Annotated in this window: 119 protein-coding genes, 1 other RNA gene and 1 pseudogene (2 of these 121 running past the window's edge); 16 read left to right on the top strand and 105 right to left on the bottom strand. The window is 48.4% G+C overall.

Annotation, left to right across the window (positions count from 1 at the left end; translation table 11 throughout):
* From ahrC to AC1TPC_RS11775, 23 genes are all read right to left on the bottom strand, one after another.
* Positions 1–106 carry the 5' portion of a transcriptional regulator AhrC/ArgR gene (gene ahrC, locus AC1TPC_RS11885; RefSeq protein ID WP_482067063.1) on the bottom strand. It extends 347 nt beyond the left edge of the window, so only the first 106 of its 453 coding nucleotides appear in the window; its start codon is at positions 104–106; its stop codon lies off the left edge, out of view.
* Between the two features lie 20 nt (positions 107–126).
* Positions 127–597, bottom strand: a complete 471-nt coding sequence (locus AC1TPC_RS11880; RefSeq protein ID WP_482067062.1) for a hypothetical protein — start codon at positions 595–597, stop codon at positions 127–129.
* 183 nt (positions 598–780) lie between these two features.
* Complete coding sequence (locus AC1TPC_RS11875) at positions 781–1611, bottom strand: TlyA family RNA methyltransferase (RefSeq protein WP_482067061.1); 831 nt, start codon at positions 1609–1611, stop codon at positions 781–783.
* A gap of 17 nt (positions 1612–1628) precedes the next feature.
* Positions 1629–3527, bottom strand: a complete 1899-nt coding sequence (gene dxs, locus AC1TPC_RS11870) for a 1-deoxy-D-xylulose-5-phosphate synthase (protein ID WP_482067060.1) — start codon at positions 3525–3527, stop codon at positions 1629–1631.
* A 117-nt stretch (positions 3528–3644) separates the two neighbouring features.
* Entirely contained in the window at positions 3645–4559 is a 915-nt protein-coding gene (locus AC1TPC_RS11865) for a polyprenyl synthetase family protein (RefSeq protein ID WP_482067059.1), read from the bottom strand.
* 2 nt (positions 4560–4561) lie between these two features.
* A complete protein-coding gene (gene xseB, locus AC1TPC_RS11860; protein ID WP_169081897.1) occupies positions 4562–4822 on the bottom strand; it encodes an exodeoxyribonuclease VII small subunit in 261 nt (86 codons plus the stop codon).
* A complete protein-coding gene (gene xseA, locus AC1TPC_RS11855; RefSeq protein WP_482067058.1) occupies positions 4794–6176 on the bottom strand; it encodes an exodeoxyribonuclease VII large subunit in 1383 nt (460 codons plus the stop codon). The genes xseB and xseA overlap by 29 nt, the downstream gene beginning before the upstream one ends.
* A gap of 8 nt (positions 6177–6184) precedes the next feature.
* Positions 6185–7045: a bifunctional methylenetetrahydrofolate dehydrogenase/methenyltetrahydrofolate cyclohydrolase FolD gene (gene folD / locus AC1TPC_RS11850; protein ID WP_482067057.1), complete on the bottom strand. Its 861-nt coding sequence runs from the start codon at positions 7043–7045 to the stop codon at positions 6185–6187.
* Positions 7046–7102: 57 nt separating this feature from the next.
* Complete coding sequence (gene nusB, locus AC1TPC_RS11845; RefSeq protein WP_482067056.1) at positions 7103–7546, bottom strand: transcription antitermination factor NusB; 444 nt, start codon at positions 7544–7546, stop codon at positions 7103–7105.
* Between the two features lie 137 nt (positions 7547–7683).
* Positions 7684–7914, bottom strand: coding sequence for a DUF2273 domain-containing protein (locus AC1TPC_RS11840; protein ID WP_169081901.1), 231 nt, complete (start codon positions 7912–7914; stop codon positions 7684–7686).
* Between the two features lie 14 nt (positions 7915–7928).
* Positions 7929–8486, bottom strand: a complete 558-nt coding sequence (gene amaP, locus AC1TPC_RS11835) for an alkaline shock response membrane anchor protein AmaP (protein WP_482067055.1) — start codon at positions 8484–8486, stop codon at positions 7929–7931.
* A 102-nt stretch (positions 8487–8588) separates the two neighbouring features.
* The gene (locus AC1TPC_RS11830) at positions 8589–8996 is read right to left on the bottom strand and encodes an Asp23/Gls24 family envelope stress response protein (RefSeq protein WP_169081903.1); all 408 of its coding nucleotides are present in this window, start codon (positions 8994–8996) and stop codon (positions 8589–8591) included.
* 136 nt (positions 8997–9132) lie between these two features.
* On the bottom strand, positions 9133–10488 hold the full coding sequence (accC, locus tag AC1TPC_RS11825) for an acetyl-CoA carboxylase biotin carboxylase subunit (protein WP_482067054.1): 1356 nt from the start codon (positions 10486–10488) through the stop codon (positions 9133–9135).
* A 53-nt stretch (positions 10489–10541) separates the two neighbouring features.
* Positions 10542–11033: an acetyl-CoA carboxylase biotin carboxyl carrier protein gene (accB, locus tag AC1TPC_RS11820; protein ID WP_482067053.1), complete on the bottom strand. Its 492-nt coding sequence runs from the start codon at positions 11031–11033 to the stop codon at positions 10542–10544.
* Positions 11034–11270: 237 nt separating this feature from the next.
* Positions 11271–11894: a SpoIIIAH-like family protein gene (locus tag AC1TPC_RS11815; protein WP_482067052.1), complete on the bottom strand. Its 624-nt coding sequence runs from the start codon at positions 11892–11894 to the stop codon at positions 11271–11273.
* A 31-nt stretch (positions 11895–11925) separates the two neighbouring features.
* A complete protein-coding gene (spoIIIAG, locus tag AC1TPC_RS11810) occupies positions 11926–12558 on the bottom strand; it encodes a stage III sporulation protein AG (RefSeq protein ID WP_482067051.1) in 633 nt (210 codons plus the stop codon).
* A 31-nt stretch (positions 12559–12589) separates the two neighbouring features.
* A complete protein-coding gene (gene spoIIIAF, locus AC1TPC_RS11805) occupies positions 12590–13354 on the bottom strand; it encodes a stage III sporulation protein AF (RefSeq protein WP_482067171.1) in 765 nt (254 codons plus the stop codon).
* Between the two features lie 20 nt (positions 13355–13374).
* The gene (gene spoIIIAE / locus AC1TPC_RS11800; RefSeq protein WP_482067050.1) at positions 13375–14622 is read right to left on the bottom strand and encodes a stage III sporulation protein AE; all 1248 of its coding nucleotides are present in this window, start codon (positions 14620–14622) and stop codon (positions 13375–13377) included.
* 5 nt (positions 14623–14627) lie between these two features.
* The gene (spoIIIAD, locus tag AC1TPC_RS11795) at positions 14628–15023 is read right to left on the bottom strand and encodes a stage III sporulation protein AD (protein ID WP_482067049.1); all 396 of its coding nucleotides are present in this window, start codon (positions 15021–15023) and stop codon (positions 14628–14630) included.
* A gap of 39 nt (positions 15024–15062) precedes the next feature.
* Complete coding sequence (gene spoIIIAC, locus AC1TPC_RS11790) at positions 15063–15266, bottom strand: stage III sporulation protein AC (RefSeq protein ID WP_138753401.1); 204 nt, start codon at positions 15264–15266, stop codon at positions 15063–15065.
* Between the two features lie 15 nt (positions 15267–15281).
* Entirely contained in the window at positions 15282–15800 is a 519-nt protein-coding gene (gene spoIIIAB, locus AC1TPC_RS11785; RefSeq protein WP_482067048.1) for a stage III sporulation protein SpoIIIAB, read from the bottom strand.
* On the bottom strand, positions 15797–16837 hold the full coding sequence (gene spoIIIAA / locus AC1TPC_RS11780) for a stage III sporulation protein AA (protein WP_482067047.1): 1041 nt from the start codon (positions 16835–16837) through the stop codon (positions 15797–15799). Before spoIIIAA ends, spoIIIAB begins: the two co-directional genes overlap by 4 nt.
* Before the next feature lie 102 nt (positions 16838–16939).
* Positions 16940–17206: a YqhV family protein gene (locus AC1TPC_RS11775; RefSeq protein WP_482067046.1), complete on the bottom strand. Its 267-nt coding sequence runs from the start codon at positions 17204–17206 to the stop codon at positions 16940–16942.
* 135 nt (positions 17207–17341) lie between these two features.
* Here AC1TPC_RS11775 and AC1TPC_RS11770 point away from each other — a divergent pair, with 135 nt between their 5' ends.
* A complete protein-coding gene (locus AC1TPC_RS11770; protein ID WP_482067045.1) occupies positions 17342–18052 on the top strand; it encodes a 2-phosphosulfolactate phosphatase in 711 nt (236 codons plus the stop codon).
* Positions 18053–18127: 75 nt separating this feature from the next.
* Here AC1TPC_RS11770 and AC1TPC_RS11765 read toward each other — a convergent pair whose 3' ends face one another.
* The 5 genes from AC1TPC_RS11765 to AC1TPC_RS11745 all read right to left on the bottom strand — a co-directional run bounded on the left by AC1TPC_RS11765 (position 18128) and on the right by AC1TPC_RS11745 (position 22255).
* The gene (locus AC1TPC_RS11765; RefSeq protein ID WP_482067044.1) at positions 18128–19381 is read right to left on the bottom strand and encodes an aspartate kinase; all 1254 of its coding nucleotides are present in this window, start codon (positions 19379–19381) and stop codon (positions 18128–18130) included.
* A gap of 127 nt (positions 19382–19508) precedes the next feature.
* Positions 19509–20066 (bottom strand): elongation factor P, encoded by a 558-nt coding sequence (gene efp, locus AC1TPC_RS11760; protein WP_441942164.1) that lies wholly within the window; start codon positions 20064–20066, stop codon positions 19509–19511.
* Positions 20067–20094: 28 nt separating this feature from the next.
* On the bottom strand, positions 20095–21168 hold the full coding sequence (locus AC1TPC_RS11755) for a M24 family metallopeptidase (protein ID WP_482067043.1): 1074 nt from the start codon (positions 21166–21168) through the stop codon (positions 20095–20097).
* 29 nt (positions 21169–21197) lie between these two features.
* Positions 21198–21638 (bottom strand): type II 3-dehydroquinate dehydratase, encoded by a 441-nt coding sequence (gene aroQ / locus AC1TPC_RS11750; protein ID WP_482067042.1) that lies wholly within the window; start codon positions 21636–21638, stop codon positions 21198–21200.
* A gap of 92 nt (positions 21639–21730) precedes the next feature.
* Positions 21731–22255, bottom strand: a complete 525-nt coding sequence (locus AC1TPC_RS11745) for a YqhR family membrane protein (RefSeq protein WP_482067041.1) — start codon at positions 22253–22255, stop codon at positions 21731–21733.
* Between the two features lie 215 nt (positions 22256–22470).
* Between AC1TPC_RS11745 and AC1TPC_RS11740 the strand changes: the two genes are divergently transcribed.
* Positions 22471–23433, top strand: a complete 963-nt coding sequence (locus AC1TPC_RS11740) for a DUF1385 domain-containing protein (RefSeq protein WP_482067040.1) — start codon at positions 22471–22473, stop codon at positions 23431–23433.
* 32 nt (positions 23434–23465) lie between these two features.
* Positions 23466–23783, top strand: a complete 318-nt coding sequence (locus AC1TPC_RS11735) for a hypothetical protein (RefSeq protein WP_482067039.1) — start codon at positions 23466–23468, stop codon at positions 23781–23783.
* 72 nt (positions 23784–23855) lie between these two features.
* Here AC1TPC_RS11735 and mntR read toward each other — a convergent pair whose 3' ends face one another.
* Positions 23856–24278, bottom strand: coding sequence for a transcriptional regulator MntR (mntR, locus tag AC1TPC_RS11730; RefSeq protein ID WP_053376766.1), 423 nt, complete (start codon positions 24276–24278; stop codon positions 23856–23858).
* 210 nt (positions 24279–24488) lie between these two features.
* On the opposite strand from mntR, the gene splB reads away from it, so the two are divergent.
* Positions 24489–25556: a spore photoproduct lyase gene (splB, locus tag AC1TPC_RS11725; RefSeq protein WP_482067038.1), complete on the top strand. Its 1068-nt coding sequence runs from the start codon at positions 24489–24491 to the stop codon at positions 25554–25556.
* A gap of 12 nt (positions 25557–25568) precedes the next feature.
* Here splB and AC1TPC_RS11720 read toward each other — a convergent pair whose 3' ends face one another.
* The 11 genes from AC1TPC_RS11720 to AC1TPC_RS11670 form a co-directional block, all read right to left on the bottom strand.
* Positions 25569–26282 (bottom strand): cytochrome c biogenesis CcdA family protein, encoded by a 714-nt coding sequence (locus AC1TPC_RS11720; RefSeq protein WP_482067037.1) that lies wholly within the window; start codon positions 26280–26282, stop codon positions 25569–25571.
* A 21-nt stretch (positions 26283–26303) separates the two neighbouring features.
* Positions 26304–27110, bottom strand: coding sequence for a metal ABC transporter permease (locus tag AC1TPC_RS11715; RefSeq protein WP_482067036.1), 807 nt, complete (start codon positions 27108–27110; stop codon positions 26304–26306).
* Positions 27094–27918, bottom strand: coding sequence for a metal ABC transporter ATP-binding protein (locus AC1TPC_RS11710; RefSeq protein WP_482067035.1), 825 nt, complete (start codon positions 27916–27918; stop codon positions 27094–27096). The genes AC1TPC_RS11715 and AC1TPC_RS11710 overlap by 17 nt, the downstream gene beginning before the upstream one ends.
* Positions 27919–27979: 61 nt before the next feature.
* Positions 27980–28984, bottom strand: coding sequence for a metal ABC transporter solute-binding protein, Zn/Mn family (locus AC1TPC_RS11705; RefSeq protein ID WP_482067034.1), 1005 nt, complete (start codon positions 28982–28984; stop codon positions 27980–27982).
* Between the two features lie 286 nt (positions 28985–29270).
* Complete coding sequence (metG, locus tag AC1TPC_RS11700) at positions 29271–31268, bottom strand: methionine--tRNA ligase (protein ID WP_482067033.1); 1998 nt, start codon at positions 31266–31268, stop codon at positions 29271–29273.
* Positions 31269–31337: 69 nt separating this feature from the next.
* The gene (locus AC1TPC_RS11695; protein ID WP_482067032.1) at positions 31338–31526 is read right to left on the bottom strand and encodes a hypothetical protein; all 189 of its coding nucleotides are present in this window, start codon (positions 31524–31526) and stop codon (positions 31338–31340) included.
* 148 nt (positions 31527–31674) lie between these two features.
* The gene (yidD, locus tag AC1TPC_RS11690; protein WP_482067031.1) at positions 31675–31932 is read right to left on the bottom strand and encodes a membrane protein insertion efficiency factor YidD; all 258 of its coding nucleotides are present in this window, start codon (positions 31930–31932) and stop codon (positions 31675–31677) included.
* The gene (locus AC1TPC_RS11685; protein ID WP_482067030.1) at positions 31932–32369 is read right to left on the bottom strand and encodes a Fur family transcriptional regulator; all 438 of its coding nucleotides are present in this window, start codon (positions 32367–32369) and stop codon (positions 31932–31934) included. The genes yidD and AC1TPC_RS11685 overlap by 1 nt, the downstream gene beginning before the upstream one ends.
* Before the next feature lie 74 nt (positions 32370–32443).
* A complete protein-coding gene (locus AC1TPC_RS11680; RefSeq protein ID WP_482067029.1) occupies positions 32444–32668 on the bottom strand; it encodes a hypothetical protein in 225 nt (74 codons plus the stop codon).
* Between the two features lie 35 nt (positions 32669–32703).
* Complete coding sequence (locus AC1TPC_RS11675; protein WP_482067028.1) at positions 32704–32904, bottom strand: hypothetical protein; 201 nt, start codon at positions 32902–32904, stop codon at positions 32704–32706.
* Between the two features lie 151 nt (positions 32905–33055).
* Positions 33056–33481, bottom strand: coding sequence for an Hsp20/alpha crystallin family protein (locus AC1TPC_RS11670; RefSeq protein WP_482067027.1), 426 nt, complete (start codon positions 33479–33481; stop codon positions 33056–33058).
* 153 nt (positions 33482–33634) lie between these two features.
* Here AC1TPC_RS11670 and AC1TPC_RS11665 point away from each other — a divergent pair, with 153 nt between their 5' ends.
* From AC1TPC_RS11665 to AC1TPC_RS11640, 6 genes are all read left to right on the top strand, one after another.
* Complete coding sequence (locus tag AC1TPC_RS11665) at positions 33635–33862, top strand: spore germination protein (RefSeq protein WP_482067026.1); 228 nt, start codon at positions 33635–33637, stop codon at positions 33860–33862.
* Positions 33859–34062, top strand: coding sequence for a spore germination protein GerPB (locus AC1TPC_RS11660; RefSeq protein WP_482067025.1), 204 nt, complete (start codon positions 33859–33861; stop codon positions 34060–34062). Before AC1TPC_RS11665 ends, AC1TPC_RS11660 begins: the two co-directional genes overlap by 4 nt.
* A gap of 45 nt (positions 34063–34107) precedes the next feature.
* Positions 34108–34776, top strand: coding sequence for a spore germination protein GerPC (gene gerPC / locus AC1TPC_RS11655; protein WP_482067024.1), 669 nt, complete (start codon positions 34108–34110; stop codon positions 34774–34776).
* Positions 34777–34974: a spore gernimation protein GerPD gene (locus AC1TPC_RS11650; RefSeq protein ID WP_482067023.1), complete on the top strand. Its 198-nt coding sequence runs from the start codon at positions 34777–34779 to the stop codon at positions 34972–34974.
* A 7-nt stretch (positions 34975–34981) separates the two neighbouring features.
* A complete protein-coding gene (locus tag AC1TPC_RS11645) occupies positions 34982–35401 on the top strand; it encodes a spore germination protein GerPE (RefSeq protein WP_482067022.1) in 420 nt (139 codons plus the stop codon).
* A gap of 144 nt (positions 35402–35545) precedes the next feature.
* Positions 35546–37414 (top strand): squalene cyclase, encoded by a 1869-nt coding sequence (locus AC1TPC_RS11640; RefSeq protein ID WP_482067021.1) that lies wholly within the window; start codon positions 35546–35548, stop codon positions 37412–37414.
* A gap of 60 nt (positions 37415–37474) precedes the next feature.
* Here the strand turns inward: AC1TPC_RS11640 and gntK are convergent.
* The 6 genes and pseudogenes from gntK to glgB form a co-directional block, all read right to left on the bottom strand.
* Positions 37475–39013 (bottom strand): annotated as a pseudogene (gntK, locus tag AC1TPC_RS11635) (gluconokinase).
* Between the two features lie 201 nt (positions 39014–39214).
* A complete protein-coding gene (locus AC1TPC_RS11630) occupies positions 39215–41200 on the bottom strand; it encodes a glycoside hydrolase family 15 protein (RefSeq protein ID WP_482067020.1) in 1986 nt (661 codons plus the stop codon).
* Positions 41182–42645 carry a glycogen synthase GlgA gene (gene glgA, locus AC1TPC_RS11625; RefSeq protein ID WP_482067019.1) on the bottom strand — a complete coding sequence of 488 codons (1464 nt, stop codon included), beginning with the start codon at positions 42643–42645 and terminating at the stop codon, positions 41182–41184. The genes AC1TPC_RS11630 and glgA overlap by 19 nt, the downstream gene beginning before the upstream one ends.
* Positions 42646–42779: 134 nt before the next feature.
* Positions 42780–43892: a glucose-1-phosphate adenylyltransferase subunit GlgD gene (gene glgD, locus AC1TPC_RS11620; RefSeq protein WP_482067018.1), complete on the bottom strand. Its 1113-nt coding sequence runs from the start codon at positions 43890–43892 to the stop codon at positions 42780–42782.
* On the bottom strand, positions 43889–45055 hold the full coding sequence (locus tag AC1TPC_RS11615; protein ID WP_482067017.1) for a glucose-1-phosphate adenylyltransferase: 1167 nt from the start codon (positions 45053–45055) through the stop codon (positions 43889–43891). Before AC1TPC_RS11615 ends, glgD begins: the two co-directional genes overlap by 4 nt.
* 17 nt (positions 45056–45072) lie before the next feature.
* The gene (glgB, locus tag AC1TPC_RS11610) at positions 45073–46980 is read right to left on the bottom strand and encodes a 1,4-alpha-glucan branching protein GlgB (RefSeq protein ID WP_482067016.1); all 1908 of its coding nucleotides are present in this window, start codon (positions 46978–46980) and stop codon (positions 45073–45075) included.
* A 703-nt stretch (positions 46981–47683) separates the two neighbouring features.
* On the opposite strand from glgB, the gene AC1TPC_RS11605 reads away from it, so the two are divergent.
* Positions 47684–48577 carry a helix-turn-helix domain-containing protein gene (locus AC1TPC_RS11605; protein ID WP_482067015.1) on the top strand — a complete coding sequence of 298 codons (894 nt, stop codon included), beginning with the start codon at positions 47684–47686 and terminating at the stop codon, positions 48575–48577.
* A gap of 2 nt (positions 48578–48579) precedes the next feature.
* Here AC1TPC_RS11605 and helD read toward each other — a convergent pair whose 3' ends face one another.
* Positions 48580–50907, bottom strand: a complete 2328-nt coding sequence (helD, locus tag AC1TPC_RS11600) for an RNA polymerase recycling motor HelD (RefSeq protein ID WP_482067014.1) — start codon at positions 50905–50907, stop codon at positions 48580–48582.
* 243 nt (positions 50908–51150) lie between these two features.
* On the opposite strand from helD, the gene AC1TPC_RS11595 reads away from it, so the two are divergent.
* Positions 51151–51876 (top strand): queuosine precursor transporter, encoded by a 726-nt coding sequence (locus tag AC1TPC_RS11595; protein ID WP_482067013.1) that lies wholly within the window; start codon positions 51151–51153, stop codon positions 51874–51876.
* Between the two features lie 61 nt (positions 51877–51937).
* On the opposite strand, the gene AC1TPC_RS11590 is transcribed toward AC1TPC_RS11595, so the two are convergent.
* Positions 51938–54265: an alpha/beta hydrolase gene (locus tag AC1TPC_RS11590; protein WP_482067012.1), complete on the bottom strand. Its 2328-nt coding sequence runs from the start codon at positions 54263–54265 to the stop codon at positions 51938–51940.
* On the bottom strand, positions 54256–55044 hold the full coding sequence (locus tag AC1TPC_RS11585) for an ABC transporter ATP-binding protein (RefSeq protein ID WP_482067011.1): 789 nt from the start codon (positions 55042–55044) through the stop codon (positions 54256–54258). The genes AC1TPC_RS11590 and AC1TPC_RS11585 overlap by 10 nt, the downstream gene beginning before the upstream one ends.
* 110 nt (positions 55045–55154) lie before the next feature.
* Here AC1TPC_RS11585 and AC1TPC_RS11580 point away from each other — a divergent pair, with 110 nt between their 5' ends.
* Positions 55155–55784, top strand: a complete 630-nt coding sequence (locus AC1TPC_RS11580; protein WP_482067010.1) for a GTP pyrophosphokinase — start codon at positions 55155–55157, stop codon at positions 55782–55784.
* Between the two features lie 76 nt (positions 55785–55860).
* On the opposite strand, the gene AC1TPC_RS11575 is transcribed toward AC1TPC_RS11580, so the two are convergent.
* Genes AC1TPC_RS11575 through AC1TPC_RS11565 form a run of 3 tightly spaced genes read right to left on the bottom strand, consistent with a single transcriptional unit; the run spans position 55861 to position 57051 of the window.
* The gene (locus tag AC1TPC_RS11575; protein WP_482067009.1) at positions 55861–56277 is read right to left on the bottom strand and encodes a DUF4190 domain-containing protein; all 417 of its coding nucleotides are present in this window, start codon (positions 56275–56277) and stop codon (positions 55861–55863) included.
* Between the two features lie 6 nt (positions 56278–56283).
* Entirely contained in the window at positions 56284–56496 is a 213-nt protein-coding gene (locus tag AC1TPC_RS11570) for a DUF1540 domain-containing protein (RefSeq protein ID WP_482067008.1), read from the bottom strand.
* Positions 56497–56550: 54 nt separating this feature from the next.
* Complete coding sequence (locus AC1TPC_RS11565) at positions 56551–57051, bottom strand: YpuI family protein (RefSeq protein WP_169081952.1); 501 nt, start codon at positions 57049–57051, stop codon at positions 56551–56553.
* Between the two features lie 183 nt (positions 57052–57234).
* On the opposite strand from AC1TPC_RS11565, the gene AC1TPC_RS11560 reads away from it, so the two are divergent.
* The gene (locus AC1TPC_RS11560) at positions 57235–59079 is read left to right on the top strand and encodes a S8 family peptidase (protein WP_482067007.1); all 1845 of its coding nucleotides are present in this window, start codon (positions 57235–57237) and stop codon (positions 59077–59079) included.
* Between the two features lie 66 nt (positions 59080–59145).
* Here the strand turns inward: AC1TPC_RS11560 and rnpB are convergent.
* The 31 genes from rnpB to AC1TPC_RS11405 form a co-directional block, all read right to left on the bottom strand.
* Positions 59146–59553, bottom strand: an RNA gene (gene rnpB, locus AC1TPC_RS11555) — RNase P RNA component class A.
* An 86-nt stretch (positions 59554–59639) separates the two neighbouring features.
* On the bottom strand, positions 59640–60761 hold the full coding sequence (locus AC1TPC_RS11550; protein WP_482067006.1) for a Nif3-like dinuclear metal center hexameric protein: 1122 nt from the start codon (positions 60759–60761) through the stop codon (positions 59640–59642).
* Positions 60728–61510 carry a tRNA (adenine(22)-N(1))-methyltransferase gene (locus AC1TPC_RS11545; RefSeq protein ID WP_482067005.1) on the bottom strand — a complete coding sequence of 261 codons (783 nt, stop codon included), beginning with the start codon at positions 61508–61510 and terminating at the stop codon, positions 60728–60730. The genes AC1TPC_RS11550 and AC1TPC_RS11545 overlap by 34 nt, the downstream gene beginning before the upstream one ends.
* The gene (locus AC1TPC_RS11540; RefSeq protein ID WP_482067004.1) at positions 61510–62346 is read right to left on the bottom strand and encodes a hypothetical protein; all 837 of its coding nucleotides are present in this window, start codon (positions 62344–62346) and stop codon (positions 61510–61512) included. Before AC1TPC_RS11540 ends, AC1TPC_RS11545 begins: the two co-directional genes overlap by 1 nt.
* 121 nt (positions 62347–62467) lie before the next feature.
* Complete coding sequence (gene rpoD, locus AC1TPC_RS11535) at positions 62468–63598, bottom strand: RNA polymerase sigma factor RpoD (protein WP_053376806.1); 1131 nt, start codon at positions 63596–63598, stop codon at positions 62468–62470.
* A gap of 18 nt (positions 63599–63616) precedes the next feature.
* Positions 63617–65470, bottom strand: a complete 1854-nt coding sequence (gene dnaG / locus AC1TPC_RS11530; protein ID WP_482067003.1) for a DNA primase — start codon at positions 65468–65470, stop codon at positions 63617–63619.
* Positions 65471–65511: 41 nt separating this feature from the next.
* Positions 65512–65961 carry a YaiI/YqxD family protein gene (locus AC1TPC_RS11525; RefSeq protein WP_482067170.1) on the bottom strand — a complete coding sequence of 150 codons (450 nt, stop codon included), beginning with the start codon at positions 65959–65961 and terminating at the stop codon, positions 65512–65514.
* Positions 65962–66062: 101 nt separating this feature from the next.
* Entirely contained in the window at positions 66063–66878 is an 816-nt protein-coding gene (locus tag AC1TPC_RS11520; RefSeq protein WP_482067002.1) for a pyruvate, water dikinase regulatory protein, read from the bottom strand.
* Between the two features lie 28 nt (positions 66879–66906).
* A complete protein-coding gene (gene glyS / locus AC1TPC_RS11515) occupies positions 66907–68988 on the bottom strand; it encodes a glycine--tRNA ligase subunit beta (RefSeq protein ID WP_482067001.1) in 2082 nt (693 codons plus the stop codon).
* On the bottom strand, positions 68981–69868 hold the full coding sequence (gene glyQ, locus AC1TPC_RS11510; RefSeq protein ID WP_053376811.1) for a glycine--tRNA ligase subunit alpha: 888 nt from the start codon (positions 69866–69868) through the stop codon (positions 68981–68983). Before glyQ ends, glyS begins: the two co-directional genes overlap by 8 nt.
* Before the next feature lie 362 nt (positions 69869–70230).
* Positions 70231–70476, bottom strand: coding sequence for a hypothetical protein (locus AC1TPC_RS11505; protein WP_482067000.1), 246 nt, complete (start codon positions 70474–70476; stop codon positions 70231–70233).
* A gap of 53 nt (positions 70477–70529) precedes the next feature.
* Positions 70530–71273, bottom strand: coding sequence for a DNA repair protein RecO (gene recO / locus AC1TPC_RS11500; protein WP_482066999.1), 744 nt, complete (start codon positions 71271–71273; stop codon positions 70530–70532).
* 170 nt (positions 71274–71443) lie between these two features.
* Entirely contained in the window at positions 71444–71602 is a 159-nt protein-coding gene (locus AC1TPC_RS11495; protein WP_482066998.1) for a YqzL family protein, read from the bottom strand.
* Positions 71603–71702: 100 nt separating this feature from the next.
* Complete coding sequence (gene era, locus AC1TPC_RS11490) at positions 71703–72626, bottom strand: GTPase Era (protein WP_482066997.1); 924 nt, start codon at positions 72624–72626, stop codon at positions 71703–71705.
* 8 nt (positions 72627–72634) lie between these two features.
* The gene (gene cdd, locus AC1TPC_RS11485) at positions 72635–73072 is read right to left on the bottom strand and encodes a cytidine deaminase (RefSeq protein WP_482066996.1); all 438 of its coding nucleotides are present in this window, start codon (positions 73070–73072) and stop codon (positions 72635–72637) included.
* Between the two features lie 29 nt (positions 73073–73101).
* Positions 73102–73464: a diacylglycerol kinase family protein gene (locus AC1TPC_RS11480; protein ID WP_482066995.1), complete on the bottom strand. Its 363-nt coding sequence runs from the start codon at positions 73462–73464 to the stop codon at positions 73102–73104.
* Positions 73464–73961 carry an rRNA maturation RNase YbeY gene (gene ybeY, locus AC1TPC_RS11475; RefSeq protein ID WP_482066994.1) on the bottom strand — a complete coding sequence of 166 codons (498 nt, stop codon included), beginning with the start codon at positions 73959–73961 and terminating at the stop codon, positions 73464–73466. Before ybeY ends, AC1TPC_RS11480 begins: the two co-directional genes overlap by 1 nt.
* Positions 73958–76204: an HD family phosphohydrolase gene (locus AC1TPC_RS11470; RefSeq protein ID WP_482066993.1), complete on the bottom strand. Its 2247-nt coding sequence runs from the start codon at positions 76202–76204 to the stop codon at positions 73958–73960. The genes ybeY and AC1TPC_RS11470 overlap by 4 nt, the downstream gene beginning before the upstream one ends.
* 17 nt (positions 76205–76221) lie before the next feature.
* Complete coding sequence (locus AC1TPC_RS11465) at positions 76222–77193, bottom strand: PhoH family protein (RefSeq protein WP_169082250.1); 972 nt, start codon at positions 77191–77193, stop codon at positions 76222–76224.
* 6 nt (positions 77194–77199) lie between these two features.
* Positions 77200–78393, bottom strand: coding sequence for a sporulation protein YqfD (gene yqfD, locus AC1TPC_RS11460; protein ID WP_482066992.1), 1194 nt, complete (start codon positions 78391–78393; stop codon positions 77200–77202).
* A gap of 55 nt (positions 78394–78448) precedes the next feature.
* Positions 78449–78727 carry a sporulation protein YqfC gene (gene yqfC / locus AC1TPC_RS11455; RefSeq protein ID WP_482066991.1) on the bottom strand — a complete coding sequence of 93 codons (279 nt, stop codon included), beginning with the start codon at positions 78725–78727 and terminating at the stop codon, positions 78449–78451.
* 221 nt (positions 78728–78948) lie between these two features.
* Positions 78949–79446 (bottom strand): hypothetical protein, encoded by a 498-nt coding sequence (locus tag AC1TPC_RS11450; protein WP_482066990.1) that lies wholly within the window; start codon positions 79444–79446, stop codon positions 78949–78951.
* A 75-nt stretch (positions 79447–79521) separates the two neighbouring features.
* Complete coding sequence (floA, locus tag AC1TPC_RS11445) at positions 79522–80517, bottom strand: flotillin-like protein FloA (protein WP_482066989.1); 996 nt, start codon at positions 80515–80517, stop codon at positions 79522–79524.
* A gap of 33 nt (positions 80518–80550) precedes the next feature.
* On the bottom strand, positions 80551–81924 hold the full coding sequence (locus tag AC1TPC_RS11440; protein ID WP_482067169.1) for an NfeD family protein: 1374 nt from the start codon (positions 81922–81924) through the stop codon (positions 80551–80553).
* A 154-nt stretch (positions 81925–82078) separates the two neighbouring features.
* Entirely contained in the window at positions 82079–82522 is a 444-nt protein-coding gene (locus tag AC1TPC_RS11435) for a GatB/YqeY domain-containing protein (protein WP_139994357.1), read from the bottom strand.
* Positions 82523–82537: 15 nt separating this feature from the next.
* Positions 82538–82711 (bottom strand): 30S ribosomal protein S21, encoded by a 174-nt coding sequence (gene rpsU, locus AC1TPC_RS11430; RefSeq protein ID WP_005547957.1) that lies wholly within the window; start codon positions 82709–82711, stop codon positions 82538–82540.
* 85 nt (positions 82712–82796) lie between these two features.
* Positions 82797–83150 carry a histidine triad nucleotide-binding protein gene (locus tag AC1TPC_RS11425; protein ID WP_482066988.1) on the bottom strand — a complete coding sequence of 118 codons (354 nt, stop codon included), beginning with the start codon at positions 83148–83150 and terminating at the stop codon, positions 82797–82799.
* A gap of 89 nt (positions 83151–83239) precedes the next feature.
* Positions 83240–83842: a hypothetical protein gene (locus AC1TPC_RS11420; protein ID WP_482066987.1), complete on the bottom strand. Its 603-nt coding sequence runs from the start codon at positions 83840–83842 to the stop codon at positions 83240–83242.
* A gap of 16 nt (positions 83843–83858) precedes the next feature.
* Positions 83859–87725 carry a helicase-exonuclease AddAB subunit AddA gene (gene addA, locus AC1TPC_RS11415; protein ID WP_482066986.1) on the bottom strand — a complete coding sequence of 1289 codons (3867 nt, stop codon included), beginning with the start codon at positions 87723–87725 and terminating at the stop codon, positions 83859–83861.
* Positions 87722–91240 carry a helicase-exonuclease AddAB subunit AddB gene (addB, locus tag AC1TPC_RS11410; RefSeq protein WP_482066985.1) on the bottom strand — a complete coding sequence of 1173 codons (3519 nt, stop codon included), beginning with the start codon at positions 91238–91240 and terminating at the stop codon, positions 87722–87724. Before addB ends, addA begins: the two co-directional genes overlap by 4 nt.
* A 33-nt stretch (positions 91241–91273) precedes the next feature.
* Positions 91274–92683, bottom strand: a complete 1410-nt coding sequence (locus AC1TPC_RS11405; protein ID WP_482066984.1) for a class I SAM-dependent rRNA methyltransferase — start codon at positions 92681–92683, stop codon at positions 91274–91276.
* Positions 92684–92788: 105 nt separating this feature from the next.
* Between AC1TPC_RS11405 and AC1TPC_RS11400 the strand changes: the two genes are divergently transcribed.
* Entirely contained in the window at positions 92789–93763 is a 975-nt protein-coding gene (locus AC1TPC_RS11400; protein ID WP_482066983.1) for a Na/Pi cotransporter family protein, read from the top strand.
* Positions 93764–93765: 2 nt separating this feature from the next.
* On the opposite strand, the gene AC1TPC_RS11395 is transcribed toward AC1TPC_RS11400, so the two are convergent.
* The 18 genes from AC1TPC_RS11395 to gpr all read right to left on the bottom strand — a co-directional run bounded on the left by AC1TPC_RS11395 (position 93766) and on the right by gpr (position 111179).
* Positions 93766–94197, bottom strand: a complete 432-nt coding sequence (locus AC1TPC_RS11395) for an NUDIX hydrolase (RefSeq protein ID WP_482066982.1) — start codon at positions 94195–94197, stop codon at positions 93766–93768.
* Between the two features lie 114 nt (positions 94198–94311).
* Positions 94312–95703, bottom strand: a complete 1392-nt coding sequence (gene mtaB / locus AC1TPC_RS11390) for a tRNA (N(6)-L-threonylcarbamoyladenosine(37)-C(2))-methylthiotransferase MtaB (RefSeq protein WP_482066981.1) — start codon at positions 95701–95703, stop codon at positions 94312–94314.
* A gap of 5 nt (positions 95704–95708) precedes the next feature.
* Complete coding sequence (locus tag AC1TPC_RS11385) at positions 95709–96485, bottom strand: RsmE family RNA methyltransferase (RefSeq protein ID WP_482066980.1); 777 nt, start codon at positions 96483–96485, stop codon at positions 95709–95711.
* A 126-nt stretch (positions 96486–96611) separates the two neighbouring features.
* The gene (locus AC1TPC_RS11380; protein ID WP_482066979.1) at positions 96612–97286 is read right to left on the bottom strand and encodes a site-2 protease family protein; all 675 of its coding nucleotides are present in this window, start codon (positions 97284–97286) and stop codon (positions 96612–96614) included.
* Positions 97286–98266 (bottom strand): 50S ribosomal protein L11 methyltransferase, encoded by a 981-nt coding sequence (gene prmA, locus AC1TPC_RS11375; protein WP_482066978.1) that lies wholly within the window; start codon positions 98264–98266, stop codon positions 97286–97288. The genes AC1TPC_RS11380 and prmA overlap by 1 nt, the downstream gene beginning before the upstream one ends.
* Before the next feature lie 214 nt (positions 98267–98480).
* On the bottom strand, positions 98481–98687 hold the full coding sequence (locus tag AC1TPC_RS11370) for a hypothetical protein (protein ID WP_482066977.1): 207 nt from the start codon (positions 98685–98687) through the stop codon (positions 98481–98483).
* Positions 98687–98914, bottom strand: coding sequence for a YfhD family protein (locus AC1TPC_RS11365; RefSeq protein WP_482066976.1), 228 nt, complete (start codon positions 98912–98914; stop codon positions 98687–98689). The genes AC1TPC_RS11370 and AC1TPC_RS11365 overlap by 1 nt, the downstream gene beginning before the upstream one ends.
* Positions 98915–99022: 108 nt before the next feature.
* On the bottom strand, positions 99023–100153 hold the full coding sequence (dnaJ, locus tag AC1TPC_RS11360) for a molecular chaperone DnaJ (RefSeq protein ID WP_482066975.1): 1131 nt from the start codon (positions 100151–100153) through the stop codon (positions 99023–99025).
* Between the two features lie 104 nt (positions 100154–100257).
* Positions 100258–102093: a molecular chaperone DnaK gene (dnaK, locus tag AC1TPC_RS11355; protein WP_482066974.1), complete on the bottom strand. Its 1836-nt coding sequence runs from the start codon at positions 102091–102093 to the stop codon at positions 100258–100260.
* An 86-nt stretch (positions 102094–102179) separates the two neighbouring features.
* Complete coding sequence (grpE, locus tag AC1TPC_RS11350) at positions 102180–102740, bottom strand: nucleotide exchange factor GrpE (protein WP_482066973.1); 561 nt, start codon at positions 102738–102740, stop codon at positions 102180–102182.
* Positions 102741–102800: 60 nt separating this feature from the next.
* The gene (gene hrcA / locus AC1TPC_RS11345) at positions 102801–103826 is read right to left on the bottom strand and encodes a heat-inducible transcriptional repressor HrcA (protein WP_482066972.1); all 1026 of its coding nucleotides are present in this window, start codon (positions 103824–103826) and stop codon (positions 102801–102803) included.
* Between the two features lie 159 nt (positions 103827–103985).
* Positions 103986–104261, bottom strand: a complete 276-nt coding sequence (locus AC1TPC_RS11340; RefSeq protein ID WP_482066971.1) for a hypothetical protein — start codon at positions 104259–104261, stop codon at positions 103986–103988.
* Positions 104262–104463: 202 nt separating this feature from the next.
* A complete protein-coding gene (locus AC1TPC_RS11335) occupies positions 104464–104934 on the bottom strand; it encodes an N-acetyltransferase (protein ID WP_482066970.1) in 471 nt (156 codons plus the stop codon).
* Between the two features lie 83 nt (positions 104935–105017).
* Positions 105018–106187, bottom strand: coding sequence for a radical SAM family heme chaperone HemW (gene hemW / locus AC1TPC_RS11330; RefSeq protein ID WP_482066969.1), 1170 nt, complete (start codon positions 106185–106187; stop codon positions 105018–105020).
* Between the two features lie 141 nt (positions 106188–106328).
* Positions 106329–108146, bottom strand: coding sequence for a translation elongation factor 4 (lepA, locus tag AC1TPC_RS11325; RefSeq protein ID WP_482066968.1), 1818 nt, complete (start codon positions 108144–108146; stop codon positions 106329–106331).
* A gap of 80 nt (positions 108147–108226) precedes the next feature.
* Complete coding sequence (locus AC1TPC_RS11320) at positions 108227–108661, bottom strand: hypothetical protein (RefSeq protein WP_482066967.1); 435 nt, start codon at positions 108659–108661, stop codon at positions 108227–108229.
* Between the two features lie 37 nt (positions 108662–108698).
* The gene (gene spoIIP, locus AC1TPC_RS11315) at positions 108699–109946 is read right to left on the bottom strand and encodes a stage II sporulation protein P (protein ID WP_482066966.1); all 1248 of its coding nucleotides are present in this window, start codon (positions 109944–109946) and stop codon (positions 108699–108701) included.
* A gap of 225 nt (positions 109947–110171) precedes the next feature.
* Positions 110172–111179, bottom strand: coding sequence for a GPR endopeptidase (gpr, locus tag AC1TPC_RS11310; protein WP_482066965.1), 1008 nt, complete (start codon positions 111177–111179; stop codon positions 110172–110174).
* 217 nt (positions 111180–111396) lie between these two features.
* On the opposite strand from gpr, the gene rpsT reads away from it, so the two are divergent.
* A complete protein-coding gene (gene rpsT / locus AC1TPC_RS11305; RefSeq protein WP_053376847.1) occupies positions 111397–111669 on the top strand; it encodes a 30S ribosomal protein S20 in 273 nt (90 codons plus the stop codon).
* A 139-nt stretch (positions 111670–111808) separates the two neighbouring features.
* On the opposite strand, the gene holA is transcribed toward rpsT, so the two are convergent.
* From holA to AC1TPC_RS11285, 4 genes are all read right to left on the bottom strand, one after another.
* Complete coding sequence (gene holA, locus AC1TPC_RS11300; protein WP_482066964.1) at positions 111809–112843, bottom strand: DNA polymerase III subunit delta; 1035 nt, start codon at positions 112841–112843, stop codon at positions 111809–111811.
* Positions 112844–113097: 254 nt separating this feature from the next.
* Positions 113098–114180: an anti-sigma factor gene (locus tag AC1TPC_RS11295; protein ID WP_482066963.1), complete on the bottom strand. Its 1083-nt coding sequence runs from the start codon at positions 114178–114180 to the stop codon at positions 113098–113100.
* Positions 114177–114725: an RNA polymerase sigma factor gene (locus tag AC1TPC_RS11290; RefSeq protein WP_169081998.1), complete on the bottom strand. Its 549-nt coding sequence runs from the start codon at positions 114723–114725 to the stop codon at positions 114177–114179. The genes AC1TPC_RS11295 and AC1TPC_RS11290 overlap by 4 nt, the downstream gene beginning before the upstream one ends.
* A gap of 376 nt (positions 114726–115101) precedes the next feature.
* Positions 115102–115343, bottom strand: partial view of a DNA internalization-related competence protein ComEC/Rec2 gene (locus AC1TPC_RS11285; protein WP_482066962.1) — the end only. The gene runs 1654 nt beyond the window's last position; only the last 242 of its 1896 coding nucleotides appear in the window; the start codon falls outside the window, past its right edge — the gene reads right to left on this strand; its stop codon occupies positions 115102–115104.

Genomic DNA, 115343 nt, shown 5'->3' with positions numbered 1-115343 from the left:
TTACTTGCATGCCGGAATCACGGAGCGCCTCTACAAGATCCTCTTGCGTCTCGATCACTCGGTTTGTAATAATTTCCTTGATTCGAAATTGGCGAATCCCTTTCATGAATAAACCTCCAATAGATATTAGTCTGAGATGTGAAACGTAATTTTACGGATGATCTTTTCCCTTGCGTCTACAAACAAAACGCCTTCGCACTCAGGCAAAAGCAGTGAATAGACGAGCAATCGATCTCTAACTCCGCTGGCCGTCCAATCCATTGGCATCCGATCACGTGCTGTTTTCACGATATACGTACTATTATCCATTACCGCAATGTAATCAATATATAACCGACTTCCCTTGCCAAGCGGCACATCGTCCAGCTTGATCGGAATCGGTACCAAATGCTTTCCTGAGCTTACTTCATATCCCGCCTGCTCCAGCAATCGAATGTTCTCATCATCTGCAGCGAGCACGCCTCCTTTGCCAAGCTTGAGGCGATTTACGCTTGACGGCTCATGCAGCCAACGATGAAACATCTTAAACATCCAAAATATAAGCAAACAAGCGGCAACCAGCATAATGAACCAGTCTCCGTACGTACCCACCAGCATCCCCCATTCGCAAATGGATTGTTTCTTTAATCGTTCGCTATGTTGGGGGCATATTCCTGTTTGACGCTTCTACCGAACGTTTGTTTGCTTTTCTATAGTTTATCAAAACGAGCAGGCCGCTGTAAAGAAAAAAAGATGCCGGGCAGCTATATCTCTGCTCGACACCTTCCTGGTTTCATCAACTTACTTGCTTGTCGTAAACGTTTCGTTCGCTTGTTTGACCAATTCCGCCAACGCTGCATCATCTGGAAATGCTGCATTCGGCTTCGCTGTCCATTTCCAATAAGCCAAAAATTCGATATTGCCTTCTCCGCCCGTAATCGGTGAGAACGTAATATCCTGCAGCAAATACCCAATCTCTGCTGCCGCACTCAGAACCGTCCTTAGCACTTCTCTATGCACGGCTGAATCTCGAACAACGCCGGATTTGCCAACCTTCTCGCGGCCAGCTTCGAATTGCGGCTTTATGAGAGCTACAATTCCGGAGTCAAAAGAAAGCAAATTAGATAATGCAGGCAAAATAAGCTTCAATGAAATGAACGATACGTCAATGGAAGCAAAGGTTGGCGAAGGCCCCGCCAAATCAGCCGGCTGCGTGTAGCGAAAGTTGGTACGCTCCATGACATGAACGCGCTCATCTTGTCTAAGCGACCAATCAAGCTGATTATAGCCGACATCAATCGCATATACATAGGATGCGCCGTTCTGAAGCGCGCAATCGGTAAAGCCGCCAGTTGACGCGCCAATATCGAGCATGACGCGTCCCTTCAAATCGATATCGAATTTCCGTATGGCCTTCTCAAGCTTTAAGCCGCCGCGGCTGACATAAGGATGCAGAGCTCCCTTTACTTTAATATCTGCCGTACGCGGTACTTTCATACCGCTTTTGTCGACAGGCTCGTCATTTACAAGCACTAACCCCGCCATCAAAGCTGCTTTTGCTTTTTCTCTGCTTTCATAAAACCCGCGCTCCACAAGCAGCACGTCTATCCGTTCCTTCGGTGTTGTTGTCATCTTTCTCCCTCAAAACGTTACTGTTTTCCAGTAACTCGTTTCATGCGCTTCGGCTGCATGGCTTTCATCTCGGCAGCCACTCTCTCCGATGTCAAACCAATTTCTTTTCGTTGCTCCTTGATCGTACCATGCTCCACAAATATGTCCGGCACGCCAATGATACGAATCGATAAGCCAAAAATACCTTTGAGTGAGAAGAACTCAAGCACAGAGCTTCCCAATCCGCCGAGCTCCGATCCTTCCTCCAGCACAATCATATGTTTCCCTTCAGAAGCGAGGGATAACAGCATCTGCTCGTCGAGCGGCTTAATAAACCGCGCGTTCACGATTTGAATGTTAAGACCTTCGCGCTTCAGCAGTTCAGCTGCTTCCTCAGCAACCTGAAGCATAGGGCCTATAGCCAAAATAACGCCCGAATCGCCTTCGCGAATCGTCTCCCATGAGCCGATTGGCAGAGCTTGCGGATTAGCTTCCATCTCAACGCCTAGACCAGCAATCCGCGGATATCGAACGGCAATAGGCCCGTCATCATAATCAACCGCAGTTTTAAGCATTTGCCGAAGCTCATTCTCATCCTTAGGCATCATAATAACCAAATTCGGAATATGTCTTAGGAATGCAATATCATAAACGCCATGATGGGTCTCGCCATCCGGGCCAACGAAGCCCGCACGGTCAATCGCAAAAATAACGTTCAAATTTTGACGGCAAATGTCGTGAACCACTTGGTCATACGCACGCTGCAGGAAGGTCGAGTAAACCGCAAAAACGGGTTTCATCCCTTCGATTGCAAGCGCTGCAGACATCGTTGCGGCATGCTGCTCGGCAATTCCCACATCGATCATACGGTTAGGGAACCTCGCAGCAAATTTAAGCAAACCGGATCCGCCCGGCATTGCAGGAGTGACAGCTACGATCCGATCATCCTTCTCTGCCAATTCAATCAGCGTTTCGCCGAATACATCCGTATAAACAGGAGGACCGACCGCTTTCAGCACTTGACCGGATTCAATCTTGTACGGCGTAATGCCATGCCATTTGAACGAATCCGCTTCAGCAGGCGAGTAGCCTTTCCCTTTCACCGTCAGTACATGAACGAGTACGGGACCCGGCATCGAATCCGCTTGACGCATAATATCAATTACCTGCTCGATATCATGGCCATCAACGGGACCAAGGTAAGTAAGTCCAAATTGCTCGAACAAAATACCGCTTACGAGCAAATATTTCAAGCTATCCTTGAAGCGCTCAGCCGTCTTGGCAAGCTTTCCTCCGATAGCCGGTACTTTGTTCAACAATTGCTGAAGCTCGTCTTTAGCCTTATGATAATGACGATCAGTACGTATCTTCCCTAAATAATGATGCAAAGCGCCAACATTCGGTGCGATAGACATTTCATTGTCATTCAAGACGACAATCAAATCTTTCTTCTCGTGTCCGATATGATTAAGTGCTTCCAGTGCCATGCCGCCTGTTAGGGCGCCATCACCGATAACCGCTACTACACGATTTTTCTCACCTTTAAGATCACGGGCAAGCGCCATGCCCATAGCAGCAGATAAGGAGGTGCTGCTATGTCCGGCTTCCCAGACGTCATGCTCGCTTTCCGCGCGTTTGACGAAACCGCACAGCCCTTTGTATTGCCTTAGCGAATCAAACCGGTCCATGCGGCCGGTTAAAATTTTGTGTACATATGATTGATGCCCGACGTCAAAAATAAATTTATCCTCGGGGCTGTTGAATAAATAATGCATGGCTAGGGTCAGTTCTACAACTCCTAAGTTTGGAGCGAGATGACCACCCGTAACGGAAAGCTTCTCAATAAGGAACTGACGGATTTCACCAGCCAGTTGCTCTAGCTGAGCGGTTGTCAAAGCTTTCAAATCTTGAGGTCCGTTAATCTGGTCAAGCAGCACGTTACTTTCCTCGCTTTCGCGGACAGCCTTAACTGCCGTCCCTTGTACATCTACATTTCACCTATTATAGCATACAGAGCTATGTTTCCCAACCAAAATGGAAAAAGCATTGCATTCTCAATGATCGCGACCAACGAGATAGTCCGCAATTTCAAGCAGTCGCTCTGGCGCAATAAACGCTGCTTCCAGCACGGCTGACTTTGCTTCCTGTGTCAATCGCTCGACCTGAGCCTTGCTCTCTTCTATTCCGATAAGGAAAGGATACGTTACTTTATTTTGCTCTACATCGCTATTTGTTTTCTTGCCAAGCTTTTGCTCATCGCCAATCAAGTCCAAAATATCATCCTGGATTTGAAAAGCAAGACCGATATTGCGGCCATAACGGGCCAAAAGCTCAAGCTGCCTATCGTTTGCACCACCGATTCTGCCGCCTGCTGTTACAGAGAAAACAATCAGATCACTTGTTTTGTGAAGGTGGATATATTCAAGCTCGGCGATGGAAGTAATCCCTTGTTCGCCAAGCATATCGGCAACCTGCCCGCCGACCATGCCAGGAGCGCCTGCAAGCTTTGCCAAATCCTCAACGATAGCAAGGGCGACCTCCGCTGAAATCCCCCCCTGACGAGCCGCCTGAGAAATCAAATGGAATGCGTGCGTGAGCAGCGCATCACCAGCTAATATAGCCATTGCCTCGCCAAAAACTTTATGGTTGGTAAGCTTGCCTCTGCGGTAATCGTCATTATCCATGGCGGGCAAATCATCATGAACTAATGAATAAGTGTGTATGAATTCGACTGCGCTGGCAACCGGCAAAGCAGCATCGAAGGCTGACGATTTGCCTAATACAGCTTCGGCAGCCGATAATACGAGCGCTGGTCTCAGACGCTTGCCGCCTGCTTCAAGCGAATACTGCATCGCTTCACGCAGTCGCACAGGAACATCCCATGAGCTCGGAAGCGATTGTTTAAGCGAAGCTTCGATAAGCCCCGCGCATTGCGATAAATACACTTTTATTGCCGCCCTCTCGTTCAAGCTTATTCCCCTTTATCTTCGTTCACATCCGCAAACGGTTTTTTCTGAAAGCCTTGCTCCGTTTCGATCAACAGTTCGATTTTGCGCTCGACTTGCTCTAGCTTGCCTCCGCATAGCTGGGACAGCTTCATGCCTTCCTGGAATAGCTCAATTGCCGTCTCAAGAGGCACATCACCATTTTCAAGCTTAGTCACGATAGAATCAAGCCGCTCCATCGCCTGTTCAAAAGTAAGCTCAGGCTCCGTTTTTTTTGTTGCTGCCATCGATTTGATCTCCTCTCAATGAATCTACATGACAGTCAAGTTGACCGTCAGCTACCTTCACCTTAACGATGTCGCCAATCGTCACATCGTGAATCGATTTAATTAATCGTTGTTCTTGCTCATCATATACAAGGCTGTAGCCGCGTGACATCACTTTTAATGGACTTAAAGCATCCAACTGCCTAATCATGCTGTGCAGCCTGTGCTTTCGTTCTTTGACATTCATATTCATCGCTTGCTCAAGCTGCTTATTAGCAGACTGCAGGCGCTTTGCCGCGAATGCCGCTCGATCGCCGGGATGATGGCCAGCTAGCGTCGTCTGCAATCTTGCAAGACGTGTATGCCCGCGTTCTGCAATTCGTTTTGTCCGCTGCTCAAGCTGCTCCGACAGCCGGTCAAGCCGCTCTGCTTGCTCCAGCAAGTATTTGCGCGGGTATAAGAAGAAAGGCGAGCGCCGAAGGCGTTGAAGCTTCTTGTTCTCATCCTGAACGCGGTAACGAATGCTTTGAACAAGGCGCTTTTGCTGGCGTTGCAGCTGTTGCTGTAACTCAGTTATGCTCGGAACAGCAAGCTCAGCCGCTGCAGTCGGTGTAGCAGCACGCAAATCAGCTGCAAAATCAGCAATCGTGAAATCCGTCTCATGACCGACTGCGCTTATTATCGGAATGCGAGAGGCAGCAATGCTTCGAGCGACCGCTTCTTCATTGAACGCCCATAGCTCCTCGAGTGATCCTCCGCCGCGCCCAACAATTAATACGTCGGCTTCGCCGAAACGATTCATTGCTTCAATCGCTTTCACAATCGCTGGCGCCGCCTGGGTTCCTTGTACGAGAACGGGGTAAACATAAACAGGGATTAAAGGGTAACGCCTCTGTAAGGTAATAATAATATCCCTAACCGCAGCTCCAGTTGGCGAAGTGATGACACCAATAGCTCGTGGAAAAATTGGTATTAGGCGTTTGCGAGACTCAGCGAACAGCCCCTCAGCACTCAGCTTGCTCTTTAGCTGCTCGAACGCAAGATATAAGCTCCCGATACCGTCAGGCTGCATGGAGTTGACATAAAACTGATAATTGCCATCTCGTTCGTAGACCGATATATTCCCTCTAGCTATTACTTTAGCGCCTTCTTTCGGAATGAATGGAAGGCGCTGGTTATGGGATGCAAACATAATCGACTTTATTCGGCTGTCGCTGTCCTTCAGCGTAAAGTACATATGCCCGCTGGAATGATGCGTGAAATTCGATATCTCGCCGCGCAGCCAAACATCGCCGAGCAGGGCATCCGACTCCATCTTCATTCTAATATATCGATTAAGTTCTTTTATGGAATAAATTCGAGGCTGATCCGCCATGCCTGTCCTCACTCCTTAATTCCGTTTGCCCTTTTTGCAGCTGTAATCGTATTTTTCATGAGCAGCGTAATCGTCATTGGTCCAACTCCGCCCGGTACCGGTGTAATGTAGCCAGCTGTATCCAAACAATCGTCAAAATCAACGTCTCCCGCTAGTTTGCCGTCAGGCAGACGGTTAATGCCTACATCAATGACTATAGCGCCTGGCTTAACGAATTTACTGTCAATCGCTTTTGCTTTTCCAATTGCAACAACAAGAATATCCGCTTGCTTCGCGATCTCTTCCATATTTGCAGTGCGGGAATGACAGATCGTAACCGTTGCATTCTCGCGCAAAAGCAGCATCGCTACCGGTTTGCCGACGATGTTGCTTCTGCCGATAACGACAGCATGCTTCCCGGATATATCAACACCGCTGCGCTTGATAAGCTCAATGACGCCGGCTGGCGTACATGGCAGCAGGCTGTCATCGCCAATAACCAAATTGCCTACGCTTTCCGGATGGAAGCCGTCCACATCTTTATCTACATGTATGGCATCAATAACCGCCTTCTCGTTAATGTGCTTAGGCAGCGGCAATTGCACGAGAATACCATTGATAGTCGCTTGCTTATTCAATAGGTCAATTACGGCAAGCAGTTCTTCTTCGCTTGTGTCTGCCGAAAGACGGTGAACCTCGGAGTAGAAGCCAAGCTGCTGGCACGCTTTTTCCTTAGAGCCTACATAAACTTTAGAAGCAGGATCCTCGCCTACGAGTACCACTGCCAGTCCTGGAACAATTCCTTTTTCTTTTAAGGCTGCAGTTTCCGTAATCATTTCCTCACGGATAAGGTCGGATATTTTCTTTCCTTCAATGATTTGTGCGCACATAGCTCCAGTCTCCTTTTGCATCGATGAATGTTTGGGTTGCTTATGATCTAAAGGCTATTAAGATTTCAACTCTTCAATTTCAAGCAGCAATTTCCCGAGCACGCCGTTAACAAATTTGCCGGATTCCTCTGTGCCAAAATGTTTGGCAAGCTCAATCGCTTCGTTAATGGTTGCTTTTGGCGGTACATCGTCACGGAATACCATCTCATAACAAGCCAGTCGCAGTACTTGACGATCGACCCGCGATAACCGATCGATATGCCAGCCTGTCAAAAACTGCTGCAGCATGCCATCAATGGCTTGCTTATGCTCCATAACGCCTGAAACAATCTCACGAACGAATTCGTCAGTGCTGCCGATCTCCGATGGGTCTGCACCAATTTCGTTTTCTTGACGAAGCTCGTCCATCAGCATATCAACCGCTTCTGCTGCCGAAACCTCATTCATTTCCATTTGGTATAAGCTTGATACCGCAATTTCTCGTGCTAATCTACGTTTCATGTGACCTCCGCGGCAGCTTTCTGCCGATAAAATGGTTAAATTCTTGTAAACTCGTCATTCCAAAAAAAACCTATGATCTCCTCCCTGCCCCGAATTAGCGGCTTTCCGAAATCCGGAGTACGGAGGAGACCACAGGATCATTTAAACGGTCGAAATCTTTCTAGCAATGCATACCAAAGCCGCTGCCAAGGAAAGATAGGCCCGTTGCTTGTTTCCTTCTGCAAGCCGATCCAATAACCAATTGAGACAAGCAGCCCTACAAAGAGCATGTCCCAAAAACCGACAAAACAATAAAGCAACCCGAAAAACAATCCTATCGCAGCGCCAGCAGCGCGCTTCCCATAGATGGCTAAGAACTCCCTCCACATGAGCAAACCCACCTCTATTCCACGCGGCTCTTAAATGTCCCCGTTTGAATGATGTTCGCAACATAGACCGCAACATTCGTTACCGGAATGCCGGCAATATCCTCGACATGCTCTTTCACGGTGCGCTGAATTTCCTCAGTCAGCACAGGTATGGAGCTTTCACCGTCAACAACCGCGCGAATAACGATATCGAGCCCGGCATCCGTCGCACGTATGCGAGCGCGCAAATCTTTGACGCCGCGCTGGCGGGAAGCCGCCTTCAATGCCAAATTCTCGATCGTTTCAAGCGAAATGCGGATGTCGCCAAAATCCGTTCTTTGGTCAATAGACGGAGCGGAAGCCGAACCGCGATGAAGCGATACAATGACAAATCTTATGCTGAGAATGAAGAAGATGACAGCCGTAACGATAAGCGTGATTTGGAAAGGATCATTGCTGTATAATTCGCTAATCCAATCTCCCAATAGATCTTCTGTTATCCCGCCAAATCCAATGGCTAGCAGAAATATGGAAAAACAACCAATTACGATGCTGTACAAAAACAAAAGCAGCTTGTCCACGACTTTAACCAACGTAGCGCCTCCTCCTGCCAAGCCGAATGAAAACCCCCTTGCGCCGAGCGGCATGCCCATTCACGAGGGGGTTGTACGGAATTAGATTAATTAATCTTATATTTATTTTACGCGGTTTTGAATCTCTTCTTCTTCCGGTTTATCAGGCGTCTTGAAATGTACATCGTGAATATGTACGTTCACTTCAACAACGTGGAGTCCCGTCATCATTTCGATAGAACGTTTCACATTGCGTTGAATCTCCGAAGCGATCTCAGGAATACGGTTGCCGTACTCAACGATAATGGACACATCTACCGCAGCTTCTCGCTGACCGACTTCAACCTTGACACCTTTGGATAAATTTTTGCGGCCAAGAAGCTCAACGATGCCTCCTGCAAAACCGCCGCTCATTCCAGCGACTCCATCTACTTCAATCGTCGCTAGTCCAGCGATTACCTCAATAACTTCAGGTGCAATTTGAATCGTGCCAATATCCGTTCTCTCATACTCCGCAGCGATTGTACTCATGATGGCTGTACACCTCCTTAAAGTTGCGCGTACTTGACTTTTAAGCCAAGCAATAAACCGCATCTTGTTAATATACTATAACATTCGGCAAGAAATATGACAAACGATACTACTTGTTCACATCTTTGTCGTAAATCTATTCTGGAGCATTAATATCATGCTCTTCAAGGAACTTAATGTCGAAGTTTCCGCTTATGAATTTGGGATGATTCAGCAGCTTCAAATGGAATGGAATCGTCGTCCGAATACCCTCAATAGCAAACTCAGACAATGCCCGTTTCATTCTTGCGATCGCTTCCTCACGAGTTGCGCCCCATACGATAAGCTTCGCAATCATCGAATCATAGTGCGGTGAAATGGTATAACCCGGATATACCGCGCTATCTATACGAACACCCGCGCCGCCTGGAGGCAAGTAAAACGGAATGTTGCCTGGCGAAGGCATGAAGTTCCGCTCGGAATCCTCCGCATTAATTCGGCACTCAATGGACCAGCCATTGATCTTCAGGTCGCTTTGAGCGAAGGAAAGCGGATTGCCTTCTGCAACAGAAATCATTTCTTTAATTAAATCCACGTTCGTGATCATTTCGGTTACAGGATGCTCAACTTGAATGCGCGTATTCATTTCCATGAAATAAAAGTTTTCGTCAGGCCCGAGCAAAAACTCTAATGTTCCTGCGCCAGAGTAGTTGACGGCCAGCGCTGCACGGACAGCTGCCTGTCCCATTCTCTCGCGAAGCTCGGGAGTGAGGACCGAGCACGGTGCTTCTTCAACGAGCTTTTGGCGTCTGCGCTGAACCGAGCAGTCGCGTTCGAACAGATGAACCGCATTGCCGTGCTTGTCGGCCATAATTTGAATTTCAACGTGCTTCATGCCCGTCAAATATTTTTCTAGATATACGCCGGCATTGCCGAAAGCCTTCTGGGCTTCCTGCTGAGCGGTCGTAATTTGCGCGACAAGCGTCGACTCGTCATCCGCAATCCGGATGCCTTTGCCTCCGCCGCCTGCTGTCGCTTTAATAATGACGGGATAGCCGATTTCACGTGCAACGCTGATCGCTTCGTCCATGCTCTCGACAAGACCGTCGGAGCCCGGGATGATTGGCACGTCGGCCGTTCTCATCGTCAGCTTGGCAACCGCTTTGTCGCCCATCTTATTAATCGCTTCTGGAGATGGACCAATAAAAGTAATGTTGCATGACTCGCAAATTTCTGCAAAGTCGGCATTTTCAGCGAGAAACCCGTATCCCGGGTGTATCGCATCACATTCGGTTATTGTAGCCACGCTCATAATATTCGTTAAATTTAAATAGCTGTCTTTCGATGCAGTCGGCCCGATGCAATAAGCTTCATCGGCTAGCCGCACATGAAGCGAATCGCGATCCGCTTCCGAATAAACAGCGACAGTGCTAATACCAAGCTCGCGGCAAGCGCGAATAATTCGAACCGCAATTTCACCGCGGTTTGCAATTAATATTTTGTGAAATTTCACGTAGGAACCCCTTTCAAGCGACAGTTTCCCTGTTCGGACGTTAACTCACTTCATTATTCAGGCTTAACAAGAAACAAAGGCTGGCCATACTCGACAAGCTGACCGTTGGAAACCAAAATTTCCACGATCTCGCCGCGTACTTCTGCCTCAAGCTCATTCATCAGCTTCATCGCTTCCAAAATGCATACGACGCTCTTATCGCTGACGCGATCTCCGATTTTGACGAATGCAGCTGCTTCCGGTGTTGGCGAGCTGTAGAATGTGCCGACCATAGGCGATACGATTTGGTGCAGATGATCTGTCGAAGGACGTGCTGGCGCCGTTTCTTGCACGGCTTGTGGCTGCGCTGCAGGAGCAGAAGGCTGAACTTGCTGTGGTGCAGGCGCGTATGTATGCGTAATTGGGGCTGCTTGCACATTGACCACTTCTGTTTTGCCAGGCTTGCGGATGAGCAGGCGAGTCCCTTCGTTTTCGATTTCCAGCTCATGAACGGAAGTTTGATCAACCAATTTGATCAACTCTTTGATCTCGCTCAATTTGAACATGAATATTTTCACTCCTTAAATTTGCGATAGCACGATGGCTTCCATAACGTGAAATCATAAATAGTTTCCATACTAATATAAACAATTCTTTCACATAACGTTTAACATTATATCATAAACAAGGCTGAACACGAATCATTTTTTGTTTAACCGTATGGTCAGGCACAAAAAAAGACCTTGCCGCCCCCAGCCATCATGCTGGGAACGACAAAGCCTAATTGAAGGGCTAGCCCTTATTTATCCTTTAGGAATATAGCGAACGGATACTTGATCAGCGCCCACATCAAGCGTGCTCATCACCAATTTAATGATTTCTGCCGCTTGCTTCTTCTCCAGCTTTTCGCTTGATACGACGACATTGAACTTGTCGTTCGCCTCATCAATGACTACATTTTCAAATTGCTTCTGCAACTCTGATTCAATGCCGGTTAGTTTCGAGTATTTTTCTTCCAGCATATCAAGCTCGGCAACCGCAGCCACGGATTCCTCTTCTTTTGTTGGCGTTTCAGCAATTTCCGCCATTATGCGATTCTCTTCCTCCGTATTTTTCATTTCCCGCTTCGCGAGCAGCTCGCTGAACAATCCGCCTGCCGCAAGCCCCTGCTCCTCAACGAGGTTCAGCGCCTCTTTATCAGCTTCGCTGAGAACAGCTCCATCAGTTGGCTGCTCCACTTCATTTACGACAAGCGCGTCACCATTTGTTGCCGCCTCAGTCGCATTTTGCGTTGCTTGCTCCGTTTTGGTGCCGTCAGTCAGCACTTCCGGCGTTTCCACATCCTGCGTAAATAAGTAATAGGCGGACAATACCACCATCAAGCTGAGCATTGATACGAGCCATACCGTTTGTCTTTTCGTGTTCATGTGAACACCCTCCCCAACAATTGAATTTGGTTTATTGCTTGCTTGGCACTACCGAAATTCGATTAACCGGCACATTGATGCCCTTCTCGACCGCGTTGACGATGAGACGCCTGACCGTCGCATTTTCAGCGCCTTTGGCGACAATTAGAATACCGCGTATGCGCGGGTTAATCGTTTTGGTCACGATGGGCTTCTGGTCTCCCGAAACCTCATACAGTACGACCCGTCCGTCTTTCGTTATCGAGGTAATATGCCGCCTGCCGCCATTAGGATCATTCTCGTCGGTTACCTGCTGCGAATCTTGACCTTCCTTCTCGACGACTATCTCTTCCGTAGAATCGACCGTGACGAGCACGTCAACCGTGCCTACCCCAACAATTTTCTCCAAAATCTCTTTCAGCCTAGTCTCCATCGTATGCTCGATCACGGCAAACACCGATCCTGACGATGAAACCGAACCGCTCCAAGCTTCTTCCGTCTGAGGCGGCGGATTCGGGTCCTGTGCCGAGGGTTCTACTTGCTTATAGGTTAAAAATGAATTCATTATCATTAGCGCCGCGCCAATCCCCCCAACGATTAGCAAAATTCGCAGCGTCCGCACACGCTTCGGACCACTGGGACCGCCGCCAACCGCTGATTCTATGCCTTCCAGCCATTTGGCCACCGCGCCTTACCTCCTCTCCATGCCTAGCCTCTCACCTCGCCGCCTTCTGCTGCGCCGGCTGTCTTACGACAATCTGATCCGCATCAACACCCCATCCTTTCGTAATCAGACTGCTGATCGAGGAAGCTATGGCAGGGTCTGCTCTAGACCATTTGCCCTCCGCTTCCGCTGCTTCCTCAGCTTCCTCAGCTTTTCCGGTGTCGCCTTTTGAATTCGAATCGTTGCCGCCCGGAGCTGAAATCTCGCCGTCAATCGGATCGATCTCTACATCAACGATAACCGGCTGAACCGCTTCTACAGCTGATCCTTTCGCTGATCCGCTTTTATCATCCACTGCATTGAGCGTGACTACAACTTGACTGATGTAAGGCGTTTGCTCCCCCGATACCGTTGCCCATTTCAGCACCGCGTCTACCTCTGCCACCTGCGCTTCCGTACGCTCGCTCAGCTCATTTTGGATTGATGCCTCGAGCGTTCTTTCGGTTAGTCTTGCAGCATCGAGGCTGCGCTTCTGACGCATCGCCTCAGCATCCCGCGTAATTTGGTTCAATCCGGTCATCTTCACTTCCTTCGACACAGCGGTTTCACTCCAGCTCTTCATTCCTTCATCCAGCTTCGTTCCTATATCGCTTTGAATGAGCTTCAATATCGGAGAGAGTATCGTCAGCAAGATGAACAAGCCGACCACGAGCCGCGCATAACGCTGCATCGCTTTGTTTGGGAGCAGCAGCTCGACGAACACCGCCAGCAAAATGATAGCGATGATGTCTCTCAGCCAGTCGCTTAACCAAGCCATCACAGCTCTCGTCCCCTTCCTTACCTCACCATCAAAGCCGCATTTCCTGCAGTCAAAATGATTGTAACCGCGAGGAAAAACATGAGACTGACAGCAGCCAAGGCTGCAAAAACATAGATCATCGTCTTGCCAATCGTCGTGAGACAGGTTACTATCGGCGAATCACCCAGCGGCTGCATGACTGCAGCGGCAATGTTGTAAATAAGCGCCAGCGTCAATATTTTGATTGCAGGAAACGCGCTGATGAAGAGCAATATAATAACGCCAGCGAGGCCGATCGCGTTTTTGGCTAGCATGGATGCCGAGATGACCGTATCCGCCGCATCGGAGAACATCCGTCCTACGACGGGGACAAAATTGCCTGTAACAAACTTGGCCGTTCGCAGCGTTACACCGTCTGTGACCGCGCCAGTTGCCCCTTGTACCGATATGACTCCGAGAAAAACGGTCAGCAGAACACCCAGTACGCCAACGCCAATGTTGCGAAGCAGATTAGCCAGCTGCGTAACCTTGAATTTCTCCGACAACGCACTCGTAATATGGAGCACCGCCGAGAAAAACAGAAGCGGAAACACGAGCGTATAAATGAGCGTGCCGACAGCATGGATCATAAAAATGATAAGCGGATGCAGAACGGAAACCGTTACGACGTTGCCCATCGAGGCAAGCAGCGTAAGTAGCAGGGGCACCATCGCCAGCATGAACTGGATCATGCTCTCTATTGCTCCCTTGGCATACCCCATTGCGACGTGAAAGCTGTTGACCGCTATAATGATAAGCACCATATACGTGATAGAATAGGCAACCTTGCTGACTGCATTTCGCTCGAAAGCGTTTTGCATCGTCTCCAGCACCATGCTGAACACCGTCAGCATGACGATGGTAACGAGCAGCTTTCCATTGTAAAGCACCTCATGCCACAAGTACTTCACTAATCCTTGCGCCATATCGGTAAACTTTAACCCTTCACCGCCCGGAACGATCATCTCCATAAAACTAGGAATTCGCTCCTCCGGAAAGTAACCGCCATATTCGCTTTGAAGCTTGTTCCAATAAGACTCGACTGCTTCTGTCTCTAAGCCTCCCAATTGCTCGGTTGCCAGCTCCTTGGAAAGCTGATCGGCTCTAGCTTGATCGTCCGCTTGCGGTACTGTACTTTCTCCGTTTAACGCATAACCGAAAGTAGGAGCAAAGGAGAACAGAAATGTCGCTGCAAGGATGAAGAGCAGCAGCTTGGCCTGGTAACCGGCAGGAGTGAGCTTGATCATACGCTTCAGCCCCCCTCCGGCAGCAGCCCGATAACCGTCTCGACAATTACGCTAATAATCGGAACAGCCATGACGAGAATAAACACTTTTCCGGCAAATTCGATTTTTGATGCGATGCTCTCTTGGCCTGCGTCTCTGACAATTTGCGCTCCAAACTCCGCAATGTACGCTATCCCGATTATTTTCAAGATCGTCTTCAAGTAAATGGAAGGGATGCCCGATCGATTAGCTAGATCCTCAAGTACCGAAATGACGATTTCGATTTTGCCGACCAAATACAGGAAGATGAACAAGCCCGTAAATGCGGCGAGCAAAAAAGCGAACATCGGCTTTTGCTCCCGAACGACAAGTATGAGAATTGTAGCCATCAGACCTAGACCGACGAATTGAATCATTTCCATTTCGCTCACCTGCTTGCCTGCACGTCCGACTGAAGACGTCTACTGGAACAAAAAAATCGTTTTTATTTCCTGAAACAATTCATTCAGGAGCCGAACGACCATAAACAATACGACAACAAAGCCAATGACCGTAACCCAATGCGCCATATCTTCCTTTCCCATTTGCTTAAGCACCGAATGTATCATTGCGATAACAATTCCGATTCCGGCAATTTGGAAAATGGCGCTCACATCCATGTCCATCTATGCGGCACCCCACTACACCATCAAAATGACGACCAGCACAGCGATCAATATTCCGAGACTTTTCCACATTTTCTCGTAACGCCCCTGATCGTCTCTCGCTGCGTCCTCCTCTGCCTTCAACTGCAATAACGCTAGATGTATGTGCTTCATTTGATCTTCCTTATCGCTGATTCCAAGTGTTGAGCCCAGCCTAATGAGGACGGCCTGTTCGTTTTTCCGCATCGATGTCGCATCCCATTGCGATTGAATGGCCGACTCCCAGCTGTCACGGAACGTAAAGCTCTCTGTCTCCCAAATGCCGCTTGCCGCCTTGCGAAAAATCGTTGCAAGCGGCTCAGGCGTTGCCGATGCGGTTCTCTCGAGCGCCTCCGGCAGCGGGGTGTGCCCGTAGCCAATTTCCGTCTCCAGCCGCTGCAGCGCATGCGCCAGCTGCCTTAGCTGCCTAGGCCGCTCTGCGAATTTCGCCGCTTGCTGGAAGCCGATCATCGTACCTGCAAACAAGACCAGTACAGCGCCCAGCAGCTTGATCACGGGTCATCAACTCGATGCCGACCAGCGATGGCATGCGCCGTTTCCGAACGATGTGGGGAGGAGTGATCACGGGCGGTCCGTAAAGCGATCGCTTCAGCAGGCACAACACGGTGCATAATGCCCTGATCCGTGCGCTTTAGTTCAACAACGTACGTAAAAGCTCCCTCTTCCAGCAGCTTGAGCAGCACGGGCCTGCCTCTTGCATCCTGCAAATCGTAGGCATGCGCAGTGGCGACGACACTGATGCCAGCATGGCTAGCCTCGCGAATTGCTTCCCCGTCCTCCGGCCTGCCGATCTCATCGGCGATCAGCACCTCTGGCGACATCGAACGCAAAAGCATCATCATGCCCTCCGCCTTCGGGCAGGCATCCATTACATCCGTTCTCGGTCCTACGTCGAATGTCGGGATGCCGCGGACGCAAGCCGCAATCTCTGATCGCTCATCAACGATGCCTACCTTTCTTCCTTGCCAGCCGCTTGCTTCAAGCGTAGGCCACAAGCCATAGCTGACCGATCTTGCAATGTCACGCACAAGCGTTGTTTTACCCTGCTGCGGGGGAGCTAGTATTAGCGTCGAATGCAGCGTTTTTCTCGCCCTGTCAATCAGCTTGGGAAGCAAATGGGTGCTTGCGCCAATCACTTCTCTGGCTACCCGTATATTAAAGGCGCCAATATCGCGAATGCCGCGAACCACACCGCTGTCCAAGATTGTTCTGCCAGCCAGTCCAATCCTATGGCCTCCCGATACGGTTATAAATCCTCTGCGCAGCTCCTCCTCCATTGCGTACAACGAATAGTTGGTAATGCGCTCGAGCAGCTTGCGGCAAGTGTCTGCCGATGGCTTGTATGCTCCGTCGGCAGCTTGGTGCAGAGACCCGTCAATCATCATAAATCGAGACTGGCCGCGAAAGCAGATTTCAAGCGGCCGTCCCTCTCGAATCCGAATTTCTTCAAGCTGCTCCTGCATTTGTTCAGGAAGGCGCTCCAGCAGCGTCTTCAGCTCTAGAGGCAATAAATGCGCTACGCGTGCCAGCATGTTATCATCACTCCCGGATGTTTGTCCTTCGTAGTTCCTATTTGTATGCTTGCGCGGTAAAAATATGACTGCTTTACTCCACGATTGCTAGAGTTAAATCTATTATTTTTTCAAAATGCCTATCATCAGGCAAATGACGCCAGCTCCAACCCATAGAAACTTGGACGGCGACAGCCTGTCAGACATCCCGACAAGACCTACCGTTGTCGTAGCGATCAGAATGAGCGGACCGACCAAAGCTAGCGATGAGTTTACGACCAGTGCTTTGTCGATTTGGTTTAAGCGAAGCATCAGCAGCGCTGCGCAGATTTCAATCGTTCCCGAAGTAAGGCGCAGCGACGCCATAGTCAATACGATTTTGTTCAGCATGATCAAATGACCTCCCTTCAAAATTTAATTAGCTGCTTATTTATATGCACGCTTGTCTACCTTTCATGACGGCACCTGCCCATAGGCAAATGCATATAGTAAGGCATGGAATGAGAGAAGGGCGGAATATCGAGCATGCAAGTACAGGTTATTTCGAGTGTGAATGAAGCTAGTTCAGCGCGATTTCATCATAAAACGGCCATCATTATCGACGTGCTGCGGGCGACTAGCACCATCGTTACCGCAATCGCTGCCGGCGCATCATGCATCATCCCTGCTGAAACCGTCATGGAAGCGCGAGCGCTGCAGCGTCCGGGAGATTTGCTTGGGGGCGAGCGTTTCTGCCGGAAAATCGCCGGCTTTGACCTAGGCAACTCGCCGGATGAATATACGGAGCAGGTCGTTGCAGGCAAAAGAATCGTGCTGACAACGACAAACGGTACGCGGGCTATCCATAAATCGATGCGCGCAGACCATGTGCTGACCGCTTCGCTTCTTAATGCTGAGGCATGTGCCAGAGTGGCTGTCGAGCTGAGGCGGGATATCGTTATTTTATGCGCGGGCAGCCATGATGAGTTTGCGATTGAAGATGGTTTATGCGCGGGTCTTGTGCTTGATAGGCTTCATGCGTTAAGCCATATTACAGTTGAAATGGATGATTTCGGATCGGCTATGCTGGCGCTGTACCGAAATCGTTCGAATCATGTCAAAGAGACGATTATGAATGGAATGACGGGGAAAAAACTACTGAAGCTGGGGATGAAGAAAGATATTGAAGCATGCTCTGCAATTGATATATTTAACGAGGTACCTCGATTGAATGGTGATCAATTAACGAGAATTTGATGAAGTGCATGCAAAAAAAAGAAGGCATGTTCCAATTACGGAACATGCCTTCTTTCTTTGTAGAAACCAAATCTATTAACGACGGTCTTGCGGGCCGCCTACGAATGCTTGCTCTGCGGTATCAAGCGCATATGCGGTATGAAGCGCGCGCACAACATCGCTGAGCGGCTCTGCAATAATTACGCATGAGCATTTGATTTCCGAGGTGCTTACCATCTTGATGCTTACGCCAAGCTTGGAAATCGTTTCAAACATTTTTGCGGCTACGCCCGGGTTGCTGACCATGCCTGCTCCCACGATAGATACTTTCACAAGGTTGGATTCCGAAGTCGTCTCACGATATGGAACCGTGCTGCGGATCCCTTCGATAACCGAGATCGATTTATCCACGTCATCGCCAGATACGGTAAAGGAGAAGTCGGCTTTGCCATCCTGCACGCCGCTTTGTACGATGATGTCGACGTCGATGCCATTGCTGGCAAGCGCGCCAAACACATTTGCAAGCACGCCTGGCACATCCTCAACACCCATAATGCTTATTCTAGCTACATTTTTGTCAAACGCGATGCCGCGAACGACCACGCCTTGCTCCATGACCGCTTCCTCCTTCACACTTGTACCTTCGTTTTGGGTAAAGCTTGAACGTACGACAAGCTTCACATTGTTGTGCTTGGCATATTCCACCGCACGCGGGTGCAAGACAGCAGCGCCCAAATTAGCGAGCTCAAGCATTTCATCGTAAGAAATTTCGTTCAGCTTGCGAGCGTTTTTGACGACGCGAGGATCGGTTGAATAAATGCCGTCCACGTCCGTATAAATCTCGCAAACGTCCGCGTTCATGGCTGCTGCCATTGCGACCGCTGTTGTATCCGAGCCGCCACGGCCAAGCGTCGTAATTTCGCCGTCTTCCGTCATCCCTTGAAAACCTGCAATAATAGCAACATTGCCGAGCTCAAGCGCTTTGAACACACGCTCAGGGTTAATGCTCGTCATCTTCGCCTTGCCATGCAGCGCTTCTGTGCGAATGCCTGCTTGCCAGCCGGTAAAGGATACAGCTTTAGCTCCAAGCTGGTGAACGGTCATCGACAGCAATGCTATCGAAATTTGCTCTCCAACCGTTAACAGCATATCCATTTCCCGCGCCGGCGGGTTCGGATTTAGCTGTTTTGACTGATCAATTAAATCGTCAGTCGTATCTCCCATAGCAGAAACGACGACAACGATATCGTTGCCCTCCTGCTGCCGTTCAATTATGCGTTTTGCTACGCGCTGCATCCGCTCCGGCGTTCCAACGGAGCTGCCGCCAAACTTCATCACGATTAACGACAAAGCTGATTCACTCCCAACCCTGACATATACATACAAGTCAATATTATACCACAACAGGCGCAAGTATGGGTATATCCGCCTGCAAAAAAACCGCCCGAATGAATCGGACGGTTGAATCAGCTGCTTGCTAAGCGCGCGAGATGTATTTGCCTTCACGAGTATCGATCAGCAATACGTCGCCTTCGTTAATGAACAGTGGAACTTGAACGTTAAGGCCCGTTTCAACCTTAGCTGTTTTTGTTGCGCCTTGCGCCGTGTTGCCCTTAACGCCTGGCTCTGTTTCAATAACTTTCAGATCAACGCTGTTTTGCATTTGAATACCAAGAATTTCACCTTGGTAGCTCGAAATGTTGACGTTCATGTTCTCTTTCAAGAAATTAAGCTCCCACTCAAGCTGCTTCTTGTCCAAGTTGAATTGGTCAAACGTTTCGTTATCCATGAACGTGTACTCCGAGCCGGAGTTGTAAAGGTATTGCACTTCACGGTTCTCGATAATGGCACGGCCGATGCTCTCGCCCGCACGGAACGTTTTCTCAACAACGTTGCCGTTGCGAAGATTTTTCAGCTTAGAGCGAACAAATGCAGCGCCTTTGCCCGGCTTAACGTGTTGAAAGTCAAGAACGGTGAAAATATCTGTGTCAACTTGCACGGTCAAGCCTGTTTTAAAATCGTTTACTGAAATCATTGCTGATTCCCTCCTGAATGAATAGTCCTTACCCCAAAGTAATTAGTTCCTTCGGGGATGAGGTTAATATTTTAATACCGGTTTCCGTAATAACGATATCATCCTCAATGCGTACGCCGCCAAAGCCTGGTACGTAAATGCCGGGTTCAACCGTGACCGTCATGCCGGGGGTTAAAATCGAGTCGCTTAATTTGGACAATCTAGGCGCTTCGTGGATCTCCATGCCAAGGCCATGTCCAGTGCCATGTCCAAACAGATCGCCATATCCGTACTTCGTAATCATATCGCGGCACAATGCATCAGCCTCGCGGCCGGTCATGCCCGGCTTGATATGCGCAAGCGCATGCAGCTGTGCTTCAAGAACGATATTGTAAATTTCCAAATGCTTGGCTGTCGGCGTTCCAACTACGACTGTTCTCGTCAAATCGGAGCAATAGCCATTATAGTAGGCGCCAAAATCAAGCTTTACGAATTCGTTGTCGCCGATAATCCGGTCGCTAGCAACACCATGCGGCAATGCGGAACGCTCGCCCGACGCAACGATGGTGTCGAAGGAAGATGATGTCGCGCCATGACTGCGCATATACACTTCCATTTCAAGCGCGATATCGGTCTCACGAACGCCTGGGCGAATGATCTTCAAAATATGGTTGAAGGTGCTGTCCGCAAGGTCAGCGGCCTCTTGCATAATTTGCAGCTCAGCCTCGTCTTTAATGATACGGAGCTTTTCTACCAAGCCCGAAGCAGGCTCAAGCGTAATGCCGCCGAGCGTTTTCGACCAAGCTGTGAATTCACTGTATACAACATGGTCCTGCTCAAAAGCAAGCTTAGTCAGCTTTTCTTGCTTCAGCAGCTCGTGCACATTCTCAAGCGGGCTTGGCCCGTGCTCGATAATTTGAAAGCCGACCGCTTGCTGAGGCGCTTGTGTACGATAGCGGAAGTCAGTAAGCAAGTAGCTGTCGTTTTGTGTAATCAACACCATGCCTGACGAGCCAGTGAAGCCGCTTATGTAGCGTCGATTATGCTCGCTCCCAATTAAAATCGCTTCAAAGCGATGTTCTTCCATCAGCTTTCGCAACCGTTGTACTCTAGCGTTTGGCATAACCGCTTCACCCTTTCTTTAACAACTGTTTACGATTTTTGCAAATGAAGTGCCAGCGCAGTTAAGCCTAGCTCGTAGCTCTGAGAGCCAAAGCCGGCAATTTGTCCGACTGCGATCGCGGCGACGACGGATACATGTCGAAACGATTCTCTCTTATGAATGTTCGACATATGCACCTCGACAATCGGCAGCCCCACGGTGCTGAGCGCATCGCGCAGCGCATAGCTGTAATGCGTCCAAGCGCCAGGGTTTATGAGAATACCGTCTGCCTTTCCGTAAGCACTATGTATGCGATCAATCATATCGCCCTCATGATTCGTTTGGAAAAACTCAACGGAGACGCCAAGCGCCTCGGCTTTATCCCTCAAGAGCGACTCAATGAAACCAAGCGTTTCTGTCCCGTACACACCAGGCTCGCGGATACCGAGCATATTGAGGTTCGGTCCGTTCAAAACAACGATTTTGTGCATGAATGCACCTCCCAAGCAACCGAATCCATCATAGGTTCAAAGATCAATAGCCATTTTACCACAAATGTCCGCCGCTTGAGAAGTAGAACTCGTTAATGCGCGTTTATAGGCTCCCGCGAAGCTTCGTCTGTAAACTCAAAGGCGATCGAATAACCGATAAATACACCCCATAGCAAAAAGACGCAAAGCTCGGTGTAAAGCGTATTCCAGCCAGCTTTCCTTACGCTCTCCATGATGCCAAGCATAGGGCCGACAGCTGCAAAGAGGATTGCCCACCATGCTGCGCCATACAAGATGCCAGGCCACGGCCCACGCAAGCGGCCGAGCACAACCTTATAAATTAAGGCTGCAGCTATTGAAAAAAGGACGAAAGATGCAATTCCTACAACTTCACCCCATGCTGTTTTCAGAAAGGAGCTTTTGAAGAAAGGATCTGCCGCAAAGCCGGGAAGGATACTCGTAAATTTCATCTCATAGAACATCCAGCGGATGATTCCCCAGATTAAGCCTGCAAAGAAACCGATTTTGATCGAAAATAGCCATGGGTTCGTATGATGGTTCACATATTCGTTTTTCTGTTTCTGTTTCTGTTTCTGTTTCTGTTTTCCTTTTCCCATATTGAAGTGCCTCCATTCTGGTATTGATCTTTGCCTAAGCTTAGTATGCGAAATAAATCCGATCCATAACCGCCAGCTTCCATTAAAGCATTCCGTTTCCAACATGCTGGCGTTGGCAATTAGCTTATAGATAAAGTACAATAGACTTACATAGTTATAGGTTCATTCGTCGGAACAACTAAGACGATATTCCACTCAAGGAAGGTGACAAGCACTTGCCGCAAGACTCCCGAAGCATATATGGCGGACAAGCGGTTATTGAAGGCGTAATGTTTGCTGGCAAACACGTTAACGTAACAGCTGTCCGACGCAAAAATGATGAAATCGTATTTTATGAGGTACCCCGCACATCCAAGAGCTGGATTCAAGCCTTAAAAAAAATTCCGCTCGTTCGAGGCGTAGTCGGCATTTTGGAATCCAGCGCCAAAGGCTCGCAGCATTTGAATTTTTCCATGGAGACCTATGCGGAGGATGAAGCCGGCGAGGAAAAAGATGCCGCTTCGGCTGACCAAGCGGTCAAGGCGAAGGATGAAAAAAAACAAGGCTGGAGCCTCAGCATGCTGGTAGGCGTCGCCGTAGCGGGTGTGCTTTCGTTTATTTTCGGCAAGCTTATTTTTACGGCAGCACCTGCTGCGCTTGAAGAATTGCTATTCTCAGGGGTATTTGAGAACAAGGTCGGTCATAATTTATTAGAGGGTCTTATCAAAATTATTTTGTTGCTAGCGTATTTATATTTCATCTCCATGACTCCGCTTATTAAGCGTTTATTCCAATATCACGGTGCTGAGCATAAAGTGATTAGCGCTTATGAAGCCGGCGAGGAGCTCAGCATAAGCAATGTACAGAAGTACAGCCGTCTTCACTATCGCTGCGGCTCAAGCTTTATCGTATTTACGGTTATCGTAGGCGTTGTCGTCTATTCGCTTCCGTTCTTCACATGGGATTCCATTTGGGAACGTGTCTACATCCGTATTCTTCTGCTTCCGCTCGTTCTTGGCCTTTCATACGAGGTGCTGCGCTGGACAAATGCTTTGCGTGAGATTCCTTTTCTCCGCTACCTCGGTTACCCGGGATTGTGGCTGCAATTGCTTACGACAAAGGAGCCGCGCGATGAGCAAGTAGCCGTATCCATCGCTTCCTTCAAACGGATGCTAGAGCTTGATAAACAAATGAAATAAACGATATTCAAACAAGGAAAGGCGGTATTACAATGAGCAGAGTACCGAGCAAATGGAATATTTGGTCCATCACTATACTCGTGTTGCTGGCGATTGGCCTCGTGTATAGTGTTGTTCAAAGCCCGGCAGCATTTATTATTCCGATCATGGTGCTTGGCGGTATTTTCCTGCTTTATAAATATCCGCCTGCCTTCTTAAGAGGAAGCAGCGCGCAGCGAGGCCGAACTGAGGTCAAGCAAAGCCGAGCTACCGCTGCGAAGATGAAAACCAACAAGCCTCGCTCCAAAACCGTACCATTCCGCGTTATCGAAGGCGGCAAGGATGACGACGATTTGCCAAAATATCATTAACAAACAAAAAAGAAGGTCTGCGGCAAAGCTGCAGACCTTCTTTTTTGTTTGTTTGAACCTACACCTTATGTATTACTCGCTGTCCATTTCCGCACGAACAGCGCGAAGCTCGTCCATTCTTTGAGAGTCGCGGCGGAAGTATTCAACCAGCGTCTCAATGCAAGTAATTGAATCCCAGCTTAAATGATGCTCAATTCCTTCAACATCCTGATAAATATTTTCGTCCTGCACGCCGATTGTGGTAAGGAACGATTCCAGCAGCTGATGCCGGTCGACTAGCCTTTTCCCCATTTTCTTGCCTTTATTGGTCAGGACAAGCCCACGATACTTTTCATAAATCAAATAATTATCTTTGTCGAGCTTTTGAATCATTTTGGTGACCGATGAAGGATGCACCTCTAGTCCTTCCGCGATGTCCGAAACACGCGCATAACCTTTTTCATCAATCAGCTTATAAATTCTTTCCAAGTAGTCTTCCATGCTCGGTGTCGGCACTGAAGAACCCCCTAACCATACTTCTTCACCTTGTCTCTTAGGCGTTACTCTATGTATCATACACTGTTCATTATGCTCACTGCAACCTGTTCGAATTTCGATAACCAATTATGCAGCGCAAAAAACGCATGAACTTTCCAGTTTGAGCCGCTCATCTCCTTCACACAATAACCGTATTCGTTTGCGACTTATCTACAGGAGGAATGACAGATGAGCACAGCTATTACAGGTCGACCCAAACCGGATCGCTCCACCCTCTCCTTCGTTCCTGAGCTCGTTTATTTCGAACCGTCTGCGCTCGATTATCCAAAAGGCAAGCGAATATTCGAATGGGTCAAGCAGGAGGGCATTCCATACCGGATGACGACCTCTCACAACCGCATTACGAATTTGCCTGGCGATACGGAACTCGAGCAGTACAAAATTGCCAAGCGCACACTAGTCGTAGGCATCCGCAAAACGTTGAAATTCGACACCTCCAAGCCTTCAGCCGAATATGCGATTCCCATTGCTACAGGCTGTATGGCTCATTGTCATTATTGTTATTTACAGACGACTTTAGGCGCTAAGCCTTACATTCGGGTGTACGTCAATATAGACGATATTATTGAGGCTGCACAGGGCTATATTGACGAGAGGAAGCCGGAGATTACTCGCTTTGAAGCGGCCTGTACCTCAGATCCCGTTGGACTTGAGCCCATCTCGGGAAGCCTGCGCGAGCTCATCGAATTTATGGGGGCTCAGGAGTATGGCAGGCTTCGATTCGTAACCAAATTTCATCATGTGGATTCCTTGCTAGACGCAAAGCACAACGGCCATACGCGCATACGGTTCAGCGTCAATGATAAATATGTCATTAAACATTTTGAGCCTGCTACGTCAAAATTCGAACAACGGATTGAGGCCGCCGCTAAGGTAGCTGGAGCGGGTTATCCAATGGGCTTCATTATTGCCCCGATTATTTGGCATGAAGGCTGGGAGGAAGGCTATGGCGAGCTAATATCGTCGCTTGCAGCAGCACTCCCGCCAGAGGCAACGAAGGATCTCACCTTTGAACTGATCCAGCATCGCTTTACCAAGACAGCCAAAGCGGTAATCGAAAAGCGCTATCCGCGTACGAAGCTGGAAATGGATATCGAGAAGCGTAAATACAAATGGGGCCGCTGGGGACAAGGGAAATATGTATACCCCGATGAACAAGCAAATGCGCTCCGCATGTATATATCGGAGCGCATCTTTGAGCATTTTCCAGAAGCGAAAATAGAATATTTTACGTAAATTCGCTGCTTTTTAAAAAGCAAGCCATTCCGGCGTAATGACGTTCAGCCAAATCGTTATTTTGGTCATTTGATCGGTAAATAGCAAAATACCCATCAATATCATTACCGCTCCGCCGATCTTCATAACGGTTGCGGAGTATTTCAATATCCATCTTGCCGTCCCAAGGAAAAAGGCAAGGACAAAAAAAGGAATCGCGAAGCCTAGTGCGTAGGCAGTCGTCAATCGAAACCATGTTCCAGGCTCCGTTGCTGCTAATCCTAATATAGCTGTCAGAGCAGGACCCATGCATGGCGACCAGCCTGCCGAAAAACCGATCCCAAAAATAAAAGAGCTCACATAGCTCGCTTTCTTCGGAATAAGGTTCATTCTCCGGTCCTTCATAAGCAGCTGCGGCTGGAATAATCCGATTAGAAAAAGTCCCATCAAAATGATCAAAATAGCTGATATCTGTCTAATCAGCTGCCTGTACTCACTAAAAAACTCGGCAAACACATTCGTACCGTAGCCCAAAGCGTAATAAACGGTACAGAAGCCCAAGATAAAAAACAGCGTATGCGACATCGTGAGCATACGTTTTTGTTTTGCATTCGCATTTCCCCTGAGATCCGCCACCGATATTCCCGTTATGTATGATAAATAGGAGGGATATAGCGGCAAGCAGCAAGGCGAAATAAACGATGCAAAGCCGGCACCGAATGCCAGCCAAATGTTAATATCAGACATGCCTGATCACCCCAATTCGAATCAACTGCCTGCTCGGACACCGCGGCGGAAGACGAGCAGCAAAAGCAATACCGCAATAAGCAAAAGTACAATCGTGCCGCCTGGCGCTAAATTCCATACACCTGCCATGAGCAGACCGATGATCACAGCCAGCTCGCCAACGACCACGACCGTAATGACGCTTTGCCGGAAGCTTCTTGCAATGATCAAGCTGCATGCAGCAGGTATCGTAAGCAATGCGGATACTAGCAGCGCTCCCACAATTTTAATAGAAACGCTAATAATAAGTGCGGTAAGCACGCTAATCATAACATTATAAAATTTCACGGGCAAGCCGCTTACTGCAGCCGCATCCTCGTCAAACGTAATGAGAAAAAGCTCCTTGACCTGCAGCCAAATCGCAGCGAGAACGATAAGCGTAACTCCTCCGATTACATAAAGATCGTTGCTGTTCAGGGTGTAAATGCTGCCGAACAAATAACTGTCCACATTTTTAAAACCCTTTCCCATCGTAAAAAACAATGAGGCTAGGGCAACCCCGCCGGACATGATGATAGCGATAGACAGCTCCGCATAAGTTTTGTACGCTTTCCTAAGCTTCTCGATGGCAAAGGATGCTGCGATGGCGAACAACAGCCCCACCGCGATGGGGTACACGCCAATCAAAAATCCGAGCGCTACGCCGGCTATAGAGACATGAGATAAGGTGTCTCCAATCATGGACAATCTGCGCAGCACAAGAAATAAGCCCATTAGCGGGGCAGTTACGCCGATGAGCAACCCGCCAATTAGGGCTCGTTGAAAAAATTCGCTAGTTACGATCTCCAATCAAAACAACCTCTTTCCTGCTCTCCATTTGTTGTCGCAGCCCTTTTAGGCTGTGTGCAAGGTCATTTTCCACGCAGTCCTGCGTTTCATGCGAATGCTTGATGTGAAACTTAAGCTTCCCGTTCGTTGCAGCCGGCTCTTGACCAAGGTAGGACCTGATCATATCCAAGTCGTGGGAAACCATTAGAAACGTAATATTATGATGCTGATGCATATGCTTGATCATATGGAAGAAGCTCTCCTGCGTCTCCGTATCAATCCCAACTGTTGGCTCATCCAAAATGAGCAATGACGGACTATTGACCAGCGCTCTGGCTAGAAATACACGCTGCTGCTGACCGCCCGACAGCTGGCCGATTCGCTTATCCTTCAGGTCCTCGATACCCATCGCGTGCAGAGCATCCTCGCACTTAATGAAATCCGCCTTGTTCATCTTCTTAAACAGCTTGCTCCGCCCATAAAGCCCGGATAGAACAACCTCTCGCACCGTAGCCGGGAACAGCGGGTTTAATGCGTTTTTTTGCGGAACGTATCCGATACGCTCCCATTGCTTAAACTTGTCTATTCGTTCTCCAAATAAACGGATCGTGCCGCTTGTAGGCTTTAGCAAGCCAACAATCATTCGCAGCAGCGTCGTTTTTCCAGCGCCATTCGTACCAATTAAGCCAATGAAGTCTCGTTCCTTAACAGCAAAGCTTAAATCCGAGATGACATTCTGCTGCTGGAAGGAAAAGGAGACGTCCTCCAATGAGATAACCTCTTGGTGGCAGCTAGCGTCGGCAATAGTTATTCGATTCGGTTGCGCCATAACTTCTTCTCTCCTCACAGCAATACAGAGCTGCAGCAGCTCTGTTGGATTGCCTTTTGTTCTATTGTAATGCTTGCACAAGATTTTGCAAGTTGCGTTCCATCAGTGTTAAGTAGGTTTGGTCTTCCTTTTCTTGCTCTGGCGTCAAGCCCTCCAGCGGGTTAAGCACCATCGTCTCGACATCAGCTTCACTCGCCAGCGTCTGTGCAAGCTGATCGGACACCAGCTCTTCGAAGAAAATATATTTGACTTTGTTTGCTTTAACAAACTTCGCGATGTCCAGCAAATCCTGCGCGCGCGGCTCCGCATCCGGGTTAAGACCCATGATGGATAGTTGCTTCAAGCCATAATCACGAGCTAAGTAACCAAATGCTTCGTGGGAGGTAACGATGTTTTTATTCGGTACTTGTGCAAGCTTGGCCGTGTAGTCTGCATCGATGGCTTCCAGCTTCGCAAGCAAAGCCTCATAGTTTTTCTCGTAGTCTGCTTGGTTTGCGCTGTCGACTTCGATCAAACTATTTTTAACATTTTCAGCTAGCTTAAGCGCTGATTTAGGGCTAACCCAAGTATGCGGATCAGCACTGCCATGCTCATGTGCTTCTTCATCTGCATGCTCTTCCTCGGAGCTCTCGATAAGTGCTATGCCTTTGCTAATCTCTTTGGTAGCAACCGCGCTGTCCTTGGACAAGCCCTTCAGAAAAGCATCTACCCAGCCCTCAAGGCCTGCGCCGTGATAGAGGAACAGCTTTGCCTTCGAGGCGGTGCTCAGATCACGGCTCTTCGGTGTCCAGTCATGCGGCTCTACGCCGGCAGCGATTAGATTTACTGCTTTAATATGTTCTCCGCCGATTTCCGATGCTAGAAAATATAAAGGATAAAAGCTTGTAACGACGCTGATCTGACTTGCACCAGCCTTATTTGTTGCAGCCGAGCTATCATTCGTCGAATCCGCTGGCGAACTTGCATTGTTGTTATTGCCGCAAGCTGCCATCACAAGCAGCATAGCGGTCAGAAGCAGGCCTAACGCCGCAGAGCGTATCGATGTTTTCAATTTCGAATCTTTCATTTGGTGTTCTCTCCATTCTGTCTCTCTCTTCTTCGTAATCGTTATGATTACGTTTTGTATTATACGATGCCTTTAAATAGACTGTCAACCATATTTCTAAGTAAAAAGCTTGCTTATATTCCGACCTGAAGCCTATCGATTACTTGTATTGACGAAAATAAAGCGAAATATGACAACTCGCTGTCGCCTGAGAAGAAGCATGAGATTCATAGGCTATAAAAGAAGGATGCCCCGGAAGTCATCAGACTTCTGGAGCACCCTCTTTTACTCAGCTAAACTTACTAGTCTATTTGACAACCGCGCCGTTTGGCATGCCGTCTGGCACAGCAGCCAGCGTCAATTGATCGCCATGCGAAGCAGCTAGTATCATGCCTTGCGACCATTCCCCACGCAGCTTAACCGGCTTCAAGTTCGTTACGCAAATGACTTTGCGGCCAACCATTTGCTCCGGTGTATAAAACTTAGCGATGCCGGAAACGACCTGACGCTGCTCGTAACCAAGATCCAGCTGCAGCTTAAGCAGCTTATCGGCTTTGTTCACAGGCTCTGCCGCTATTACCTGTGCGACACGAAGCTCTACCTTCGCGAAGTCATCAATCGCGATCTCTTCCTTCGACTCTACTGCCGCCTGAGGCGTTTCGCTTGCTGCCTTTGCTTCCGCTGCAGCAGGTTGATCCGCTGCTGGCTCAGCTTGCGTTCCGCCGCCCATTGCAGCTGCTATAAAGGCAGCTTCCTCAGCCGTATCAAGACGTGGGAACAAAGGCAAGCCTTTGCTTACTTTCGTTCCGCCTGGCAGCGACCCGAATTGCTTCGTGCTCTCCCATGCCGTCAACTCGCCTGGCTCAAGGCCAAGCTGCTTCCACATTTCACGGGGAGCATGCGTTAAGAACGGCTGAAGAAGGATCGAGACGATGCGGAGCGATTCCGCCAAATGGTACATGACCGATGCAAGCTCTCCGGTCTTAGCCTCATCCTTGGCAAGCGCCCAAGGCTGGGTTTCATCAATATATTTGTTCGTACGGCTTACAAGCTGCCACAACGTCGCCAGCGCCACGGAAAACTCCATCGTTTCGAGTGCTGACTCCACCTGTACGATCGTTTCACTCGCAAGCTTCTGCAAGGAATCGTCGAAAGCAGTTACCGTACCTGAGTAATTTGGTACAACGCCGTCAAAGTATTTGTCAATCATTGCGATTGTCCGATTAAGCAGGTTGCCAAGGTCATTGGCAAGGTCAAAGTTGATCCGCTCGACGAAGTTTTCCGGCGTGAATGTACCGTCGGCTCCGAATGGCACCTCTCGCAATAAATAATAGCGCAGCGCGTCCAACCCGTAACGATCAATCAGCATAACCGGATCAACGACATTGCCCTTCGACTTCGACATTTTGCCATCCTTCATCAGCAGCCAGCCGTGCGCAAACACCTTCTTAGGCAGCGGCAGCTCAAGCGCCATCAACATAATTGGCCAATAAATCGTATGGAAACGAACGATTTCCTTGCCGACCAAATGAACGTCTGCAGGCCAGAAATCTTGGAACTTCTGATCCTTGCCCTCGTTGCCGTAGTCAAGCGCTGAGATATAGTTAGACAATGCGTCAATCCATACATAAACGACATGCTTTGGATCTCCCGGCACTTTAACGCCCCAATCAAACGTCGTGCGCGATACAGCCAAATCCTCAAGGCCAGGCTTAATGAAGTTGTTGATCATTTCGTTTTTGCGCGATTCCGGCTGAATGAAATCCGGGTTGTCCTCATAGTACTTAAGCAAGCGATCCGCATATTTGCTCATCCGGAAGAAATAGCTTTCCTCCTTTACGAGCTCAACCGGACGGCCGCAGTCCGGACAATTGCCGTCTACTAGCTGGCGCTCAAGGAAAAAGGATTCGCACGGCGTACAGTACCAGCCTTCATAGGTGCTCTTGTAAATATCGTCCTGCTCCAAAAACTTGGCGAATATTTTCTCGACCACCAGCTTGTGGCGCTCTTCCGTCGTGCGAATGAAATCGTCATTGGAAATTTCAAGCTTCGCCCATAGGTCCTTAATGCCAACGACGATATCGTCGACGAACTGCTGCGGACTTTGATCCTTTTCCTTCGCTTTGCGCTCGATCTTCTGCCCGTGCTCATCCGTTCCAGTCAAATACCAGACGTCAAAGCCGCGAAGCCGTTTGTAACGCGCCATTGCATCACCCGCAACCGTCGTATAAGCATGGCCGATATGAAGCTTATCACTCGGATAATAAATCGGCGTCGTAATATAAAACGTATTTTTGTTTGTCATATGAATCCTCCTATTTGATTTTTTATCTTAAAAAAACGCAAAAAACTCCCGTCCATCATGGGACGAGAGTTAGAACTCACGCGGTACCACCCAAATTTCAATCTCGAACATCGCCATTAGACCAGGCATTTCGAGAAAGCTTCGTGTGCCGCCTTCATGGCGGCTATCGCCGTTAACGCCAGCTTCGCGTCGCCCCCTTACCCAGCCATTGTTAAAATGCTGCAGCTCGAAAGCGAATCCTCCTGGACCATTTTCCAATAGTATCCCCTGCCGGCTTCCACCCAAAATCCCGGCTCTCTGCGAAAGTTCTTCTATTGTACTTATCCATTCCTCGGACATATGTAGTAAACTAGGAAAAACTTGATTGGTTTATAAATCAAAATATACCGAAATAGAACCCTCTCTGTCAAGGAGCATCTATCTTGTCGTTTTTTGCGGGCGGCACAGGATCGTACCCTCCAGCGTTAAACGGATGGCATCTTGCGATACGCTTCATCGCTAGCCATGAGCCTTTGGCAGCCCCATGCTTCTCGATCGCCTCCAGCGCATACATCGAGCAGGTCGGATAAAAACGACATGAGGGCGGGGTAAGCGGAGAAATGAACTTGCGGTAAAAATGAATCGGCGCCAGCGTCACCCGTCGCATCTTTCGTTGTTTCGACATTAGGCTTCGCTTACGGCAGGCTCATCCTGAACACATTCCTTGCAGTAGCCGAACACCTCGAATTTATGCTTCACAACACGGAAATCCTCAGGAACGTTAGTCTGCTCCATCGGGCAGTAAGTAATCGGGTAGGTCATGCCGCATTGCAAGCAAATCATATGGTGATGATGATCATTTTCTTTGCAATGAAGCTTAAACTTGCCGCCATCCTCGAAAATAACCTGCTCCAGCACGCCAAGCTCTTCCATAACACGAAGGTTTCGGTAAACGGTATCGAAGCTTAGCCCCGTATAGGATCTTCCCATATATTCATAAACTTCCTTCGGAGCCAAATAGCCCTGCGTCTCCGAAAACAGCTTGGCAAGCGTCTTTCTTTGATCCGTAATCCGCAACCCTTGACCAGACATGCGTCTTATAATGTCTTCCATTGTGTGCATATGTCGAACCTCCGGACTCTATATTGTCTATCTCCATAATGACGAAAAAAAAAGCTCTCGTCAATGAGAGCCTCCTAACCGTTTAAACGCATGTTAATCATAAAGCTAGCCGACATCGCAAGAAACAGTACGATACTAAGAAAGCCAACCAGCTTGCGCCTAGCATTCAGCTTTTTGATGAGGGCAGCATCATTTGATTGCCGCTTCGTTTCCGAATACGAGCGATGCATAAACAAAAAAGTAATAATAGAAACGACAAACAGCATGTTGACGATAAACCAAATGACTGTCCAGAACAAGCCATTACCTCCGGTCGTGATCAGCTATAGAGATGCTATAGATACCACTTGTTTAGTATATACATAAATACGATGAAGCTGACGACCGCCCCGCCGAAGCTGAACCAGCCTGTACGAAAACGCTGCTGAAACATGCGTAAAATTCCGAAGCTGAGCAATCCGAATACGAGCATTATGAAAACGATACCGAGTATGAATAACGAAGCAGACACGCTGCTTACATCGACTAGTGACACCGAACACACTCCCTTTTTGCTAATATGTACATGTTCACTAGACATTATAAGGGATAGACGAGCCATTAGCCAGCCGCAAACCCTGTCGATTTCGTGACAAAAAGAGCACACCTTACTTCGAAGTGTGCCCTTCCTGCCTCAACGCCATCTATTAAAAACGCACGATTGCCTCATGATAGGTACGATTGGTTGGCCGCTTCTGCAGCTTGACGTGAAGCACGGAATCCTTCACAAGCGTTTTGCATATGCGCGGCTTCACCAGCTTCGGCAGCTTAATCGTCTCGCTTTTGCCGTCTGGCAAGCCATCTAAACGCAGCCGGTCCTCGCGCACGAACAATCTCAGCAGTTCTTTGTCAAAACCATCTGGCAAATTTATTTTCACCTGAACAAATTGCTTTGTTTCAGAGAAGGTTGCCGATCCTCCTCCAATTAATACACCTGCTGCTTCCGGCAGCGCTTTCGTCATCATTTTGCGAACATATTGCTCTACCCATTCCGGCTCGCGAAGCAGCTCGAACCCTTTAGGAAGCTGCTGCCTCTCCATCCATTTCTCCATATCATCCCATTTGGATGCCACAAGCAAACACCCGCCTTCCAGCACTTCTACCATCATATGCGCCTAGCTTCGCTCGGGATACTTTCGCTTTGGGAACATCTAGGCGAATGCCGCATAAGATATTGTACGCTCAGCTAGTTGATTTATAAATGCTTACGAAGAAGGAGGCTGCTTATGCCAGCTGTCGTCGGTTTTGTCAAAATTATTAGCGTCGGTTCCGGTTCCATCGTTCAATTCGGTGATACTTTGGAAGTGTCGCCGAACAGCAGTTCCAAGACATATGCAGGGTCAGGCTCGTTCCTAACTGGCAGCTTAACAAACTCTAATAATGCCGTCAGCGCTACGAATACTCTTGATCCGGACGTGCAGGATGCTTCGAATAATCAAGTGAGTGCGATATGAGCTTAACAATCCATCAGCAAATCACCATTCACCTGCTGCGCGTCGACAGCGTGTCGAACAGCTCCGTCCTGCAGGTCGGTAGCGCCGGATCGATACGCTCCTTGTCACAAATGTATAATACCGGCGGGTTCACGGAGCCCGCTCCAGAGCTGGGAGGCGATAATCCGATTTCCTTCGTGCCGCTTCCGAATCCTGCCTAGCAGGAAGTCATGAATGAACTCATTACAAGAAGGAGGAGCAGTCTCATGCAGCAGCCTAATCCGCTATCCCCTTGGCAAATGTGGTCACTTGAAGTGCAACATAAGCTCAAAGAGCAGCAAGAGCAGCTCGAAGCGCTTGAAGCGAAGGTTGCCGCTTTGTGTGAGCAGGTAAAGCAGCTTGAAGCACGCCCTACTTACAATATAGAGAGTATTGAATACCATTTTGATCAATTGAAGGTAGAGAAGCTGGACGGCACGCTCAATATCGGCATGACTGCACCAGGTACGGGTGATGATGCTTTTCCAGGCAGCATTGAACAAATATCGGTATCAAAGCCGCAAACTTTTCCTTCTGCCGATCCCGTTATCACCCCTCCAAGCGGTATGTATAGTGATCTTTTTGCCGATATGAATCGTTATTTGGATGCCGAGGCTCCGCAAAGGCTGCTTGCTTACGAGAATGAGCTATGTATTCCACTCGACCCCTATCATAGACGCATCATTATAGAGGATGTCCGCAAGCAGGTGCCTTCTCGAATTAATTATTATATGCATGAAGCTGAAAAAGGCACTGCGAATCAGCTTTCACCAACCGATGATCCATCGGTTGCAGCTACCGTACTTGCAAAAACAAGAAGGGATGCCGAAACAGCGATGCTTGCTTATATGCGGCAGCTGCAGAGCGGCACGCCATCATCAGGAGGAATGGCCTAAATGTTTCAATTCAATGTAATAAACCATGTTTTGAATGTTGGTCAAATCGAAATTCTCGGCGTATCCAGCGCATCCATGATGCAGGTGGGCGATACCGATACCGTTTCCTTATATTCCGTGTTCGACACGCCGCCTGAGTCGGTCATCGTTGGGCCGATGGCTCCTTTACCGCTGCCAGATTCTGTTGACGAAACGTAGGCATAAGATGACAAACACATACCCGATACGAACGTCAAAAGTAGGTGTGATTTGTTTAATCGACGTCTCCATTGCAGGTGTTGCACAGTTCGGAGATCGAGCAGAAACAAATGCCCGTCTAAAGGCTCTTGCTGTTCAGCGGCAAGAGGACCATACGACAGCTGGCGACGTTTTCTTTGAATCTTATGATATGTTCTACCAACCTCGGCCTGTTCTTAACGATCCTGATTTTGATAACGGACAGGTCATTCAATTCAGCCGAAACAATTGCTGTCCCAATATTACGGTCGGCTTCATACGAGTGATTGCAACCGGTGCTTCTTCCAGTATACTAATCGGCAATGGGATGTGCTTAGATAACGAATCGCGGATTAAGCATTTTCGCCAGTATGCTCGCCGGAAAGCTTTTCCTCCTATTGGCTGTTGAATTGAACAACCCTTGTTTGCACATCTATAAGACCGCTTGGACGCTTGTATCCATGCGGTCTAATTCTCTTCTGCATCTCGACTGTTAACGATTGCCAGAGCATATACATATAGCAACTAAGGTTGCAAAGGATGAATACGCCAAATGGATATGAATCGAATTCGTGCACGAATAGATGAAATGACCGCTGATCTGCTAAGACTGCAGTCGCGAGACGGCGCTTGGCGAATGTGCTTCGATACGGGTACCGCAACGGACAGCTATCTTATTATTTTGCTGCGTCTGCTTGAGAGGCCGGATGAGCACCTGATTCGAAGGCTTGCAGCTCGAATAGCATCCATGCAGCAGCCAAATGGCGCTTGGAAGGTTTATCCGGACGAATCCGAGGGCAATTTAGAGGCTACAGCTGAAGCCTACTATGCTTTGCTTAGCGCGGGATTCTTCCATGCAGCCGATCCGCGAATGGTAAGCGCCAAGCAGTTTATTTTGCAGCAAGGCGGTTTAGGTGAAGCCAAAAACCTGCTCACTCAAGTCATCTTAGCCGCTACTGGTCAAGCGGAATGGCCACGATTATTGCGTATTCCGCTGGAAGCCTTTTTCTCTGATCTTGGGATCGGATTAGATCTATTCTCGCTCTCCGGCCACGCACGCGTTCATCTCGTACCAACATTAATTATGGCGAATAAGCAATTTGCTCGCCGCACAGCAACGATGCCTCTTTTATCCGATTTATTTGCCGGCCCATCGCGTACCTTCACGAATGATACAACTTGGATATCGGCGTTAAATGGCTTTATTGCAAGCTTGCCCTTAAGCAGTCTGCTGCCGCCAAGCTCGCCAACCGCTTTAGAGCGGGCTGAGGCGTTTATGTTCGAGCGAATAGAACCTAATGGCACGCTGCTCACCTTCTCGACAGCGACGATTTTGATGATTTTTTCGCTGCTGGCACTCGATTATTCGCCTCAATCGCCTGCAGTAAATCAACTGCTGTCAGGAACGATTTCATTGCTATGCGTCGATCGGCCGCATCTTCAAGTAGCATCCTCGGAAGTATGGGATACAGCTATGATCAGCAGCGCTCTACGGGAAGCAGGAATGCCGCCAAACCATAACGCTATGGAACGAGCAGGATACTATTTGTTAGAAAGGCAGCAAATCCGTGTGGGTGATTGGGCTCGTCGGCTGCCGAATACGCCTGCTGGAGGCTGGGGCTTCTCTAACGTGAATACGCTGTATCCCGACGTCGATGACAGTGTAGCCGCGCTACGTGCCATACGTCCCTATACAACAGAAGCAAATGGTTTATACGGCAATTGGCAAAGAGGCTTAAACTGGGTACTCGCGATGCGGAACGAGGATGGCGGCTGGCCAGCTTTTGAGAGGGAAGGCACGCAGCTGCCAGCTAGCTTCTTCACTTTTGAAGGCTCTGCCGATATTTCAACCGATCCTTCAACGGTAGATTTGGCCAGCCGTGTTCTGGGCTTTCTCGGAAATGAGCTCGATATGACTATCGGCAATCAGTGGCTCGATGACAGCGTACAATGGGTGCTCTCGCAGCAATCGAGGGACGGAAGCTGGTACGGCCGCTGGGGAATTGCCTACATTCATGGCACCGGTGCTGCCATTCAAGGCATGGCTGCCGTTGGCATGCCTAACGACCATCCTGCCATTAAGAAAGGAATCAAGTGGCTGCTTGAAATCCAAAATGACGATGGCGGTTGGGGTGAATCCTGCCTTAGCGATAAAGAGAAGCACTACGTGCCTCTTCATGCCAGCACACCCTCACAAACCGCATGGGCGCTTGATGCGCTGACGGCTGTTAACGATAAACCGACATCAGCGATTGAGCGTGGTGTTGATGCGCTGCTGCAATCGCTTGAGAGGCGGGATTGGACCTATTTCTATCCGACAGGTGCCGCTCAGCCAGGCAGCATGTACGTATTTTATCCAAGCAACAACTATATTTGGCCCTTGCTCACCTTATCAACTATTTTGAAGAAGTATGGCTCCTAATGTTCACCTCGCATACATGAAAAAAAACAGCCTGCATGCTCGGCTGTTTTTTCATATATGCTATACCCATTTTTGCTGAAAAACAGCAATATTCGCGTATTCCTCCGTTAACAGACGAGATACACGGATATAAATTCGCATGAGCTCGGCGTAGATTTTGGCGTTTTGCTTATTCGGCAAATGAAAATGCGATCCACCGACCATGTCGGCAACGACGTCCAGCGAATCCACCTCGCCCATGCTGTACAACCCAAGAATGACTGCGCCGAGGCAAGAGCTTTCAATGCTTTCCGGCACATGCAGCTCCTGATCAAAAATATCAGCCATCATCTGACGCCACAGCTCAGATCTTGCAAAGCCGCCTGTCGCTTGAATTTTCGTTGGCTTGCCCGTTAATTCCTCCAGCGCCATAAGCACGCTGTACAAATTATAAATGACGCCTTCTAGCGCCGCGCGAATAAGATGCTCCTTCTTGTGATGCAGTCCAAGTCCAAAATAAGAGCCGCGCGCATTCGCATCCCATAGAGGAGCTCGCTCTCCGGCTAAATACGGATGGAAAATGAGTCCGTCTGAGCCCGGCTTCGCTTTCGCTGCAAGCTCCGTGAGCAGCTCATACGGATCGATGCCAAGCTCCCTAGCCGAAGCAATCTCCTCCGTACCGATCTGATCACGCACCCATCTGAAGATCATGCCTCCGTTATTTACCGGACCGCCGATAACCCAGTGATTCTCCGTCAGCGCGTAGCAAAAAATTCTGCCCTTCGGGTCTGTGACCGGCTTGTCCGTTACCGCGCGAATAGCGCCGCTAGTGCCGATGGTAACCGCAACTACGCCTGGCTGGATCGCATTGACGCCAAGATTGGAAAGCACGCCATCGCTAGCGCCAATTACGAACGGTGTGGAAGGAAGCAAATTCATTCGCTTCGCATAGTGCTCCTCCAATCCTTCCAGCTTATACGTTGTAGGAACAAGCTACGACAACCGTTCCGCCGTAACTCCGGCTACATTTAGCGCTTCCTCGTCCCATTGCAAATTTTCCAAGTTAAACATTCCAGTAGCAGAGGCAATCGAATAATCGATGACATAACGGCCGAACAGCTTGAAAAACACATATTCTTTAATCGAAATAAATTTATATGCACGGTCAAAAAGCTCCTTATGATCATAACGCAGCCAAGTGAGCTTTGACAAAGGAGACATCGGATGGATTGGCGTGCCCGTACGCAAATAAATGTCGTGGCCATTCCATTCGTTTTTAATTTTATTGGTCCATTCTATGCTCCGATTGTCAGCCCATGTAATGCATTTCGTAAGCGGCTTGCCATCCATATCCACAGCTATGACGCTATGCATGGCTGAGCTGAACGAAACGCACAAAATATCGTTTGCCTGTACGTTGCTTTTGGCAATGGCTTGTCCTATCGTTTCAAGCACGGCGTAAAAAATTTCATCCGGGTCCTGCTCTGCAATAGCCGGAGATGGCGAGTGAAGCGGGTATTCAATGCCATGACTGGCTACGATTTCACCTTTAGAAGTAAAGAGCACCGACTTCGTACTCGTCGTTCCGATATCAACACCGATTACATATTTCGTATTCATTCTTGTACCTCCACATACATTTGCCTGTCAACACGACTGGCTCGTATTCGTACACCCTGCCATTCTTACAATACCTCTCTTCCAGCATTTATTCAATCAGTCGGATGAAGTGCTTACTACGCTATTGCCGACAAAAAAACCTGTAAGCTCATCAAGAGCATACAGGTTTTTTCTATTACTTTTCATTTCTCGCAGAAATCTTTATAGTAAACCGTTTGCCTCTGCTTCCTGTCGAAGCCGCTTGTACTTCTCCGCATACTTGCACACGCTGTGAACGACTGTTGCATGCGACCACGTAAGCGGTGCTACAGATAAAGGCGAACCGTCATACGGGTTCAGCTGCTCCGGCAGCAATCCGCTTTGAAGCGCATGATCCGATACCCATTGCAGCGTCCGCCGCGGGCCTTCCAGCTCTTCAAGCGTTTTGGCTGAATCAATCTCAAAGTTGGCTACCCAAAGGGTACAAATAATCCATGGGTTGCCTGGAACCTTATCGATTTCGCCAGATTGCTGGAAGTAATAATCGTTCGTATAGCGAGCGACGCCTCCAATATGAGTCTTTACCTGCAAGCCTTCTTTAATAGCCAGCATCGTCTGCACGACGCGGTAATCGTCAACAGGCAGCACGCCAAACTCAAGAACGCCAAACAAGCTGCTCTCAAGCGTCATATCCTTCACCCAGCGATTGTCCTTCTGAATAAGGCCACGTGCGAACCGGCCTGCTTCTTCATCCCATAGATGAGTAATAATGCCATGTTTAATCACTTCTGCCGTGCTTTTGTAATGATCGCTGCGCTCGTAATCACCGAACAGATCGGTGAAGTAGGAAGCCGCCATCAAACCGCCGTAGACAGATGCTGCCGTGTAAGTCCAGATGCCGTAGCGCTCCTCCCACAAGTCGTAGCTGGGCTTAGGCAGCGATAACGATGGCTCAATATAGGAGCTCAAGAATGTAGCAGCCTTTCGTATTAAATTGCTGTACAATGACTGAGGAAGCTCAATGACCTGATTTCGCGAGTAATCCTTCCACAAGGCGAACAGGACAAGGGCTGTCTCATCCTCCTGGATCGGCAATCGTCTGCTTCCCTGCACGATATACGGATGCCAGCTGGAGCCTACAGTGCCATCTGGATTGTATTTGTGGTACAAGTATCCTTCTGGCGACAAGGCTTGCGCGCAGAAATTAAAAAATGGAGCAATAACACTTTGATACCCGGCCATCGACATGGCGTCTGCAATTAATGCGCCGTCACGAGGCCACATATAGCTGTAATGGTCACGGTTGTACTGTAAAATATCCGTATCATTCGCAGCCAAGATGGCCCCGCGCTCATCAACCTGTGTTCGAACGAGCAGCAAGCTTAGCTTGAACATCTTCACGACATCATAAGGCAAATCACCAAGATCGGATTCTGCGCGGCGAAGCCAATGCTTCCAGTAAATGACCATTCGGCTGAGAAGCTTCTCCGGATGGTTCTCCTGCACGTATTGGTTCAGTTCTTTTACTTCCTCGAGATTTTGGCCGATCGACATCCAATAATAAATGGTCTTGTCGTTATTCGGCTGAACGACTGTTCGGAAGCTGATCGTACTGTCTACGGAGCCTTGGGCAATCGAGTTGCCCATAAGGACGCCATCTTCAGCATCGCGCCAAGTTCCCTCTGCGGATTGAAATCGTTTAATGCCTGTCGAGTACTGTGTCATGCCGCCTTCATCGGAGAAGCCGTTGAACATAAAGTAATTGTTCCGTTTGTAATGATAAAGCGTATGATTCTCTGGGTAATAAACGGCGGTATCGCCAACCTCCGTGCCATCGATCATTAAATCCTGATGAAAGAACAAGCGAACCTCTTTCGGATCGTTTGTCTTGTTTCGAATGACAACCCGCTTGATGTAAATGCACTCGCGTTGATGAATGCCGTCATTCATGTGAAGCTCGATCCCAAGTCCCTCATGCTTCGCCGTAATATTTGTGACTAAGGAATCCTCGATATAATCCAGATCGAATTTCCATTCCGGCTCATCCAGCCAGCTAAAAGCTCCTTCTACCCAAACACCTAAACGACAATACTGTCCGCCCACATGATTTAACTGTCCAACGAACGGATAATAAATATCACGAATGTAACAATGCTGATCCAAATTAAGAAGCATCTTTCCGTTGCCGATTACAAGATGACGGGCCATGATTCCTTCTCCTCTCGATGCGTTGCAAGTTGAGTATAAACGGATATATATGCTTTGGCGGAACGGTTCCAGCTGTAATCTTCCTTGTTGCCATTAAACACAATTTGCTTCCAAGCTTCCTCATTTCGATATAGAGCTAACGCTCTGCGTACGGTATACATATAATCGTGCGCATTGTAATTAGTAAAGCTGAAGCCGTTACCTTCGCCAGTATATTCGTTGTAGGCTTGAACCGTGTCCTTTAGTCCACCTGTCTCGCGAACAATCGGGACGGTACGGTAGCGCAGCGCAATCAATTGACTTAGACCGCAAGGCTCGAACTGTGAAGGCATTGCAAACATGTCCGAGCCCGCATAAATGCGGCGGGCAAGCCTGTCATCATAGCCTATCCATACGGCAACCTTACCAGGATGGTGATAAGCAGCATGATTTAGAATGTGCTCATAACGCCTTTCTCCTGCACCTAAAATGACAAATTGAACGTCCTCTTGCAGCAGCTCCTCGAAAGTAGCGGCGATTAGATCAAAGCCCTTCTGCTCGACTAGCCGCGAGACGATTCCGATGAGAGGCACCTCTTCGGATTGCGGGAGTCCCAGCTCGCGCTGAAGCTCTACTTTATTTTTGCGCTTGCGGCTAATCGAATTTCGATAGGGTACTTCCAGCGCGCTGTCATTCATCGGATCAAACAGCTCGTCATCGATGCCGTTCACGATTCCGATCAAATCTCCCGAACGGTATCTAAGCAGCGAATCCAGCCTTTCGCCGAAGTATTCGGTCTGAATTTCTTCCGCGTAGGTGCCGCTGACCGTTGTGAGCTTGTCTGCATACACGAGACCGCCCTTCATGCAGCAGCCGGCACCATGAAACTCCAAGCTGCCCTCAAGAAACATATCATCGCCCGCTCCAAGCAAATCCTTCAGCAGATCGATGCCGAACAAGCCTTGATATTTCAAGTTATGAATGGTGAATACCGATTTGGTATAGGCCCAAGCCGGATCGTGATAATAGCGAGTCTTCAGCAGAAACGGGATTAGACCGGTTTGCCAATCATGGCAATGGACGATATCAGGGTGAAATTCTATGTAGCGGACGGCTTCCATCACTGCGAAGCAAAAAAATACAAACCTTTCCGCATCATCCCCGTATCCGTATAGCCCTTTTCGCTTAAAATAAAACTCGTTATCAATTAAATAATAAATCGTGCCGTCAAACTCGCCTTTCAGCAGCCCGCAATATTGATTGCGCCAGCCAAACGATACAGTGAATTGAGCGATTAGCTCGAACTGCGAGCTAATCGCTGCAGGAATTTCTTCATACTTAGGCAATACGACTCTGGTATCAACGCCTCGCTTATTCAGCGCCTTAGGGAGCGCCCCAGCAACATCTGCGAGACCGCCAGTCTTCGCAAGCGGCACCGCTTCAGAGGTTGCGAACAGAATGTTCATAGGATTCTCCTTTCTTATTGACACCGCATGAGCGTCTGCTTCAACCCGATTGGAAACTTTTGGCGGCTTCCAATTGCATTAAAGCTTTTGTTTCGCGGCATAAGCATAATGATGGCTTAAACAATCCTATTGAATTAAATAATTTTTCGTTTGCCTGCTAAAAATGGCGAACTGGCTGCGCCTCTAATGTCACGTTCCGCTTCGATACGAACATCTTTATCCAAGATGCTGTGCTGCAGGAAGCTATTTTCACCGATAACACCATTTTGCATTACAATACTGTTGCTCACGACGGCGCCTTTTTGAACGTGTACCCCACGGAACAAAATGCTGTTGGTGACCGTTCCTTCTATGCGGCAGCCGTTCGCGATTAAAGAATTCGTAACCTTGGAGCTGCCTAGATAACGAGCCGGCGGTTCATCCTTTACCTTCGTAAAGATTGGACCCGGCTGGTAGAAGAGCTCCTTCCAAACTTCCGGATCGAGCAAATTCATATTGTTGCGGTAATAGCTGCTTACCGTATTTACTACTCCCAAATAGCCTTCATACATATAGCCATAAACGTTCAGCTTGTCGAGCCTTGATAAAATCGCGTGCCGAACCAGATGATCCTGACCTTGCGCTAGCGAAGTTTCTACGAGCTCCATAAGCAGATCCTTACGCATGACGTACATCTCCATGGAGCTGATGTCGCTGGACATGCGGCCATAGTGATCTTGAATGGAGGTGATTCGGCCTTCCTCATTCATGAGCACTTTTCGGGCCTTGCCCGTCAGCAAATCCTCCTGCTGCTTGCACACAACCGTGATATCGGCTTCTTTCTCCAAATGAAATTGAATGACCTTCTCAAAATCTATATTGCACACCATGTGGCTGCGAGTAATGACAACGTAATCGAGCGATGAGCGATTAAAATAATCGCGCTGCTGATAGAAATGATACAAATCGCCCCTGCTGATCTCTTGGATATCGTCCGTTGCCGGCGGTAGCACAAATAATCCGCTTTGACGGTGCTGCAAATCCCAGTGCTTGCCCGAACCAAGATGATCCATAAGCGAGCGGTATTTGGTATGTGCGAATACAGCTACCTTCGAGATGCCTGAATTAACCATGCTTGACAATACAAAATCGATTAAGCGGTAACGCGCGCCAAAGGGTACCGTTGCGAGGCAGCGTCCCTGCGTAAGTCGTTCAAGCTCGTCGGTCTCATGAATTAGATTGATGACGCCCATGACTTTATGCTTCATGAGTGCTCCACCTCCTGCAGCAAATGATCGTTCGTCACGTATTGATCAACAGCAATTACGGTAATAGCATCATCATCCGGGCTGCCTATCGTAACACCCGCTTGAATGACTGCTCCTTCACCAATAATAGCTCTATATATGCGCGCGCCTTCACCTATACGTACGTTAGGCATAACTACAGACTCGGTTATAACGGTATCTTTTGCCGATTTGACGCCATAGAACAATACTGATCGGTCAACAATGCCTTCAATCATGCAGCCTTCCGTTATTAAAGAAGCGGATACCTCTGCGGAGGACCCGATATGCTGAGCTGGTTGATTAGGGCTAACCGAGTAGATGCGCCAGTCGGCATCTGCGAGCTCAAGCGGCGGCTCTTCGGCAATAAGGTCCATGTTCGCTTCCCATAAGCTCTCGATTGTGCCGACATCCTTCCAATAGCCCTTAAATGGATAAGAATGGAGTCGTTTGCCATCCCTCATCATGGCAGGAATAAGATCCTTGCCAAAGTCATGGCTGGAGGTGCGGCTTGCCTCATCGTAGATCAAATATTTTTGAAGCTCGGACCATGTGAAAATATAAACACCCATCGATGCGATGTTGCTGGTCGGATTTTTCGGTTTTTCCTCAAAGGCGGTTATGCGATCCTCATCGTCGATATGCATGACGCCAAAGCGGCTTGCTTCCTTCCAATCCACCTCAATGCCAGCGATCGTCACATCTGCGCCAGTGCGCTTGTGATGCTGAAGCATGAGCTCGTAATCCATTTTATAGATGTGATCACCCGAAATGATAAGGACGTATTCAGGATTATATGGTTCAATGAAGGACATATTCTGATAAATGGCATTCGCCGTACCCTTGTACCAAACGCCGCCCTTTTGTTTCATGAACGGAGGCAAAATCGTCATGCCGCCATCACGGCGGTCAAGTCCCCAAGGACTGCCGATTCCAAGATAACGATTCAGCTCAAGCGGCTGATATTGCGTTAACACGCCCACCGTATCAATTCCCGAGTGCGCGCAATTACTTAATGTAAAATCAATAATTCTGTATTTCCCTCCAAAATAGACAGCTGGCTTTGCTAAATCCTTCGTGAGTACGCCTAACCTTTTACCTTCGCCTCCTGCAAGCAGCATAGCGATCATTTCTTTTCGGCCCATAGACACCAACTCCCTCTCTAATGTGTGTCCCCCAGATCTAAGGTGATGAACTGGAATGTAAGGGGGGGTAAATGAAGCGCAATGCTCTGATTGTGCCCATGCCAAGCGACGTTTTCGCTGCTATAGCAAAGCTGTGTTTGTGTTTCCGTTCCGCCAAATTGCTTGTCATTGCTATTTATGAAAGAGCGATAAGAACCTGGCTCTGGAACACCGATACGAAACGGTTGATAGTCGTTTCTTGAGAAATTGGCAATAATGATAGAAAAGTCGGTATTACCGCGGCGGATAAAGGATATGACAGATTGTGCTGCATTATGAACATCAATCCATTCGAAGCAAGCGGGATCGCTGTCTCGCTCCCAGAGCGAGGGTTGTTTCACATACATATGATTAAGCGACTTCACATAATGATGCATGCTGTTATGCATATCGTAATCAAGAAGCATCCAATCGAGCATGTCGCCATCTTTCCACTCGTCGAATTGCCCCCATTCACTGCCCATAAATAACAATTTCTTGCCGGGATGCGTCATCCAAAATCCATAGAACAATCGTAATTGAGCAAATTTCTCTTCATAGCTTCCAGGCATTTTATTTAAGAGCGAGCGTTTGCCGTGTACAACTTCGTCGTGCGAAAGAGGCAGGACATAATTTTCAGAAAATGCGTAAAGGAGCGAAAACGTGATGAGATGGTGGTGGTGCGAGCGATCGGGCGGATCTAGCGCCATATAGCGGAGCATATCGTTCATCCAGCCCATATTCCATTTAAAATTAAATCCGAGGCCGCCTTTGTAGGTTGGTGCTGTAACTGCCGGCCATGCGGAAGAATCTTCAGCTAGCATTAGAGTATCGGGGTAATAATGAAATACGGTTTCATTGAGCTTCTTGATGAAACGAAGAGCATCTAGGTTGTCAGGGCCGCCGAGATAGTTGTAAGTATGCATTTCTGGCGGTTTGTCCATATGTAAATTGATCATGCTTGCGACGGCATCAACTCTCAAACCATCGATGTGATAAAGATCCATCCAATACATGGCATTGGAAATAAGAAAGCTTGCGACTTCATTCTTGCCGAAATCGAAGGAAAGGGTTCCCCAGAGCGGCTTCTCAGCCCGCTTTGCATCAGCGCCCTCGAAGATCGGCGTTCCGTCAAAGAGACGCAAGCCATGATCATCCTTGCAGAAATGTCCAGGCACCCAGTCCAAAATAACGCCTATTCCGCTCTGATGGCATTTGTCAACAAACCGCATCAATTGCTTCGGTGTTCCATAACGGCTCGTTACGCCGTAGAAGCCTGTTATTTGGTAGCCCCAGGATTGATCCAAAGGATGCTCGGAGATGGGCATCAGCTCGATATGGGTATATCCCATTTCAGCGGTATACGGAATCAAATCATCTGCCAATTCATCAAACGTGAAAAAATCTTCTTTGCCTTTAATCTTCCAGGAGCCGGCGTGAACCTCATAAATAAGGAGCGGATTGGTGTAAGCTGGAAGCTCGCGTCTCTGAAGCTGCCATTCTTTATCATCCCATTCATAACCGTTTATTTGCGTTACGATAGAAGCCGTTCCGGGCCGACGCTCGGCAGAGAAAGCATACGGATCAGCCTTTCGAATGATAGTCCCCTCGGAGGTTGCGATCTCGTATTTGTAAAATTCTCCTTCACCGATCTTCGCAACGAATAAGGTGAAGATGCCGGTTGTACCAATTCGTTCCATAGGATGAAGCTTCCCATCCCAATTGTTGAAACCGCCAATAACGCGAATTTTTACTGCATTAGGAGCCCATACTGTAAATCGGACGCCGTCATTTCCGTCCACACGAACGAGGTGCGCACCCATAAAACGGTAGCTGTGATAGGAACTGCCTTCATTGAATAAATATAAGTCCTTGTGCGATAATCCGTTAGGTGCCGTTTGAACCATTGGTGGTTTCACCTCCCTGATGGATGATCTATGAAGAGCCATAATCAACTGTGACTGATTTACTGTAACCACATTATACATGGTTTTATGAAAAAAACACAGTTGTTTTCATAGATTTCGACAGCTTCATTTATCTCGTGTCAGATTTCGTGACATTAATATGATTTGAGCCTAAAACGCGCTGAATGTAGTAATGTTTGGCACAAAAACCTTTCGTAATCGAAATCTTAGCGCAATTTATCCATTTGCAATTTGGTACTTGCTTCTCTCGACGCGGCCTTACGGTATGAGGATCTCCATGACGTAACAATCGTTGATGATGCATTGCGCACAAATCCTTTGCTTTAATCGGCTTCATACAGTTTTCTACGCTGCAATGATTCATAATTAGTCTCCCCTGTGTTTATGCCTGATAGCTCATACCTATTTTGATAAAAGTTGTCTGCTATCCATATTATCGGGAAATCGAATTAGAATAAAGCCTGCTGTACGTTTATTAAGAGCGATTAAGAACAATTAAGACACCAATTGCACGCTATAGGTATGCATTAAGCTACCGAGTTTAATTAATTAAACATAAATATCTTATTTGAATCACTGCTACTAAACTGTCAAAATCATGGACTTGTATGTCACATTCCGCTATTTTATACTTTAAATTGTTTGCTCGGAATACGAAAGGAAAACAGAGGAGTGTTTGTGTTTGTCGATTTATAGCCAAATTTTTCAAATGATGGATCAGCCGATGATCCTATTGAGCCAAAATGACCGCGAAGCGCGCATTGAAGATGCCAATCAAGCCTTCCTTCGATTAACCGGTTTTACGCTCGCGGAGCTTCAATCCAAAAAAAGCAGCTACCTTCTTAAAAAATATAAGGTCGATAATTCAAGACAAGTATTAAAGAGCGAAGTAAGCATCTATACGAAGCTAAAACATCAAATTTCGGTACGAATTGATCAACAGCCCTTGCCAAAAAACAGCGAAGATGATATCCTTCGCGCCGTTATTACGTTCCAGAACTTGAGTCCTTATAAATGGATTGAGCAGCAAGCGGAAAAAAATAAGGTGTTGATCAGCGGGATCGTAGACAGCCATCAGCATGTTCGTTTAATAAGAGATGGCCTAGGCCCCATGTTGTTTGAAACTGACCGTAAGCTTAATGATGAAACACTGATGCAATTTATTGCCGATACAGATCATGGATCTATGCGAGAAGTTATACAGGAGGCTTATCAGCATAAGAAAGAGATGGGCATAAAACTTAAAACAAGTAAGCAGAGCGGTATTGAGCTTGAGATGTCGGTATCATTTGCCCCGATCCTCGACGGGTATGGCGAAGTGTCGGAATTTGCGTTCGTCATCTGGGATATACGTCCGATAGACGATAAAATCGAAGCTTCCGTCAAGCTGCGCATATGGATGGCCAAAAGAGACGTAACGGCCGGCCATCTGTCTGCTTCCACCGGCATTTCCATTCAAACGATCTCGAAGCTGCGAAACGGAAAAATTTTAAAGCCCCAAAGACTCACAGCAGAGCTGATCGCTTCGGAGCTTCAAATTGAAGTTCATGAAATATGGTCAGAAATTAGAAAATAAGGCTACCGGATAAATGACGTGAGCTCATCGGTATAAAACAGATGCAGCTCATGCATCGCTCTTGTGCAAGCGGTATAAAACAGCTTTCTCTCGCTTTCTTGCCCATAGCAATCTTGGCTTGCATTGCTAATAAGCACAGCGTCAAATTCGACACCTTTCGCAAGATACGAGGGAATGACAATAATACCTTTTTCAAAGGTAACCGTTTCTTTCTGGACTAGTCGCAGCTTTGGAAGATAGGTCTTCAAGGCTGCATGCAAACGGTTGCTTTCGGCAGCCGTTTTACATATGACTGCTATCGATTGATAGCCCGATTTTACCAATTGATCGATTCTTTCCTTCATTTCCTGCACAAGCTCCGATTCATCTGCCGCTTTAGTAATCGTTGGCTCTTCGCCATCTCGATTGAAAGGCTCGATCTGGTCGCCCCCATCAATCATTCGGCTCGTGAAGGCTACGATTGGCCGAGTTGAGCGATAGCTTCTTGTTAGAACAATTTTCTCCGTCTCTTCCTCGCTATAAAGCTCCGATAACGGCTCAAAGCCGTTGCCAGCGACAGCATGAGCGAATATCGACTGATTCAAATCGCCAAGCACGGTCATTTTACAGTTAGGAAAAATACGCTTAAGGTAATGATACTGGAATGGCGAATAGTCCTGAGCCTCGTCAATAAATAAATGTTTAACCGATGTATTTGTATGAAAGCCTTCCAGCTTTTCTTTTAAGTACAAGTACGGTGTCGCATCCTCATAGAAAATATTCCCGCTGCTCAGCATCGCAATCGTTTGCTCGCTTATTTCCTTCCACTTGTCCGGCAGCTCATGCTTGCTTGCCTGCAAGCGATCCAGCAAAATCTGATTATTGTCGAATAAGCGCCGATAGATTGCCGGAACGTCAAGAAAGGACAAACGCTTCACTCTTCTGCGCAGCTTTTTGAATTTTGCCTGTACGACCATAGCCGCTAAATAATCATGCTCCGCATCAAAATCATCAAAGGAATTGCCCGCAAACCGATTTTTTCGCTGAAGCTCTTCAAAGGCTTTGGCATACGTCTCTTGATCGAGCAGCTCAATCTGCTCCTTCACCCAATCCTGCTCGCGTTCCACGCGGCTAAGCCTAGTCAGTTCCTTCAGCATCCACTCCGCCGTTAAGCGCATGCGGTTGCCGATAGAAATCGAATGATCGCATTTATAAAATTGCTCCGCAATGTCGGTCTGAGAAATCAGTGTGCGTCCTTTAAATGCAACAGCTTTAAACACCAGTCCTTCATGACCAAGCGCCGCTGCATAGCCATCGATCAGATGCATGAAGGATGTACTGGACTTGTAAGTAATCGCTGCAATTCTAGCCTCATATTCGCTATCGCGATCAGCAGCCAACGTATATTCCATCTGTGAAAAAGGATCTTCAAGATCAAACGTCTCGCCGAGCCTATGCTCCAGATATTGCTGGTAAGTTGTTTGCTGCATATTTTGCTCGCCAAGCTCGGGCAATACCGTTGCAACATAGCTGTTGAACATGGGATTGGGTGAAAACAAAACGATTTGGTCGGCATTCAGCCAGCCCCGATAACGATACAGCAAATAGGCTACGCGCTGAAGCGCGGCAGACGTTTTGCCGCTTCCCGCAGCTCCCTGTACAATTAGCAGCCGCGCGCGTTCGTTACGAATGATGCGGTTTTGCTCCCGCTGGATCGTCGCAACGATGCTTTTCATCTGAGCGTCGGATTGCTTGCCCAGCACCTCTTGAAGCAGCTCGTCACCTATGGTCACACCCGTATCGAACATGCTGTGAATCTGTCCTTCACGAATAATATATTGGCGCTTGAGCGATATTTCGCCGTTAATCGATCCGGTCGGCGTTACATATTGTACCGGACCCGGGCCGTAATCATAATAAAGGCTTGAGACCGGCGCACGCCAATCATAGATTAAATAATCATAGCCGCTCCCATCAAGCAGCGATCCGACTCCTAAATAGATCGGCTCCGATTTCGTTTGTCCTTGCTCCACAAAATCGATTCGGCCGAAATACGGAGAATGTTCCAGCTTTAATAGCGTTTTGAGCTGCTCCTCTGCATGACGATGGCTTCTCTCACGTTCAGACAGCACTTCAGCCTGCTGCTTCATGCTTGCGTGCGACTCGGCAGACTCTGCCGCATCCTCAAAATTTAACGTTACATCGTCCCAAAAATTACGGCGGATATCGACAATATCCTCGCGCATCCCGCCGACCTGCTTTTGAAATTCCTCTATACGTGAGCGGATGATTCCCGTCACATCATTTACACGCTGCTGCTCTTGCTGCAGCTGTTCATTTGGATTCGTCATGATAACACTCCTTAGCTATTTAGTAAGGTTGACCAGTTCATAATCATACCATGCTTAAAACAGAACATCCATTCTACCAACTTCTGCCGTTCAAGTGAAACGCCTATGAAATCTATTGCCGCGCTCATAAGAAGCGTTTATAATGACAAAGGCAGAAAAACAAGTCAGAAGTTATACACACTATTCTTGCAATCCGCGGTTCGAAAACTCCCGCGTTATCAAAACTAGGAGGTTATAGGCAGTATGTTTAATTTGTGGTTCGGCGCGATCTTTATGCTCGTGCATTTTTCATTATTCCTTTTATCCTATCGTTTTTTTGGGCGAATAGGCATATACGCTTGGATCGGCATGGCCACTGTGCTTGCTAATATTCAAGTTGTAAAAACAATCGACATTCATGTATTTGGCATGATTATAGCGATTACGCTTGGGAACACCATGTACGGAACGATTTACTTGGCTTCTGACCTATTGAATGAGAAATATGGAGAAAAAGCAGCGAAGAAAGCTGTGTGGTTTGGCTTTTTCACGCTCATTGCCACAACTATTATTATGCAAATGGCACTTCTCTTTAATCCGCTGAATGAACCATTTCCTCTTGAGGTGCAGGGCGCGCTGGAAACGTTGTTCGGTCTAATGCCCCGGATCGCCTTAGGCAGCTTATGCGCCTATTTTGTCAGTCAGTTTCTTGACGTTAAAATCTATTCGGTATTAAAGCGTCTATGTCCTGCCCCAAATCAGCTTTGGATTCGCAACAACGGAAGCACTGCCGTAAGCCAGCTTGTTGATACGTTCATCTTTTGTACGATTGCCTTTGCTGGCGCAGACGGGTATGATAATAAGCTTTGGCTTTCGATTTTCTTGTCGACTTACGTCATAAAATTTATCGTATCGCTTTGTTCGACACCATTCTTGTATGCGGCAAGAAGCTTCACCTTCAAAGAAGATGAGGCAAGTACGAGCAGCTGAGCTAGATCAGGATACAAAAGCGGGACTGCCTTCTGCCAGGCATCCCGCTTTTTTTTCGTACTTATGGCATAAATCCAATATCATCGAGCATCACTTTTCCAGGACCATTGACGAATCGGAACGTAATCCGGCTGATATCCTGAGCAGCAATTGCATTCTCCTCCGTGCCAAACTCCTCAATAGGAAGCATATAGGTTTGAAACACAGGCTCATTAGATTCCTTGTACTTCTCTTCCTTCATTCGCTCTTCAAGCCAGGACAGAGACATAAAGGCCGTATAGGCAGAAGGCGAAACCGGCATGATATCGGCTAATTCCAGCTCCCTGCTCTCTCCATCCGTTGTTGTAAGCTCGATTTCAACTTCAGGCAGCGGCGGCAGCTCCTTAACCACTTCCGTATCATTTGCCACCTCAGCCTTGTCATCTGCTTCCTCTTTTGCAATTAAATCACGCTCTAGATTGGCCATAGAGAAAACAAGATTGCCTTCTGCTATGTCGTCCACTTCTGTTCTCACACGAAGAGGTATTTCCAGCTCATACTCAGCACCAGGTTTAGCCCACTCCAGTTCCATTCCTTTAGTGCCTTTGTTTTTTCCGTCCCGGTCCTCGGCAGATACGATCTGCCACTCCTTCATTCCGGACGCACTAGCCTTTCCGCCGTCCTTTAAAACCGTTTTTCGTTTGCCATCGTCATACCGAGCGATTTCGGTAAACGCTGATTCCTCGTAACGATTCGTGTACATCGTATCCGGCAGCCATGCCAGCCCAGTCCGATAATCTTTAAACAAAGGCTGATAGCGCTCATCGCCAAGCAATGTCGCTTGCAGGAATGCCGACACATAAACCTTGGATATTTGACGCTGCGCATCCGCTTCCAATAGATTTTGACGATTCAAAAACAAACCGCCCGGCGGGCGTTCGTCCATTTTTCCCCAGTCTGAATTGAATTGACTATGGTTCGCATCTGCAATATATAAAGCCGTTTTGAACTTGCCTGATTGCTCCTTGAAGGTTGTTCGGCTAAATTGACGGTCGCCGTAAAAATTGTTGACATCGGCATCTCTAGCTCCTTGAAGGGTCAAGTAGTTCACATCAGTTAAACGTGCCGACTTATCGTCTACCTGCTTGTCCGTAGGCGCAATCGCAATAACGGATTTTACTGCAATGCCTTTTAGGCTGTCCAGCGTTTTGTCATCTTTAAACCATCGGTCTGCATCCGCAGCCATCGCAACGGCCTGACCGCCGCGCGAATGACCGATTAAAGCCACCTGCTCTAAATCTACCCGATTCGTAAAAGGGTTTCCTGTTGTTTCGTTTAACTGCTTAATTTGCTGCAGATGCTTCAGCATCAGCCAAGCCCGCACCTTCATATCATTATTCGGAATGCCTGACCACACAGAATAGTTGAGAAAGTTTTCATCCACAGAAACCGCAATAATGCCTTTGCTTGCGAGCATTTCACCTAGATAGCCATATCCGCCATCAGAGAAGTCCTCCATAAGATGATTGCCATGAACGATTAGCGCAATTGGAAACGGGCCAACACCCTCTGGCATCCATACCCGGCCATTTAAGGGAAGGGCATGCTCATCGAAGCCCCAAAATCGGGTTTTGAGCGATGACCATTTCGTAATATAGGTTGACGCATCAACTGCTGCGGACAGCACATCCGCCTCATCTCCAAAAATCGCTCTATGCTTGTCTTTCCCGCTTCCATAAGTAAAAGCTTGAAAACCAAGCTTTCCTTGTTCAGCTGGATTAGGAGCATCCAATACTGCAACGCTGCCGGCTGCAATTTGATCGTTTTGCATGCTCTCTCTTTGCGGCAAAGGTGCTGGCCTCGGCCAATCCAAATATACGAAGCCCACGGCAATCATACAGGCAAAACAAAATGCAAGAATCGCCTTGCTTCCCGATCTCATTCTCATTTTGATCAGGAAGCCAAATAAACAGCCAGCGAGAGCGCCCGATAGCGTGAATGCCAAAGCGAAAATAATCGACATTAGAATGCCTAGCTCAGCAAAATATAAAATAAGATAGGTTTCAACCGACACATAAAGCCAAACAGAAGTGAACCTACGCGGCAAAGGCAAATACATAAGATTAAAAAGGAATGATAACAATACGGCAGCTATACTCATAGCAGCAGCGTTAACTATCAAAAATACGATAATGTCTATTGCTGTACCTAAACCGGTCGGCATCCCGAGCACAGCAGCCAGCATCGATATAGACCCGAATAATGCGGTGCTGCCTGTCGCGATTCGCCACACAAAATGATCACGAGCGTTCCTTGTCGTATAGCGGATATTTAGCCAAGTCTTCGTTATTTGCCATTTGCTTGGTACAGGCAGCTGCTGCTGCTCCGTTTCTTGTAAGCCTAATTCCATAAATCCCCCTTCACAGAAAGCCAATTCCTCCCGTCTCGGCGCTGAATATGTACCGGCACCTCAAAAAAATCGCTCATTAATGCCGAAGTCAGCACATCGGTTGTCTCGCTAGCCGCAAAGACTTGTCCTTCTTTAATTAAGAGCGTCTTCGTAAACACGGGCAAAATTTCCTCGACATGATGCGTTACATATATGATTGTCGGTGCACTCTCCTCCGCTGCAACTGCGGCTACCATCTGCAGCAACTGCTCGCGTGCAAATACATCAAGACCGGTGCAAGGCTCATCCAAAATCAGAAGCTTAGGCGATGCCATTAGCGCCCGGGCAATTAATATCCGCTGTCGTTCGCCTTGAGACATTGTATCATAGGTTCGTTCCATCAAAGCTGTACAGCCCAGCGCCTTCATCAAAGCTTCAGCACGTTCCAAATCCTCGGAATCGGTCTGATCATATAAGCCGATTGTAGCAAACTTGCCGCTAAGCACAATCTTTATAGCCGTTTCACTGCCGTACAGCTTCTGCTGCAGCGAAGTGCTGACCCAGCCGATGCTTTTGCGAAGCTCGCGCAAATCAAATTCGCCAAACGTTTTGCCAAGCACCGACATAGTGCCTTCAGTAGGCCATATATAACCGTTAATCATATTCAGAAGCGTCGTTTTCCCAGAGCCATTCAGCCCAAGCAGGCACCAATGCTCGCCTTCGTTTACCTGCCAGTTCATATTTTGCAAAATTTGTATATGGTTTCGATCCCATGATACGTTTTGGATGTCTATAATCATCGTTAACACTCCTATCTGTTGACAGTACCATTTTCCATAAATTTGACTTGGCCTATAATATCGACCATTATAAGCATATACATAAATGTTAGTTCAGGAGTGATCTGCTAATGAAAACCAATCAACTAAAGCAATGGGCTCATTTTTTTCTTACCTATAAATTTGCGCTAGATGCCGTAGAAACGAAACTTAACATTTTAAACGAAGAATTTCAATTTATACATGACTACAATCCGATCGAGCATATGAAAACTAGAATTAAAGCGCCTGAGAGCGTCATGCAGAAGCTTCAACGCAAAGGGCTGGATATAACGCTTGAAGATGCCAAAGAGCATATTCGCGATATTGCAGGTGTACGCGTCATCTGCTCCTTCTCAACCGACATTTATCAAATCGTCGATATGATCAGCAAGCAAAGCGACGTAAGAGTCGTTGAGATTAAGGATTATGTCATCAACCCAAAGCCTAACGGCTACCAGAGCATTCACTTGCTAATCGAAATTCCTGTCTTCCTGACGGATCGGACAGAAAATGTTCTCGTCGAAATTCAGATTCGCACGATTGCGATGGATTTCTGGGCGAGCTTGGAGCACAAGATCTATTATAAATTTAATGAACAAATTCCGCCACATATTCAGGAGCAGCTAAAGGGCTCAGCCGATATGATCCATTTGCTCGACAGGCAAATGCTTGCATTGAATGTAGAGGTGCAGAAGCATCGCGAGCAAGCGTTGAAATAAATAAATAAATAAATAAATAAATAAACAAATAAGCTCCCTCCCACTTGCTGGGAAGGAGCTTATTTGTTTATTTCACTCAGGTAATCGCGTAGTAAAAGGGCACGATAATTAAATTTAAAGCAAGAGCAATTAGTCCGATCGCCATAGCCCAACCACCGAGTCCGCGAGCGCCTTGTCGATATGCAATGAAGCCAAGCACAGCTGCTGTAGCTCCCATCAATACCGGCCAAATAAACCATGACGCAATCGCAAATACGAGCGACACCCAACCAAGCGCATAACCGCCTGTCCGAGTATCTTCCCGCTCTGTTCGTTCAACGTATCGGTCTTCTCTCCGCTCCGCATGCACAACTGGATTGCTGACAGCAAAATCTGCAGCCATTTCTTCATTTACATCAGGCAAGCTATCCGTCCCCATAACAGGATGACTTGTCTCTGCCAAGTGATCCCGGTCATCCAACAGCTTTCTATAATCGTCTTCATATTTACCCATCGACCATCACTCCTTTGGCTTAAAGGTAAGACAACATGTTGACTTGGATTTCTCAGCTTGATCCTGATGAAGTCGACCCAGCTCTTCGCCAGCAAATTCTTCATTGATATTGGCACTTGCATGCTGGTCAATTTCGATATTGATTGCACTTGCTCCGCAATTGTTGCCTTCCTTCCAGAAGCTGCAGTTAGCGACGCTACAAGTTACGCCTTTTGGCATAAAAAAATCACCTCCACTATCAAGTTTCCCTGACTGGAGGTGATTCATTCTGCCTTATTTTTGTCCTTGCATGCGGCGCTGCGTCATGTAGTCATTTTCGTAATAGGCCAATTCGTCACGCAGCTCCTCGAAAATTTTTGAAATGTTAAGTACGATATCACGGGAATCACGGCTCGGCTTGAAGCGGAAGCGAATCGCATCCTGACCCGTATAGGCATAGCGACCATCTTCGGAATAACATTCGTTCTTCGGATAGAAAAACGCGCTTACGCATTGATGGTAAACCTCATACAGCACGCGTTCCGCATAATCTGTATCAAAATTGGGCCGTCTGAGCAAAACTCCCAGCTTTTCAACTGCGACCTCAGAGAACACCAATAAATGTCTCAAATCGGATAATAGTCCTTTATAGAACGTTTGAGCTTCTTCACCTTGATCTTCATTCGTTAATGTGAGCAAAGAATTGTTATTCAGAAACGGTTCAAGTTGATTTACCGCATCCTTTAGCTTCGTGCGGGTTGAATCGGTTAGCGCTTTGACGTTAGCAGATGGCATATAGGTAGTTCCCCTTTCATAGTCCAAACACACGTAAAAACTACAGTCATCATTATCGTACCACAAATTACATGGAAGTGGTACTGGCGATTCACTCTTTTGTCCGCATATTTTCCGCTTTGAAACCAGAACCTACAGATTAGACTTAGCTCAAATTAGAAACGAACAATGGAGGTTTCAAGCATGTCTAGAAAATGGATAGGTGCCCTAACAATTTTAGCCTTAGTCGCCTTGCTTATACCTACATCGCGTATTGTTGCTCCAAAGGATGTTAAAAAAACGCCTCAAACTTCTAGCTTTTCCGCCAAACGAGAGCATACGCTCAAATTAGCAACCCTTCAGGATGACATGAAGGCAACGGCTATGCTTTGTTCAACGGAATGCTCCAAAGATTTTCAAAAGCTTATGAGCACGAGCATGGGCTCAAAAACGGCTGCCGATCAACAGATCAAGCATATGATGCACGAGCATATGCACATGTCCTACATTAGCTGGATATCCGGCAATCGGAGTGTTAATCGCGGCACCCTTCCAGAATCGGATAAGGGTCAAGCCGAAGCTTATGTCTCAGAAGCCAAAACTCAAGTAAGCAAAGGCGCGAAATATGAATCGACAGTCTTTACTGCAAAGGATGGCAGCCGGTATATGGTTCTTGGAGTACCTGATTCCAAGCATGCCGGCATCGGCGTTGTCGGTGTGATCAAGCAGGATATCGTAAAGTCAGTCGAAAAGCACCAAATGCGTAATCTTCGGCTCATTCCCTATCCGGCCGAAGGCAATTACAAAATTGAATCTGTAAAGCCGAATTCAACGATTGATACGACGGTTCGCAGCGGAGAGGACAATGGCAACGCAAGCCACTATCATGTACGTGATGTCGTCGTCCATTTCACTAAGCCATTGACACCGGATGAGATGGATCGCGTAAAGAAAGACATCCAAGCGGAGTCGGTCAAGCAAATCGGAGATACATTCGTATTCCGTTCCAAAAGCATTGATGCCGATCAGCTTGTCCATTATTTCAAAAAATCTTGGAATACGGAATATACAGAACCGCATTACTTATATATGACGAACGAAACAGATTCCATCATTCCAAATGATGCACTATATTCGGAATATCAATGGAATTTGCCGTCTATCAGGGCGGAGAAGGGCTGGAACGTATCGAAGGGCAGTGACCAAGTCGTTATTGCCGTCCTTGATACTGGTGTACAAAGCAACCACCCAGATTTAAAAGGCAAACTTACAACAGGGACCAACATTGTAAATGAAGGTACAGATCCAGATGATGATGTAGGCCACGGTACGCATGTATCTGGCATTATCGGCGCGTCAGTTAACAATGGCGAGGGTGTAGCCGGATTATCCTGGTATAACAAAATTATGCCCGTCAAGGTGCTCGACAGCAGCGGTGCCGGCTCTACCTACTCCGTTGCCCAAGGTATCATTTGGGCAGTTGACCACGGCGCTAAAGTCATTAATATGAGCTTAGGCAACTATGCGCAGGCTGACTTCCTCCATGATGCCATCAAGTATGCTTACGAGCATGATGTCGTTATGATCGCAGCCAGCGGCAACGATAATACCGATCGGCCAGGCTACCCAGCCGCCTATCCTGAGGTGTTCGCAGTAGCTGCAACGAACAGCAGCAAGGAAAAGGCTTCCTTCTCCAACTACGGCGACTATATTGACGTTGCAGCGCCAGGGGACAGCATCGCAAGCACCTATCCCGGCAGTCAATATGCAGCATTGTCAGGTACATCTATGGCAAGTCCTCATGTTGCTGCGCTAGCTGGCTTGATTCGTTCCGTCAACCCAGAGCTATCCAGCGTTGAGGTTATGGAGATTATGCGCAAATCAGCCATTGATTTGGGCGACAAAGGCAAGGACAATTATTTCGGCTACGGTGAGATCGACGTCGACAAAGCGCTTCAAGCCGCTACTAAATTCGGTGGCGCTCTTCAAACCTATCCGGATCAAGTCAAACGCAGACTGGATCGAATCGTTTCCAAATACGACAGATAATGATCGATTAAACAATAAAGCACCCATCGCATGCGATGGGTGCTCTTTGTTGTTGTAGGATGTCGTGCGGAAAGTTTGCCGTAAGCCGGGTTCTGTACTTCTGGTGGTCCAAACGGGAACGACCCTCCCACGATGAAGCGACAATCATCTATCTAGGCCGTACATTACTGCACGGCTCCAGCAACCAACCCGGACGCGCCTCAGGCTAAGGCTGCAGCTTAGGGGCTGCGGCGTCCTCTCGGTCTTGCTCCAGATGGGGTTTACCAGGAACATAGTCACCTATGCTCCTCGTGGTCTCTTACACCACGGTTCCACCCTTACCTGTACCGGCAATAAAGCCGGCCATCGGCGGTCCATTTCTGTGGCACTATCCTTCAGCTCGCGCTGACTGGACGTTATCCAGCATCCTGCCCTGCGGAGCCCGGACTTTCCTCTCGCGGCAACAAGGCCGCCAGCGATTGTCTGTCAAACTTTCCGTAGCATCGTTAAGTATACAAGGTATTTCGCAAAAGCTCAACCCTGAAGTAAATGCCAACTTATCCATCCAACCTTTATTGTTTTTATACAAAGGTAAAAGGCTCTGTATTCAAAGATGAAGGTATCGCTTCCGTTTCGGATTTGCTGCTGACAAGCTGCTTATTCAACCAATCAGCTACCTGCTGCTTCATTACTTTTTCGATGTTATGGCCAGGATCAATTATGGTCATGCCCGCTGCGAGTGCGTCATGAGCCGTATGATAATCAATATCCCCGGTAATAAGCACATCCGCCCCAGCAAATACCGCATGTCGAACATATTTGGCACCCGCGCCGCCAAGTACGGCAGCCTTCCGCACGATGCGATCGAGCGGTCCGACTACACGAACTGCCGGTACATCAAATATTTCCTTCGCTCTCTCTGCAAGCTCGCCTAAAGTGACAGGCTGTGCAAGCTTGCCAACTCTGCCGAGACCAAATGAACGACCCTTCAAATCAATCGGGTACAGATCGTAAGCAACCTCTTCGTAAGGATGCGCTTTTAACATGGCTTGTACCGTTTTGCGGTGAACGCTGTAGGGCACAATCGATTCAATGCGAACTTCGTCAACCTTCTCGAGCTTGCCTTGTGCTCCGATATAAGGAGTCGTGCCAGGACCTGGAACAAATGTCCCCGTTCCCTTTATGTTGAAGCTGCAATTGCTGTAGTTGCCGATCTCGCCAGCGCCAGCGCGCCAAATCGCCTCAAGCACTTGCTCCTGATGGCTCTCCGGGACAAATACGACAAGCTTATAAAGCTTGTCCGTATGAACCTCTTCCAAGCATTGGCGACCATCAGGTACGATACCGATGAGATCAGCAAGCCAATCATTGATGCCGCCGTCGGCTATATCGAGATTCGTATGCGAAATGTATACGGCAATGTCATTTTTAATAAGCTTCTCATATAATCGGCCGGCAGCAGTTGATGTATCCAGCTTCGCGAGCGGTCGAAATATAATCGCATGATGGGCGATGATCAGCTCTGCCCCATGCTCGATAGCCTCGTCGACAACGGCATCCGTTACGTCCAAAGCAACGAGTATCTTCGTAATCGTCTTATTCAACGTACCAAGCTGAAGCCCGATTTTATCATTTTCCACCGCATAATGCTTTGGGGCAAGCTGCTCCATCAATTGAATGACGGTTTGACCGTGGGCAAACATAACAAAACCTCCTCAATCACATGCTTCTCCGCTTGGAATTGCTCACGCTTGATTGCAGATTCCGGAAGCTCTGAGCCAGCAAGCTGCTCGCAAATGCGTTCCAGCTTGCTTAGCTCATGACGCCACTTTTTGAATAGCTCTTGCTTCGGATGACGTAGCAAATGCGGCCCCATCTGCTTCAATACTTTAAATGTCGTTTCCGCATCAAGCTCGAGCTTCAAGAAGCTGCCATCGTACAGCTCACTATTTCTGGTATTGGCATCCGAAACCCGAATCGCATGCATAACCTCATAGATTTTGCCGTCTTCCTCAAGGATACTCTCAGCATTTAAATACCAATCATGCTTTAGCAGCCATTCGCGAACCGCTTCTTCACCAACATTAGGCTGCAGCACAAGCTCCTTAACGCCTTCCAGCTTGCCAACTGCTTGTCCTGCATCAAGAATGCTGCTCATTAAGCTGCCGCCCATTCCGGCAATGGTGACCGTATCCGCTTCGCCAGGCTGCAGCACATTTAAGCCATCGCCTTGACGCACTGTCAGCCTGGCAGTAAGTCCAGCGTCAGCAACTTGCTTTCTTGCCGCCTCGAAGGGACCAAGATTCAGCTCCCCTGCAATCGCAGCAGGACATTTATCGATTTGAAGCAAATATACGGGAAGCATCGCATGATCGGAGCCGATGTCAGCGATCCGCGAGCCCTCAGTTACATAATCTGCAATTAGCTGCAGACGTCTTGAAAGTTTTAACATTATACAACCCACACCATCCATTTTTTTCGCATAGAAAATAATAATGCGCCGCCTACAGCAATCTTCAAGATAAGCTGCAGCTGCAGCCAAATCGCGTTATCTACGAACATCATCGCATACAGCTCGGGCATAAACCAAACGAGCGTGCCAGTTAAAAACAGAATTGCCGACACCTGCTTTGACCACCGATTGACGAACCAGCTGCTCCAACCGAACAAGCAAGCAATTGGAAGCCAGTAAAGCTGGACCTCATACCATTTGGAATCCACCATAAATTGCGACAACAGCCAAGCATACACGAGTATAGCCGCCAGCCAGCCGCATAGATGAAGCACAGGAATTCGGGCAGCTATCCCATAAATAATCCAAAAGAGTGAGCACAAGGCGAGCAGCCCTGTTTTCCAGCCCCATTGATCGAGGCTATGAATATTAAGCAAGTACAATCCGCCGCCTAAAAGCAGCAGCATGCCCGTGCTTGTTATTGCCATTCCAGCAGCTTCATTTCGCTTGCGAAGCCTTTGCCCAATTGTTAGAAAAGCACCCGCTCCGCCAATCACGACGGCCATTTGCAATAATGGATGAAATTCGTTAAAATAAAGCACAACAAAGGAAATTAAGGTAAAAGTTCCAAAAGTAAGCAGCCACTGCATGCCTGTAGCCCGCGAGACGGCGGCAATTGCTTTTCCTACTGTATGATGCTGTTCTCTGGTCGTTTGGATTGCATCCTGATCAGCATATAAATTCATCAGAAAATCACAATATTGATCCGGCAGCAGCTTGCTTCTCCGCCAGTGATCAATTTCTTTTACGATAATTTGCCGACGATCCTGATTCATAGAATTCAGCTATCCTTTCGGTTACTTGCTTATCGGCAAGTCCTTATGTATAAGGTCTGTTTCTTAGAAAAAAGACCTCGCTGCACGTGCAGAAAGGTCGCTATTTTCTAACATCTAAGTTTTATTCGAGGAAATCCTTCAATCGCTTGCTGCGGCTTGGATGGCGCAGCTTGCGCAGAGCCTTGGCTTCAATTTGACGGATACGCTCACGCGTAACACCAAATACTTTGCCAACCTCTTCGAGCGTTCTCGTGCGTCCATCATCGAGCCCAAAGCGAAGACGCAGTACGTTCTCTTCTCTTTCGGTCAATGTATCAAGCACGTCTTCAAGCTGCTCCTTTAGCAGCTCATAGGCAGCTGCGTCAGCTGGAGCAAGCGCTTCTTGGTCTTCAATGAAATCTCCAAGATGAGAATCATCTTCTTCCCCAATCGGCGTTTCGAGCGATACTGGTTCTTGAGCGATTTTCATTATCTCACGAACCTTCTCGGTGCTAAGCTCCATTTCAGCTGCAATTTCCTCCGGTGTCGGTTCGCGGCCAAGCTCTTGGAGCAATTGACGGGATACCCGAATCAGCTTGTTAATCGTCTCAACCATATGAACCGGAATCCGGATCGTCCGAGCTTGGTCAGCAATCGCGCGCGTAATGGCTTGACGAATCCACCAAGTCGCGTACGTACTGAATTTAAAGCCCTTCTGATGGTCAAACTTCTCAACCGCTTTGATAAGACCCATGTTCCCCTCTTGAATCAAATCAAGGAACAACATCCCTCTACCGACATAACGCTTCGCGATACTGACAACGAGGCGCAGGTTCGCTTCCGCGAGTCTCCGCTTTGCTTCCTCATCGCCATTCTCAATTCGCTGTGCAAGCTCTACCTCATCATCCGCAGAAAGAAGCGGAACTCGGCCGATTTCCTTTAAGTACATCCGTACCGGATCGTTAATTTTAATACCCGGCGGCAATGCAAGATCATCATCGAAGTTGAAGTCGTCCTGCTCACGCTCTTGCTCTTCCCCTTGGGCTGCGAGTGGATTTTCTTCGTCGTTTTCGTTCAGTACCTCAATCCCAAAATCATCGAGCTGTTCGAAAAATTCATCAATTTGTTCCGGGTCTTGATCGAAAGGAGCCAACTTATCCATAATTTCTTTATATGTCAAAGATGATCTCTTCTTGCCTTGCTCGATCAATTGATCCTTCACATGATCCAGTTTTTGTTCGGTATCTAGTTCAGTATGTTGATCATTCGCCATGTTCCGACTCCCTCCCCCCTAGAAACGATCTTCCTGTCGACCTTTAAGCTGTCTCTCTAGGGTTATAATCTCACTTGCAATTTGTGCTGCTGCCAAAAAATCGCCGGTACGCTCAGCACGTACCATTTCTTCTTTCTTGCGCTCGATATCCCGAAATTGCGGTACTTTGATAATATCGTGGATATAAGCGTCCATCGTCGTTTCGTCGAACGGGAAGTCACCGTCCATCATAAGAATAGATGCAGCTGCGCGTTCTAATCGATCATCGTGCAGTGTTGCAATAAATCGGCTGACATCCGGATCGTAGCCCTGTGCAAAATAAGCGTATAAATAAGCAGCAAGCGCTGCATGATCCTCTACATTAAACGCATCGCCCAACCGCTCGTGAACCGCTTGCGCCACTTCCCTGTCTCGCATCATAACATGCAGCAACCTTCGTTCGGCATGCGTGTATGCAGGCATAAGTGTGGGCGGTCCAGATTTTCTGGGCTTTTCATTCCTACCATTATTCCACGAATTGTCGTTATTATCCCCTTGCGGTTTCTTTTTTTGCAGCTCCTGCCTGATTTGATGACAGTCCTGCTTCAAGGCGTCAAGAGAGATATCGAACTCTCGGGATATTTCCTTTAAGTAGACCTCGCGTTCTGTTGAAGAATCAAGCTCAGCAACAATTTGTACTGCTTCAAGCAGATAATTTTTTCTACCTTCTTCTTTTAGCAGTATATGGTTTTTCCTTGAATATATAAGCTTAAATTTTGTTACAGATACCGGCTGGTCCATCGTTTCACGCAAGAAAGCCTCCGGTCCGTATTCGCTTATATAATCATCTGGATCCTTTCCTTTCGGAAGCATCGCCACCGACACCTTTAAGCCTGAACTTTCAAGCATCGGAATTGATTTGAATGCTGCTGCTTGTCCGGCGTCATCTCCGTCATAGCAAACGATGACCTCCTCAGCTTGTCGCTTGAGGATAGCGCAATGCTCATCGGTCAATGCAGTCCCCATAGTCGCGATTCCGTTTTTTACGCCTGCACTCCATGATTTGATGACGTCCATGTAGCCTTCAAACAATACGACTTGCTTGCTTTTGCGGATGGCTGGCCGCGCATAATGCAAGTTGTATAGCGTTCTGCTCTTCGTAAAAAGCATTGTCTCCGAGGTATTCAAGTATTTCGGCTGTCCTTCGCCTATTATGCGACCCGCAAACGCGGTAGCTTTGCCGTCTCGATCCCATATCGGAAACATAATGCGATTGCGAAACCGATCCACATACCCGCTCCCGTCTGATTTAGCCGAAAGCAATCCGCCTTTTTCCATTAATGCTAAATCAAAGCCGCGATTCGTTAAAAACCGAGCCAGCAAGTCCCATTCCTCAGGAGCATAACCGAGCATAAAATGATCGATCAGCTTATCGCTGAGTCCGCGCTCGCGCAAATATTGCTTCGCAGCCTGTCCTTGCTTCGTGTTGTTGAGCACATGGTGATAAAGCTTAATGGTCAGTTCATGCGCTTCAATGATCTTGGCTCGATCCGCATCATGCGGCGTGGATTTGCCTCCGTCGGGCGCAGCCCAAGTGACAGGCATTCCTGCATCAGTGGCCAGCACGCGAACCGCTTCAGGAAAAGAATAGCCTTCCATTTCCTCAACAAAGCGAATCACATTGCCGCCTTTGCCGCAGCCATAGCAATGGTAAATTTGGAGCTCCGGCGTAACCGTAAACGAGGGAGTCTTCTCCGAATGGAACGGACATAACCCCTTCATATATTTGCCGTGCTTCGTGAGATGAACATATTTCCCGACCGTCTCTACGATGTCATAATGCTTGCGCACCGCATCAATGACCTCTTCCGGTATTTTATTACCGTATGTCATCGTTCATCACCTTCATCCTAGTAACACGTAAATAATATTCGCTATACGTCATGGTTCTCCTGCTCATTTCGTAAAACTTTTGTCAACTTTTGTTGAAAACGATCACGATCGTCATTATTCATCGCTTTCGGACCTCTTGTTTTGCCTCCGGTTCGTCGACGTTTTGCAAGCTCATGTCTCCGCTCCATCAAATAATCGATGTTTTCGTCCGAGTACTGCTCTCCTCTAGGAGACAATACGATTGCGCCTTTGCCGATCGCGATGCATGCCAGTCCAAAATCCTGCGTAACGACGATGTCTCCGCGTACAATATGGTTGACAATATATAAATCAACCGATTGATTGCTCCGATCCACCTGAACAATTTCTACGCCCGGCTGCGGCTCCAGTCGATGGTCATGTGAGGCGACCATCAGCACGCGAACGGAGAAAAGTCTAGCCGTTGAGCCTATTTCAGCTTTTACCGGACATGCGTCCGCGTCGACCACAATGGTTGGTTGCACTAGTCGAATATGAGATCACCGCTCGATTTCAATTTCTTATCCTGTACTATTATATACGGCATAACTATAAAAAATCCTGCCTCCTGCCGCTAAGGCATTCGCACATATTCCATAATTAAACTTGCCGTTTCTTCAACAGCCTTATGAGAAACGTCAATTACAACGCAGCCGAGCTGCTTCATAATCGTATCCGCATAACGAAGCTCCTTCTCTATACGGTCCGGAGTGGCATAGGATGCATTATTCGGCAAGCCAAGTGCCTTGAGGCGCTCCTTACGAATCGTATTTAGATATGGCATCCCGATTGTAAGTCCAATTATTTTGCGTTTTGGAATCTTAAACAATTCATCGGGCGGCTTCAATTCAGGCACTAGCGGCACATTCGCAACTTTAAACTTCTGATGCGCTAGATACATCGACAAAGGTGTCTTAGAAGTTCTCGATACGCCTACAAGCACAATATCGGCCTTCAGAACGCCGGATGTATCTCTTGCATCATCATATTTAACAGCAAACTCGACAGCCTCCACCTTTCGGAAGTAATCCGCGTCAAGAACATGGTTTAGACCAGGCTCCTGACGGGATTTGCGTCCTGTTCGCTGCTCCAGCGTTTCGATAAAAGAGCCGAGCAGGTCGATGGCGACGATGGCGTAGGTTTCAGCCAGCTTCCGCATGCTGTCACGAAGATGCGGAATAACTAACGTGAATAATACGATTGCATCGGCTTGCTTAGCCTGCTCGGCGATTCGCTGCAAGCTTGCCTCATCCGTTATAAAAGGAGCTCTGCGGATATCCGTATTAATCGGATGAAACTGGGCAATCGCCGCGCGTACGACAAGCTCCCCTGTATCTCCTGCGGCATCGGATACGACATAAACGATCACTTCCGGATTAGAACGAGACATGATCCATCATCCTCCTGGGCTGGGCATATTACCAAACGAGCTTAGAGAAATCAGCGACAATCGCAATATCCTCAGCGATTCCGGCAAGGGTAGACAGACGGTTAGCGCGTACAGCCTCATCAGGGGCCATAACCATAACATTCTCAAAATAAGTATGAATATAAGGCTTCAATGATGATAAGCTTTGTACTGCTTTATCCATCTCGCCATTTTCAATCGCCACTTTGAAGGCTGGGCGCTGCTGCAGCCATTTTTCATATAGTTCTGTCTCCACAGGCTCTGCAAACAAAGAGGAATCGACCGTCGTATCAGCCGCTTTGGACCCCAAATTGCTGACGCGGTTGAATTGCTCCACTGTCTGCTTGAACGATGTACGGTCCTCGCTTGCAGCTAGAGCCTGCACCACGGAAGCACGTTCGATTGTCGATTTCAAATCGGCAAAGCCTGAAGCCATAACCGCGTCAATGACATCATAACGAACGCCTTGCTCAGACAGTACATTTTTGACGCGTAGTGCGAAGAAATCGGAAAGATCCTTGCGAATATCTGCAGCGTCGCGCTTCAGACCGCGTGCTTCGTGCACGGACAAAGCCGCATCGTACAAATCGTTTAATTGAAGCTTCAAGCCATGCGCCAAAATGATTTGCACAATACCAGCCGCTTGTCTCCGCAGCGCGTACGGATCCTGAGAGCCTGTCGGGATAATGCCAATGGAGAAGCAGCCTACGATCGTATCTATTTTGTCCGCTAAGCTTACGATAGCTCCCGTTATTTCGGAAGGCGCTAGATCGCCGGCAAAGCGCGGTTGATAGTGCTCATTAATGGCTTTCGCCACCGATTTGCTCTCTCCCGCTCTAAGAGCATAATCCTCGCCCATAATACCTTGAAGCTCTGGGAATTCGTACACCATTTGCGACACGAGGTCGAATTTGCAAATATCAGCGGAACGGCTGATTTCCTTGGAAGTCTGCTCATCCAATAGCAATTGCTTGCTTAACAGGTCGGATGTGGCGCGAATTCGTCTGACCTTATCGGCTACGGAACCGATCTCTTCATGGTATACGATATTTTCCAGCTTTGAGAGTGCATGCTCGATCGTAAGCTTATGGTCTTCCTCATAGAAAAACTTCGCGTCGGAAAGTCTTGCGCGAAGAACCTTCTCGTTGCCATTCGCAACAAGCTCGATCGATTTCAGGTCGCCGTTGCGAACCGTTACGAAGAATGGCTGAAGCTGGCCTTCGCCATCAAACACTGGGAAATATCTTTGGTGCTCGCGCATCGAAGTAATAAGCACCTCTTGCGGAATGTGCAGGAATGCCGGATCAAAGCCGCCAAACAATACGTTTGGATATTCAACTAAGAAAAGCACCTCTTCAAGCAAATCCTCCTTGATTGCGATCTCCCAGCCTTTTTCTTTCGCTAAACGATCAATCTGTGCAACGATCAGCTGCTCCCGTTCAGTAACATCTGCGATTACATGCTGCTCACGCAAGCGTTCAACATATTCTGCGGGCTCCTGTACGTTCGCATCATTGCCGAGGAAACGATGTCCGCGGGATACTTTGCCGGTCTTAACACCCGTAATTTCAAATGGAATTACGTCTTGGCCAAACAAAGCTACCAACCAGCGGATCGGTCTAACGAAGCGAAGCTCATAGCTTCCCCAGCGCATATTTTTCGGGAAGGACATCGACGTTATAAGCGTTAGCAAGCCATCAGGCAGAACGGATGCTGTCTCAGCGCCGATGCTGCTTTTGTTCGCATACACATACTCAACGCCGGCAAGCTCTTGGAAATAAAGCTGTTCAGGCTCGACGCCTTGGCTGCGGGCGAATCCGAGTGCCGCTTTGCTCCAATTGCCTTGATCGTCTTGCGCGATTTTGCGCGAAGGCCCTTTGGCTTCCTCATTCGTATCGGACTGCTTCTCAGCCACATCATGAATAAGAACCGCAATCCGGCGAGGCGTTGCGTATACATTAACGTCTCCATGTTCAATGCGGGAATCAGACAGCCATTTCACCATTTTATCCTTAAGCTGATTCATAGCGCCGCGCACGAAACGAGCCGGTACTTCCTCTAGTCCAATTTCAAGCAATAAATCTCTAGTCATGCTGCTCCACTCCTTTCTTCAGCAACGGGAATCCAAGACGTTCTCTTTCCTCAAAATAAGTCGATGCGCAAGCACGTGCCAAATTTCTTACCCTTGTAATGTAGCCCGTTCTTTCCGTTACGCTTATCGCGCCGCGCGCGTCGAGCAGGTTGAAGGTGTGCGAGCATTTCAACACGTAGTCGTATGCCGGAAATACAAGATGATGCTCCATCGTTTTTTTGGCTTCTTCCTCGTACATATTGAACAAGGAGAAGAGCATCGCTGTATCCGAAGTTTCAAACGTATATTTGGAATGCTCATATTCCGGCTGCTTGAAGACGTCGCCGTACGTTACGCCCTCTACCCACTCCAGATCGAATACATTCTCTTTTTGCTGAATGTAAGAAGCTAGACGCTCCATGCCGTATGTGATCTCGACCGCAACTGGGTTAGCATCGATGCCGCCAACCTGTTGGAAATACGTAAATTGCGTAATCTCCATGCCGTCAAGCCATACTTCCCAGCCTAAACCCCAAGCGCCAAGCGTAGGCGACTCCCAGTTATCCTCAACGAAACGGATATCATGATCGTTTGCATCAATGCCAAGCTGCTTCAAGCTCTCCAAATAAAGCTCTTGAATGTTGTCTGGCGACGGCTTCAAAATAACCTGAAATTGATGATGCTGGTATAGACGGTTCGGATTTTCGCCATAACGGCCGTCTGCCGGGCGACGGGAAGGCTCCACGTAAGCGACATTCCAAGGCTCAGGACCAATGGAACGCAGGAAAGTCATCGGGTTCATCGTTCCCGCACCTTTTTCCACGTCATAAGGCTGCACTAGAATGCAGTTTTGCTCGGCCCAGAATTGCTGCAGCGTCAAAATCATTTTTTGAAAATTCATTGCTGATCCTCTCCTTTTTCCTGTGTATTGGTCCAATTCTGGACATTTTCTTGGCAAAGGCGAAGACATGAAAAAAAAACTCCCGTCTCTACGCCTGCTGCCAGACGTAGGGACGAGAGTTTTAATCCCGCGGTTCCACCCTACTTGGTTCGCTCCTTGCGAGCAAACCCTCTTTGTTCGATACGACTCCGGAGTGCCCTTTCACCGCTTTGTCCATCCGGGCTTTCACTATTCCCGGCTCGCTAATCTTGTCGACATGAAGCGATTACTTTCTCCATCATTGTCCAATATTCATATTGCATTATTTTATGCTTCTTTATGGCAATTGTCAAACAAGGAATTCGAGGCATACACCGCAACAATTAGTGGCTGCGAATCTCCTCGGAAGGAATCGGTTTGCCTGCTCGCTTGCCGATAATGTCCTTCATGCCCGCGTTGCCCATCATAAGGACACAAACCAAGGCAAGACCTGCTGGAACGATCGACCAAAGGAAAGTCACGGATACCGATTCAGACAAGGCTGCGACGATTTTTTCCATAATGGGCGGCGGAATTTCCGCACGCTTCTCTGGAGATAACAGCTCGCGAGCATGCAAAAGTAGGAGCATGACCTACGATTTCAGAGGTACAATAAAACCATAATAATCCAAGTTTTAAACACTTACATTAGCTTATCCAGCTGATCAAGAAAATTACGTGATTTAAGCTGCAAGCCGAGATGTGTATCCATTAGCTTGCGCATAGCTAGTTTAAGCTCTGCTTTTGTTTCCGGCTTAACTTGAATAGAGCCAAGCCTTCTCATATCCATTCTGCGAAATAGCCTTAGCAGCTTGTATGCGCCTTCTCCAAGCAGTACCGCGTGCGGGTCCTTGCCTGAGCATCTCGAGCATAATATTCCTCCCGCATAAGGCGAAAGCTTAAACGGACCCACGACATTGCCGCAGCTAACACATTCATCTAGTGCCGGCGCATAGCCAGACAAGTCCAAAATACGCATTTCGTAAAGATGAGTCACGATTTGCGGATCTTTGCCCTCTTGGAACGCTGAGAGGCAAGCCTTCAGCTGTTCAAAATGAAAGCCGGTCGCCTCATCATCCTGCAAAGAGCGATCGGTCAGCTCCGCTGCATAAGAGGAATACGCAGCCAAATCTAGCTTTTCACGCAAAACATGGTGAGATTCAATAATCTCACCATGATTCAGCGTACCGAGTCCGCTGCTGCGGAAATAAGCGAACTCGCCATATGTAAACGGCTGCGCGAGCGAAGAGTGCTTGCTCTTCAGTTTTTTCGCGCCGCGTATAAGTACTCCCGCTTTGCCGTTTGACTTCGTGAGCAGTGTAACAATTTTGTTGCCTTCCCCATAATCCATGCTTCGAATGACGATTCCCTCGACACGATACAGCATATTGCAAACTCTCCCCTGAAAAAGCAAAAACGTGAGGTTCGCCGTCCCATGGCGACGAACATCCGCTTAGCGGTTAAAAATAAGCATAGCAAAGTCTGATGAATAGATGCCCGCTTATCTTTTCAAACCTTCTCTACATGATCATCCGATTCAATAATACCTTTGATTCATCAGCCTGATGTGTCTTCCAACTCCATCACGGCAAGCTCGTCTTGTTCCAAAGCTAAAGCATTGGAGTCATCGGCTCCAAATTGATTGATTTCCTTGTAAAGCATGAAGGACTCGACATCCCCGGTCAACGTAAAATACTTCCACGAAAAATTTCGCATACGTATTCATCCCTTTCCGTCCCAAGAAATGCTGCTCCAGACGGTAATAGGATGCGATAATCCGCTTCAATCTATCCTTAACAAAAAACGTCATTTCGTATTAATCGTGTCGGTAGCCAAGATCCTTCAGCACGCGCTCTTGATTGCGCCAGTCCTTCTTCACCTTTACCCATAGCTCGAGATAAATGCGCGAGCCTAGCAGCGCTTCAATATCCTTGCGCGCTTGTTTTCCGACTTCCTTCAGCAGCTCGCCTTTTTTGCCGATGATGATCCCTTTTTGGGAGTCTCGCTCGACAAATATTACCGCTCCGATATACACGACGCCATTTTCCTTTACGCGCATGTCCTCGATCGTAACGGCTATGGAGTGCGGAATCTCTTCGCGGGTCATATGCAGTATTTTCTCGCGAATAAGCTCCGAGCATACGAATTGCTCAGGATGATCCGTAATCTGATCCGCAGGATAGTATTGCGGGCCTTCCGGCAAATAGCGGGATAGCTGCTCCAGAAGCGTCTCTACATTATTTCCTTTGAGCGCCGAGATCGGAATAATTTCCGCAAAATCATGAAGCTCATTGTATTGCGTAATCATCGGCAGCAGCTGCTCTGGCTCTACTTTATCGATCTTGTTCATAACGAGAAAGACAGGTGTCTTTACTTTTTTGAGCTGCTCGATAATGAAGCGGTCGCCGCCGCCAAGCCCCTCGGACGCATCGATCAAAAATAGCGCCGCCTCAACCTCGCGAAGCGCACTTTCTGCTGTTTGCATCATGTAGTTCCCGAGCTTCGATTGCGGCTTGTGAATGCCGGGCGTATCAAGAAACACAATTTGCGTATCGTTCGACGTATATACGCCATGAATTTTGTTCCGTGTCGTCTGCGGCTTATCTGACATGATGGCAATTTTTTGGCCGATCAGATGATTCATCAGCGTAGATTTGCCCACATTAGGTCTGCCAATGATAGCGACGAAGCCGGAACGGAATTTTTTGCTGTCACGTTCATTTGATGTTGTAGGATTCATAAGTTTATTTAACGCTCCCCATTTTCTGCTAGTGAAGCCGGCGTGAAAGCGCCCGGCAATATGTCTGCTACGGTCGAAATCGTCCATTGACCGTTTAAATTCCCCATGATGACGGGCATGTCAGGCGCACAAAGCTCAACCATCACCTGACGGCAAACACCGCAGGGCGCGATTGGTCCATCCGTGCTGCCAATGACGGCAATGGCCTGAAATTGTCCCGGACGCTTGCCGTCAGCAATTGCGCGATGCAAGGCGGTGCGCTCCGCGCAGTTAGTAGGGCTATATGCCGCATTTTCCACATTGCAGCCATAATGGACATGTCCCTCGTCATCGAGCAGCGCTGCTCCAACTTGGAAATTGGAGTAAGGCACGTATGCACGAGACATCGCTTCCTTTGCTGCATGCAACAGGTTCGTGTAAGATTCCGATAACCCTTCGTATACCATTCGGACCATCCTCCTCAATAAAATCCAGCTTATTTCACAATTAAATGCCATAAGGGCGGCCCAAGGATGAGCAGCCCTATAATAGCTGAGATTGCTGCCGCAACTAGAACAGCTCCGGCTGCAACGTCCTTCGCTACTTTTGCGACCGGATGAATGTCCGGGCTAGCTAGATTAACGGCTTGTTCAACTGCCGTATTAATCATTTCCGCACTAATAACGACAGCGATGGCAAGCAAAATAATGGCCCATTCAAGCGGTTCAAGCGATACGATTATCCCTAAGCAGCATGCGATCAAGCCAGCAACGGCATGAAATCGCATATGGCTTTGCGTACGAAGAGCAAAGCCGATCCCGAATATTGCAACGGCGAAGCTTTGGATAAACTTCTTCATTACCGAGTGAGGCCAGCTTGCTGCAAAATCGCTTCCTGTTTCGCGGTCATTTCTGCTTCCATTGCATCGTCCTGATGATCATAGCCGATTAAATGCAGGAAGCCATGTACAAACAAAAAGCCGATTTCACGCTCCAAAGAGTGACCATACTCCTCGCTTTGTGCCTCAGCCGTGTCGACACTAATAACAATGTCGCCAAGCATGCCGGAAATCGGATCTGCCTCATCTTCGCTCTCAACCTCGAAGATGATGTCCAGCTCTTCTACCCCGTCCTCTTGCATAGCAAATGACAGGACGTCCGTTGGACGGTCGATGCCGCGATATTCGCGGTTTAGCTGATGAATCTCCTCATCGTTCGTAAACGTCAGCGATACCTCGCCATCTGAAATGCCCTCTGCTTCGCCCGCCAGCTGCAGCAGCTGCTCTAATTTGGCAATCCATTGATCGGGTATTTCCAGTCTTTCCTGCTCATTACTCCATCCCAGCTGCAAGCTCATGCCAAGCGCTCCTTTGTTTTCACATCATCCGGATACTCAATACGTGAATGGAATATGCCAATTACGCTTTCTTTAAGCGATTGCGCAATTTTGTCAAGCTCCTTCAACGTCAAATCACATTCATTGAACTGATTGTCATCCAATCTGCTCTTAATAATTTTGTGAATCATCGCCTCTACCTGCTCCACAGTCGGATTGCGCAGGCTGCGCACCGCCGCTTCCACGCAATCGGCAATACCAACGACTGCCGCTTCCTTCGATTGCGCCTTCGGACCTGGATAACGGAAATCATCCTCCGTAATTGCAGGCTCAATTCCTTGCTCCTCCGCCTGCTTAACCGCTTTGTAATAAAAAAACTTCAGCGAGGTTGTACCATGGTGCTGCTCGGCGATATCCCGAATCGGCTTAGGAATATTATGTCCCTTAAGCATGTCCACGCCATCTCTTGCATGGGCCACAATGATCGATTTGCTAAGCTTAGGATCGATCGTGTCATGCGGATTTTCAATATTGGTCTGATTTTCGATAAAATAATTTGGCCTCTTCGTCTTCCCGATATCATGGTAAAACGAGCCCACGCGGCATAGCAGACCGTCGGCCCCAATAGCCTCGGCCGCCGCTTCGGACAAATTGCCGACCATTACGCTGTGATGGTACGTTCCCGGCGTCTCCGTAAGCAGCTTGCGCAGCAGCGGATGGTTCGGATTCGACAGCTCCACTAGCTTAAGCGCCGATAAAATGCCAAACGTAATTTCAAAAAACGGCATCAAGCCGATAACGAGCACGGCTGTTATTAGTCCGCTGGCGAATGCGAAGGCAACGGAATAAATGAACGGCACGCGATCCATCTGCTCAGACAGCAGCAAAATCGTAATGACGGAGAACGAGCCGAACAAACTAACCATAATGCCGGCCTTCAAAATCGTTGATCGCTGGCTCGCTCTGTGAATCGAGAAAATAGCGGCAAACGATACAACTATAATGACGAAGCCGTATTGGAAATCGAAAATTTGATGCTGTCCGGTATTTAATATAATGCTTCCCATAATCGCAAATAATATGGAGCTGATCATCGCTAAATGCATATCAAGCAGCAAAGTGATCAGCATCGTTCCAAGCGCAGCAGGCGCCAAGTAGCCAGCATAGGGCGCGGCATCCGTCTGCGTCAATGAAATGATTTGGATCGTAATAATATTTATCAAGTAGATAAGCCATAGCATAAGGAGCGATGCATTGTTGTATTTCGGCTTAATTCCATTGATGCTCCCTGACTGATGCAAGTACGCGTACAGCACGACGATGAACATCAAGGACATGATCAGCAGCCCAAGCTGCGGCCAATAATTTTTTTTATCCTGCAGCAGCGAGGAATCAACAAGCAGTTTGTATAAGTCAGGCGTTATCGTCTGACCGCGCTTTACGATCAAATCGCCTTCTTTAATGACGACTGCCGGCGTATTTTGCTTCGCCTGAACTTTAGCCTCGTCCGTCGCATCTTTATCCAAAAACTTATTCGGCATTATCACAAATCTCGCAAGCTCCTGCACGATCTCTCTGCTTGTCCGGCTGGATAGCGAGCTTGCATTCACGAGCTCGGCAACCTGCGTTCTCGCGGTCTCCGCCTCGCGGAGCTGCTCTCCTGTGAGCTTACGCACAATTTCCCGAGCTACTTTGCGCATCTCGGTTAAAGTTTCGGAAGTTAAGTTCGGCATTTTGTAGAACGTTTCTTCCGGAATCGTATATTGCTGCTCCTTCGTAATAAGCATCATTTCTTCTAAGAGCGCATCATTGTATGTGCCTTTGCCTTTGTTCAGCTTAACGAAGTTGTCAACGTATTCGGAATAACGACCCGGAATTTCATTGCGGTAAATATCGATCTTATTTTGAACGGTGACTTGATCATCCAAATTCAACTGCTCGATCCGAACAAAAATTTGCTCAACCAGCGCATCGTTGCGCAGCGGCACGATCGAATAAATAACGTCGACCTTATCAGCAGCATCCTCTTCCGCCTGCCTTGTCGCCTTCTCGTCTTTTATTTGGAAGGGCGCTTTAATATCCTTCTCGCTTACAGCGCCCTCCTCAATATCATAGGTCTCGGGAACAAGATGCGGAGCCAAGCTGAAATAGAACAGCAGCACAAACATAAACATCAGCACCCAGCGAACGGCTGCGCTTTGCTTCCAACCCGTCGTCTTAGACGGCCGCAAGCTCTCCTGTTTTCCGGTCTGGTTTTGGTTCATGCAGCAGACATTCCTTTCTAGGCTTTGTTTTCAGCATCCCAGTTGTAGGCAACAATTATTTTTTGCACTAGCGAGTGACGCACGACATCCTGCTCAGAGAAAAGGATGATGCCTATTTCCTCTATGTTTTTCAAAATACGCTGCGCTTCGATCAAGCCCGAGTTTTTGCCGCGTGGCAAATCGATTTGCGTAACGTCGCCTGTAATGACCATTTTCGATCCGAAGCCAAGCCTTGTCAAAAACATTTTCATTTGCTCCGGCGTAGTGTTTTGAGCTTCATCCAAAATAATAAATGCGTCATCAAGGGTACGCCCGCGCATATAAGCAAGCGGAGCAATCTCGATCATGCCGCGCTCAATCGCTTTAACCGTTTGATCAGGACCAAGCACTTCGTGCAGCGCATCATATAATGGACGCAGGTATGGATCAACCTTTTCCTGCAGGTCGCCCGGCAAAAATCCGAGATTTTCTCCCGCTTCCACAGCAGGCCTCGTCAATACGATCCGCTTCACAGAGCCTTCCTTAAGCGCTGCAACGGCTAGTACGACGGCAAGATAGGTTTTGCCCGTTCCGGCTGGCCCTATTCCGAACACGATATCCCGTTTGCGGATGGTCTTCACATAATGGCGCTGCCCAATCGTTTTCACGCGAATCGGCTTGCCGCGGTACGTAGTCGTAATTTCTTTCTTAAACAAGTCCAGCAGCTCTTCCGCTTGCATAGACCTCGCAAGCTCAAGCGCATAGGCTACATCCCTCTCGGAAGGCTGGTAACCGCCGCGTACTAGCTGTATGAGCACATTGTAAAGCTGTTCTAGCGAATCAACCTCTTCAGATGGACCTGAGATGACAATTTCCGCTTCGCGTGATGTAACAGATGATTCAACCTGGGCTTGTATTAGTCGCAAGTAATTGTCCTGGGGGCCGAATACAGCCAGTCCCTCCGCTGCGTTGCCTAGAGGTATTTTTACTATTTTCGTCTCAATTTGCAACAATCCTCATTCTCCCTGCATCTGGACTAGTGGCATTTCCTTAACGATAGATTGCTCGACCTCAAAAAGAACTTTCATATAAACTTTACCATTGTCCGCCTTTTCATGCAAAACAATTTCATCTCGGATGACCGCATCGCTGCCTGCTTTTATAAGCACATCGGCTTTAGCCTGCAGGATGCCAGCGCTCTTCGCCTCTTCTTCCGTGAGCGTCCTCTCCTCCATGCGCGTCTCCATGATGGTCTCCTTCATGCGTCCGATCGGCAAAGCCCAATTGCGCCAGGATGCCTTCTCCTCATGACGAATCGCTTCTGATGAACGGTATGGATTTTCGCCATATCCGCTTACTTGAAGCGCACGCGAGCCGAACACCGCAAACCATTTTGTCTTCTTTTCCCCGGTGTATACCTTAACGTGCTGAACCAAAGGTGAAGAAATTTCGAACTCGTACCATACGAGCCCTCTAACTTTGCCTTTTGCAACAATTGTCCGCGAAAATTCTTCTCCGCCGATTGTTCCCGAGATTAGCGTCTGGCCTTTCTTAACCTTCGTATTTTTCCTGACGACGGGCCTTCCCGCCTCAGCGATAATATCAGTAACGACAGCATCTGCCGAGGCTATCAGATGACGCGGCGTCTGCAAGGAAGCCTGCTCGGGTATGGTCGATTCCACTACTTGAATGATGACCTTCGTGCCCTTCTTCTCTACGCCGACCCAGGTGGAGCCCGGCAGCTTTTGTACGAGACGCTTGGACATAACGTCGGTATCCGCAAGGCGAAATGACCACTGCAACGGATATAAGCCTTCCTGCTTGGCAGCAAGGCGGATTTGATCCTCGGTCAGCTTCACATTGCCTTGTACCTCAATGCTCCACACCAAGGAAGAAAGCATAAATATGATAGCGAAAAACAATACAATGCCGGCTGCAAACAGCTTTCTGCGCTCCGCCTTTACGAGCAGGAAAGGCAAGCCCTTGCGCTTCGTAACATGAGCCCGGCAGCCTGTCTCCTTTAAATACGGACGAAGACCAAAAAAGTCGCTCACCGAAAGCTCAAACTCAAGCAAGCCGCTGCTTGTCCATCTTATGGAAGACAGCTGCAAGCCGCCAGAGAGCGCAAGGTTGACGAGCAGCTCCGGTTGTCCTCCCCTTATGTGAACGGTAACCATTCCCTTTAACCAATCCGCGCCTTGTCCGCTCATGCCGTTCGCCTCCAATACCATTTATTTTTACTACGCCAGCTGGCTTCCATCTACGTTATGGGATCATTTGAATGTTCGAGATTTGACCCTCAATAAACACTTCCTCCGTCCATATCGTCCGAATGACGAGCGAGGTGCCTGTAACCTCCAGCTCTCCTTTGCTTAGAGCCAGCCGCAAGCGCTCGCTTGAGAAATGTACGACTCCCCGATGATTTTCAATATATAATTGGCAATCGCCGATCATGGTCAGACGCGGCAAATCGAATACGACATCATGCGGCATATCCAGTAGCTCTGCTGTCACTTTGCGAAATTTCTTTTTTATACGGCGCATGGAAGAATCTTGGCCTCCTTCAAGGTTTGTTGAGCAAACCTGCTATGTAAGCAAGCCGAAGCTAAGCCTTGCCAGAGCAAAGCAAAGGAGTGGCGATTTTCATGTACTGTACCAAAATATGCAAGCGGCAAAGCTTTTATGAGATGAATCTAGCCAACAACGTTTATGACGGGGAAAAACAAAAAAAAACCGCCGAAGCGGTATGCTCGGCGGTTCATCGTTTATTTTCGAAATGGCCTCTTTGCGCGGGGCGGACCTAAAATTTCAGCCCATATGACCGCTTTGCGCAAATCATCAGCCTGCACAGTTGCTGCAATCTCACGCCGGCCTGCTGACTTGCGCTCTGCTGCAGCCGGAGCCATAGCTTTACTAGCTGACGCCCTCTCAAGCGAACGCTGAAGAGAGGCGATCTGAGGCGCTCCTGAGGGCGACTCAGAATCCCTTGATGTATAGGAACGATCAGGAGATTGCTGACGCTCCTGCTCGGACTGCGAGCGGAAGACGGTCTGAGCCTCTGTTCGCTCCTGCAAGGGTCGATCCTCGCTTTGCTTGCTCTCGCTTGCTTGTGGGAACAAGGTACGCGGCAGACCACCTCCGCCAAAGTCCGGCATTTGACTTGGCTTCTTCTTCGAGCCTGCTTTGCCAAACAGCGAAGCGAGCGCTCCGAAAATAATGACAACAATAAAGATGTTATCCATCAAAAACTCAATAATTTTCAATATGCCTACACCTCCATGGCGCGGTCACGCTAATCGAAGTAGACGATACGATACGATTCGATTTGATCAATGGCATTAGCGGCCTTCTTTGTTGTCAGAAGATCCATCCTGCTTGCCAATAGAGCTGCGCATTTGCGTATCAGCCTCGATGTTTTTCAAGTTCATATAGTCCAAAACGCCGATCTTCCCGCTTCTGAGCGCTTCAGCCATCGCAAGCGGAACCTGCGATTCCGACTCGACTACGCGAGCTTCCATCTCGACGACCTTCGCTTTCATTTCCTGCTCATGCGCGACAGCCATTGCGCGGCGCTCCTCGGCTTTCGCCTGAGCGATCTTCTTATCCGCCTCAGCTTGCTCGGTTTGAAGATGTGCGCCAATGTTTTTGCCTACGTCTACGTCCGCGATATCAATCGACAATATTTCAAACGCTGTACCCGCATCAAGCCCTTTGCCGAGCACCGTACGCGATATCATATCAGGATTCTCAAGCACATCCTTGTGGGAATTAGCCGATCCGACCGTCGTTACGATACCTTCGCCGACACGGGCAATAATTGTTTCTTCACCCGCACCGCCGACGAGACGTTCAATATTGGCACGTACCGTTACTCGTGCTTTAACCTTTACCTCGATGCCGTCCTTCGCCACCGCCGCAACGATTGGCGTCTCAATAACACGAGGGTTAACGCTCATTTGAACGGCTTGAAGCACATCGCGACCAGCCAAATCGATTGCAGCCGCACGTTCGAATATAAGTGGAATGTTCGCGCGCTGCGCGGCAATCAAAGCATTGACAACTCGGTCAACGTTACCGCCAGCCAGGAAGTGGCTCTCCAGCTGATTAATGTTTAGGCCAAGACCCGCTTTTGTCGCTTTAATTAACGGATTAACGATTCTGCTTGGAACAACCCGACGAAGACGCATCGCAACGAGCGTAATGATACCTACTCTTACGCCTGATGCCAATGCCGAAATCCATAGCATAATAGGGAAAAAGCTGAGAAATACAGACAGCACGATAATGACGACGACAGCCAAAATTAATATGGACACCAATGGATCCAATTGCATAGTTTTAACCTCCATGTATTTATATTGTCCGCACTATTTTACGATTTCTTTGACGACTACCCAAGTCCCTTCAGCCTTAACAACCTTGACGGAACGATTTGTATCAATAAATTCGCCTGATGTGACCACATCTACGCGGTTATCGCCGATCAGCACCGTTCCAGCTGGGCGAAGCGGCGTTATCGTCGTTCCTTCCAGTCCCAGCAGGGAATCCTTCACATCCGCCGACAAGTACCCTTGCTCCGTTGTCAGCTTATCGCGCAAAATAAACTTGTTCCATATGCCGCGTTTTTTGTTCATTCTTACGAATATGGCAATCAGTATGATCGCTGCGACAAGCGCGATGACGATCGAGATGAATGCTGTCATCGGATCAGATGCTGCCATGACCACACCTGCTATTAACGCCGCGCTGCCAAGTAGGCCTAGTATACCGAAGCTCGGCACGAATACCTCGATAATAAGCAGGGCAATTCCGATTACGAACAGAACGACCGATTCCATTCCCGCAAATCCAGCCACATAGTGACCGAAGAAATATAGGCCAAATGACAATAGGCCAATAATCCCTGGCGCTCCAAAGCCCGGTACAAGCATTTCAATCACTATGCCTGCAATACCCAGGATGAGCAGCACCGTCATGACGATTGGATTGATGAGCCATCTGGCTGCATTTTCCGCCAATGATGGTTCCACTTCAATCTGTGTCCGCCCTTCAAAGCCCAGCCATTTGACCACTTCGTCAACTGATGCAGCCGTATGCTCGGAATAGCCGACTTTCTCGGCCTCGCTCGCTGTCAGTGTAAGTATTTCACCTTTTTGCTTGTCTCTGCCGATCTTATCCTTCAACGACAACTCCACATTCGGATCAACCATAGCTGCTGCAATGCTTTTGTCGCGCCCTTGCAAAGCGGCCGACTCGCTCATTTCAGAAGTCCAGAATGAGATCGTTTTCGGATTTTCGATCAGGTTGCCCGAGCCGTCTACAACCGCTGCGGCACCGATCGTACTGCCAGGCTGCATGACGATATGATCCGCATTAAGCGCGATATACGTGCCTGCCGATACCGCCTTGCCCTCGACAAACGCCGTTGACGGAATTTTATTCTCACGAATAAAATGACCGATGCTCTCTGCGTTCACTACCTTGCCGCCAAGCGTATTGATAACGAGTATGACATGCTCTGCTTTCGCTTCCTCTGCTTCTTTATAAGCTCTTTCCAGAAACGATTGCAGACCGGACTCAACCGTTTGCTTAACCGGTATGACATAAACAGCGGGACCGACTTCATTCGCAGCACTCGCTTGCTCTACCCGAGCGCCAAACAAGCCTGCAAGCGTCACCAGCAGTAGTGCCGCAAGCAAAGCAATAGGAGTAGCGGACCATCTTCTTCGCCATCGATTCATGTGCAAGAAGCTTCCTCCTTCTTTTCATGTAGTGTTCCCTACTACGTGCAGCAAGCTAAAATGTTTCAAGTTTCGTATCCATACTATACCATTTGAACTAGAATAAACAAAAAAACACCCCGGTTAGGGGTGTTTTGTGAGTCCGTATGTTTAGTTAGTTGAGATGTTGCTGTACGAGCTGATTTACTAGTTTACCGTCAGCGCGTCCTTTTGTTTTGGGCAAAAGGGCACTCATAACTTTTCCCATATCGGCTTTGGAAGAAGCACCGAGTTCATGGATGGTCTGCGTTACTATCTCTTGAATCTCTTCTTCAGTCAGCTGTTCGGGAAGGTATTGACTAATAATTTCAATTTCGACCTCAAGACCCGCTACTAAATCATCACGGCTGGCTTTTTTAAATTCTTGGAGGGAATCTTTACGTTGTTTGATTTCACGACTCAATATATCAAGCACTTCGTTATCGTCCAAAGGACGCTTGAGATCGATTTCCAAGTTTTTCACTGACGCGCGCATCATACGAATTACGGAAAGCTTAAACTTGTCCTGATTCTTCATGGCTTGCTTCATATCGTCGGTCAATCTTTCGCTCAGGTTCATTGTGGAAGGATCCTCCTAAAACTTTCTCTTGCGCGCAGCCTCAGACTTTTTCTTGCGCTTTACACTTGGCTTTTCATAATGCTTGCGTTTTTTCACCTCAGCTAGAACACCATCTTTAGCGATGGAACGTTTAAAGCGGCGAAGCGCAGCATCAATAGTTTCGTTTTTGCGAACTTTAGTTTCAGACACCAGTTTTCCCTCCCTCCGAAACAGACCGTCCAGAGCTATAACACGGTTTATCAAATTTCATTATATGTCAAACCAAAAGGCAGTGTCAACTTTGGATATCTACGAGCAGCGGTGAAAGTTTTGTTCCCCCTAGCAAATGGATATGCAGGTGATAAACGACCTGTCCGCCATCGGAATTAACATTGTTGACGAGTCGATAACCAGACTCTGCAATGCCTTGCTCCTTGGCTATCTGACGGGCTACCGAGAACAGCTCGGCTACGACCGGATCATCTTCATCGGTTACGTCATTCATGGTAGAAATATGTTTCTTCGGAATGATGAGAATATGTACCGGAGCAGCTGGCTGTATGTCGTGAAATGCGACAATTCTGTCATTCTCAAATACCTTCTTCGACGGAATAGCGCCTTCGATTATTTTGCAAAAAATACAGTCCATGTGATTCACCCCCTGTCTACTCATCTTCTCCTATCATAACGAAAAATCGAGTAGTAGTCCAATCGAATGCCGGAGAGCTGATTCATGCTTTATTTAGGGGAGCTCGACATCGTTTGCTGAAGCTCCAATACAAGATCAATCCACTCAAGTCCGCTCGACAATCGGATTAAAGCGATTCGGTTATCAGCGATTTTAGTGTTGAAGCCTTTCAGAATGCCAGACATCGTTTCGTATATGCCTATTAATTTGAGAATATAAGCATGTTCTTCATCGTTCAAAGGCTTATCGTATTCGCCTATTTGTTGCAGTTTATTTTCAGTTTCGCTTAAGAAGAGCGATACCAACTCCGAGCTGAATTTCTCCGGCTCAGCAGATATGCTCGCGGCTTCATCGGCAAGCTTAACTAAAGCATTCCCTTTTGCGGCTGCTTTGCCTGCATCAAACTTCACATGAAGGCGTTCCTCTAAGCTTTTGCTTTGCAGCATAGCATCCAGTACCGGAACCATATCATCCACATATTGTCTCGACTCTGATGCTGCTGCGAAAATGCTCTGACCTTTTGTAAAATTCTTTTCCTGCTTATGCTGTAAAAATTGCGAGTACAAAAAAACATTGCCGATTAAGCTGAATACGAGAATAACAAGTGTAATCGGCAGTGCGAACGTGCGCTTGCCCATTTGCTGCTGTTCCAACTTCGCAGCCTCCTTTTTATGCTTTGTTCGTTTGTTTCAGCTCTACGGATTGACTGCCGTCGAAAAAGAAAACATGGCACTCATCCACTTTGCGGCCGAGCACAGATTCGATCGCTTCCGCGTACAATTCCAGTTGGAACCGATGTCTCTCTGCGGCCTCCGCCCACTGCTGCTGGTTGATCCGGTCCGTCTTATAATCGAGCAAGACAACGCCTTGCTCATCCTCAAACAAGCAATCGATAACGCCCTGAATCAAGATCGGTTCCTGCATCAGCGCCTCTCCTGAATTCGGATATACGCGGCTCGCAGGGAACATGCAACTGAAGGGCACTTCTCTCCGAACCCACTCCGAGCTTAGCAGACGCTGGCCGAGCTCACTGGTGAAGAAAGCGGCTACGGCTGGCAGGTCAATCGCTTCCGACTGCTTAACCGTTAATAAGCGGCGTTCGATCATGCTATCAAGCGTCACCGTAAGCATCGCTTCATTAGCTGGCTCAGCGAGCGAAACATGCTGCATCAGCAAGTGATTGACGGAGCCTTTCTCCGCCGCTGTAAGCGACTTCTCCTCCATGAAGGCAGGACGCCGAAGGCGCATGGTGTAGTTAGCTGACAGAGCGGCGAATGGGTCTGTTTGAACCGCAAAATCGTTATCCATCGGCTCCTCCAAAGGAACCGCATCCTCCATGACCTCCGTATGCAGCCGCTTCATCTCTGTTACCGATGTTTTGGCTGCCAGCCTCGCTGCGTCTTGATGCGGATATTGCCATTCCAGCCGGGACCTGAGCTGCTCCTCCTCCTCGATGTGCTCGAGAAGCGACAAGGAGGTTATCGCTTGCAGTCTTTCTTCCTTAGCCAAATCCTCCTGATCCTGCTCCTCGGTTGCAGCTGCGGCTTCTATTCCGAATATGGATGCCGAAACGATTCCAGCATGCCACTGCGGAGCGTTCTCGTCTGCATTTTGCTTTTCCGCGATTTGCCTCGCGGCGAGCGGCCCAAGCCAGTCGATAAAGGATCTTGCGGATGCTACGCGGAAATCCGGCATTCTGCCGAACGCATCGACAGAAGCCAGCCAGCGCCTCAGCTTTGCTTCCGCATCCGATACCGTTGCGACAAGATACATTTTTTCCTTTGGCCTAGTCAAGGCAACGTAAAGGATCCGCATTTCCTCGGCTAGCATCTCCCTGCGCATTACCCTTCGAATTGCCAAATAGGGCAGCGTTGGATAACTGATTCGGAGTGCCGGATCAACAAAGCGCGGTCCGAAGCCAAGCTCCTTATGCTTCAGGAAGGCGCTCCGAACGTCCTGCTGATTGAACAGCTTCCCGAGACCCGCAACGAATACGACCGGAAATTCAAGCCCTTTGCTCTTATGAATAGACATGATGCGCACGACATCCTCTTGCTCGCCGAGCGCTCTTGCCGTCCCTAAATCACCGCCGCTATCGCGCATGCGCTCGATAAATCGCAGAAATCTGAACAATCCGCGAAACGAAGTCGCCTCATATTGCCTCGCACGGTCATGCAGCGCGCGCAAATTCGCTTGCCTCTGCGTCCCGCCTGGCAAGCCGCCTACAAAATCGTAATAGCCCGTTTCGCGATAGATTTCCCAAAGCAAATTCGCAAGCGAGCCCTGCCTTGCCTCCTCGCGCCAACGATCCAAGCTTTCCAAAAATAAAGAGAGCTTTCTGCGCGTATCTTCCTCAAGGAGCAAATCGCAAGCGGCTAATAGCACCGCGTCGTAATAAGAGGATTTTGCCGATTGAATGCGAATACGGGCCAGCTCCTCGCCGTTCAGCGCAAATAATGGAGAGCGCAGAGCAGCTGCGAGAGGGATGTCCTGATACGGATTATCAATTACGCGCAGCAGCGACAGCATCGATTCTACCTCAACCGCGTCAAAGTACCCGCTGCTCAGCTCTGCGTATGCCGGAATGCCGCTCCCTTGCAACTCCTCGATAATGATGGGAGCCCACTGCTGCGTCGCCCGCAGCAATATGACGACATCCCGCCACTGCATGGGCCGGTTTTCGCGCCGCTTCCCATCATAGACCTGGAAGCCGCTGTCGATTAACGCTTTCAGCTGCTGCGCGATCCAGCGCGCCTCGAGCTGCGCAGCTTTGAGCTCTGACGGCGATTCAACTTGTGCCGCAGCATCCCCAAGCTCGCGATCATCAGCAAGCTCGGTGGACTCGGGAATTTCCGCGTCCTCTTCCTCTACGTCATCCATATCCCCTTTGTTTAGCACAGCGAACTCGACTTGACAGCGATCCGCCGGCACAGGGCTTGGATAGAATGCTCCGCATACGAGCTCAGCGCGCTCGTCATAGTCCATCTCTGCTACATTCTCGCGCATAATAGCGCGGAACACGGCATTAACCCCATCCACAACCTCCGATCGACTGCGAAAGTTTCGCGCCAAATCAATGCGTAGAGCATGAGGGGTATCCGAATCAGGCAGCTTGCCCGCATCCTTGCGCGCGAGATAGGATTTATATTTTTGCAAGAAGAGCTTGGGCTCCGCAAGACGGAAGCCGTATATGCTCTGCTTGACATCGCCAACCATAAAACGGTTGCCCGTACCTGGCCGCTCGATTAAAGAAACGATGGCCTCCTGCACCATATTGGTATCCTGATATTCGTCAAGTAAAATTTCATCGAATTGCTTCTGGAATTCAATCGCTGCTATTGAAGGAGACATATGATCCGGCGTCGAAGCAGGATCTCGCAATATACGCAGGCAATAATGCTCCAAATCGCCAAAATCAAGCAGCCCTTTCGCACGCTTAGCCGCCTCGTAGCCTTGTCCAAATTCAACGACAAGCTCAGCTAATGCGCGCATCAGCGGCGCCAGCTCTTGAAGCTCCTCCAGAAATTGCTCAGCATCTCGGCCGAACAATTCCTCGACAAGCGATGTGATCAGCTTCTTCGCTTGATCGCGCAGCTCCTTGGCCTGCTCTTGCAGCAACTTATCATATTCATCGCCGCGCATCGCCTTCAGTTTTCCGAATTGAATCGCTTGAAAGGATTCTACCCACTTCTCCCAAGGCTGCGTATGAATGATCTCCGCGAGGCCGCCAACCACTTGCAAATCCTCATCAAAGGTTGCTGCATAAGGCGCAGGGCCGGCAGGCTGACGCGTCAATTCCAGCGCTTGATGGAGCAGCGAGCCCGCTCCTTCCAATGCGAGCTGAATGTCCCTTTTCAGGCTGACCACCCATTCGCTTGTTTGAAGTGCGGCCACATCTGCCAGGTCAAAAGCTTCCGCCGTCTGACGCAGCCAGTGCTCCGGCCAAGGATGGCTCTGAGCAAAATCGTACAATTGCTGAACAAGCCGGTATAACGGTTCATCGCTGCGCTCGCCGCCGTAGCGGTCAGCTAAACGGAGAAACGCGCCGTCATCGCCAGCACCCTCGTACTTTTGCTCAAATAACTGATCGAGCACATCAAGCCGCATGAGCTCGCTCTCCGTCTCGTTCGCAATTCGAAAACCGGGATCGAGACCGATTAAAGGATAATAGCGTCGAATGACATCCAGACAAAAGGAGTGCAGCGTCGTAATGGATGCACGGTTCATCAGCGCCAGCTGGCGGCGCAAATGCTCGGAATCCGGCTCCCGTTCAAGCTCAAGCTCAAGAGCAAGCCGAATCCGATCCTTCATCTCTGCTGCCGCAGCCTTCGTAAAGGTTGCTACGAGCAGGCGGTCGACGTCGGTATGTGCCGATATTTTCCGAATAATCCTTTCAACCAGTACCGCTGTTTTACCGGAGCCAGCCGCCGCCGCGACGAGAATGTTGGAGCCGCTCGTGACGATGGCATCCCACTGATCATCGGTCCATGTGCTATTTTCCGGCTTCGGGGTATCCTTTGCAGTGTGCATACTCATCGCTCCTTCTCCAGCTGCTGCCAAATCTCTTCCTTAGATGGCTTGCCCAGCTTTCTATATTCATTTCCATCGAACTGCGCATCAAACTGGCAGACCGCTTTATAATCACAATATTGACATGGCGTTTTTGTACCCAAGCGATAAGGCTCAATGGATACCTCGCCCGCTTGAATCGAGCTGCCGATCCGGCTGATCGTGCTTCTAACGGAACGTCTAAGCACATCCCACTGCTCATTCGTAACGACCGACGAGCTGCTGTAGAAGCTTCCGTCGCGCTTCAGCGCAACCGGGAGCAGCTCTGAATACCCAGTCTCTAATTCATCATCCATCAGCCTGACGGTTTCCGAGTCAGCCGTAACGAGTCCGCGCATTTTGAAACGCTTCAGAAGCTGACCGCTGACCTCTGCTGGCGTGATGCTGTTAGTCAGCGCCAGCAAAGGGTTATGAACATGGAAATAAAGAACGCCAGCCGGAGATGCAGGCTTCCCAAGCCATTCGGATGCATGCGTGACGAGTACGTCGAGATAGGTCAGCATTTGCAGCGAAAGTCCAAATGCAACCTCCTCAAGCCGCAGCTGCGTTGAGCTTGATTTGTAATCAAGCACGCGCAGCAGAAGCCCCTCCTCCATCTCAGCCGCGTCAACGCGGTCGATCCTTCCGATTATTTCCATAACTCCGCCGTCCGCAAGCGGAATGCGCAGGGATGGCAGTTTGCCGTCCGGGCCAAAATCAACCTCTGTTCCGACAGGGTGAAATTGCGCTCTGCGCGCGTGCTCGCCCAGCATGAGCGCTGCTTGTCCAACAATCTCCTTCAGCTTGCGGGCGATGTATTGGAATCGGCTGCTGCTAAGCAAAATTTGCGATTGAAGCTTTGGAGCCAGCTCATCGACCGTTTGCGAGGCGACTGCTTTCAGCTCGGCCTCAGGCATCTTGCCCCACCGCTCCCCTAGACCAGTTGCCATGCGGCTGAGGGCTGCGTGGAACAGCTGCCCGACATCAGGCGCTTCCAGCCGATAGAGCTTTCTCTCACGCAGCTTTAACCCATGGATCGCAAAATGCTGGAATGGACAGGATACGAATCTCTCCATCCGCGATACGCTAACCTGAAGCCGTGCTCCATAAAGCTGACTTGCTGTATCCTTCGACAGAAGCTGCTCCTGATTCTCATAAGTCAAGGAGCCTGTTAGAAGCTGCAGCTTATGCTGCCATTCCGGTCGAACGGCAAACCAATTGTACATATCCCACCAAAAAGGGGCGATTGACGCGCCTTGCTGCCATTTCCGTATAGCCGCAATTAAATAAGACAACGTTCGCTGAGGATGTGAAACGAACATCCTCTGCTCCGAGATCGGCATGCTAGGAGACGGCTCTGCCGAGGCGCTTTGAACAGGAATGCCGGGAAAGAGCTGGCGGACATGCCTTACAATCTCAGAGGGAAGCAGGCTTTTGCCTTCCTCATCGGCTTGCGCCCAGCTTAACCATAGATGCCTGCTTGGCGTCGTCAAGGCGTTATAGATCATAAAACGCTCATCGAGCAAGCGGCGGCGAACGCCAGGCGCCATAGCCATTCCATCCTCGGCAAGCTTCTCCCGCTCAGGCTCGGTTAGAATGCCGTCTTCCTTCACCCTCATTGGCATAACGCCGTCATTGGCGCCAAGCACATAACAAACCTGAACATGTCCGGACCTTGTCCGGTCCATGCTTCCGATCAGCACTTGATCAAGCGCTGGCGGCACAGCAGCAAGCTTCAAGCTGTCCAGCCCCGCCTCGACCATGCCTGCAAACAGCTCAGGGGATACTGTCTGCTTGCCCGCCAGCTCGACTAACTGATCCAGCAGCTGCATGACGCTGTCCCATAGCTGCCGGTGGCTTCTGGCCCGCTGCGTCTTGCCAGCCTGCGTGTCCTGCAAGCTCCAGCGCTCCAGACGATCTGCCGCATCCGATTGGTCGAGCAGACGATAGAGCGCCTCGCACATCTCTTGGACGTTTTCCGCTTTCTTCAGCGCATCGCCAAAGCGGCGGAGCGGCGGAACGACAGATTCTCTTGCTGCCAGCACGATATCGAATTCCCGCTGCGCCTTGTCGCTAATTTTTGTATCCATCTCCTCATCATCGTCAAGCGAGATGGGAACAAGCGGGTGCCAGCGCTTCTTATCGAGCCATTTCCAGCCGTCTATCCCTGCCGCTAGAGCAAAGTTTTCCAGCAAATCGAACCATTCCCGCAGCAGGCTTCCATCCATCGGAAACAGCATCTCTGTCTTCACGCAGCGGAACACCGCGTCGTAACGCCAACCAAAGAGCACCGTTTCGAGCGCGGATCTTATAAATTCAACAAGCGGATGATGGACAGCCTTCACCTTCTGATCGACAAAATAAGGAATGCCGTAATCGGCAAATACAAGACCAATATAGTCGGTATAATCCTCGCTATTGCGAACCATAACCGCAATATCCCGCCAGCGAAGCTCCTCCTTCTGCGCCCTGCGAACGATATCGCGCGCGACTGCCTCAACCTCGGCACGACGATTCGCGGCAGCATGCAGCGACACTCCGCATTGCCTATCTTCATGGATCATCATCGCTCTATCCGCAATCAGCATCGGCACACGCTCGCTGTAATGCTTCTCAAGATGCGCAAGCATCGGGCTGTTCATAAAACGGATAGGTTGATCTACTCCTAGCATCTTCGGCGCCAGCACTTCTGCATCGTACTTGGCTGCCAGCTCCATCAGCTTGTTATAAGTCTCTGCCGTCGGATGAAAAAGCTCAAGCTCATGCGGCAGCTCTCCTGCTTCGTAAGCTCGATTAAGAGTCAGCGTAACCGTAACCTGCGCAGATGAGGCGATCAACGCTCCCAAAGCCTCGTATTCGGTTGGCGTAAAGCCATAAAAGCCGTCGACCCATATTTGCGCGCCTTGCATGGAAGCAGCATCCGCAAATCCATTTTGCAAATAACGCAAATAATCCTCGGCGTCGATGTACATGCCCGCGAGTTCCTGCTCCATCTGGCTATAAATAAGCTGCAAATCATGCAGCTTGCGCTTTAGTAACGAGGACTGGTCAGCACCTGTTTCTGACGCTGCCCGCTTTTCCTGAAGCAGCTCCGAGTCGATGCCATACCGTTTCCACTCCGTCAGCAGCTCCGCGAGCCTGTCAATGAACCCTGGCTGCTCCGCCCCGCTTTGAAACAGCTCTAACTGGGTACCCAGCCGGTGCACGATCTTATAGAGAAGCATATGCTTGCCCGTATCACCGATAGGAACTAGCGCCGTTCCGCCTGTTTCCTGCATGACTCGAAAGGCCAGACGCCGAAAGCTAAGCGCCTGAGCCCTGATCGTGCCATTTAAATCGCCGCTTTGAAGCAGCGCATATTCGGTCTGAAAGGTAGCCTGCTCCGGTACGAGCATGACAAGCGGCGGCCCGTCCGGTTGAACGCGCAGCTGCTCCCTTATTTCATTCAAGCAATAGGATGTTTTACCGGTCCCCGAGCGCCCGATGACAAAGCGAAGCGACATGTGCAACTCTCCCGTCTATTCGTAAATTGTCGTTTATTTGCTTCTTACTTCAAAGATAGCGAATTTCAAATAATGGCCTTCGTTTACACCAAGCAGCTGAGGATGATCCTTGCCCGCCGCGCGCCATTCGACTAATCTTAGCAGCTTGCCTGCATCCACAGCCGCTTCTTGAATCGTCTCCAAAAATAATTCAGGCTTCATATGGTACGAGCAGCTTGCCGTGACTAGATATCCGCCTTCATTAACCAGCTTTAGCCCTTGCAGGTTAATATCCTTGTAGCCTCGGCATGCGCCAGCCACAGCGCTCTTCGTCTTGGCAAAAGCCGGCGGATCAAGGATGACGACATCCCACGTCCGGCCTGCGGAGCCTTCCAGCTTCTTCGACGTATCAACGCCGCCTTGGCCGCGCTGCTTCCGCTCATCGATTCCTTTTACTTGCGCGCGTAAATATTCAAAGGCATCCGCAACTACAAATTCGACACGATCCGAATAGCCATTGCGCTCAACGTTGCGCTTTGCTGTTTCGATGGCATGCTCTGAGACATCAAGGCAGGTTACCTTCTTAGCGCCATATTTGCAGGCATGCAGCGTGAAGCTTCCGGTATGGGCGAAGCATTCAAGAACGGATGCCCCATCCCAATAAGGGAAGGTAACGATCTTGCCGTTTGCATTAACGGGAACGAAGTCGGCTGAATTCGCTGTCTTAGGCGCAGTATTCACACCCGCGCCTGCCAATCCTGACTCCGCTGCTGCGCGATCTGCTAGTCGAATGCCGCTGCGTCCGCCCCAACCTGTCATAAGCGGAGCGATGGCTGCGCGATTCTCACGTTGATCGAAGAAATAGCCCGTTTTTTGACCTTCTACAATATCAACTTCCAGCTTCAATCCGTTCTCTTCTATTTCAATGATCGAAGGACAGTCGCCGTATAGCACGCCGGTACGCTCCTCCAAGCCTTCAAGCACTCGAACGCCGACATCGCTGCGCTCATAGATGCCTTTCGGCTGGAATACTTCAATAAGCGCTTCAATTAACGCTTCTCTTCTTATATCCATACCCAGCGTTAATAGCTGCAGCACCAGCACATTGTTGAACTGGTCTACAACAAGGCCCGGCAGGAAGTCCGCTTCACCATACACCATGCGGCAATCGGCATCTTTTACGAAGCGGCGGCGATGCTCCTGGCACTTGCGAAGCCGATCGCGGAAAAAATCTGCGTCCATGGCTGCGATTGGCTGATAGGAAACGACTCTCACCGTAATCTGCGAATTGGGATTCCAATAACCCGTTCCCAAATACCGTCCTTGGTGGGTGACGATATCAACCAAATCACCAGGCTGCGCCTCGCCTTCCAGCCGATCGATCTCAGTTGCATAGACCCAAGGATGGCCTTGCTCCAGCCTTTTCTTTCTCGCTTTTAGTAGAACTATTTTTGGATTACTCACGATTGTCTCTTCCCCTCATTGTGCTTGCTTGTCATGCTTGTCTACTTGGTCGCATATGTATACTTACGAAACGAACTTCTCACGAACAAATAAGGAGAACGTCTAATGATTCATACGATTCTTATTCCAATGCTGCTCGGTTTCGCCGTATTCATGTGCGGAATGAAGCTGATGGAGCTTGCGCTTCACCGACTGGCAGGTCCCTACCTGACCCGCTTCCTATCACGGTCAACCGCTACGCCTATCCACGGGCTCGCTATCGGGACGGCTTCGACTGCTTTTCTGCAGAGCAGCACGGCCGTAACGGTTATTGCGATCGGCATGGTCAATGCCGGCTTGCTTACTTTCCCGCGGACGCTTGGCATCATACTCGGCACGAATATCGGCACCTGTATAACGACGGAGCTAATCGGTTTAAATTTAAATAAACTCGCTATGCCTTTGTTAATCGCAGCGATTAGTATATGGCTAGCTACAGCATTGCTTGGCGAAGTCCGATTGTTCCCTGCCATACGCGGAGCGCGCTGGCTGGATACGCTTCGATCATCGTCGGTCGTACTATGCGGCTTCGCCTTGCTCTTGACGGGTATCACCATGATGCAAGGCGTTGGCCCTGCCATACAGGAGAGCTCCATGTTCGGCTGGTTTCTAGCTAAAGCAAACGATAGCTTATGGTGGGGACTAACGGCTGGCGCTATTCTTACCGCGGCGGTTCATAGCAGCGCTGCCGTTATCGGCATCATCATGGGCTTCGTTTCTATCGGCGCCATGCCGATCGAGCTTGGAATCGCCGTCGTATTAGGCGCAAATATCGGCACCTGTGCTACCGCTCTTCTTGCATCCATCGGAGGTACAAAGGCAGGACAGTACGTAGCATGGTCTCATGTCGTTCTGAACGCAGGCGGCGCATTGCTGTTTATGCCATTCATAGGCGAGCTTTCTCTATTGTCTGAATGGATCTCCTCGTCTGGCGAGGGGCAAATTGCCCATACGCAGACGATATTCAACATTCTCAGCTCATTGCTTGCACTGCCCTTCTGCTACCTCGGAAAATTTCGCAGGCTGGATCCGGTCACTTAGCTTTATTCCGTTGGCAGTCCTAGCAATTGAAAGGCTCCGGCTACGATGCGATGATTGTTGTCATACCCCGATTGCTTCTGGCGCTTCCACGCCTCCTGAGGATCAAACCAATCGACGCCGCGGATCTCTTCAACTTGCGCCTGCAATGATCCGCCAACCGCCTCCACCAAGTAGTAATGAACCTCTTTATCTACCGTACCAAATGCTTCATGCTCATATTTATATTTGATTTGGTCTATCGGAGCAATGATAACTCCTTCAAGACCGGTTTCTTCGACAATTTCCCGCAATGCGGTCTGTTCTATCGTTTCGCCAGCCTCCATCTTCCCTTTTGGCAGCGATACTTTTCCATAGCGATCCTGAATGAGTTGAATTTGCAGCTTGCCTTCCCCGGTTCGGCGGTAAACGACACCGCCTGCTGAAATTTCCTTCATGTCCGATTCCCCCTTGCAGCGTTAATTGACTAGATTATGCAGCAAAGGATTCCTCCATCTTTTCCGTAAAAGGAATCGATTAGCAAAGGAATCCCCGCATTTGTTAAGCTTATGTTATGCTCTTATTGCTTCTGGTCGCTCCAGCACGAAGCTGTGCAGCTCCACTTCGTTTTGCAGAGCAGACTGCTCTTCCAGCACTCGAACAAGCTTAGCACGACATTCATTGACGCCTGCCTCCGTAATTTTGACGCGGCATATTTTGCCGATCAAAGCTTCCGAGCCGTCAAATACCACTTGGATGTAGTTGTCCGTGTAGCCCATAACGAGCCCCGTTCCCGGAGCACCCTTGTAATCGCGCTCTGGAATGACATCAAGCACTTCGCCTACGTATTGCTTCGCGTATTCGAGCTGCATCTTCTCGGACAAGTCAATCAGCTTATGGACGCGTTCGTTCTTGATCTCTTCATCCACTTGCTCCTCCATCCGGGCAGCAGGCGTGCCTGTACGCTTGGAGTACGGAAAGACGTGCATTTCCGCGAATTTGAGCTCTTCCATGAAACGGAAGCCGCTCTCGAACATTTCTTCCGTTTCACCGGGGAAACCAACGATGACATCCGTCGTAATCGCAACGCCAGGCATTGCCTCGTGCAGACGTTTGATCTTAGCTGCAAACTCAGCTGTCGTATATTTGCGGCGCATCCGCTTAAGTACCGAGTCCTCGCCGGCTTGCAGAGGAATATGAAGGTGACGGCACATTTTGCTGGAACGATTCAGCACGTCGATCATCGCATCGTCAATTTGACTCGCTTCGATAGAGCTGATTCGAATGCGCTCCAGCCCCTCAATCTTATCCAAATCCCACAGCAAGCTCGTTAGATTATAATTTTCCATATCGTCGCCGTAGCCGCCGGTATGAATACCCGTAAGGACAACTTCCTTGTAGCCTGAAGCAACAAGCTGCTTAGCCTGCTCCAATACGCTTTCCGGGGCACGGCTGCGGGATAGCCCGCGTGACCAAGGGATTATGCAGAACGTACAGAAGTTGTTGCAGCCCTCTTGGATTTTCAGGAATGCACGCGTCCGCTCGGAGAAGTCAGGAACGTCCAGTTCCTCGAAATCGCGCGTTTTCATAATATTTCTTACGGCATTTACCGGCATGCGGTCGCCTTGAATCTGATTGACGAAGGTCATGATCTTCTCGCGGTCTTGCGTACCGATCACGAGATCGACCCCTTCTATTGCCATAATCTCTGCAGGTGAGGTTTGAGCGTAACAGCCCGTCACCGCAATGACTGCATCGGGATTGCGACGTACAGCCCGCCTAATGATCTGGCGGCTTTTTTTGTCTCCCGTATTCGTTACCGTACATGTGTTAATTAAATAAACGTCTGCGGTCGATTCGAAATCGACCTGCTCGTAGCCTTCGTTTTTGAATAGCTGCCATATCGCTTCTGTGTCGTAGAAGTTTACTTTGCAGCCTAGCGTATAAAATGCGACTGTTGGCATAGTAGTTACGCTCCTCCCATTTCTCCGGATTCATATAATAAGCAGGTTAACCCTACGATACCCGCTGTTTCCGTTCTTAATATTCTTCTGCCTAATCCGACCAGTACGGCGCCTGCCGCTTCTGCTTCATTCGCTTCACGATCCGTGAAGCCGCCTTCCGAGCCCACGATGAGCAGGACATTTGGAATGCTCGCCGTGTCTGCGCTGCTAATCCACTCGCTTACCGCGGAGCGGATGCCTCGACCATGAGCGGCATGCCCCTCTCGCTCAAAGCAAAACAGAACCAAATCATAAGAGCCAAACGACTGGATAAGCTCTTTCCAGCTATGTAATGGCTCAATGCTTGGAATCCGGTTGCGATGCGCCTGTTCAGCTGCTTCCTTCGCTATTTTGGTCCAGCGTTCGATTCGCTTTGCTTCCTTCTTGCCATCGTACTGAACAATCATTCGCTCCGATTGAAAAGGCTTGAATGCATAAGCTCCGATCTCTGTCCCCTTCTGAATAACGAGCTCCATCTTATCGCCTTTCGGCAAGCTTTGCGCAATCGTGATCGCCCAATTAGGCTCACTATCTGCGCTTAGCATCTCAATAATATCAGCTGTTATCAGTATTGGTGCAGCTTCGCGAACAGCGACAAGCGCTGTGCGAGATTGTCCATCGCTGACGATAATTTTATCGCCTGGTTTTGTACGCATGACGCGGACCGCATGATGCGCATCCTCGCCTATTATGCGGATATCGGAGTCGCCAAACTGCTCCGCCGCTACAAAATATCGTTGCATCGCTCTTGCCTACCACCCTTAAACAAATTCCATCCTTCATAATAGCATGTTTAACTTCTTGAAATCTATCAGAAACCGTTGCCAGTCCATGCTTGACCGACAAGCATACCAAACCGTTCATTGCTCTTAAAAGAAAATTTGATAAACCAATGCGAAGGTGTTGTTCATTAGATCTGCGCCTAAGCCTAAAATCGGATCAAGCGTTACTTTGCGCAGCGGCGGGATAAACACGATCAACAAGAAGATGAACATCCCCCATTGTACATTTTGATCCATCTTGTACCTTAGCTTAAGCGGCATTAAATCAGCGATAATCCGGTAGCCATCGAGCGGCGGCAGCGGAATTAAATTAAAGATAAACAATAAAAAATTATACCAAATGAAATAATCAAAAAAACGATCTACCGCCGCGTTGACACCAACGGAAGCTCCATCCAGTGCACCGGTGGCGATAAGCGCAACATATATAATAATGCCAAGCGTACCGATAATCAAATTGCTGAGCGGACCAACTAGCGTCACGATAATGCTCATGAGCCTTGGACTGCTGAACTTGCTCGGATTAACCGGAACAGGCTTCGCCCAACCAAAGCCTGCGAATAAAATCAAGAGTGTTCCAAGAACATCAAGATGCACACGCGGATTAAGCGTAACTCTTCCCGCGTTATAAGCGGTGTCGTCGCCAAATTTATAAGCGCTATAAGCATGAGCGAACTCATGCACCGTGAACGCAATAATTAATGATAATACGATAAATGGCAAATCCTCAAGCGGAAATCGAAAAAAGCTTTGTAAGTCCATTAACCCACCTGCGGCTTTCTCGCGACGAATGCGATCCATTCCTCATCGCGGCGCTTCTCGACAATTTCAAAGCCAGAACGAATTAAACCTTCTTCCACATCGGTTTCTTTATTCTTATAAACGCCAGAAGCGATATATATGCCGTTAGGCTTGAGTGCAGCGTACACATCATCAACAAACAGCAGAATAATTTCCGCCAAAATATTCGCTACCACAAGATCGACCGGAACGGTTACCGCAGTCGCTTCTTGACTCGCATCTGCTCCTTTAATTACACCAAGCAAATCGCTTAGACGCACTTCAACCTGCTGCGATAGATCGTTAAGCCTTACATTCTCGGTTGCGCTGGTTACGGCAATCGGGTCAAGGTCAAGCGCTAGCACGCTCTTCGCCCCAAGTCGGCAAGCGCCGATTGCAAGAATGCCTGAGCCTGTGCCTACGTCGATAATTTCTTCTCCGCCTTGAATGACTGACTCGAGCGTCTGCAAGCATAGTGCCGTTGTAGGGTGAGTGCCCGTTCCGAATGCCATGCCTGGGTCAAGCTCAATAATTCGTTCATCCGGACCAGCCTCATACACCTCCCAAGTCGGCTTAATCGTAAGCTTATCCGAAACGCGGAGCGGCTTAAAGTACTGCTTCCAAGCCGTTGCCCAATCCTCTTCATCTACGACCCGCGCTGAATATTCAACGTTGCCGGGATCAATATCAAATTCACGAAGCTCCTCAACGCGAGGCTTAATCGCTGCTATAAGCTCATCCGTGTTTGTGTCTTCGCCAAAATAGCCCTTAATGACAGCTTGCCCTTCCGGAATATCGTTAAGCGGGAGCTCATACCATTGCCCAAGCGAAGTATCGCGCTGCTTATTAAGCGTGCCTGATTCTTCAATGGATACGCCTCCTGCTCCCATTTCATGCAAAAAGTTCGATATCATCTCTTGCGCCTCTTCGGTTGTCGAGATCGTAATTTCATGCCATTTCATATGTATTATCCTCCAATGCCAATCGTAAACGGCTATCGCCGACCTCAGTCAGCTAAACAAACGTTTCGTTATAAAAACCTAACAACTATTGTACACCAGAGTAGCGCCTTTGCACAAAAAAATGACGCAAACGACCTATTGCTGCATTTATGCTAAAATATGGTCTAGAGCGAAAAAAGAGACTGCGGGCTCATATGCCTGCAGTCTCTTTCGATTAATAGCTCGTCGTATCCACATTTCCGCCTATTTGCTGGATTAGATGAAGTGCTCGTTCAGCGACAGCCTCGTCTACGGTCGCTGTCAGCAAGCCGCTATCAAATAATCCGTTCACTTCCATCGCACGAAGCGCGTGAAGCTTGCGCGACGCTTCGAGTGCAGCGCCTTCGTCCTTGAATGTTGCTTGGATTTCGAGCTGGCTCATTATTCCTGCTCGTTGCGCTCGTCGGCTGCAGCTGCGCGCTGTGCTGCTTTGCGATCAGCTTCGTCTGCAAGCTCCTCGGAAAATTCTACGTCCTCGTTTTTCCCAATTGGCAAGTTGCCAAAGTTTGTTTTCTCAAGCTCGCTTTGATTGTTTTGATTGTTTTGATTGTTTTGATTGTTTTGATTGTTTTGATTGTTTTGATTGTTTTGATTGTTTTGATCAGCCATGATTATTCCCTCCAGTTGTTTGTTGATGTATGGTTTTCCTACCCGAATAGAATATGTTTGTCCACCAAAATCTATACAGCGATAAAAAAGAAAAAAAGACGTGCCGGGTTATTCACCGCGGAACGCCTTTTTCATTTTATCAAATATCGATTCATGATGCTCATGATCGTTAGCTGCGGCATCGCCGCTCAGTCCGCCAAATTGACGAAGTAGGTCTTCCTGGTCGTCCGTTAAGCTGGTAGGCGTAACGATCGTCACCTTCACATGCTGGTCGCCTTGACCATAACCGCGCAATTTAGGAACGCCTTTGCCTTTAAGTCTGAAGTAAGTGCCCGTTTGCGTGCCTGCCGGTACCTTCAGCTTCACCTTCTCGGTTAGCGTAGGAATTTCAATCTCATCTCCAAGCGCCGCTTGAACGAACGTAAGCGGAACCTCGCAATAGATATCGTCGTTCTCGCGCTCGAAAAACTCATGCGGCTTCACTCGAATGACAATGTACAAATCGCCTGCCGGACCGCCGCGCAAACCGCCCTCGCCTTCACCCGTCATCCGGATTTGTGCGCCGTCATCTACGCCCGCTGGAATGCGAATATTGATTTTGCGTTGACGCTTAACTTTACCCGCGCCGTGACAAGTCGAACATTTGTCTTTAATTACGCGGCCTGTGCCGCTGCAATTCGTACAAGCCCGGCGGTTGACCATACGTCCAAACGGCGTATTTTGAACAACCTCCTGCTGCCCGCTGCCCTTACATACCGAACAGGCTTCCGGTTTTGTACCCGGCTTCGCACCGTCGCCGTGACAGGTGTCACAGGTCTCCGTACGCGGAATTGTAATTTCCGTTTCTTTGCCGAATACCGCTTCCTTGAACTCAACCGTCATCGTATATTGCAGATCGTTGCCGCGCTGTGGCGCGTTCGGATCGCGACGACCGCCGCCGCCTCCAAAGAACATATCGAAAATATCGCCGAAGCCGCCGCCAAAATCCGCGCCGCCGCCGCCACCCATTCCTTGATTTGGATCAACATGGCCGAACCGGTCATACGTGGAGCGTTTGCCGTCATCGCTTAGCACGTCATAAGCTTCCTTAACTTCCTTGAACTTCGTCTCTGCATCCTCAGCCTTGTTCACATCGGGATGATATTGACGTGCTAGCTGACGGTAAGACTTTTTAATTTCATCTGCTGATGCGTCCTTGCCAACACCAAGCACCTCATAATAATCGCGTTTGCTTGCCACCTGTTCTCACCTCCGCTATCTATCATATGATTCCATGTGCATATGCGCACGAAAGGAGGTCAAAGCCAGGTAGCGCCTGTCTTTGACCTCTCGCTCGCTACACTTTATTTATTATCGTCAACAACTTCATAGTCGGCATCTACTACATTGTCTTTTCCTTTAGCTGCGCCAGCGCCCGCATCCGGACCTGCACCTTCAGCTTGCTGCGCCGCTTGCTCGTAAAGCTTAACGGAAAGCTGCTGCACGATTTCTGTCAGCTCAGCCGCCGCTGCATTGATTTGCTCAAGATCGTCAGTTGCAAGCGCTGCTGTAACTTTCTCTTTCGCAACGTTCGCTTTTTCGATTTCGGAAGCATCTACTTTATCGCCAAGATCTTTAATCGTTTTGTCAACGGAGTAGATCAGTTGGTCTGCGCTGTTTTTTGCTTCTACAAGATCACGGCGTTTGCGATCTTCTTCAGCATTAAGCTCAGCATCCTTCATCATTTGGTTGATTTCATCCTCGCTCAAGCCGCTTGAAGATGTAATCGTAATTTTTTGGCTTTTGCCTGTTCCTTTGTCAAGCGCGGATACATTAACGATACCGTTCGCATCGATATCGAAAGTAACTTCGATTTGCGGTACGCCGCGTGGAGCTAGAGGAATATCGTTCAATGTGAAACGACCAAGCGTTTTGTTGCCGGCAGCCATCGAGCGCTCGCCTTGCAGGACGTGGATTTCAACGCCTGGCTGATTGTCCGCATAAGTCGAATACACTTGGGATTTGCTCGTAGGGATCGTTGTGTTGCGGTCGATCATTTTAGTGAACACGCCGCCTGCTGTCTCAATACCAAGCGACAATGGCGTAACGTCCAGCAATACAACGTCTTTCACGTCGCCAGTAAGAACGCCTGCTTGAACGGCAGCGCCCAGAGCAACAACCTCATCCGGGTTAACGCCTTTGTGCGGGTCTTTGCCGATCAATTTTTTTACTGCTTCTTGAACGGCAGGAATACGAGTAGATCCGCCTACAAGTACAACTTTATCGATATCGCTGGAAGACATGCCAGCATCGCTGAGTGCTTGACGAGTAGGTCCAAGCGTACGCTCAACTAGTGCAGCAGCAAGCTCTTCAAATTTCGCGCGAGTAAGGCTAAGCTCCAAATGCTGTGGAACGCCATCAACCATCGTAATAAACGGAAGCGAAATGGCAGATGTTAAAGTACCGGAAAGCTCTTTTTTCGCTTTCTCAGCAGCATCCTTCAAACGTTGAACCGCTGCTTTGTCTTTGGATAGGTCGATTCCTTGATCTTTCTTGAATTCAGCAACGAGGTGATCGATGATCACTTGGTCAAAGTCATCGCCGCCCAGCTTGTTGTCGCCGCTTGTCGCTTTAACTTCAAAGAAGCCATCGCCAAGCTCAAGGATGGATACGTCAAACGTACCGCCGCCAAGGTCATATACAAGAATGGTTTGGTCTTCTGTTTTCTCAAGGCCGTATGCAAGTGCAGCAGCCGTCGGCTCATTGACGATACGAAGCACTTCAAGACCAGCGATTTTACCAGCATCTTTTGTTGCTTGGCGCTGGCTGTCATTGAAGTAAGCAGGAACCGTAATAACCGCTTGCGTTACCGTTTGACCTAAGTATGCTTCCGCATCAGCTTTCAATTTTTGCAAAATGATTGCTGAAATTTCTTGCGGCGTATAATCTTTGTCGTCAATTTTTTCTTTGTGGTTCGTACCGATGTGGCGTTTAATCGAGCTGATTGTACGATCCGGATTCGTGATTGCTTGGCGTTTTGCCGTTTCACCGACAACGCGCTCGCCGTCTTTCTTAAAGCCTACAACCGAAGGGGTTGTACGGTTGCCTTCCGGGTTAGGGATGACGACAGCTTCGCCGCCTTCCATTACTGCTACGCAAGAGTTTGTTGTACCAAGGTCAATACCAATTACTTTACTCATAGCTATATTTCCTCCTACAATCATTTGTATTTTAACGCGAATGCTAGCAAGCTATCTTTGTCTCATTTATATTGAAGTCATTTGGCTTAACCGCTGACTTTAACCATGGCAGGACGCAATACTTTATCTTTTAAAATATAGCCCTTCTGCACTTCCTCCACAATAATGCCTTCCTCATGCTCGTCAGATTCAACCTGCATAATGGCTTGGTGGAAATCAGGGTTAAATGGCTCGCCAACAACGCTCATTGCTTTAAGGCCTTCCTGCTCTAGCGTTTGCTCCAGCTGGCGGAAGATCATATCCACGCCTTTAGCGAGCGATTCAAAATCGCCGTTTGCCGATGCCGCAGCAACTGCGCGTTCAAAATTATCTACAACCGGCAGAAGCTGACCGATCAGCTTCATCGATGCGTATTGTCCGAGTTCTTCTTTTTCCTTCAACGTGCGGCGGCGGAAATTATCGAAATCCGCTTGCGCGCGCAGGAAGCGCTGCTGGCTCTCGTCAACTTGCTTCACAAGCTCTGCATAACGAGCATCTTCCTCTACTGCCTCGCTTGCCGTTTCCTCGAAAGTCTGCTTTGATTGCTCAGCAGATCCTACTTCTTCTACAGCCTCAGCTGCTTCATTATGTTGCTCTTTCGTACTCATGCAATCACCTCCTTAAAAAGTTTACGAAGTAAACTTGGCATCGTAAGCTTCGGTATAAAACTATTTATACCAGCGGCTTAGAAGAACCGCCATATCCTTGGATATAATATCCAACAGACTAATGACTTTGCCGTATTCCATTCGTGTTGGACCTAGAATGCCGATCGTTCCCAGCGATTGGCCATCAATGGCATAGGTTGCTGTAATGAGACTGCAATCGCTAATTGCCTTATGGTCATTTTCTGTCCCGATACGTACTTGTATACCTGACGGAAGGCCGGTAAACATTTTCATAATGGCTGGTGTCTCGTCAAGCAAATCCAAAATCGTCTTCACTTTGTCAACATCTTTAAATTCAGGCTGCGTAAGCATATTTGTCGTACCGCCGAGGAATATCCGGTGCTCATCCTCACTCTGCAGCGCATGATCCAGCACCTGAAGCAGCTGTTCATAATGATCAACATGCCTCTCCAGCTCTTGCCCAACTTCAGTGTAAAGCTTCGACCTTAGACGAATTAGCGGAACGCCAACGAGTCTCGTGTTCAAAATGTTAACGACCTTTTCCATATCCGCCATTTTGAGGCCTTCTGGAATCGAAATCGTCCGATTCTCAACATGTCCGGTGTTCGTCACGATGATGGCGACTGCTGATGATTGATCCAGCGGCACTAGTCCAAAATGCTTAAGTGACGTGCTGAACATTTCCGGTCCTAGCAAAATGGATGTATAATTGGTCAAATTGGACAGGATCATCGCGGTTTGCTGAATAACCTGCTCCATTTGATTCATTTTGTCCGTAACGAAAGAGCGGACCATGCCAATGTCGTTCTCATCCACTTCATTAAGCTTTACTAAATGGTCGACATAATAACGGTAGCCTTTCGTAGATGGGACACGCCCTGCTGACGTATGCGGCTGCTCTAGGAAGCCAAGCTCCTCAAGATCAGCCATTTCATTGCGAATAGTCGCCGGACTGAAGCCAACGTCGCCGCGCTTCGAAATACTGCGTGAGCCGACCGGTTCAGCCGAGCGAATATAATCATCCACTATTGCATGCAAAATCATCCGTTGTCGTTCCGTCAGCATTCGAATTCCCCCTACGTAATTATTAAATCCGTTATTTCGGTTTCCCATCGTTAGCACTCAATACAATCGAGTGCTAATCATTACTACAAAAATACCAAACCAGCTTGTCGATTGTCAAGTCGGTTCGGCATTTTTGTGCCCTATTTTCTAATCATCACATTATACTTTATGCACTCTGCCTGCTTCATCGACTGCAAATTTCTCTCTTCTGACACGGTTGTCGCCTTGATATAATTCGACGATTCGATTTGGAGAAACAGAGTCATCTATCGTTACTTTCCAACCATTCGTATTTAGCAAAGCGAAAACCTCGTCAAACTCCATTGCTTTAAAACCATAAAAACCGCTTAATCCTGCCCATTTCTTCAGCAGCACCGTTGTGACATGCCTCAGCTTATCTTCTACAGCTACAGTTTGATCTTTTCTTTGGCTCATTTTTTATTTCTCCTCTATATGACAATAAACATCTACCTTGACTATATACCAAAACGCACGGCATTACTATCAACGAGTTCGGACTAAGCGTTAGAAGGCCCTATTTACGATAAAAAAACCACTATCCCGTTAGCCATAAGCAATCGCTAAAGGTAGGTGGTTTATTTTTCAACTAGAGAAGCCTCTTGTACCCGTTCTAGAATTAGAACAGCATCTTTAATACGGCAATTTCGTCGCAAGCGAGCTGTTTTGGACAGTTGACGCAATCCTTCCAAACCTTTTCCGGGAATATTTCCTTGTCTACAACCTTGAAGCCATTTTTCTCAAAAAAGGAAACGGCGTACGTTAAAGCCATAATCTTCGGAATTTGCTGCTCTCTAGCCTGTTCGATCAATGCCTCAACGAGCTTGCTTCCGATTCCGAGTCCTTTATAGCCCTCAGACATGCCCAGCGACCGGATCTCTACTAAATCCTGGCCTAGTCTCGTAAGGGAACCGCAGCCTACAACCTCGTCCCCAATCTCCGCTACGACGAAAGTATCTATTATATATTCGAGCGCTTCCCGAGTGCGAGGCAGCATAATGCCTTTCTCGGCATAACCTTTAATTAACTGAAACAATGTCTCGATATCGCCCGATGTCGCTTTTCTACATACGACCTGCAATGCCTGCATTTGTGCCTTCGCCTCCACCCGGTGCAAGTTCAAATTCAATATGAATAAATATACACTAGATTGAATTTTTTCTCAAGAGTATTTTAGCTGCTATATCCGATAAAAGCACCAAATACTTCGTTCCCGAGAAGGACGCCTTTATCCGTCAGACGGTAAATCGTATCATCATCGGCCTGCTCCGACTCTAGCAGGCCATCGTTTGTTAGTTTATCAATAATATCGCCGAACTTGCCTTCAAGCGTTTGTCCCGGGAACTGCTTGGAAAAACGGGATGCAGGCACACCTTCCAGCAGCCTAAGCCCAACCATCATCAAATCCTCCATCGCCTCCGCCTCCGGCACCTCGAACGTTTCAAGGCGCGGAAGCTTCTCCGCTGCAGCATCAATATATGGCGTAATCCCCTTCAAGTTGACATGTCGCATACGATCCGTGTAGCCATGCGCTCCCGCTCCCAAGCCGTAGTAAGGCTCGTTGCGCCAATAGGTGGAGTTATGGCGGCTTTCATAGCCCGGCTTAGCGAAATTGCTAATTTCATAGTGCGCGTACCCATTTTCCTTCAGCATGTCCATCAGCAAAATGAACATATTAAACTCCTCTTCCTCCGGAGGCAAAGGCAGCTCATTGCGCTCGTAAAGCTTATGGAACAGCGTATTTTCCTCAACCTTTAGACTATAAATCGAATAGTGCGGCAATCCCAGCTCCATTGCACGGCTTACGCTGTCTCTCAAGAGCTCAACCGTTTGGCCGGGCAAGCCAAACATTAAATCGATTGATAGGTTGGTGAAGCCTACGGCACGCGCGTTTTCGATACTGCGATAAACATCGTCCACGTTATGAATACGACCGATACGCTCCAGCAATCCGTTATCAAAGGATTGAACCCCAAAGCTGATCCGATTTACGCCGCCAGCCTTCATTGCTGTCAGCTTATCGATATCCGTCGTTCCCGGATTCGCTTCCATCGTAAATTCCACATGCGGCGTCAGCGGAAAATAGGTCCGAACAGCCTTCAGAAATCTTTCCATCTGCGGCGGAGTGAGTACGGTTGGCGTACCTCCTCCGACAAATACAGTATCGATTTCCACTGGCGGCCATTGTTCAACCGTCCGCTGCATTTCCATCTCAAGCGCGTCCAGGTACTGGTCGACCGGCTGCCCCTTCAATACATATGAAGTAAAATCGCAATAGTGGCATTTATTCGTACAAAAAGGGATGTGTATATATAAAGCGCGCGGTGATTGCGTGATAGTCATCGTTAGCATTCTCCTTCAAGCGCAAACGGTTAAACCGATCTTGCGCGGCCTTTGCGTTTCGCATTGAAAATATAAATCGATATTCCTGTCGCTTTCAATAGAAAAGAGGGAGAGCAGCGCCCTCCCTCATCCTCGTACGTCTTAATCCTCGCCGATTTTGAGCACCGCCATGAACGCTTCCTGCGGCACCTCTACACTGCCTACTTGTTTCATCCGCTTCTTGCCTTCCTTCTGCTTCTCGAGCAGCTTACGCTTCCGGCTAATGTCACCGCCGTAGCATTTGGCAAGAACGTTTTTGCGCATCGCTTTAACCGTCTCGCGAGAAATAACTTTGTTGCCGATGGATGCCTGAATCGGCACCTCGAACATTTGGCGCGGAATCAGCTCTTTCAGCTTCTCGCAAATGACTTTGCCCCGCTGGTACGCACGGTCACGGTGAACGATAACTGACAAGGCATCAACCTGCTCGTTGTTAAGGTTAATGTCCATTTTGACCAAATTGGACCTGCGATAGCCGATCACCTCATAATCGAACGAAGCATAACCCTTCGTGCTCGATTTGAGCTGGTCGAAGAAATCGTAAACGATTTCCGACAACGGCACGTTGTACGTAAGCGTAACGCGGTTCGTGTCCAAATATTCCATATTAACGAATTCGCCGCGCTTGTTCTGGCAAAGTTCCATAATCGTGCCGACGTAGTCGTTCGGTACAATAATCGCTGCTTTTACGAATGGCTCTTCGACAAAGTCAAGCTTGCCGGCTTCCGGATAGTTCGATGGATTATCGATCTCCATCGTATCGCCATTTGTTAGCGTTACTTTGTAAATAACGCTTGGTGCTGTCGTAATGAGCGGAATGTTGAATTCCCGTTCAATGCGCTCTTGAATAATTTCCATATGCAGCAAGCCTAGGAACCCGCAGCGGAAGCCAAAGCCAAGCGCTGTTGATGATTCCGGCTCGTACCTGAGCGAAGCGTCGTTCAACTCAAGCTTCTCAAGCGCTTCGCGCAAATCGTTATAATCCTGCGTCTCTATCGGATAAAGGCCGCAAAATACCATCGGGTTGATCTGGCGGTAGCCGGGCAGACGCTCGGGCGACGGCCGCTTCGCATCGGTAACCGTATCGCCGACGCGCGTATCCTTCACGTTCTTAATGCCCGCTACGATGAAACCAACATCGCCAACCGCAAGCTCCTTCACAATTGACATGCGCGGCATAAAGGCTCCAACTTCTATAACCTCAAACTCAGCGCCCGTAGCCATGAACCGGATTTTTTGGCCTGCTTTGATGCTTCCGTCCACTACTCGAACATAGACGATAACGCCTTTGTAAGGATCGTAATGGGAATCGAAAATAAGCGCTTTAAGCGGCTCTTCCGAATCGCCAGTCGGCGACGGCATTTTTGCAACGACCTGCTCAAGTATTTCTTTAATGCCAATACCGGCTTTTGCCGAAGCAAGAACAGCGTCGCTTGCATCAAGTCCAATGACATCCTCGATTTCCTGCTTCACCCGTTCAGGCTCTGCGCTTGGCAAATCGATTTTGTTGATGACGGGCACGATCTCCAAATTGTTTTCCAGCGCCAAGTAAACGTTCGCAAGCGTTTGGGCTTCGATTCCTTGTGCCGCATCAACTACGAGCAAAGCGCCTTCACAAGCTGCCAGTGAGCGTGAAACCTCGTATGTAAAGTCGACGTGTCCTGGCGTATCGATCAAGTTCAGTATATATTCCACGCCATCATCTGCCGTATAAGCCAAACGAACCGCTTGCAGTTTAATCGTTATCCCGCGTTCACGCTCCAAATCCATCTGGTCAAGTACCTGCTCCTGCATCTCTCGAGATGACAAAGCGCCGGTAAATTCCAAGATCCGGTCAGCAAGCGTTGATTTTCCGTGGTCTATATGCGCGATAATGGAAAAATTCCTAATTCTCTTTTGTCGGTCACGTACGTCAGTCATGCCTAACCCCCACAATTTCCAATAATGCTAATCATTCCTCCTATTATATCAGTTAAGAAGAAGACCAGCAATGTTCATTATCACTTGGTTAAGCCGTCAAATATCGAAACGACCATTCGAATGCCTTCGCTAGACATATTTTGCAGCAAACCAGACGTCGAATCAGCGATCCGATTAACGGCCGGTTGATCGTTTTCAAGCGGTACGCCCGGCAGCCGTTCATTCTCAATAGGTTGGCCATCGGCATACTCAGAAGCGTATGCAGCTCCCTTAGCAGCGAGTCGTTTCAACTCCTCAAGCTCCCTCTCGAGCTCGGCGATTTTTTGCTGCTGTACACTCGCGAGCTCTTTAACCGGATCCGCTGTCTCCACAGGCTGAACATTTTCGGTATATTCGTTTCCGCCTTCCATTGGACCGTAAATACGCTCAATGCCCGCAGTAGACATATCGATACCGTACATGACGATAATTGCAATAGCACCGCCGAGCAAGACCCATTTCATCGTACGTTTCATATGCTCATCGTTCCTCTCTTTAACAAACTATTATCCGCTAGCTCGCATCGCCCTTGCTTGTTGATGCTTTCTCGTCAGCCCAATAAAGATCCGATATGACTTCCGCAAGCGCATCCGCTGTACGGTAAGACTCCTCAAGCGTATTATCTACGCCTCCAACCTCGATCAACACACTGTCTGCTGCAAGCGACTGATTGTACTCCGCATTTCCAGATGCGGCTGTCTTGCCCCAAATGCCGCGCGAAATGCCTGGATATTGCTTATCAAGCGCCTCATGGATTTTGGTTGCGAACGCTTCGTTTTTCTCCCAATTCGGGTTTTTGTGGCCAATGATGAAATAAACCTGTGCGTAGCTTTTTCCTTTAATATCGACCGTCGTAAATTTTCGTTTCTGGGAGTCGCGGTGGAGGTCAAAGAAAAACTTCAAATCCTTGCTGCTTGCTAAAGCTTCCTTCACCGTTTTCATCGAATATTTATAGGATAATTCCCATCTGTAATTTTTTATTGCGGTCGGATAGTCGGTATTGGAATGCTGCGCTCCGACACCTTTTTCCTCCAGCTTTTGCGCTAGCCGTTTGCCAACTAGCGTTATATTTTTTGTGCTTGAGTTCGGGTCCTTTGATTTATCAGTCAGCACAGGGTACCAAGACTCGCGATTATGGGAGTGATAAATAAAGGCTACCTTAGAACCGCCTGTTGTTGGTTTCACCGGTACGCCGTTATCGACTGTTTCATCCGGATTGGCTGCATCAGTAGGCAGCGGCTCCAGTTCGTTCACCGTCTCGTCCGTTACATCGGTTCCGTCCCCCTCGTGAAGACCGCCGATCGGATCATACGTAATTGGCGCATTGTCCTCCGGTCCCACTTCAGTATCAGTACCAATGCCTTTGCGTATGAGAAAAGCGTCATTCACGCTCATGCCCGGCAGCTCGCCTGCTAGCAAGCTCTTCGGATCATTCGGATTGATATCCGTTAATGCTCGCATTAGAAGCGCGCTTATTTGCTTAGTAGTAAATGATTCGGTTTCTTTGCTGCTTTGAAACGCAGGCATCTCCATCTCTAGCATATCCCCAAAAAATCCGCTGGATACAGCAGCAGCGAATCCTTTCATCGAATTAACCGGCGATGCAGTCGTTTGCTTTTGCGCCATTCCCGCAACGCCCAGCATGACAAAAAACAGCATGGAGCAAAAAGCGAGCAACGCGAACGTACGTCCCGTTACTAGCAATTGTCTCATCCGTCTACTTTCTTTCCCGATATCCAGCAGCATGATTCTTCGTTTCATTGGCTTTGATACCTCCCGCTTCTTTGCACCAGTGGCTTTTGTTACTACTAAACTATGAGAGTAATAGAGTTCATAGAACCGCATGAATGTGAAAGATTCCTATGTAATAGAGTTTGCTTACTAGATTTCACTGGGGCGTTTCCGGCTTGCAAAAAAAAGAAACTGTCCTTCAAGGTCGATAACCTCGAGAGACAGCTCCGCAGTGAAGATATGAAAAGCTTGCGCTTAATGGGTGTACGCAGCTACATTGCTTGAATCAACGGCCTCGTGAAGCGAAGCGTTAAGTCCGCTGGCAATAATATTTGCAATATCCTCAATAAATTCGTCGATTTCCTTAGGTGTAACCAATAGATCATGACCGAGCGGGCTCAGCACCTCTCTAACTAGCTGCAAGCGCTCGTTTTCCTCCATCTGATTCACTAGGCCCATAATTTGATCGGAATTGGCGCTTTGCTGCTTAAAGTGGCTGCTCATCATTTCAAGTGTGTTATTGACAATCGTTGAGGCGTAAACAACAGTAGGAACGCCGATCGCAATAACGGGCACGCCTAAAATCTCCTGCGTCAGCCCTTTGCGTTTATTGCCGATGCCAGAGCCCGGATGAATGCCCGTATCCGCAATTTGGATCGTTGTATTGACCCGCTCTACCGCTTTCGAGGCAAGCGCATCTATGGCAATGACAAGATCCGGCTTCGTTTTCTCAACGATGCCGTGTACAATTTCGCTGGATTCGATTCCCGTAATGCCAAGCACTCCTGGCGCAACTGCGCTTACTGGCCGGTAGCCGGGCGCCACTTGGTCAGGCATAAGCTCAAAATAATGGCGCGTTACCATCACGTTCTCTACGACGATTGGTCCGAGCGCATCCGGCGTAACATTCCAGTTACCCAAACCGACAATGAGAACGCGCGCTGTTTTGCTGATGGACAATCGTTCAAGAAATGCTTCAAAGTGCTTGGCGAAATGTGTTGCAACGCGATCTTGAAGACCCGTATCGCCATTTCGCAGTCCTGGCACCTCGATGGTCACATAATTCCCCTGCATTTTTCCGATCGCCTGAGAGCCCTGTTCATTTTGAACTTGGAGCTGTGTAATGGTAATGCCGTCATCCTCTGTTGTTTCCGATTGAATACCTGGGATCGGCCCGCCGTTTGGCGCCTCTGCCATCTCCTTGGCCTCTAGCGCCAAATCGGTTCTAACATTGTATTTCTGCAGATCAAGCTCGTTCTCCACTGCTCATTCTCCCTTCATACGCATGTTCTAACGTTATTGTTTGCAGATGGTTTTATTTCATACTCTCCGTCACTTCTTCTCTCACAAAGAGGGCTGCTTTAACATGACTCTTCCTGCTATTGCTTTTTGGGCATCGGCATGATAATATATTTTAAGTTGTGTTGTCTAGGTTTATTATGTATATGAACCGTTGTAAACAGTTTAGGAGGTGAATTCCATGCCAAATATTAAATCCGCGATTAAACGCGTTAAAACAAGTGAAAAGCGTCGTGCTTTGAATGCATCCCAAAAATCCGCACTTCGTTCGGCCGTTAAATCTGCTGACCAAGCTATCGCTGGCACTGATGTAGATGCTGCTAAAGCAGCTCTTATCGCTGCAACGAAAAAATTGGACAAAGCAGCAACTAAAGGCCTGATTCATAAAAATGCGGCTTCCCGCAAAAAATCACGTCTTGCTAAAAGACTTAATGCCCTTTCGGCTCAAGCCTAAGCATGATACCCGCATAAACGGCTGACTTCGTCCTTCGGACGATGGAAGCGCGTTTATCATTGAAAAAAGCTCCACCGCTCTCTGAGCAGTGAAGCTTTTTTTGTATCTATAAACAAAAAAAACGGCTTTGGAGACAGCGCTACGCGCCCTTCTCCATGCCGAGTGAAAGTAAATACAGCTCTAAGCCTAATGTTTTGTCAATGGCGCCTGTTTTCATTTGATAATCCAGGTCTGCGAGCGAGGCAAGCAGCCTGCCAAGCCTTGCCACTTGAAACTTCCTGCTCTTCTCCGCTGCAAGCTTAACGGCATAAGGATGCAAGCCTAACTGACCGGCCATTTGCTGCGGTGAATATTGATGCTGCTCCAGCTCTTTAATTTGCAGCATAATTCTCAATTGTCTTGCGATAAGCGCAGCGATCTTGATTGGCTCTTCTCGTCGCACGAGAAGCTCTCTATACAATCGTATCGCATGATCAATACGCAGCTCTGCAATTGCGTCAACAAGAGCAAATACGTCCTCCTCGACGGTTGCAGCTGTAAGGAGCGATGCTGTTTCCACATCAATGGTGCCGCCTGTACCCGCATGCAAACAAAGCTTGTCCACCTCTTGCGACAGCTGCTGCATATTAGCTCCTGCACGAGAGAGCAGCAAATCTGCGGCATCTAACGAAAGCGTGCGCTTTTGCTCCGTTGCACGCTTGATCATCCACTGCTTGAGCTGTGCGGCATCCAGTTCAGGGAAAGGGACTAGCGAATTGCGTTCCTTTAATGTCTTAACGAGCTTTCGTCTCTCGTCCAGCTTCTCCGCATTTACGGAAATAACGATGATCGACGACTCTGATGGATACTCCATGTACTGAATAAGCTTCTCAGGGCGATGCTCAAGCTTGCCCCCTTCTTTGCCTCCAGCACAAAGCACGGTTGCATCCCTAATCAGAATAAGCTTGCGCTGCACGAAAAACGGAGATGTCTCTGCTTCAAGAACAGCTTCATCAATCGAGGTTTCAGCCGTATCAAACTTAACGATGCCGAGCTCGCGTTCCTCAGCTGTAAACATCGCTTCTGTCAGGATGTTTATAAACTGCTGCAATCGGTAACGATCTTTGCCATACAGCACATAGATTGGTCGAAAGCGGCCGCCCTTTATTTCCTTTAATGCTTCCTTCGCATCCATACCTTCACCTCGTCACCAGTAAATTCATTTAAACGGCAACAAAGGGATGAGCCGTTTCTAGGCTTCATCCCTTTGCCGAACATCTATATAAACATTCGCAGGCAGGCCCATGGTGCCGCCCTGCGGATGGTCATACGACGCTATGGCTTCATCGCAGACACTCTCGTTGCTAATAATATACGCATTAGCGGATGAATGTGTGCGAAATATTCAAATAAAAAACAGCTGACAAAAGTTTTTACTAATCGTTTGTATCAATGAGCTGCCTTCTGCTCAGTAAGAGTAGCCACGTCAATGACATACTTCTCGATAGCGCCGTTCTCCACTTGAACCTCATAGGTCAGCTTCGAGCTGTCCTCTGACCAGCTCAAATTCGCCAGCTTGCCGTTTTTGCGCGGCGATTCAAACAGAAGAGACTGATCTGACTTGTCAATCAATTTGACGCTAAAGTCAGCCATTTCCCCGCTAAATTTGCTATCGGGAGAAATAACAGCAGAATCTGTGGATGTGAAGCCGAAGCTTGGTTTGTCTTGTTTGCTGTTGGAACCCTCTGACGAATTCGATTCGCCGCCTCCAGCACCGCCGTTCGTATTATTGTCCGGCTCAACAGCGATAGAAGGAGAACTTTTGCCTGTATCTGAACTGTCGCCATTCGAACTGCTGCCATCTGAACTGCCACCATTGGAACTGCCTGCATCTGAATCCGAGTTTCCAGCGGATGTTGAACGTTGCCCTTTTAATTCATTTTGAAACTGGTTGATCGATTCCTCTTCCTGAATACCCTGTTTCTTTATTGCTTCCGTGCTTACATCCGATGATGCTGCCTTGTCTTCGGTTTTTGCTTTTAAAGAAAGCTCTTGAGGCGCTTCGCCCGCCATATCGGCCGCAGCGTTACTCGATTCATTAGCAACTAATTGAGAAGCACTGCTTAAGTCTGGCGCTGATCCAGGCTTATACGTAACAAGAAACAGCCCTGCGACGATTCCCGCTGCGATTACGCCGCTCATGATGCGAATGGACGGCCAACGTCGTTCGTGCTTCGCACGGCGAGGCAGTGATTCTATTGATTTTACGGCAGGAACCGGCTCAGCATTAGGCTCAGACTGTCCAAAGAGCTCAAGACGCTCCAATTGCGGCATAATGGCATCAACTAAGCTGTAGCTCGGTATAACTTTGGGTAAACTGGTAAGCTCGGCGGATAACAGCTGTAGCCGCTCGAACATAGCTGCACAGTCCGGACACTGTCTAGTATGGCTCATCAAGACTTCTTTCTCGCTTTCATCGAGATCGTCGTCTAGCTGTCTTTGCATTAATTCCATCACCTCTTGACAATTCATCCCCGGACACCACCTTTCTGATAATCATGGAGTAACGACTGCAGCTGTTGCCTAGCTCTGAACAAATAAGATTTTACTGTGTTAAGCGGCAGATCAAGCGAATCTGCAATTTCATTGTAAGAGAAATCCTGTAAATACCGAAGGACGACAACCGCACGATGATGCTCAGGAAGCTTGTCGATAGCGGCTTGAATGTCTTTAACAGCATAAGCCGACATTACCTCGTCCTCCACATTCTGTTTCTCGTGGAATACCATGTCATGCTCATCTATTGAGACGGTCGGTTTATTTCTCCGAAACTTATCAATGCAAATGTTTGTTACAATACGTTGAATCCACGTTTTAAACTGCGCTTTTTCCTCGTACGAGCCTATTTTCGTGTAGATGCGAATGAGCGCTTCCTGCGCTGCATCGAGGGCATCCTGTTCGTTATTTAATATATAATAGGCTGTCCGATAAACATGCGTTTCAATCTCTCGCAATAGAGTAATTAAAGCGTCGCGATCTCCCGACTGAGCGGCTCTTATAAGCTCCGGCTCCACCACGAAGGATCCCCCTCTCTTGCAACCATTCTGACGAACTGGTTGCGGTAAAAGTTGCAGATTAGTCAGAAAAATGACTATATTTTTTTTAGTAACAATTGCCATTGGAAACCATTGTCCCCTGGTGGGACCGAATACGATTCGTTTTGCTAGTAAACATCTATTGAATAAAAAAAGCATGTTCTTCGTTTAAGAAGAAATAAAAACGAAATAAACTCCACATCAAAGGATACCAAATTTCTAGTACCTCGTATATAGAAACTGATCGAATACCACGTTTAGGCAGAAGTCCTTTGATCTATTTCTTATAAACCTATTCCAAAAGCACCTATACGGACGAATTAAAATCCATTAAAGCATCTAGATTTTTTCTGTTGAATTAATGCTTTTTGTACATATACAATCCTTTGTCCGTTATGGTGAAACGAATCTCGCCGTCCTTGTCCGTCCGCCAAATAGCCGTGCCTGCATCTGCAAGTCTGGACAGAACGTCAGGATGCGGATGTCCATAGCTATTAAATGCCCCTACTGATGTTACGGAACCTTCAGGTCTCCAATAATCCAACCACTCCTTGCTCGTCGAAAAACGACTGCCATGATGGGCAGCCTTCATAATCGAGA

This window comes from Paenibacillus sp. Y280 (assembly GCF_056786335.1).
This window is presented reverse-complemented; position numbering and strand designations above follow the sequence as displayed.

Bases quoted from the DNA above. Each gene is read 5' to 3' on its own strand.
- AC1TPC_RS11880 (WP_482067062.1), bottom strand. From the start codon at position 597: ATGCTGGTGGGTACGTACGGAGACTGGTTCATTATGCTGGTTGCCGCT.
- AC1TPC_RS11875 (WP_482067061.1), bottom strand. From the start codon at position 1,611: ATGACAACAACACCGAAGGAACGGATAGACGTGCTGCTTGTGGAGCGC.
- xseB (WP_169081897.1), bottom strand. From the start codon at position 4,822: ATGGCAGCAACAAAAAAAACGGAGCCTGAGCTTACTTTTGAACAGGCG.
- xseA (WP_482067058.1), bottom strand. From the start codon at position 6,176: ATGGCGGATCAGCCTCGAATTTATTCCATAAAAGAACTTAATCGATAT.
- folD (WP_482067057.1), bottom strand. From the start codon at position 7,045: ATGTGCGCACAAATCATTGAAGGAAAGAAAATATCCGACCTTATCCGT.
- nusB (WP_482067056.1), bottom strand. From the start codon at position 7,546: ATGAAACGTAGATTAGCACGAGAAATTGCGGTATCAAGCTTATACCAA.
- AC1TPC_RS11840 (WP_169081901.1), bottom strand. From the start codon at position 7,914: ATGTGGAGGGAGTTCTTAGCCATCTATGGGAAGCGCGCTGCTGGCGCT.
- AC1TPC_RS11830 (WP_169081903.1), bottom strand. From the start codon at position 8,996: ATGAGTACAATCGCTGCGGAGTATGAGAGAACGGATATTGGCACGATT.
- accB (WP_482067053.1), bottom strand. From the start codon at position 11,033: ATGTTCAAATTGAGCGAGATCAAAGAGTTGATCAAATTGGTTGATCAA.
- AC1TPC_RS11815 (WP_482067052.1), bottom strand. From the start codon at position 11,894: ATGAACACGAAAAGACAAACGGTATGGCTCGTATCAATGCTCAGCTTG.
- spoIIIAF (WP_482067171.1), bottom strand. From the start codon at position 13,354: ATGGCTTGGTTAAGCGACTGGCTGAGAGACATCATCGCTATCATTTTG.
- spoIIIAE (WP_482067050.1), bottom strand. From the start codon at position 14,622: ATGATCAAGCTCACTCCTGCCGGTTACCAGGCCAAGCTGCTGCTCTTC.
- spoIIIAD (WP_482067049.1), bottom strand. From the start codon at position 15,023: ATGGAAATGATTCAATTCGTCGGTCTAGGTCTGATGGCTACAATTCTC.
- spoIIIAC (WP_138753401.1), bottom strand. From the start codon at position 15,266: ATGGACATGGATGTGAGCGCCATTTTCCAAATTGCCGGAATCGGAATT.
- spoIIIAA (WP_482067047.1), bottom strand. From the start codon at position 16,837: ATGCTGGCACGCGTAGCGCATTTATTGCCTCTAGAGCTGAAGACGCTG.
- AC1TPC_RS11775 (WP_482067046.1), bottom strand. From the start codon at position 17,206: ATGCTGAACAAAATCGTATTGACTATGGCGTCGCTGCGCCTTACTTCG.
- AC1TPC_RS11770 (WP_482067045.1), top strand. From the start codon at position 17,342: ATGCAAGTACAGGTTATTTCGAGTGTGAATGAAGCTAGTTCAGCGCGA.
- efp (WP_441942164.1), bottom strand. From the start codon at position 20,066: ATGATTTCAGTAAACGATTTTAAAACAGGCTTGACCGTGCAAGTTGAC.
- AC1TPC_RS11755 (WP_482067043.1), bottom strand. From the start codon at position 21,168: ATGCCAAACGCTAGAGTACAACGGTTGCGAAAGCTGATGGAAGAACAT.
- aroQ (WP_482067042.1), bottom strand. From the start codon at position 21,638: ATGCACAAAATCGTTGTTTTGAACGGACCGAACCTCAATATGCTCGGT.
- AC1TPC_RS11745 (WP_482067041.1), bottom strand. From the start codon at position 22,255: ATGGGAAAAGGAAAACAGAAACAGAAACAGAAACAGAAACAGAAAAAC.
- AC1TPC_RS11735 (WP_482067039.1), top strand. From the start codon at position 23,466: ATGAGCAGAGTACCGAGCAAATGGAATATTTGGTCCATCACTATACTC.
- splB (WP_482067038.1), top strand. From the start codon at position 24,489: ATGAGCACAGCTATTACAGGTCGACCCAAACCGGATCGCTCCACCCTC.
- AC1TPC_RS11720 (WP_482067037.1), bottom strand. From the start codon at position 26,282: ATGTCTGATATTAACATTTGGCTGGCATTCGGTGCCGGCTTTGCATCG.
- AC1TPC_RS11710 (WP_482067035.1), bottom strand. From the start codon at position 27,918: ATGGCGCAACCGAATCGAATAACTATTGCCGACGCTAGCTGCCACCAA.
- AC1TPC_RS11705 (WP_482067034.1), bottom strand. From the start codon at position 28,984: ATGAAAGATTCGAAATTGAAAACATCGATACGCTCTGCGGCGTTAGGC.
- metG (WP_482067033.1), bottom strand. From the start codon at position 31,268: ATGACAAACAAAAATACGTTTTATATTACGACGCCGATTTATTATCCG.
- yidD (WP_482067031.1), bottom strand. From the start codon at position 31,932: ATGTCGAAACAACGAAAGATGCGACGGGTGACGCTGGCGCCGATTCAT.
- AC1TPC_RS11685 (WP_482067030.1), bottom strand. From the start codon at position 32,369: ATGCACACAATGGAAGACATTATAAGACGCATGTCTGGTCAAGGGTTG.
- AC1TPC_RS11665 (WP_482067026.1), top strand. From the start codon at position 33,635: ATGCCAGCTGTCGTCGGTTTTGTCAAAATTATTAGCGTCGGTTCCGGT.
- AC1TPC_RS11660 (WP_482067025.1), top strand. From the start codon at position 33,859: ATGAGCTTAACAATCCATCAGCAAATCACCATTCACCTGCTGCGCGTC.
- gerPC (WP_482067024.1), top strand. From the start codon at position 34,108: ATGCAGCAGCCTAATCCGCTATCCCCTTGGCAAATGTGGTCACTTGAA.
- AC1TPC_RS11650 (WP_482067023.1), top strand. From the start codon at position 34,777: ATGTTTCAATTCAATGTAATAAACCATGTTTTGAATGTTGGTCAAATC.
- AC1TPC_RS11645 (WP_482067022.1), top strand. From the start codon at position 34,982: ATGACAAACACATACCCGATACGAACGTCAAAAGTAGGTGTGATTTGT.
- AC1TPC_RS11640 (WP_482067021.1), top strand. From the start codon at position 35,546: ATGGATATGAATCGAATTCGTGCACGAATAGATGAAATGACCGCTGAT.
- AC1TPC_RS11630 (WP_482067020.1), bottom strand. From the start codon at position 41,200: ATGGCCCGTCATCTTGTAATCGGCAACGGAAAGATGCTTCTTAATTTG.
- glgA (WP_482067019.1), bottom strand. From the start codon at position 42,645: ATGAACATTCTGTTCGCAACCTCTGAAGCGGTGCCGCTTGCGAAGACT.
- glgD (WP_482067018.1), bottom strand. From the start codon at position 43,892: ATGAAGCATAAAGTCATGGGCGTCATCAATCTAATTCATGAGACCGAC.
- AC1TPC_RS11615 (WP_482067017.1), bottom strand. From the start codon at position 45,055: ATGGGCCGAAAAGAAATGATCGCTATGCTGCTTGCAGGAGGCGAAGGT.
- glgB (WP_482067016.1), bottom strand. From the start codon at position 46,980: ATGGTTCAAACGGCACCTAACGGATTATCGCACAAGGACTTATATTTA.
- helD (WP_482067014.1), bottom strand. From the start codon at position 50,907: ATGACGAATCCAAATGAACAGCTGCAGCAAGAGCAGCAGCGTGTAAAT.
- AC1TPC_RS11595 (WP_482067013.1), top strand. From the start codon at position 51,151: ATGTTTAATTTGTGGTTCGGCGCGATCTTTATGCTCGTGCATTTTTCA.
- AC1TPC_RS11590 (WP_482067012.1), bottom strand. From the start codon at position 54,265: ATGGAATTAGGCTTACAAGAAACGGAGCAGCAGCAGCTGCCTGTACCA.
- AC1TPC_RS11585 (WP_482067011.1), bottom strand. From the start codon at position 55,044: ATGATTATAGACATCCAAAACGTATCATGGGATCGAAACCATATACAA.
- AC1TPC_RS11580 (WP_482067010.1), top strand. From the start codon at position 55,155: ATGAAAACCAATCAACTAAAGCAATGGGCTCATTTTTTTCTTACCTAT.
- AC1TPC_RS11575 (WP_482067009.1), bottom strand. From the start codon at position 56,277: ATGGGTAAATATGAAGACGATTATAGAAAGCTGTTGGATGACCGGGAT.
- AC1TPC_RS11570 (WP_482067008.1), bottom strand. From the start codon at position 56,496: ATGCCAAAAGGCGTAACTTGTAGCGTCGCTAACTGCAGCTTCTGGAAG.
- AC1TPC_RS11565 (WP_169081952.1), bottom strand. From the start codon at position 57,051: ATGCCATCTGCTAACGTCAAAGCGCTAACCGATTCAACCCGCACGAAG.
- AC1TPC_RS11560 (WP_482067007.1), top strand. From the start codon at position 57,235: ATGTCTAGAAAATGGATAGGTGCCCTAACAATTTTAGCCTTAGTCGCC.
- AC1TPC_RS11550 (WP_482067006.1), bottom strand. From the start codon at position 60,761: ATGTTTGCCCACGGTCAAACCGTCATTCAATTGATGGAGCAGCTTGCC.
- AC1TPC_RS11545 (WP_482067005.1), bottom strand. From the start codon at position 61,510: ATGTTAAAACTTTCAAGACGTCTGCAGCTAATTGCAGATTATGTAACT.
- AC1TPC_RS11540 (WP_482067004.1), bottom strand. From the start codon at position 62,346: ATGAATCAGGATCGTCGGCAAATTATCGTAAAAGAAATTGATCACTGG.
- rpoD (WP_053376806.1), bottom strand. From the start codon at position 63,598: ATGGCGAATGATCAACATACTGAACTAGATACCGAACAAAAACTGGAT.
- dnaG (WP_482067003.1), bottom strand. From the start codon at position 65,470: ATGACATACGGTAATAAAATACCGGAAGAGGTCATTGATGCGGTGCGC.
- AC1TPC_RS11520 (WP_482067002.1), bottom strand. From the start codon at position 66,878: ATGTCTCGTTCTAATCCGGAAGTGATCGTTTATGTCGTATCCGATGCC.
- glyS (WP_482067001.1), bottom strand. From the start codon at position 68,988: ATGACTAGAGATTTATTGCTTGAAATTGGACTAGAGGAAGTACCGGCT.
- glyQ (WP_053376811.1), bottom strand. From the start codon at position 69,868: ATGAATTTTCAAAAAATGATTTTGACGCTGCAGCAATTCTGGGCCGAG.
- AC1TPC_RS11505 (WP_482067000.1), bottom strand. From the start codon at position 70,476: ATGCTCCTACTTTTGCATGCTCGCGAGCTGTTATCTCCAGAGAAGCGT.
- recO (WP_482066999.1), bottom strand. From the start codon at position 71,273: ATGCTGTATCGTGTCGAGGGAATCGTCATTCGAAGCATGGATTATGGG.
- AC1TPC_RS11495 (WP_482066998.1), bottom strand. From the start codon at position 71,602: ATGCGAAATTTTTCGTGGAAGTATTTTACGTTGACCGGGGATGTCGAG.
- era (WP_482066997.1), bottom strand. From the start codon at position 72,626: ATGAATCCTACAACATCAAATGAACGTGACAGCAAAAAATTCCGTTCC.
- cdd (WP_482066996.1), bottom strand. From the start codon at position 73,072: ATGGTATACGAAGGGTTATCGGAATCTTACACGAACCTGTTGCATGCA.
- AC1TPC_RS11480 (WP_482066995.1), bottom strand. From the start codon at position 73,464: ATGAAGAAGTTTATCCAAAGCTTCGCCGTTGCAATATTCGGGATCGGC.
- ybeY (WP_482066994.1), bottom strand. From the start codon at position 73,961: ATGAGCTTGCAGCTGGGATGGAGTAATGAGCAGGAAAGACTGGAAATA.
- AC1TPC_RS11470 (WP_482066993.1), bottom strand. From the start codon at position 76,204: ATGAACCAAAACCAGACCGGAAAACAGGAGAGCTTGCGGCCGTCTAAG.
- yqfD (WP_482066992.1), bottom strand. From the start codon at position 78,393: ATGAGCGGACAAGGCGCGGATTGGTTAAAGGGAATGGTTACCGTTCAC.
- yqfC (WP_482066991.1), bottom strand. From the start codon at position 78,727: ATGCGCCGTATAAAAAAGAAATTTCGCAAAGTGACAGCAGAGCTACTG.
- floA (WP_482066989.1), bottom strand. From the start codon at position 80,517: ATGCAATTGGATCCATTGGTGTCCATATTAATTTTGGCTGTCGTCGTC.
- AC1TPC_RS11440 (WP_482067169.1), bottom strand. From the start codon at position 81,924: ATGAATCGATGGCGAAGAAGATGGTCCGCTACTCCTATTGCTTTGCTT.
- AC1TPC_RS11435 (WP_139994357.1), bottom strand. From the start codon at position 82,522: ATGAACCTGAGCGAAAGATTGACCGACGATATGAAGCAAGCCATGAAG.
- AC1TPC_RS11425 (WP_482066988.1), bottom strand. From the start codon at position 83,150: ATGGACTGTATTTTTTGCAAAATAATCGAAGGCGCTATTCCGTCGAAG.
- addA (WP_482066986.1), bottom strand. From the start codon at position 87,725: ATGAGTATGCACACTGCAAAGGATACCCCGAAGCCGGAAAATAGCACA.
- addB (WP_482066985.1), bottom strand. From the start codon at position 91,240: ATGTCGCTTCGCTTTGTCATCGGGCGCTCGGGGACCGGTAAAACATCC.
- AC1TPC_RS11400 (WP_482066983.1), top strand. From the start codon at position 92,789: ATGATTCATACGATTCTTATTCCAATGCTGCTCGGTTTCGCCGTATTC.
- AC1TPC_RS11395 (WP_482066982.1), bottom strand. From the start codon at position 94,197: ATGAAGGAAATTTCAGCAGGCGGTGTCGTTTACCGCCGAACCGGGGAA.
- mtaB (WP_482066981.1), bottom strand. From the start codon at position 95,703: ATGCCAACAGTCGCATTTTATACGCTAGGCTGCAAAGTAAACTTCTAC.
- AC1TPC_RS11385 (WP_482066980.1), bottom strand. From the start codon at position 96,485: ATGCAACGATATTTTGTAGCGGCGGAGCAGTTTGGCGACTCCGATATC.
- AC1TPC_RS11380 (WP_482066979.1), bottom strand. From the start codon at position 97,286: ATGGACTTACAAAGCTTTTTTCGATTTCCGCTTGAGGATTTGCCATTT.
- prmA (WP_482066978.1), bottom strand. From the start codon at position 98,266: ATGAAATGGCATGAAATTACGATCTCGACAACCGAAGAGGCGCAAGAG.
- AC1TPC_RS11370 (WP_482066977.1), bottom strand. From the start codon at position 98,687: ATGAGCCAGCTCGAAATCCAAGCAACATTCAAGGACGAAGGCGCTGCA.
- AC1TPC_RS11365 (WP_482066976.1), bottom strand. From the start codon at position 98,914: ATGGCTGATCAAAACAATCAAAACAATCAAAACAATCAAAACAATCAA.
- dnaK (WP_482066974.1), bottom strand. From the start codon at position 102,093: ATGAGTAAAGTAATTGGTATTGACCTTGGTACAACAAACTCTTGCGTA.
- grpE (WP_482066973.1), bottom strand. From the start codon at position 102,740: ATGAGTACGAAAGAGCAACATAATGAAGCAGCTGAGGCTGTAGAAGAA.
- hrcA (WP_482066972.1), bottom strand. From the start codon at position 103,826: ATGCTGACGGAACGACAACGGATGATTTTGCATGCAATAGTGGATGAT.
- AC1TPC_RS11340 (WP_482066971.1), bottom strand. From the start codon at position 104,261: ATGAGCCAAAGAAAAGATCAAACTGTAGCTGTAGAAGATAAGCTGAGG.
- AC1TPC_RS11335 (WP_482066970.1), bottom strand. From the start codon at position 104,934: ATGCAGGCATTGCAGGTCGTATGTAGAAAAGCGACATCGGGCGATATC.
- hemW (WP_482066969.1), bottom strand. From the start codon at position 106,187: ATGACTATCACGCAATCACCGCGCGCTTTATATATACACATCCCTTTT.
- lepA (WP_482066968.1), bottom strand. From the start codon at position 108,146: ATGACTGACGTACGTGACCGACAAAAGAGAATTAGGAATTTTTCCATT.
- AC1TPC_RS11320 (WP_482066967.1), bottom strand. From the start codon at position 108,661: ATGAAACGTACGATGAAATGGGTCTTGCTCGGCGGTGCTATTGCAATT.
- spoIIP (WP_482066966.1), bottom strand. From the start codon at position 109,946: ATGAAACGAAGAATCATGCTGCTGGATATCGGGAAAGAAAGTAGACGG.
- rpsT (WP_053376847.1), top strand. From the start codon at position 111,397: ATGCCAAATATTAAATCCGCGATTAAACGCGTTAAAACAAGTGAAAAG.
- holA (WP_482066964.1), bottom strand. From the start codon at position 112,843: ATGGATGCGAAGGAAGCATTAAAGGAAATAAAGGGCGGCCGCTTTCGA.
- AC1TPC_RS11295 (WP_482066963.1), bottom strand. From the start codon at position 114,180: ATGAATTGTCAAGAGGTGATGGAATTAATGCAAAGACAGCTAGACGAC.